The organism is Stenotrophomonas testudinis, from assembly GCF_024499815.1.
Lineage (GTDB): Bacteria > Pseudomonadota > Gammaproteobacteria > Xanthomonadales > Xanthomonadaceae > Stenotrophomonas.
The window spans coordinates 1-115343 of the sequence record NZ_JAMOKY010000002.1; the positions used below are offsets into that span (position 1 = coordinate 1).

General features: G+C 66.3%; 102 protein-coding genes and 1 pseudogene (1 of these 103 running past the window's edge). 45 read left to right on the plus strand and 58 right to left on the minus strand.

What is annotated here, in order from left to right:
- Positions 1–111: 111 nt before the first annotated feature.
- Positions 112–531: a hypothetical protein gene (locus NQ204_RS01380; protein WP_116865249.1), complete on the minus strand. Its 420-nt coding sequence runs from the start codon at positions 529–531 to the stop codon at positions 112–114.
- Between the two features lie 122 nt (positions 532–653).
- Here NQ204_RS01380 and sufT point away from each other — a divergent pair, with 122 nt between their 5' ends.
- From sufT to NQ204_RS01395, 3 genes are all read left to right on the plus strand, one after another.
- Positions 654–1205, plus strand: a complete 552-nt coding sequence (gene sufT, locus NQ204_RS01385) for a putative Fe-S cluster assembly protein SufT (protein ID WP_108767828.1) — start codon at positions 654–656, stop codon at positions 1203–1205.
- Between the two features lie 59 nt (positions 1206–1264).
- Positions 1265–2359 carry a branched-chain amino acid aminotransferase gene (locus NQ204_RS01390; protein ID WP_079220724.1) on the plus strand — a complete coding sequence of 365 codons (1095 nt, stop codon included), beginning with the start codon at positions 1265–1267 and terminating at the stop codon, positions 2357–2359.
- 450 nt (positions 2360–2809) lie between these two features.
- Positions 2810–4561, plus strand: a complete 1752-nt coding sequence (locus NQ204_RS01395) for a S8 family peptidase (protein WP_116865251.1) — start codon at positions 2810–2812, stop codon at positions 4559–4561.
- A 115-nt stretch (positions 4562–4676) separates the two neighbouring features.
- Here NQ204_RS01395 and NQ204_RS01400 read toward each other — a convergent pair whose 3' ends face one another.
- The 3 genes from NQ204_RS01400 to wrbA all read right to left on the minus strand — a co-directional run bounded on the left by NQ204_RS01400 (position 4677) and on the right by wrbA (position 6167).
- Positions 4677–5162 (minus strand): asparaginase domain-containing protein, encoded by a 486-nt coding sequence (locus tag NQ204_RS01400; RefSeq protein WP_116865252.1) that lies wholly within the window; start codon positions 5160–5162, stop codon positions 4677–4679.
- A 79-nt stretch (positions 5163–5241) separates the two neighbouring features.
- Complete coding sequence (locus NQ204_RS01405) at positions 5242–5577, minus strand: DUF2069 domain-containing protein (RefSeq protein WP_256642859.1); 336 nt, start codon at positions 5575–5577, stop codon at positions 5242–5244.
- On the minus strand, positions 5574–6167 hold the full coding sequence (gene wrbA / locus NQ204_RS01410) for an NAD(P)H:quinone oxidoreductase (protein WP_116865254.1): 594 nt from the start codon (positions 6165–6167) through the stop codon (positions 5574–5576). Before wrbA ends, NQ204_RS01405 begins: the two co-directional genes overlap by 4 nt.
- A 77-nt stretch (positions 6168–6244) precedes the next feature.
- Here wrbA and NQ204_RS01415 point away from each other — a divergent pair, with 77 nt between their 5' ends.
- Together NQ204_RS01415 and NQ204_RS01420 are read left to right on the plus strand one after the other, a co-directional pair.
- Positions 6245–7519, plus strand: coding sequence for a YihY family inner membrane protein (locus tag NQ204_RS01415; protein ID WP_256642860.1), 1275 nt, complete (start codon positions 6245–6247; stop codon positions 7517–7519).
- A complete protein-coding gene (locus NQ204_RS01420) occupies positions 7516–8097 on the plus strand; it encodes a TlpA family protein disulfide reductase (RefSeq protein WP_256642861.1) in 582 nt (193 codons plus the stop codon). The genes NQ204_RS01415 and NQ204_RS01420 overlap by 4 nt, the downstream gene beginning before the upstream one ends.
- A gap of 328 nt (positions 8098–8425) precedes the next feature.
- On the opposite strand, the gene NQ204_RS01425 is transcribed toward NQ204_RS01420, so the two are convergent.
- From NQ204_RS01425 to NQ204_RS01540, 23 genes are all read right to left on the minus strand, one after another.
- Positions 8426–8578 carry a hypothetical protein gene (locus NQ204_RS01425; protein WP_243402772.1) on the minus strand — a complete coding sequence of 51 codons (153 nt, stop codon included), beginning with the start codon at positions 8576–8578 and terminating at the stop codon, positions 8426–8428.
- A gap of 348 nt (positions 8579–8926) precedes the next feature.
- A complete protein-coding gene (locus NQ204_RS01430) occupies positions 8927–10414 on the minus strand; it encodes a sigma-54 dependent transcriptional regulator (RefSeq protein ID WP_256642862.1) in 1488 nt (495 codons plus the stop codon).
- A complete protein-coding gene (locus NQ204_RS01435) occupies positions 10411–10788 on the minus strand; it encodes a response regulator (protein ID WP_049460600.1) in 378 nt (125 codons plus the stop codon). Before NQ204_RS01435 ends, NQ204_RS01430 begins: the two co-directional genes overlap by 4 nt.
- A gap of 14 nt (positions 10789–10802) precedes the next feature.
- A complete protein-coding gene (gene rpoN, locus NQ204_RS01440) occupies positions 10803–12212 on the minus strand; it encodes an RNA polymerase factor sigma-54 (protein ID WP_256642863.1) in 1410 nt (469 codons plus the stop codon).
- Between the two features lie 294 nt (positions 12213–12506).
- On the minus strand, positions 12507–13139 hold the full coding sequence (locus NQ204_RS01445; protein WP_256642996.1) for a response regulator: 633 nt from the start codon (positions 13137–13139) through the stop codon (positions 12507–12509).
- Positions 13140–13231: 92 nt separating this feature from the next.
- Positions 13232–13810, minus strand: a complete 579-nt coding sequence (locus NQ204_RS01450; protein WP_256642864.1) for a PilZ domain-containing protein — start codon at positions 13808–13810, stop codon at positions 13232–13234.
- Positions 13807–14097, minus strand: coding sequence for a hypothetical protein (locus NQ204_RS01455; RefSeq protein WP_108768808.1), 291 nt, complete (start codon positions 14095–14097; stop codon positions 13807–13809). Before NQ204_RS01455 ends, NQ204_RS01450 begins: the two co-directional genes overlap by 4 nt.
- Complete coding sequence (fliS, locus tag NQ204_RS01460; protein WP_256642865.1) at positions 14094–14510, minus strand: flagellar export chaperone FliS; 417 nt, start codon at positions 14508–14510, stop codon at positions 14094–14096. The genes NQ204_RS01455 and fliS overlap by 4 nt, the downstream gene beginning before the upstream one ends.
- Before the next feature lie 128 nt (positions 14511–14638).
- Positions 14639–15976, minus strand: a complete 1338-nt coding sequence (gene fliD / locus NQ204_RS01465; RefSeq protein WP_256642866.1) for a flagellar filament capping protein FliD — start codon at positions 15974–15976, stop codon at positions 14639–14641.
- A gap of 183 nt (positions 15977–16159) precedes the next feature.
- Positions 16160–17707, minus strand: a complete 1548-nt coding sequence (locus NQ204_RS01470) for a flagellin N-terminal helical domain-containing protein (protein WP_256642867.1) — start codon at positions 17705–17707, stop codon at positions 16160–16162.
- A 223-nt stretch (positions 17708–17930) separates the two neighbouring features.
- Positions 17931–19472 (minus strand): flagellin N-terminal helical domain-containing protein, encoded by a 1542-nt coding sequence (locus NQ204_RS19595; RefSeq protein ID WP_305888239.1) that lies wholly within the window; start codon positions 19470–19472, stop codon positions 17931–17933.
- Positions 19473–19558: 86 nt separating this feature from the next.
- Positions 19559–20767 (minus strand): flagellar hook-associated protein FlgL, encoded by a 1209-nt coding sequence (gene flgL / locus NQ204_RS01485; protein ID WP_256642868.1) that lies wholly within the window; start codon positions 20765–20767, stop codon positions 19559–19561.
- Positions 20764–22644 carry a flagellar hook-associated protein FlgK gene (flgK, locus tag NQ204_RS01490; RefSeq protein WP_256642869.1) on the minus strand — a complete coding sequence of 627 codons (1881 nt, stop codon included), beginning with the start codon at positions 22642–22644 and terminating at the stop codon, positions 20764–20766. Before flgK ends, flgL begins: the two co-directional genes overlap by 4 nt.
- Positions 22645–22652: 8 nt before the next feature.
- Positions 22653–23864, minus strand: coding sequence for a flagellar assembly peptidoglycan hydrolase FlgJ (flgJ, locus tag NQ204_RS01495; protein ID WP_256642870.1), 1212 nt, complete (start codon positions 23862–23864; stop codon positions 22653–22655).
- A 1-nt stretch (position 23865) separates the two neighbouring features.
- The gene (locus NQ204_RS01500) at positions 23866–25002 is read right to left on the minus strand and encodes a flagellar basal body P-ring protein FlgI (RefSeq protein WP_488192329.1); all 1137 of its coding nucleotides are present in this window, start codon (positions 25000–25002) and stop codon (positions 23866–23868) included.
- 8 nt (positions 25003–25010) lie between these two features.
- The gene (flgH, locus tag NQ204_RS01505) at positions 25011–25703 is read right to left on the minus strand and encodes a flagellar basal body L-ring protein FlgH (RefSeq protein ID WP_116864574.1); all 693 of its coding nucleotides are present in this window, start codon (positions 25701–25703) and stop codon (positions 25011–25013) included.
- A 22-nt stretch (positions 25704–25725) separates the two neighbouring features.
- Entirely contained in the window at positions 25726–26511 is a 786-nt protein-coding gene (flgG, locus tag NQ204_RS01510) for a flagellar basal-body rod protein FlgG (RefSeq protein WP_116864570.1), read from the minus strand.
- 103 nt (positions 26512–26614) lie between these two features.
- Positions 26615–27364: a flagellar basal body rod protein FlgF gene (locus NQ204_RS01515; RefSeq protein ID WP_108768817.1), complete on the minus strand. Its 750-nt coding sequence runs from the start codon at positions 27362–27364 to the stop codon at positions 26615–26617.
- 32 nt (positions 27365–27396) lie between these two features.
- Complete coding sequence (gene flgE, locus NQ204_RS01520; RefSeq protein ID WP_116864571.1) at positions 27397–28620, minus strand: flagellar hook protein FlgE; 1224 nt, start codon at positions 28618–28620, stop codon at positions 27397–27399.
- A 32-nt stretch (positions 28621–28652) separates the two neighbouring features.
- On the minus strand, positions 28653–29333 hold the full coding sequence (locus tag NQ204_RS01525) for a flagellar hook assembly protein FlgD (protein ID WP_256642872.1): 681 nt from the start codon (positions 29331–29333) through the stop codon (positions 28653–28655).
- Positions 29334–29356: 23 nt separating this feature from the next.
- The gene (gene flgC, locus NQ204_RS01530) at positions 29357–29764 is read right to left on the minus strand and encodes a flagellar basal body rod protein FlgC (protein ID WP_079221843.1); all 408 of its coding nucleotides are present in this window, start codon (positions 29762–29764) and stop codon (positions 29357–29359) included.
- A gap of 3 nt (positions 29765–29767) precedes the next feature.
- Positions 29768–30163, minus strand: a complete 396-nt coding sequence (gene flgB, locus NQ204_RS01535; protein ID WP_116864573.1) for a flagellar basal body rod protein FlgB — start codon at positions 30161–30163, stop codon at positions 29768–29770.
- Between the two features lie 147 nt (positions 30164–30310).
- Positions 30311–31255 (minus strand): chemotaxis protein, encoded by a 945-nt coding sequence (locus NQ204_RS01540; protein WP_079221845.1) that lies wholly within the window; start codon positions 31253–31255, stop codon positions 30311–30313.
- Positions 31256–31463: 208 nt separating this feature from the next.
- Between NQ204_RS01540 and flgA the strand changes: the two genes are divergently transcribed.
- From flgA to NQ204_RS01560, 4 genes are all read left to right on the plus strand, one after another.
- Positions 31464–32120 (plus strand): flagellar basal body P-ring formation chaperone FlgA, encoded by a 657-nt coding sequence (gene flgA, locus NQ204_RS01545; RefSeq protein ID WP_256642873.1) that lies wholly within the window; start codon positions 31464–31466, stop codon positions 32118–32120.
- A gap of 75 nt (positions 32121–32195) precedes the next feature.
- Positions 32196–32501 carry a flagellar biosynthesis anti-sigma factor FlgM gene (gene flgM / locus NQ204_RS01550; RefSeq protein WP_256642874.1) on the plus strand — a complete coding sequence of 102 codons (306 nt, stop codon included), beginning with the start codon at positions 32196–32198 and terminating at the stop codon, positions 32499–32501.
- Positions 32498–32836, plus strand: coding sequence for a flagellar protein FlgN (locus NQ204_RS01555; protein WP_108768821.1), 339 nt, complete (start codon positions 32498–32500; stop codon positions 32834–32836). Before flgM ends, NQ204_RS01555 begins: the two co-directional genes overlap by 4 nt.
- A gap of 93 nt (positions 32837–32929) precedes the next feature.
- Positions 32930–34147 (plus strand): ATP-binding protein, encoded by a 1218-nt coding sequence (locus NQ204_RS01560; protein ID WP_116863768.1) that lies wholly within the window; start codon positions 32930–32932, stop codon positions 34145–34147.
- A 75-nt stretch (positions 34148–34222) separates the two neighbouring features.
- Here NQ204_RS01560 and NQ204_RS01565 read toward each other — a convergent pair whose 3' ends face one another.
- Positions 34223–35998, minus strand: coding sequence for an EAL domain-containing protein (locus tag NQ204_RS01565; protein ID WP_108768823.1), 1776 nt, complete (start codon positions 35996–35998; stop codon positions 34223–34225).
- Positions 35999–36001: 3 nt separating this feature from the next.
- Entirely contained in the window at positions 36002–38104 is a 2103-nt protein-coding gene (locus tag NQ204_RS01570; protein WP_256642875.1) for a sensor histidine kinase, read from the minus strand.
- A 131-nt stretch (positions 38105–38235) separates the two neighbouring features.
- On the opposite strand from NQ204_RS01570, the gene NQ204_RS01575 reads away from it, so the two are divergent.
- The gene (locus NQ204_RS01575) at positions 38236–40974 is read left to right on the plus strand and encodes an EAL domain-containing protein (protein WP_256642876.1); all 2739 of its coding nucleotides are present in this window, start codon (positions 38236–38238) and stop codon (positions 40972–40974) included.
- A 93-nt stretch (positions 40975–41067) separates the two neighbouring features.
- Here NQ204_RS01575 and NQ204_RS01580 read toward each other — a convergent pair whose 3' ends face one another.
- The 7 genes from NQ204_RS01580 to NQ204_RS01610 all read right to left on the minus strand — a co-directional run bounded on the left by NQ204_RS01580 (position 41068) and on the right by NQ204_RS01610 (position 45992).
- A complete protein-coding gene (locus NQ204_RS01580) occupies positions 41068–41568 on the minus strand; it encodes a hypothetical protein (RefSeq protein WP_256642877.1) in 501 nt (166 codons plus the stop codon).
- Between the two features lie 67 nt (positions 41569–41635).
- Positions 41636–41848 carry a hypothetical protein gene (locus NQ204_RS01585; RefSeq protein ID WP_116863793.1) on the minus strand — a complete coding sequence of 71 codons (213 nt, stop codon included), beginning with the start codon at positions 41846–41848 and terminating at the stop codon, positions 41636–41638.
- Between the two features lie 98 nt (positions 41849–41946).
- Positions 41947–43137 (minus strand): methyl-accepting chemotaxis protein, encoded by a 1191-nt coding sequence (locus tag NQ204_RS01590; RefSeq protein ID WP_116863772.1) that lies wholly within the window; start codon positions 43135–43137, stop codon positions 41947–41949.
- A gap of 153 nt (positions 43138–43290) precedes the next feature.
- Entirely contained in the window at positions 43291–43905 is a 615-nt protein-coding gene (hflD, locus tag NQ204_RS01595) for a high frequency lysogenization protein HflD (RefSeq protein ID WP_116863773.1), read from the minus strand.
- Positions 43902–45044: a tRNA 2-thiouridine(34) synthase MnmA gene (gene mnmA, locus NQ204_RS01600; protein WP_116863774.1), complete on the minus strand. Its 1143-nt coding sequence runs from the start codon at positions 45042–45044 to the stop codon at positions 43902–43904. The genes hflD and mnmA overlap by 4 nt, the downstream gene beginning before the upstream one ends.
- On the minus strand, positions 45041–45502 hold the full coding sequence (locus NQ204_RS01605) for an NUDIX hydrolase (protein ID WP_256642878.1): 462 nt from the start codon (positions 45500–45502) through the stop codon (positions 45041–45043). The genes mnmA and NQ204_RS01605 overlap by 4 nt, the downstream gene beginning before the upstream one ends.
- Before the next feature lies 1 nt (position 45503).
- A complete protein-coding gene (locus NQ204_RS01610; protein ID WP_116863776.1) occupies positions 45504–45992 on the minus strand; it encodes a hypothetical protein in 489 nt (162 codons plus the stop codon).
- A 110-nt stretch (positions 45993–46102) separates the two neighbouring features.
- On the opposite strand from NQ204_RS01610, the gene clpS reads away from it, so the two are divergent.
- Positions 46103–46429 carry an ATP-dependent Clp protease adapter ClpS gene (clpS, locus tag NQ204_RS01615; RefSeq protein WP_079221861.1) on the plus strand — a complete coding sequence of 109 codons (327 nt, stop codon included), beginning with the start codon at positions 46103–46105 and terminating at the stop codon, positions 46427–46429.
- Positions 46430–46734: 305 nt separating this feature from the next.
- Positions 46735–49017 (plus strand): ATP-dependent Clp protease ATP-binding subunit ClpA, encoded by a 2283-nt coding sequence (gene clpA / locus NQ204_RS01620; RefSeq protein ID WP_116863777.1) that lies wholly within the window; start codon positions 46735–46737, stop codon positions 49015–49017.
- A gap of 63 nt (positions 49018–49080) precedes the next feature.
- Here the strand turns inward: clpA and NQ204_RS01625 are convergent, their stop codons facing one another.
- From NQ204_RS01625 to NQ204_RS01640, 4 genes are all read right to left on the minus strand, one after another.
- Positions 49081–49473 carry a hypothetical protein gene (locus NQ204_RS01625; protein ID WP_116863794.1) on the minus strand — a complete coding sequence of 131 codons (393 nt, stop codon included), beginning with the start codon at positions 49471–49473 and terminating at the stop codon, positions 49081–49083.
- Positions 49474–49675: 202 nt separating this feature from the next.
- On the minus strand, positions 49676–49894 hold the full coding sequence (gene infA / locus NQ204_RS01630) for a translation initiation factor IF-1 (protein ID WP_005409596.1): 219 nt from the start codon (positions 49892–49894) through the stop codon (positions 49676–49678).
- Positions 49895–49980: 86 nt separating this feature from the next.
- Complete coding sequence (gene aat / locus NQ204_RS01635; RefSeq protein ID WP_256642879.1) at positions 49981–50721, minus strand: leucyl/phenylalanyl-tRNA--protein transferase; 741 nt, start codon at positions 50719–50721, stop codon at positions 49981–49983.
- 49 nt (positions 50722–50770) lie between these two features.
- Positions 50771–51895 carry a GNAT family N-acetyltransferase gene (locus NQ204_RS01640; protein WP_256642880.1) on the minus strand — a complete coding sequence of 375 codons (1125 nt, stop codon included), beginning with the start codon at positions 51893–51895 and terminating at the stop codon, positions 50771–50773.
- 187 nt (positions 51896–52082) lie between these two features.
- Between NQ204_RS01640 and NQ204_RS01645 the strand changes: the two genes are divergently transcribed.
- Both NQ204_RS01645 and NQ204_RS01650 read left to right on the plus strand, forming a co-directional pair.
- On the plus strand, positions 52083–52565 hold the full coding sequence (locus tag NQ204_RS01645; protein WP_256642881.1) for a hypothetical protein: 483 nt from the start codon (positions 52083–52085) through the stop codon (positions 52563–52565).
- 69 nt (positions 52566–52634) lie between these two features.
- Positions 52635–53561, plus strand: coding sequence for an N-acetylmuramoyl-L-alanine amidase family protein (locus tag NQ204_RS01650; RefSeq protein ID WP_256642882.1), 927 nt, complete (start codon positions 52635–52637; stop codon positions 53559–53561).
- Between the two features lie 68 nt (positions 53562–53629).
- Here the strand turns inward: NQ204_RS01650 and trxB are convergent, their stop codons facing one another.
- Positions 53630–54601 (minus strand): thioredoxin-disulfide reductase, encoded by a 972-nt coding sequence (gene trxB, locus NQ204_RS01655; RefSeq protein WP_116863780.1) that lies wholly within the window; start codon positions 54599–54601, stop codon positions 53630–53632.
- Positions 54602–54833: 232 nt separating this feature from the next.
- On the opposite strand from trxB, the gene NQ204_RS01660 reads away from it, so the two are divergent.
- From NQ204_RS01660 to NQ204_RS01675, 4 genes are all read left to right on the plus strand, one after another.
- Positions 54834–57194, plus strand: a complete 2361-nt coding sequence (locus tag NQ204_RS01660) for a DNA translocase FtsK (protein ID WP_116863781.1) — start codon at positions 54834–54836, stop codon at positions 57192–57194.
- Positions 57195–57230: 36 nt separating this feature from the next.
- Positions 57231–59168, plus strand: a complete 1938-nt coding sequence (locus tag NQ204_RS01665) for a DUF3857 domain-containing protein (RefSeq protein WP_256642883.1) — start codon at positions 57231–57233, stop codon at positions 59166–59168.
- A gap of 111 nt (positions 59169–59279) precedes the next feature.
- Positions 59280–59918, plus strand: a complete 639-nt coding sequence (lolA, locus tag NQ204_RS01670) for an outer membrane lipoprotein periplasmic chaperone LolA (RefSeq protein ID WP_256642884.1) — start codon at positions 59280–59282, stop codon at positions 59916–59918.
- A 226-nt stretch (positions 59919–60144) separates the two neighbouring features.
- Positions 60145–61422: a replication-associated recombination protein A gene (locus tag NQ204_RS01675; RefSeq protein WP_256642885.1), complete on the plus strand. Its 1278-nt coding sequence runs from the start codon at positions 60145–60147 to the stop codon at positions 61420–61422.
- Between the two features lie 2 nt (positions 61423–61424).
- Here the strand turns inward: NQ204_RS01675 and NQ204_RS01680 are convergent, their stop codons facing one another.
- Positions 61425–61796, minus strand: a complete 372-nt coding sequence (locus tag NQ204_RS01680) for a hypothetical protein (RefSeq protein ID WP_116863785.1) — start codon at positions 61794–61796, stop codon at positions 61425–61427.
- Positions 61797–62096: 300 nt separating this feature from the next.
- On the opposite strand from NQ204_RS01680, the gene NQ204_RS01685 reads away from it, so the two are divergent.
- From NQ204_RS01685 to NQ204_RS01730, 10 genes are all read left to right on the plus strand, one after another.
- Positions 62097–62471, plus strand: a complete 375-nt coding sequence (locus NQ204_RS01685) for a DUF805 domain-containing protein (RefSeq protein WP_256642886.1) — start codon at positions 62097–62099, stop codon at positions 62469–62471.
- 172 nt (positions 62472–62643) lie between these two features.
- Positions 62644–63669 carry an alpha/beta hydrolase gene (locus tag NQ204_RS01690; protein ID WP_256642887.1) on the plus strand — a complete coding sequence of 342 codons (1026 nt, stop codon included), beginning with the start codon at positions 62644–62646 and terminating at the stop codon, positions 63667–63669.
- Between the two features lie 121 nt (positions 63670–63790).
- Positions 63791–65170, plus strand: coding sequence for a YncE family protein (locus tag NQ204_RS01695; protein WP_256642888.1), 1380 nt, complete (start codon positions 63791–63793; stop codon positions 65168–65170).
- Positions 65171–65223: 53 nt separating this feature from the next.
- Positions 65224–66270: a heme/hemin ABC transporter substrate-binding protein gene (locus NQ204_RS01700; RefSeq protein WP_256642889.1), complete on the plus strand. Its 1047-nt coding sequence runs from the start codon at positions 65224–65226 to the stop codon at positions 66268–66270.
- Positions 66267–67310 (plus strand): FecCD family ABC transporter permease, encoded by a 1044-nt coding sequence (locus tag NQ204_RS01705; RefSeq protein ID WP_256642890.1) that lies wholly within the window; start codon positions 66267–66269, stop codon positions 67308–67310. The genes NQ204_RS01700 and NQ204_RS01705 overlap by 4 nt, the downstream gene beginning before the upstream one ends.
- Complete coding sequence (locus NQ204_RS01710) at positions 67307–68068, plus strand: heme ABC transporter ATP-binding protein (RefSeq protein WP_116863791.1); 762 nt, start codon at positions 67307–67309, stop codon at positions 68066–68068. Before NQ204_RS01705 ends, NQ204_RS01710 begins: the two co-directional genes overlap by 4 nt.
- A 69-nt stretch (positions 68069–68137) precedes the next feature.
- Positions 68138–68887: a hypothetical protein gene (locus NQ204_RS01715; RefSeq protein WP_256642891.1), complete on the plus strand. Its 750-nt coding sequence runs from the start codon at positions 68138–68140 to the stop codon at positions 68885–68887.
- 403 nt (positions 68888–69290) lie between these two features.
- Complete coding sequence (gene fusA, locus NQ204_RS01720; protein WP_256642892.1) at positions 69291–71327, plus strand: elongation factor G; 2037 nt, start codon at positions 69291–69293, stop codon at positions 71325–71327.
- Between the two features lie 223 nt (positions 71328–71550).
- Positions 71551–71823, plus strand: a complete 273-nt coding sequence (locus tag NQ204_RS01725) for a hypothetical protein (RefSeq protein ID WP_079221882.1) — start codon at positions 71551–71553, stop codon at positions 71821–71823.
- A gap of 111 nt (positions 71824–71934) precedes the next feature.
- Positions 71935–72690: a SapC family protein gene (locus NQ204_RS01730; RefSeq protein ID WP_256642893.1), complete on the plus strand. Its 756-nt coding sequence runs from the start codon at positions 71935–71937 to the stop codon at positions 72688–72690.
- A gap of 1 nt (position 72691) precedes the next feature.
- Here the strand turns inward: NQ204_RS01730 and NQ204_RS01735 are convergent, their stop codons facing one another.
- The 4 genes from NQ204_RS01735 to NQ204_RS01750 all read right to left on the minus strand — a co-directional run bounded on the left by NQ204_RS01735 (position 72692) and on the right by NQ204_RS01750 (position 75106).
- Entirely contained in the window at positions 72692–73348 is a 657-nt protein-coding gene (locus tag NQ204_RS01735; RefSeq protein ID WP_256642894.1) for a response regulator, read from the minus strand.
- Positions 73349–73359: 11 nt separating this feature from the next.
- Entirely contained in the window at positions 73360–73863 is a 504-nt protein-coding gene (locus tag NQ204_RS01740; protein ID WP_256642895.1) for a sensor histidine kinase, read from the minus strand.
- Positions 73864–73946: 83 nt separating this feature from the next.
- Positions 73947–74432, minus strand: a complete 486-nt coding sequence (locus NQ204_RS01745) for a type 2 periplasmic-binding domain-containing protein (protein WP_256642896.1) — start codon at positions 74430–74432, stop codon at positions 73947–73949.
- A gap of 125 nt (positions 74433–74557) precedes the next feature.
- Positions 74558–75106, minus strand: coding sequence for a response regulator transcription factor (locus tag NQ204_RS01750; RefSeq protein WP_243402589.1), 549 nt, complete (start codon positions 75104–75106; stop codon positions 74558–74560).
- Positions 75107–75460: 354 nt separating this feature from the next.
- On the opposite strand from NQ204_RS01750, the gene NQ204_RS01755 reads away from it, so the two are divergent.
- Both NQ204_RS01755 and NQ204_RS01760 read left to right on the plus strand, forming a co-directional pair.
- Positions 75461–75805 (plus strand): hypothetical protein, encoded by a 345-nt coding sequence (locus NQ204_RS01755; protein WP_256642897.1) that lies wholly within the window; start codon positions 75461–75463, stop codon positions 75803–75805.
- A gap of 180 nt (positions 75806–75985) precedes the next feature.
- Complete coding sequence (locus NQ204_RS01760) at positions 75986–76345, plus strand: DUF3653 domain-containing protein (RefSeq protein WP_116862286.1); 360 nt, start codon at positions 75986–75988, stop codon at positions 76343–76345.
- Between the two features lie 358 nt (positions 76346–76703).
- On the opposite strand, the gene NQ204_RS01765 is transcribed toward NQ204_RS01760, so the two are convergent.
- A complete protein-coding gene (locus NQ204_RS01765) occupies positions 76704–77270 on the minus strand; it encodes a TetR/AcrR family transcriptional regulator (RefSeq protein ID WP_116862288.1) in 567 nt (188 codons plus the stop codon).
- A 177-nt stretch (positions 77271–77447) separates the two neighbouring features.
- On the opposite strand from NQ204_RS01765, the gene NQ204_RS01770 reads away from it, so the two are divergent.
- From NQ204_RS01770 to NQ204_RS01790, 5 genes are all read left to right on the plus strand, one after another.
- A complete protein-coding gene (locus NQ204_RS01770; RefSeq protein WP_256642898.1) occupies positions 77448–78545 on the plus strand; it encodes an alkene reductase in 1098 nt (365 codons plus the stop codon).
- 56 nt (positions 78546–78601) lie between these two features.
- The gene (locus tag NQ204_RS01775) at positions 78602–79390 is read left to right on the plus strand and encodes an SDR family NAD(P)-dependent oxidoreductase (RefSeq protein WP_256642998.1); all 789 of its coding nucleotides are present in this window, start codon (positions 78602–78604) and stop codon (positions 79388–79390) included.
- 73 nt (positions 79391–79463) lie between these two features.
- On the plus strand, positions 79464–80468 hold the full coding sequence (locus tag NQ204_RS01780; RefSeq protein WP_256642899.1) for an NADP-dependent oxidoreductase: 1005 nt from the start codon (positions 79464–79466) through the stop codon (positions 80466–80468).
- A 378-nt stretch (positions 80469–80846) separates the two neighbouring features.
- The gene (locus tag NQ204_RS01785) at positions 80847–89558 is read left to right on the plus strand and encodes a glycoside hydrolase family 94 protein (RefSeq protein WP_256642900.1); all 8712 of its coding nucleotides are present in this window, start codon (positions 80847–80849) and stop codon (positions 89556–89558) included.
- Entirely contained in the window at positions 89555–89815 is a 261-nt protein-coding gene (locus NQ204_RS01790; RefSeq protein WP_116862292.1) for a hypothetical protein, read from the plus strand. Before NQ204_RS01785 ends, NQ204_RS01790 begins: the two co-directional genes overlap by 4 nt.
- 248 nt (positions 89816–90063) lie before the next feature.
- Here NQ204_RS01790 and NQ204_RS01795 read toward each other — a convergent pair whose 3' ends face one another.
- Both NQ204_RS01795 and NQ204_RS01800 read right to left on the minus strand, forming a co-directional pair.
- Positions 90064–90687: a hypothetical protein gene (locus tag NQ204_RS01795; RefSeq protein WP_243402594.1), complete on the minus strand. Its 624-nt coding sequence runs from the start codon at positions 90685–90687 to the stop codon at positions 90064–90066.
- 569 nt (positions 90688–91256) lie between these two features.
- Positions 91257–92186, minus strand: a complete 930-nt coding sequence (locus NQ204_RS01800; protein ID WP_256642901.1) for a LysR family transcriptional regulator — start codon at positions 92184–92186, stop codon at positions 91257–91259.
- Positions 92187–92340: 154 nt separating this feature from the next.
- Here NQ204_RS01800 and NQ204_RS01805 point away from each other — a divergent pair, with 154 nt between their 5' ends.
- From NQ204_RS01805 to NQ204_RS01815, 3 genes are read left to right on the plus strand one after another with little or no spacing between them, the layout of a single operon-like run.
- Complete coding sequence (locus tag NQ204_RS01805) at positions 92341–93069, plus strand: gluconate 2-dehydrogenase subunit 3 family protein (protein WP_116862296.1); 729 nt, start codon at positions 92341–92343, stop codon at positions 93067–93069.
- A gap of 5 nt (positions 93070–93074) precedes the next feature.
- Positions 93075–94850, plus strand: coding sequence for a GMC family oxidoreductase (locus tag NQ204_RS01810; RefSeq protein ID WP_116862297.1), 1776 nt, complete (start codon positions 93075–93077; stop codon positions 94848–94850).
- 10 nt (positions 94851–94860) lie between these two features.
- A complete protein-coding gene (locus tag NQ204_RS01815) occupies positions 94861–96249 on the plus strand; it encodes a cytochrome c (protein WP_116862298.1) in 1389 nt (462 codons plus the stop codon).
- Positions 96250–96295: 46 nt separating this feature from the next.
- Here the strand turns inward: NQ204_RS01815 and NQ204_RS01820 are convergent, their stop codons facing one another.
- Positions 96296–97282 (minus strand): hypothetical protein, encoded by a 987-nt coding sequence (locus NQ204_RS01820; RefSeq protein WP_256642902.1) that lies wholly within the window; start codon positions 97280–97282, stop codon positions 96296–96298.
- 183 nt (positions 97283–97465) lie between these two features.
- Entirely contained in the window at positions 97466–97675 is a 210-nt protein-coding gene (locus tag NQ204_RS01825) for a DUF2256 domain-containing protein (protein ID WP_488192330.1), read from the minus strand.
- Positions 97676–97687: 12 nt separating this feature from the next.
- On the opposite strand from NQ204_RS01825, the gene NQ204_RS01830 reads away from it, so the two are divergent.
- A complete protein-coding gene (locus NQ204_RS01830; RefSeq protein ID WP_488192331.1) occupies positions 97688–99328 on the plus strand; it encodes a cryptochrome/photolyase family protein in 1641 nt (546 codons plus the stop codon).
- Between the two features lie 95 nt (positions 99329–99423).
- On the opposite strand, the gene NQ204_RS01835 is transcribed toward NQ204_RS01830, so the two are convergent.
- Positions 99424–101337 (minus strand): M61 family metallopeptidase, encoded by a 1914-nt coding sequence (locus NQ204_RS01835; protein ID WP_256642905.1) that lies wholly within the window; start codon positions 101335–101337, stop codon positions 99424–99426.
- Positions 101338–101505: 168 nt separating this feature from the next.
- Here NQ204_RS01835 and NQ204_RS01840 point away from each other — a divergent pair, with 168 nt between their 5' ends.
- Together NQ204_RS01840 and NQ204_RS01845 are read left to right on the plus strand one after the other, a co-directional pair.
- A complete protein-coding gene (locus tag NQ204_RS01840; protein WP_256642906.1) occupies positions 101506–102270 on the plus strand; it encodes an EAL domain-containing protein in 765 nt (254 codons plus the stop codon).
- A gap of 76 nt (positions 102271–102346) precedes the next feature.
- On the plus strand, positions 102347–103687 hold the full coding sequence (locus NQ204_RS01845) for a DUF2254 domain-containing protein (RefSeq protein WP_256642907.1): 1341 nt from the start codon (positions 102347–102349) through the stop codon (positions 103685–103687).
- Between the two features lie 48 nt (positions 103688–103735).
- On the opposite strand, the gene NQ204_RS01850 is transcribed toward NQ204_RS01845, so the two are convergent.
- Both NQ204_RS01850 and NQ204_RS01855 read right to left on the minus strand, forming a co-directional pair.
- Positions 103736–105157, minus strand: coding sequence for an MFS transporter (locus NQ204_RS01850; RefSeq protein WP_256642908.1), 1422 nt, complete (start codon positions 105155–105157; stop codon positions 103736–103738).
- A 34-nt stretch (positions 105158–105191) separates the two neighbouring features.
- The gene (locus NQ204_RS01855) at positions 105192–105938 is read right to left on the minus strand and encodes an SDR family NAD(P)-dependent oxidoreductase (protein ID WP_256642909.1); all 747 of its coding nucleotides are present in this window, start codon (positions 105936–105938) and stop codon (positions 105192–105194) included.
- 96 nt (positions 105939–106034) lie between these two features.
- On the opposite strand from NQ204_RS01855, the gene NQ204_RS01860 reads away from it, so the two are divergent.
- The 3 genes from NQ204_RS01860 (at position 106035) to NQ204_RS01870 (ending at position 109523) form a co-directional block, all read left to right on the plus strand.
- Positions 106035–106952 carry a LysR family transcriptional regulator gene (locus NQ204_RS01860; RefSeq protein ID WP_256642910.1) on the plus strand — a complete coding sequence of 306 codons (918 nt, stop codon included), beginning with the start codon at positions 106035–106037 and terminating at the stop codon, positions 106950–106952.
- 73 nt (positions 106953–107025) lie between these two features.
- The gene (locus tag NQ204_RS01865) at positions 107026–108261 is read left to right on the plus strand and encodes an MFS transporter (protein ID WP_256642911.1); all 1236 of its coding nucleotides are present in this window, start codon (positions 107026–107028) and stop codon (positions 108259–108261) included.
- Between the two features lie 14 nt (positions 108262–108275).
- Positions 108276–109523, plus strand: coding sequence for an arsenic transporter (locus NQ204_RS01870; RefSeq protein WP_256642912.1), 1248 nt, complete (start codon positions 108276–108278; stop codon positions 109521–109523).
- A gap of 11 nt (positions 109524–109534) precedes the next feature.
- On the opposite strand, the gene NQ204_RS01875 is transcribed toward NQ204_RS01870, so the two are convergent.
- The 4 genes and pseudogenes from NQ204_RS01875 to NQ204_RS01890 all read right to left on the minus strand — a co-directional run bounded on the left by NQ204_RS01875 (position 109535) and on the right by NQ204_RS01890 (position 113740).
- Complete coding sequence (locus NQ204_RS01875; protein ID WP_256642913.1) at positions 109535–109957, minus strand: hypothetical protein; 423 nt, start codon at positions 109955–109957, stop codon at positions 109535–109537.
- A 59-nt stretch (positions 109958–110016) separates the two neighbouring features.
- Positions 110017–110820, minus strand: a complete 804-nt coding sequence (locus NQ204_RS01880; RefSeq protein WP_116862308.1) for an SDR family NAD(P)-dependent oxidoreductase — start codon at positions 110818–110820, stop codon at positions 110017–110019.
- 50 nt (positions 110821–110870) lie between these two features.
- Positions 110871–112403 (minus strand): annotated as a pseudogene (locus tag NQ204_RS01885) (GMC family oxidoreductase); the annotation flags it as partial.
- Entirely contained in the window at positions 112397–113740 is a 1344-nt protein-coding gene (locus NQ204_RS01890; protein WP_343238424.1) for an alpha/beta fold hydrolase, read from the minus strand. The gene NQ204_RS01890 and the pseudogene NQ204_RS01885, both read right to left, overlap by 7 nt.
- 221 nt (positions 113741–113961) lie before the next feature.
- Here NQ204_RS01890 and NQ204_RS01895 point away from each other — a divergent pair, with 221 nt between their 5' ends.
- On the plus strand, positions 113962–115343 hold the 5' portion of the coding sequence (locus NQ204_RS01895) for a glycoside hydrolase family 15 protein (RefSeq protein WP_256642915.1). 460 nt of this gene lie beyond the right edge of the window; 1382 of the gene's 1842 nt are visible here — the first part of the coding sequence; its start codon is at positions 113962–113964; its stop codon lies off the right edge, out of view.

A 115343-nucleotide genomic window follows, 5' to 3' on the forward strand; every position in this document is an offset into this window, starting at 1 on the left:
GTGTGTTTTTTTTTTGGGTGGGGGGGGGCGGGGGGGGGGGGGGGGGGGGGGGGGGCGCGCGCGCGCGGCCCCCCCCCCCCCCCCCCCCCCCCGCTACCGGCACCCGTGCGATCAGCGCGCCAGCAAGGCGCCGATTACCACGGCCACGGCCAGCCAGATCCATTCAACCGCGCCGTTGGCCAGGCTGGTCAGGGTCCAGGCCAGGTGCGGGCCCATCCGCAGCGCGGCATCCATCGGGTTCAGGCCGATCGAACCACCCATCCAGGCGCTGGCGATGCACCAGTAGGCCACCGCGCTCACCAGCACCGTGCCCAGCACCACCAGCGCGATGCGCAGGCGGCCCGGGCCCAGCGTGCCCAGGCGCAGCATGAACGTGAGTTCCAGGGCGGTCAGCACCGCCATCCAGCCGACCTGGCGGCCGGTCATCAGGGCCAGCAGCACCCAGACCATCGGGGCGACAACCAGACCCAGCAGCAGCATGAAGGGCCAAAGCCAGGTGACGGTCCTGGCACGCGCGGCATTGGAGGACATCGAAGCTTCCTGAAGGACACCCACAGGATACTGTGGTTTGCCGCAGTGCACCGGCGGGGGCAGGGCGGCTGGGCTAGAATGCCGTCTTGCGTGGCTTCGGCCGCGGCCCCATATCGGTCCCCATGTATTCCCGTAGCAGCGAACCTGTCCACTTCGAACGCGATTGCGAGGCCGTGATGGTCCCGCAGGGCGACACCGTGACCCTGCCTGCCGGCAGCTATGGCTATATCACCCAGGCATTGGGCGGCAGCTATTCGGTGTTCGTCGAAGGCAACCTGTTCCGCATCGCCGGCAAGGACGGCGACGCCATCGGCAAGGAGGCGCCTGCGCCGCTGGAACTGCCCGCCGATGCCACCGACGAACAGGTGGAGCAGCTGGTGTGGCAGCAGCTGCGCACCTGCTTCGACCCGGAAATTCCGGTGAACATCGTCGAATTGGGCCTGGTCTACGAAGTCGAGATCAAACATCTGGACGAGGGGCAGCGCGAGATCGACGTGAAGATGACCCTGACCGCGCCCGGCTGCGGCATGGGTGACATCCTCGTCGACGATGTGCGCAGCAAGCTCGAGATGGTCCCGACCGTGGCCCAGGCCGATGTCGAACTGGTGTTCGACCCGCCGTGGAACCAGCACATGATGTCCGAGGCCGCCCGGCTCGAAACCGGCATGCTTTGACCTACGGCCCGCCGCACGGTGGGCCCGGCACTACCCGCAACCAGAACAGGAATCCTCCGGTGTCCCAGTCCATTCCCAGCTTCGCCGTCACCCGATCGGACCACCCGCGCAGCGCTGAAGAGCGTGCCCAGATCCTGGAGAAGCCGGGCTTTGGCCTGCACTTCACCGATCACATGGTGGAAGTGCGCTGGGACAAGGACACCGGCTGGCACAACGCCAACGTGCGTGCCTATGGCCCGCTGCAGCTGGACCCGGCTGCGGCCGTCCTGCATTACGGCCAGGAAATCTTCGAAGGCATCAAGGCCTACCGCCACGCCGATGGTTCGATCTGGACCTTCCGCCCGGATGCCAACGGCCGCCGCCTGCAGCGTTCGGCGCAGCGTCTGGCGCTGCCGGAACTGCCGGTGGAGATCTTCGTCGAATCGCTGAAGCAGCTGATCGCGCTGGACAGCGCCTGGGTGCCGTCGGCCGATGAGTCCAGCCTGTACTTCCGTCCGTTCATGATCGGCGACGAAGCCTTCCTCGGGGTACGCGGCGCGCACAAGGCCGGCTACTACGTCATCGCCAGCCCGGCTGGCCCGTACTTCGCCAAGGGCGTCGCCCCGGTGTCGATCTGGCTGTCCACCGAATATGCGCGTGCAGCCAAGGGCGGCACCGGCGCGGCCAAGTGCGGTGGCAACTACGCCGCCTCGCTGCTGCCGCAGCAGAAGGCGCAGGCACAGGGCTGCTCGCAGGTGCTGTTCCTGGACCCGGTCGAAGGCAAGTACCTGGAAGAACTGGGCGGCATGAACGTCTTCCTAGTCTACAAGGACGGCACCCTGGTCACCCCGGAACTGTCCGGCAGCATCCTCGAGGGCATCACCCGCGAGAGCATCCTGCAGCTGGCCCGCGACCGCGGCATGAAGGTCGAAGAGCGCAAGGTCACCATCGACGAGTGGAAGAACGGCGTGGCCTCAGGTGACATCGCAGAAGTGTTCGCCTGCGGTACCGCGGCGGTGGTCACCCCGATCGGCCAGCTCAAGGGCGAAGGCTTCTCGGTGGGCGACATCAACGCCCCGGCCGGCGAAGTGACCATGTCGCTGCGCAAGGAGCTGACCGACATCCAGTACGGCCGCCAGCCGGACCGCCACAACTGGCTGGTCAAGCTGGGCTGATCGCCCGGATTGAACTGTACAGCCGAGCCCACGCTCGGCTGCGCTCCCTGTAGAGTCGAGCCATGCTCGACTGCCGTACCCGGAAAGCCCGTCCCCGCGACGGGCTTTCTGCGTTTCAGCAACCATCTCCGGCAGGCTGCCTGCCGATGTCGGCAAAGACATGGGTGGACACTCAAAGTCCCGTTCATGTCTGTCGAAGTGACGTGAAAGTTCCTTCACCTTCACAAACCCTACACCCAAAACGTCTCAGATCCGAAATTTCACGTTACTGAAAAGACGCTGAAAATCTTGTGGAGTCCGTTTCAGGTCATTAGCGTCAACAGTACGGCGGGTCGCAGGGGAATCCGCTGACGGACCGGACTTCGAGCCATGCGTGCACACCTCCATCGCGCGTTCGGGCCGGTGCTTCTGCCGATTCCGGCATTCACACCACTAGAAAGGGAAATTCCGATGTCCCAGGTTTCGCAACCGCGCCTGCGCAAGTCGTGGGTGGTTCTCAGTGCTTCCGTCGTCACCTCCCTGCTGCTGGCCGCCCCGGCCTTCGCTGGCGATGTCCAGCTCAGCGGGTTGAAGTCCGCGCCGGTGCACCAGCAGTTCATCGTCAAGTTCAAGGACGGCAACCAGCTGGTGGCCAATACCACCGCACTGGCCTCGTCGCTGAAGACTGCCGCCGCCGGCCTGCCCAGCGCGCAGGGTCGCGCCCTCGGCCTGCAGCAGGTCCGCCGCCTGGCCACCGGTCCGAGCGTGGTGCGCTCCGACCGTGCGCTGGACCAGGCCGAATCCGAGCTGCTGATGCGCAAGCTCGCCGCCGACCCGAACGTCGAGTACGTGGAAGTCGACCAGATCATGCGTGCCACGCTGACCCCCAATGACGCCCGCCTCAGCGAGCAGTGGGGCTTCGGCACCTCCAATGCCTCGATCAACGTGCGCCCGGCCTGGGACAAGGCCACCGGCACCGGCGTGGTCGTGGCCGTCATCGACACCGGCATCACCAGCCACCCGGACCTCAACGCCAACATCCTGCCCGGCTACGACTTCATCAGCGATGCCGCGATGGCGCGCGATGGCGGTGGCCGCGACAACAACCCGAACGACGAAGGTGACTGGTACGCCGCCAACGAGTGCGGCGCCGGCTACCCCGCGTCCAACTCCAGCTGGCATGGCACCCACGTGGCCGGAACCATCGCCGCGGTGACCAACAACAGCACCGGCGTGGCCGGTACCGCCTTCAACGCCAAGGTCGTGCCGGTGCGCGTGCTCGGCAAGTGCGGCGGCTATACCTCCGACATCGTCGATGCCATCACCTGGGCCTCGGGTGGCACGGTCAGCGGCGTGCCGGCCAATGCCAACCCGGCCGAGGTCATCAACATGTCGCTGGGTGGCGGCGGCACCTGCTCGACCACCTACCAGAACGCCATCAACGGCGCGGTCGGCCGTGGCACCACCGTGGTGGTGGCCGCCGGCAATGAGTCGTCCAATGTCTCCACCTCGGTACCGGCCAACTGCGCCAACGTCGTGGCGGTCGCTGCGGTGACCTCGGCCGGCGCCAAGGCCAGCTTCTCCAACTACGGCACCGGCATCGACATCTCCGCGCCGGGCGCGAACATCCTCTCGACCCTCAACACCGGCACCACGGTGCCGGCCAGCGCGACCTACGCGTCCTACAACGGCACTTCGATGGCGGCGCCGCACGTGGCCGGCGTCGTGGCGTTGATGCAGTCGGTGGCGCCCTCGCCGCTGAGCCCGGCGCAGGTGGAAAGCATCATCAAGAGCACTGCGCGTGCACTGCCGGGCGCCTGCTCGGGCGGCTGCGGCGCGGGCATCATCGATGCCGATGCGGCGGTCACCGCGGCCATCAACGGCACCGGCGGTGGCACCAACCCGAATCCGGGTGGCACGGTGCTGCAGAACAACGTCCCGGTGACCGGCCTGGGCGCAGCCAGCGGTGCCTCGCTCAGCTACACGGTGCAGGTGCCGGCCGGCCGTTCACAGCTGCGCGTGGCGATCAGTGGCGGCAGCGGTGATGCCGACCTGTACGTGCGCCAGGGCAGCGCCCCGACCGACACGACCTACACCTGCCGCCCGTACCTGAGCGGCAACAACGAAACCTGCACCATCAACAACCCCGCCGCCGGCACCTGGCACGTCCGGGTGAAGGGGTACAGCACCTTCTCGGGCGTCAGCCTCAACGCCCAGTACTGAGCCCACGTCCCTCTCCAAGGGCACGCCCCGGCTTTGGCCGGGGTGTTTTTTTGGAGCCGAGCCTACGCTCGGCTGTCAGGGAGCTGCCGAGCATGGGCTCGGCACTACGGGTTCGTCAGACCGACTCGAAGCGGTTCGCCGCCACGTTCTTGCGCACGCGCTGCGGGTCGAAGATGCGGCCGTTCATGGCGATGTACACGCCGGTCGGCAGCGACTGCACTGCACCGATCGCACAGCCGATGTTGAACTCCGCATCCGAACCACGGAAGCGCGCCGGGCTCAGCGCACCGGTCATCACGATCGTCTTGTCCGGAATCGTCGCCAGCACCTGGCCGGTCTTCACCATCGAATCGGTGCCATGGGTGACCAGCACATGACGGGTCGCCTGCGCGGCGATGGTCGCGCGGATCAGCTCGCGGTCGTCATCGTTGATGTGCAGCGAATCCTTGCGCAGGATCGGAATGACGTTGAAGCGGAAGGTCACCCCCAGCTCCCGCAGGATCATGCCGATCTGCGGATCACCGATCTGGTAGTCCGACTTGTCGTCGAAGTAGATCTTGTCGATCGTGCCACCGGTGGTGACGACCAGGAGCTCTTCCATCATGTGCATGCGCGAAACCAGGACAGGTACAGCGGCGCGGGGCCGGGAACACAGATGATAAGGCCCGGAGGCCGCAGCGTCAGCGTCGCTTGCTGAAGCGGGCGCGCAGCCCCGGCAGGCTGGCGGCGAAGATCACCAGCAGGGCCAGGGTGATCTCGATCAGCGCCAGCCAGCGGGTCTCCGGGTGGCTCCAGGCGCTCATCACCCCGTGGCTGAACCAGCCCAGGGCCAGTACCGAGGCCCAGAACCGGGCCTTGCGCCAACCCAGGCGCAGGGCGATGGCCAGCGCCAGCGGCGGTGCGGTGAACACCAGCTGGGTGGCCAGCCAGTGCTTGTCATTGATGAACCAGCCTGCGTACAGCGCCGCCAGGCCCAGCAGGGCCAGCAGCAGGACCGCGCGCGGCGCGGTGTTCATCGGGCCAGCCGCTGTGCGATGTCGGCCACCCGGCGGCCCAGCGCGCGGGCCAGCACGGCCTCGTCGTCGGTCGGCTGCGGGTCGTCGGCGGCACCGGCCACGTGGCTGGCGCCATACGGCGTACCGCCACTGGTGGTGTGGCTCAGCGCCGGCTCGGTGAAGGGGATGCCGACGATCAGGCAGCCGTGGTGCAGCAGCGGCACCTGCATCGACAGCAGGGTCGATTCCTGGCCGCCGTGCATCGAGGCGGTGGAAGTGAACACGCCGGCCGGCTTGCCGGCGAGGGTGCCATTGGCCCACTCGGCGCCCAGCCCATCAAGGAAATGCTTGACCGGCGCGGCCATGTTGCCGAAGCGGGTAGGGCTGCCCAGCAGCACGCCCTGGCACTCGGCCAGGTCCTGCACGTTCACGTAGGGCGCGCCGTCATCGGGTACCGGCGGCTGCGCGGTCTGGGTCACCGCGGCCACCGGCGGCATCGTGCGCAGGCGCGCGGTCATGCCCGGCACCTCGCCGATGCCCCGCGCGATCTGGCGCGCCAGCCGTGCCACCGAACCGCCCCGGCTGTAGTACAGCACCAGAATCTCGCCCATCGCGTGCAGGTCTCCTCATCGTGTGGATGCCAGTATGGCTATCCTGCATCGATTCCGCATCGGGTACCCTTGCGCCGATGGAACCTCTGGATACGCTCAACCTGTGGATGGAGCGCGCGCGGGATCGCGCACGCGCCGCCAGCTTCGGCCGCTTCCTCTGGCGCCGCTTCCTCGACGACCGCCTGTTCCAGGCAGCGGCGGCGCTGGCCTACACCACCGTGTTCGCGCTGGTGCCGCTGGCGATCGTGGTGTTCGGTGTGCTGTCGGCGTTCCCGGTGTTCGACCGCTGGAGTGACCAGCTCAGCGACTACGTGTTCTCCAACTTCGTGCCCAGCGCCGCGCGCGCGGCCGAAGGCTACCTGCGGCAGTTCTCGGCCAGCGCCGGCCAGCTCACCGCGGCCGGCTTCATCGCCCTGGTCGTCTCGCTGCTGATCACTCTCAACAGCGTCGAGGAAACCTTCAACCAGATCTGGCGCGTGGGCAGCACGCGGCCCAAGCTGACCCGCTTCCTGGTCTACTGGACCGTGCTGACCCTCGGCGCGATGCTTGCGGCCGCTTCGCTGGCGGTGTCGGCGCGGGTGCTGGCATTGCCGCTGTTCGGCACCCAGGAAGGGCGGTGGCTGGCAGATCTGTCGCTGCGGCTGGCGCCGGTGCTGATCGAATTTGTCTGCATCATGCTGGTCTACCGGGTAGTGCCACATCACACGGTGAAGTGGCGGCATGCGATTCCCGGCGCAGTGCTGGCGGCGGTATTGCTGGAACTGATCAAGTGGGGCATCGGTGCCTACTTGGGCAGCTTCCAGTCCTACCAGAAGCTCTATGGCACGGTCGCCTTCGTGCCGATCCTGCTGCTGTGGATCTACCTGTGCTGGGTGGCAGTGCTGCTGGGGGCGTCGCTGGCCTCGTCGATGGCCGCCTTCCGCTACCAGCCGGTGGAACTGCGCCTGCCGCAGGGCTTCGAGTTCTACGGCCTGCTGCGCCTGCTCGGGCGCTTCCAGCAGGCGCGCGCGCTCGGCAAAAGCCTTGACGACGACGAGATCCTGCGCCTGGAACCGTTGCTGACTGATGCGCTGCTGCATGATCTGGTCTGCGAACTGCAGGCCCATGGCCTGCTGCGCCGCGACGAGAATGGCGACTGGCTTCTCGCGCGGGATCTGGACCAGATCAGTCTGTCCGACCTTTACGAATGGACACAGCTGCGCATTCCGGTAGCCGAGCAGTTCCTGCCCTACCGCGACGACAGCCTTGGCCGGGCCGCACTGGCGGCGCTGGACGAACTTCGCCTGCCGCTGCGCGAACGCCTCAAGCGCCGTGTCAGCGACATCTACCCCGATTCTGGAGACACACCATGACCCGCACGCCCTTGTTGAAGGCCCTGCCGCTGGCGCTGTTGCTGGCCCTGACCGCCTGCAAGCCCGCACAGGAACCGGCCCCGGCCAGCAGTGCACCGCCGGCCCAGGCGCCGAGGGCCGCGGCCCCGGCGGCGGTGGAGGGCGCGGATGAGAATCCGGCCGAGCGCACCACGGCCGAGTTCCCGACCCTGAAGATGAAGGCCATCGACGGCAGCGACTACGACCTGGCCGCGCACCGTGGCAAGTGGGTGGTGGTGAACTTCTGGGCGACCTGGTGTGCACCGTGCCGCAAGGAGATGCCGGAGCTGTCGGCGCTGCATGCGATGCGCAGCAACATCGAAGTGGTGGGCCTGGCCTACGAGGACATCGAGACGCCGGAGATGCAGGCGTTCCTGGCCAAGCATCCGGTGACCTATCCGATCGTGGTGGTCGATCCGTTCGACCCGCCGGCCGACTTCGCGATCCCGCGCGGCCTGCCGCTGACGCACCTGATTGATCCGAACGGCAAGGTCGCGCACACGTTCCTGGGGCCGGTCACCGCCACCGACATCGAACAGCAGATCGCCGCTGCAAAGTAGGTTTTCTGCCTGCAGGGCTTGCAGCCCTGCACCTGCAGAAGCGGAAGCCAGAGCAACAGCAGAAGCTGGTTTCCTGAGGGGAGGCGGGGTGGGCCCGGTTGCGGGGGACGCCGTAAACCCGTCCATGGGGGCTTGGTCGCGGCATCCATGCCGCTCACACCCCCTCAACCGGACCCACCCCGCCTTCGACAGTTGGCCGCGATCTGTCGGGACGGCGTTCTGCTCTGGTGGGTGCCGACAGTTGGTCGGCACGGGGTCGGATCCCGTTGCGAGGCAACGGGCTCTGACCCCAGTGGAGGCGTCATTTCACCGGCGTCGGTTTTTTGGCCTATGGCTGCAGGGTCCAGCGGCCGGAATTCTGGCGCTGCCGGGGTGCCAGCGGGCCGTCGTGCTGGGTATGGATGAAGCGGCCCTGGTGGTCGGTCAGGCAGGTCAGCAGCAGGGTGCAGCGGGCGGGACCGGTCGGGTGGTTTTCGGCCATCTGGATGCCTGGCCAGGCGCTGGTAGCGGTAGCTGCCGCCGATGCGCAGGCCTGTGCCACGGATGTCCAGCACGTACTGGTTGCCGGCAAAGCTGACCTGCACCGGGTCGCTGAGGTTGGTGAACTGCCGTTGTTCAAGCGTCGTGGGTAGGCTGTAGTCGGCAGCGCTGGCCAGGGCGGAACAGAGCAGGGCGGCAATCAGGGGCAGGCGGTGCATGGCGGAACCTCCTTGGGATGGTCCGGTCATGCTCGGCAGTGGCGCGTGCTGTTGCCTGTAGGACTACGTGCAAATGCAAAGGGGTCGGAGCCCTTTCCGGCGGAAAGGGCTCCGACCCCGCCTTCATCGGATCAGCTGGCCAGTTCGGCCTGCTCGCGCTCGATGCCGTACTTGCGCAGCTTCTCCACCAGCGTGGTGCGGCGCAGGCCGAGCAGCTGGGCGGCATGGGCGACCACGCCCTGGGTGCGTTCCAGTGCTTCGTTGATCAGGCCCAGTTCGATCGTGGCCATGTGGTTGCGCAGGTCCAGGCCGTCATTGGGCAGGGCCGGCTGGGCGCCAGCGTTCTCCGGAGCGGCCTGTCCGCCACTGCCCGGGGTGTGGAAGGAGAAGCTGCGCAGGTCCAGGCGTTCTTCGCTGGCGGCCACCGGTGCCGGGGCGGGCGCTGCCACCACGGCCATCGCGGCGTCGCCACGGTAGCGGGCCGGGAGGTCCTGCACGCGCACCGAACCACCCGGGTGCAGCACGGCCAGGCGCTCGACCAGGTTGGTCAGCTCGCGCACGTTGCCGGGCCACTCGTAGCTGGCCAGGGCCTGCAGGGCTTCCGGGGTGAAGCGCACTTCGCCACGGCCGGTGCGGCCGAGCTGCATGGCGATGGTTTCCACCAGGGCGGGCAGGTCCTCACGACGTTCGCGCAGGGCCGGCACTTCAATCGGGAAGACGTTGAGGCGGTAGAACAGATCCTCGCGGAACTTGCCTTCGGCGATGCGGGTTTCCAGGTCGCGGTGGGTCGCTGCGACCACGCGCACGTTGCAGCGGATGGTCTGGTTGCCACCGACGCGCTCGAAGCTGCGCTCCTGCAGCACGCGCAGCAGCTTCACCTGCATCGGCAGGCTCATGTCGCCGATTTCATCCAGCAGCAGGGTGCCGCCCTCGGCCATTTCGAAACGGCCCTTGCGCGCGGTCAGTGCACCGGTGAAGGCCCCTTTTTCGTGGCCGAACAGCTCGCTTTCCAGCAGGTCGGCGGGAATGGCGCCGCAGTTGATCGCAACGAACGGCCCATCACGGCGCGGCGAACGCTGGTGGATCGAACGCGAGACCACTTCCTTGCCGGTGCCCGATTCGCCCAGCACCAGTACGGTGGTGTCGAAGGCGGCCACCTGCTCGATCATGGTGCGCAGCCCGGTCACCGCCGGGCCGTTGCCGGTCGGGCCCTGGTCCTGTGCGGCGCCGGCCTGGTGCTCGGCGTCCAGGCGTTTGAGGCTGGCGCGGCGCAGCAGCGCCTCCATCTGGGTGTGGCGCAGCGGGGCTTCCAGCGGCCAGATGTTGGCCTCGTGCAGGCCGTGCTGCTGGGCAAACGCTGCAGCTTCACCGTCGGCCAGCAGCACCGGCGGCGGCAGGCTGCTGCCGCCCAGCCAGGCGTACAGCGCGGTGCTGGCGGCGCTGTCGTCGAGGCTGCCGACGATCACGGCCATCCAGTCGTTCTGGCGCTGGCGGCCCAGGTCGAAATCGGCCGCGTCGGAGACCCAGCGCGGGTTGAAGTCCATGAATTCCAGCAGGGCAACGGTGCGCTCGGCACGCACGGCGTCGTTGTCCAGTACAAGGATGCGCGATTCACTCACGATCGATCCTCCCTGAGGCCTTCCAGGATCGGCATGACTTCCTGGATGTACGACAACTTGCTGACGAAATTGTCGGCGCCGGCGCGCAGCGCATGCTCGCGGTGCTCGACGTCGTCGAAGTGGCTGGCGATCACGATGTACGGGGCATCATCCTGCGACTTGATCAGGCGGGTGGCCTGCAGGCCGCCCATTTCCGGCATCGCCAGGTCCATCAGCACCACCTGCGGGCGCAGCGACTCAGAGCGCTCGATGGCTTCCAGGCCGTTGCCGGCGCTGCCGACGATCTGCAGCCAGTCGATCTTTCGGAAGTGGCGCATCGCCGCGTTGATGAAACCCTCATGGTCGTCGACCAGCAGGACTGTGAGCTTGTTCATGTCCAACATCCTTTTCAGCCCACTCGGGCCAGCTGTGGTTGCCTGGCGCTGAGCCGGCGCCGTTCACGGGCCGGGGCGATATCCAGTTGTTCGCGGTATTTTGCGACGGTTCGGCGGGCAATGTTCACCCCTTGGCGTGACAGCAGTCCCGCAATGGCCTCGTCAGCCAGCGGGCGACCGGCCGGTTCGGCGTCGATCAGGCGGCGGACCATGGCCTTCACGGCCTGGCCGGACACGCTGGCACCTTCCAGGCGCACTGCGAAGAAATGCTTCAGTTCGAAGGTGCCGCGCGGGGTCTGCAGGAACTTGCCGGTCGTGATGCGCGACACCGTGGATTCGTGCATGCCGATCTCTTCGGCCACTTCCTTCAGGGTCAGCGGCGCCATGGCTTCCTCGCCACGCACCAGGAACGCGGCCTGGCGCTCGACGATCACCCGCGCGGTGCGCAGCAGGGTGTCGTAGCGCATGGACAGGCCGCGGCTGAACCAGCGCGCCTCCTGCAGCATCTCGCGCAGGGCCGGGGCGGCGTCGCTGGTTTCGGCCAATGCCTGTTCGTACTGGCTGTTGATCGAGACGCGGCGGCTGGTGGCCGGATTCAGCGCGACCTTCCACTGCTCGTCGGCGTGCCACGCGACCACGTCCGGTACCACCACCGCGTTGCGCTCGGGCAGCAGGCTGTCGCCCGGGCGCGGCTGCAGCGACAGGATCAGGCGCACGGCCTCGCGCACGTCATCCACTTCGGCATCGTGCTGGCGGGCCAGCGCGGGGTAGTCATGTGCGGCCAGGGCCTCCAGCGCGCCTTCCAGGATGCGGGCGGCCAGGTGCCGGGCCGGCACCACGCCGTGCAGGCTGTAGAGCTGGGCCAGCAGGCCTTCGCGCAGGTCCTGCGCGGCCATGCCGGCCGGTTCGCCGTGCAGCAGCTGCTGTCGAATGGCTTCCACGCTGGTGCCGTCGATGTCGAACTGGGCGCTGGCCAGCAGCTGCAGCTGTTCAAGCGGCGCCTGCAGGTAGCCGGCCTCGTCGCAGTGTTCCAGCCAGAAGGCCGCCACGGCCAGCTCGCGCTCGTCCAGATCCAGTGCCAGGCGCTGCAGCACGCGCAGCTGAGGGTCGGTGGATTCGCCTGCAGCGATGCGCGCCACGCGATCGTCGTAGCCGTCCTGCCAGCTGCTGCCGGCCACGTCCCACATCGAGGACTCGGGCAGCTCATCGAAGGCGGCCGTTTCCAGGGTGGTGGCGCTGGCGTCGGTGGCGTCGGCCGCCGGTGCCTCGGCGTCCTCGATTTCCAGCAGCGGGTTGGAGTCCAGCAGGCGCCGGATTTCCTGTTCCAGGTGCAGGCCGTCCAGCTGCAGCAGTCGGATGGACTGCAGCAGCTGCGGCGTGAGGTGAAGCGTCTGGCCCAGCTGGGTCGAAAGTGCAGCCTTCATTTCAGTTCCCCGGCGTCGCTCCCCGACGCCTTGTGGAACACATCTTGCTTTTGATCCCGGGCAGGCGGAATCGGGGGGTTCCTGAATGCACTGGTGATTTTCCCGACAGGATGTAGGGATATTCCCTACGCCGGCGCGGGAAGTTGACGATACCCTGTGGCAAGTCGTTGATTTTCCGTGGCTGCCAGGCGGTCATCCGCGGTGCCGGTGCACGGAAACCCGACAGTTCGTGTCAGGGTGACGGAAAGCCGTCGTCAGTTCGGGCGCGGATGTGCGCCGTCCGACCAGATCCGGTCATTCCAGCTCGTGCTGGTGGCGGGCCGCCAGCAGCAGTAGATCATTGGCGCGGCGGCAGCCCAGCGATTCCATCATGCGGGCGCGGTGGGTCTCCACCGTCTTCACGCTGATGCCGAGAACGGCGGCGATCTCCTTGTTGCTCTCGCCCTTGCCGATGCGGCGCAGGATTTCGCGCTGGCGCGGCGACAGCGCGGCGATGCCGGTGGGCTTCTCGCGGCCCAGCATCGGCGCCAGCATCTTGGCCGAGATCTGCGGGCTGAGGAACACCTGGCCGGCGTGCGCGGCGCGCAGTGCCAGTTCCAGCTCCTGCGGGGCAGCATCCTTCACCACGAAACCCACGGCGCCACGGTCCAGTGCATCACGCACATGGGCGGCGTCGTCGTGCATGGTCATCATCACGATGCGGGTGCCCGGCGAGCGCAGGCGGATGTCGCTGACGGCTTCCAGCCCGGTTCGGCCGGGCAGGGAGAGGTCCATCAGCACCACGTCAGGGGCATGCAGCAGGGCCATCTGCAGTGCCTGTTCGGCGTTGCTTGCCTCGGCAACCAGTTGCACGTCGGCAAACCCCTGCAGCAGTCGCGCCAGGCCGGCGCGAACCAGGGTGTGATCGTCGACGATGAGAACTCGCACAGGCACGTTGCAGGTCTGTAAGGGGGAGACCACCTTAACTTAGCTGAACGGGTGCGCCAAGAGCACCCCGTCCCGCTTCCGGGTGGCAGGTTTCAGCGCGCTCGCCGCGCCTCGGCAACCTGACGTCGGTGCAAACGGAACAAGTGCCGTTCCATGGCCATCTCCAGGCCATCGCCAAGGCGATTGAAGCGCAGCCACAGGAAATGGCCGCCGCTGCCATCGGCCGCTTCGGCGATGACGTCGACCGGCAGGTCGATGTTGTCGGGCAGCCAGTCGCTGGGCTGCAGGCGTACCACGCCGGACTGGCCGGGCAGGGCGCCACTGCGCGGGCCCAGCTGCAGGCGGATGCCGCGGCGCGACCAGCGTACCGGGCGCAGGGGCAGGTCCTGGCCCTGCTGGCGCACCAGGCGGCCCAGCAGCACCAGGGTCAGGTCCAGCTTGGCTTCCAGGCGCTGGATCTGCAGGCTGGCTTCGCTGCGTTCGTCGTGCTCGTCCCCGCGGCTGTCTTCGACCAGCGCCAGGCTGCGCAGCAGGCCTTCGGCACTGCTGGTGCGACCGGCCGCGCTCCCCGCCTGGAACTCGGCCGGCAGGGCCAGCTCGCAGCTGAGCGTTTCATCGAACAGCTCGCTCTCGGCGGGGTGGTGCAGCGACGTGGTCGGCAGCAGGGTCATGCCAGCGATTCTGCCTTCAGGTACGCATGGGCGGCGCGAAGGGACCGCCCCGTGTGCTTGAGGTGTGCGGCGGCTTCGTCGCGCAGGCCGATCATGCGGGCCAGCACGCGCTGCTGGTGGTCGCGCAGTGCAAGGATCGCCTCGTTGCTGGGGCGCTCGACCACCATCGACAGCGCAGCCACGGCCTGCAGGTGCTCGGCCATCAGGCGCTCGCTGGTGTCGTAGTCGTCGTTCGGCAGGCTGGCGTCGAGCGTGTCCAGCGAATCATGCAGCGACTGCAGGTTCACGGTGCCACCGCCTTGACGTGGCGCTGGTCGGCCGGAATGGCGTTCCAGGCCGAATCGATTTCGACCATCAGGCCCAGCGCTTCCTGCAGCGCGGTGGAATCGTTGTGCAGGTTGCCTTCGGTCAGGCGCATGATGACGAAGTCATACAGTGCCGACAGGTTGCCGGCGATCTCGCCGCCGGCTTCGTGGTCAAGCGAGCCATGCAGGTGGCCGACGATCGCACAGGCTTCGCCGATGGCCTTGCCCTTGCGCGCCTGGTCATTCTGCTGCAGCGAGGCTTCAGCGGTGCGGATGCGCTCGCATGCACCGGCCAGCAGCAGCGCCACCAGCTTGTGCGGATCTGCGTCCACGACCGAGGTGGTCACACCGACCTTGCGGTACTGCTCGGCGAACTGCCGACTGGAACCGTACATATATTAAATCTCCTGGGATGCCTGCCCATTCGCGCGGGTTGGGGCATGGGTTCGGCACGGGGTCTAACGTGTTATCGGCGCAGGTGGCGTGCTACTTGAGTGCCACCTGCACGGGAAAAGCGCGTGGATCAGCCGAGCTGGTCGATCAGTGAGCCGCTGGCGGACTGCATCTGCGAGACCATTTTCTCCATCGCGGTGAACTGCTTGGTGTAGCGGTCGGAGACCTTTTCCATGCTCTTGTCGAGATCGTCCAGCTGCTTTTCCAGCGCCTTGATCTGCTTGTTCAAGGTGGCCTGGCGCTGGGTGATCGTGCCACTGGTGGTATCCAGGCTGCTCTTCATCAGCTCGGTCATCGGCTTGGCCAGCGAGCCTTCGGCACCGAACAGCTTGTTGGCGGCTTCCGGGTTCTTAGACAGTGCGGTGTCCAGCTTGGCCGCATCCAGGCTGAGGGTGCCATCGGCGGCGATGGTCAGGCCCAGGTCCTTCAGATCGTTGACGTTGCTGCTCAGCTGGGTGCGCAGCTGCTGCTGCAGGCCGCGCACCATGGCATCGCCTGTCATCGTCGAGGCGGTCTTGGTTTCCGCGTTGTAGGCGCTGGAACTCTTCAGCGTCGACTGGATCGAGTTGTACGCGGTGATGAACGCGTTGAGGTTGGTCTTCAGCGTGCTGTTGTCGGGGGCGATGGTCAGCGTCTGCGGCTCGCCTTCCTTGGCCTTGGTCAAGGTCAGGCTGACACCGGGCACCAGGTCGGTGATGGTGTTGGAGCTGCTGGTGCGGGTGAAGCCATCGACGACCACTACGGCATCCTTGGCCGGCACCATCTCGCTCATCTTCGAGGCATCGGTGCCGTCGTAGACCAGGTTGGACAGCCCGCCATTGCCGCCGCTGGCGCTGACCTTCAGCGCGCCCTTGGTGCCGGAATCGACGGCGGTGAGTACCAGGTGCATGCCATCGTCGGCGGTGACCACAGCAGCGGTGACGCCCTTGCTCTGCGCCGCCGAGTTGATTTCCGCAGCGATCTTCTCCAGCGTCGCGCCGGCCTCGATCTCCACGTTGATGGTCTTGTCGCCGTAAGCAATCGACAGCGTCCCGTCACCCACGACGGCATCCTTGGTGTAGGCCTGTGAGCTCAGCTTCTGGTTCTGCGCCAGCGATTTGACTTCCACCTGGTGGGTACCCGCTGCCGCCTTCCCTGCGGTGGCGCTGGTGTCCAGTGCGGCGGTGAAGTTCGACTCGGTGGGCGTGGTCAGCTTCATGCCGGGCTTGGTCATGCCGGTCACCAGCGTCTTCAGTGCCGTCTGCAGGGTGGTCATGCCGCTCTTGATGGTGCCCAGCGCCGACAGTTTGGCGCTGGCCGCAACACCGGCCGAGTTGATCTGGTTCTCGCGGGGCTCGCGTTCCTTGGCGGTCAGCTGGCTAACCAGCGAGGGAATGTCGAGACCAGTACCAATCGTGCCAATGGCCATGCGGGGAATCCTTGTTCTTGGACGGGCCGTCCAGGTGTCCTGCACCTGCTATCGGCCGGGAATGGGCGAGCTTGAGCGTTGAAACGCTTCCCCACCCGGTGCAAGGCGCGTGCCAGTCGAACGCCGGATACGAAGAAGGGGGCTTTCGCCCCCTTCCCGTCATTGCAAGGTACTACCGCTGGATCAGCGCAGCAGGCTCAGCACGTTCTGGCTGGACTGGTTGGCCTGGGCCAGCATGGCGGTACCGGCCTGCTGCAGGATCTGGTTGCGGGTCAGCTCGGCGGTTTCCGAAGCGTAGTCCACGTCGCGGATGCGGCTGCGGGCTGCGGACATGTTCTCCGACGAGGTGTTCAGGTTCGCAACCACCGAGGTGAAGCGGTTCTGGATGGCGCCCAAGTCAGCTCGCGAGGAGTTGATCGAGTTCAGGGCAGCGTCCATGGCCAGGATGGCGTTGTCGGCACCGTTGACCGAGGAGATGTCCAGGTCGGCGAAGCCTTCAGCGGCTTTGCCAGCGGTGTACTTGGCGGTGGTAACGGCGAGACCGGTCGAGTCCTTCAGCTGGGCTGCGGTCAGGCTGCTCTTCACTTCGAAGTCAGCCTTTTCCGAGGTCAGCTGGAGCTTGCCTTCCACCAGCGACGCGGTGACGCCCGTTTCGTGGGTCTTTGCATTGATTGCGTTGACCAGTGCGGTGCTGCGGTCGCCAGCGGTCTTGGCGCCGTCGACCGTGATATCGACATAACCACCATCCTTCTTGCTGATCTGCAGCTCGCCAGCCTTGACGCCGGTCGAGAAATCAGCGGCCTTGGCAACCTGGGTGGCTTCAGCGACGGTCACGCCAGCAGCAACGAAAGGTGCGCCCGTGATCTTGAACTCTTCACCAGAGTTGGAGACCGTGATGGCACCGGCGTTAAGCGAGGTGGACACACCCGCCGCAGCCAGTTCGGTGGACTTCGCTGCGATGGCAGTGTTGATGTTGGTGACCATCGCCGTTCTTGCGGCAGCGACATCCGCGCCGCCAGTCACTGCAGCCACGTCGATCTGAACGCCAGCCATGTTGAACGAGAACGCAGCGTAGGCCCGTGCGCCGTCAGCGCCCGTTGCATCTGCCAGGCTGGCGCCGTTGATCGTGCCGGCGGTCGCATTTGCGATCGCGCTCCGCGCACCACCGACCGGCACTTCGCCAGTTGCCGTGGCCGCCTTGGACGCGGTGGTCCAGCTGCCGAGCTTGCTGATGTTGGCGTTGGCGACCTGCGAGATGTTGATCGTCTGGCCCTGGTTGGCGCCGATCTGGAAGGCCTGGTTGGTGAAGGTGCCGTCCAGCAGGTTGGTGCCGTTGAAGTTGGTCTGCTCGGCGACGCGCTGGATTTCCTGCTTCAGCAGCTGGACTTCGGCGTTCAGCGCCTGGCGGTCCGAATCCGAGTTGGTGGCGCTGCGCGACTGCACGGCCAGTTCACGGACGCGCTGCAGGTTGTTGCCGATTTCACCCAGGGCGCCTTCAGCGGTCTGGGCCAGCGAGATACCGTCGTTGGCGTTACGGGCAGCCTGGTTGGCGCCGCGGATCTGGGTGCTGAAGCGCTCGGAGATGGCCAGGCCGGCGGCATCGTCCTTGGCGCTGTTGATGCGCAGGCCCGAGGACAGACGCTGAATGGTGGTGGCCAGGTTGGTGCCGCTGGTGCTCAGGTTGCGCTGGGCGTTCAGCGACATGGTGTTGGTGTTGATGACTTGTGCCATGGTGCGGTTTCCTTGTTGGCAGTGTGTCCGGCAGAGCAGCCTGACCGGTTTCGGGGGGCAGTGGCTGGCTTCCCCCCAAGGGGTGTGCTACCGCTGCTGAAATCAATAACGGCACTACCCCTCCGGCCTTTAGGAAAGTTTCGGTGCTTTTTTCCCGGGGCAAATGAAAAGGCCCCGCCATCTGCACGGCGGGGCCCTCCTGAAGCTCAGGTTGCGGCGGCTGTTACGACTGCAGCAGGCGCAGCACGTTCTGCGGCACCTGGTTGGCCTGGGCCAGCATGGCCGTGCCGGCCTGCTGCAGGATCTGGCCACGGGTCAGCTCGGCGGTTTCCTGCGCGTAATCCACATCGCGGATGCGGCTGCGGGCGGCGGACAGGTTTTCGGAGTTGGTGTTCAGGTTGGCGATGGTCGAGGTGAAGCGGTTCTGGATCGCACCCAGGTCGGCACGCGCCGAGTTGATCGACTGCAGCGCGGCATCCATGGCCAGGATGGCGTTGTCCGCGTTGGCCTGGTTGGAGATGTCCAGCTCGGCAAAGCCGGTCTGAGCGACACCGGCCGCGTAGTTGGTGGTGGCGCCAGCGGTCAGGCCGGTCTGCTGTGCCAATGCAGTCGCAGCAGCGTTCTGGTCAGTGCCGATCGCGCCGACGGTGAAGTTCTGGTCCTTCGACGTCAACTGCAGCGCTCCATCCACCAGCGATGCGGTCACGCCGGTTTCGTGGGTCTTGGCATTGATGGCATTGACCATCTGGGTCGCACGTTCGGCAGCGGTCTTGGCGCTGTCCACATCAATCGTCACTGCCTGGCCCGGGGCGCCGTCCACGGTACCGGTGATGGTGAAGCTGGTCTTGCCGAAGACTGCCGGCTCTGCTTCGATACCATTGGTGACCGCAGCTGCAAACGCGGCGTTGGCAAAGCCGCCGCCGGTCTGGGTGATGGTGAAGTTGCTGCCGTCTGCACGGGTGAACTGGATGTTACTGTCTGCGACGGTACCGGTGACGGTGATGCCAGCGGCCTTCAACTCTGCCGTCTTGCCGTCGATTGCCGTCTGCATTTCCGCCGCGCTCACGGCGACGCCTGCGGCACGATCGAGAATCTCAACTGTGCCAACTGTGAGGTTGTATGCAGTGCCGCCACCAGCAGCCACCGGCTGGAACGTGCCAGAAGCTGCGGAAGTGGAGGGCTGACCCTTGACGGCACCACCATCCGGCGTCACGCCCAGCGCCGATGCATTCGTGGAGGCACTCGTCCAGCTGCCCAGCTTGTGCACATTCGCATTGGCGATCTGCGAAATGTTGATGGTCTGGCCCTGGTCGGCGCCGATCTGGAAGGCCTGGTTGGTGAAGCTGCCATCCAGCAGGCTGGTGCCGTTGAAGTTGGTCTGCTCGGCGACGCGCTGGATTTCCTGCTTCAGCAGCTGCACTTCGGCGTTCAGCGCCTGGCGGTCGGACGCGGAGTTGGTGGCGCTGCGGGCCTGCACGGCCAGCTCGCGGATACGCTGCAGGTTGTTGCCCACTTCACCCAGCGCGCCTTCGGCGGTCTGGGCCAGCGAGATGCCGTCGTTGGCATTGCGCGCGGCCTGGTTGATGCCACGGATCTGCGTGGTGAAGCGCTCGGAAATGGCCAGGCCGGCGGCATCGTCCTTGGCGCTGTTGATGCGCAGGCCCGAAGACAGGCGCTGGATCGAGGTGGCCAGCGAGCTGCTGCTGGTGGTCAGGTTGCGCTGAGCATTCAGCGACATGGTGTTGGTGTTGATGATCTGTGCCATGGTGCTTCTCCGTGGTTGCTCGGTTCGTTTCGGTGTGGAAAGGCGCGGGACGCGCCGTGCTGGAAGTCAGGTGGAACGGGAATGGGTCAGCCGATCTTGTTGAACAGGGACATCGCCTGCATCTGGCTGAAGATGGTCTGGGCGGCTTGAAGGGCAGCGTTCTCCAGCTTGTATTGGCCGATCGCATCGGCGTAATCGAGATCGCGCATCGTCGAGAGCGTGCTCTTGACGGTGACGGCAGTGGCTTCGCGGGCGCTGGCCGCGGTATCGATGGCGGCCAGCTGCGCACCGCCCTTGGCGCGGGCGTCGATCATCGTTTCCGAGGCCCGGTTGAGGTCGCGGATGCTCGACTGCAGGGTGTTCTGCAGTGCCGTGCGCTGGCTTTCAGTGGACGGGTCGGTTTCCAATGCCGCGACCAGGCTGTCCAGGGTGGAGAAGATGTCGCGGGTACCCGCGTCGCTGATGTTGAATTCGTCCCCGGCCGCCGGCGCACCTTCGATGCGCATGCTGACGCCGGCCACGACGATGTCTTCGCCGGGCTTGTGCGTGCCGCTGCCGACGACTGCACCGCTGCCGTCCACGACCTCGTAGGCGCCCTCGGCAGTGCCGGTGAAGCGCACGTTGAGCGTTCCGCCGGCCCAGCTGTCGCTGCCATCGCGGCTGATGGAGGTGAGCAGGCCGCTGCCATTGTTGCCGGCGGCGGCACTGGCATCGACGCGGCCATCGCCGGTCGGGATGCGCATGAAGATCTCGCTGCCGGGCAGGGCGTCGGACACCAGCTGACCGGGTGCAACCTCGACCTGGCGCTGGTTCTGGTCGCCGTTGTAGGTGACCGTGCCGCCCGACAGCTTGAACGGCGCATCGGCGTCGTTGCTGCCACCAAACAGGTATCGGCCGCTGCCATCGCGGGAATTGGCCAGCGAAAGCAGGCTGTCCTGGATGGTCTTCAGTTCGCTGACGATGGCCTTGAGGTCACTGGACTTGGGCACCGGGCTGTTGGCCTGGATGCTCAGTTCCACGGCGCGCGACATCAGTTCATTGACCTGGGCCAGCGCGTTTTCCTGAAGGCCAAGGCGGTTCTGCACGCTGTTGGCGTTCTTGCCCAGCTGCTCGAGACCGGCCACGACGCGGTCCAGTCCGACGGCGGTGCCGGCACCGACCGGATCGTCCTTGGCCGAGCTGATCTTGCTGCCCGTGGCGATCTGCTGCTCCAGATGGCTGATCTTCGACTGCTTGGCCAGCATCAGCGATACCGACTGGTTGAACATCATCCCGGTGGAAATGCGGGTGCTCATCGGCGGATTGCTCCCAGGATGGTCTGGAACATGTTGTCGGCGGTGGAGATCAGCTGCGAGGCGGCCTGGTAGGCCTGTTGCAGGCGCAACACGTCGGCGGCTTCTTCGTCCAGGTTCACGCCGGAGATCTCATCGCGCGAGGCCTGCGCCTTGTCCGAGATGACCTGCTGCGCATCGAGTGAATACTCGGCCGAGCGTGCGGCGGCACCGACCTGGGTGGTCAGGCCGCCGAGCGCGCCGTTGAGGGTGACCGTGCCGGCATTGAAGGCCTTGGCATCCTCGACCTTGGCCAGCAGCGCGGCATTGCTGTTGTCCGACGAGCCTGCCGGGGTGGGGGTGATGTTGAACGTGTCGCCGGTCTTGGGTGCACCATCCAGCACGAAGCTCCAGCCGTTGGCGCTGATGGTCTGGCCAGGCGTATAGGTCTGTGGCGCGCCGCCATTGATGGTGTAGGTGGTGGCGGAGGTGAACACGATCGCGGCAGGGTCGCGCAGGTTGGCGTTGCCGACGTCGGTGACGGCGACCCCGGTCAGCTTGCCGGTGCCAGTGTTGGCCAGTGCAGCCGCGCCCTTCACCGCAGCGGCGGCGGCGATGCGCGAGGGATCGGTGATGGCGGTTTCCAGGCTGCCGGCGACGCCCGCGGTCGGCTGCAGCAGGAACCGGTCATTCTTCGATGGCGTGCCGCCCACGACCAGCTCGACGCCGTTGATCACCAGCGGGTCAGCGGCGCTGCCCGTGCCGGTCAGGGCAATGCTGGCGCCGGTGTCGGCGCGGCTGGCCTGCCACTGGGTGCCGTCGAACTTGAGCACGATGTTCTGTGCGTCCAGCTTGGACAGGTCGCCATAGCTGGCCGTGATGCTGCCGGTGCCCGTGTTGCTGGAGTTGGGCGTGACGCGCGGGTTGCCGATGTTGAAGAAGTCACCACCCATCTGGCCATACAGGTCCACGCCCTGGCGATGCGCCTGGTTGAAGCTCTCGGCCAGGCCGACCGCCAGCTTGCCCAGTTCAGCCTGGGCCGGCGTCAGCACGGTATCGCGGAATTCAAGCATGCCGCCGATCTTCCCGCCCACCGCCTTGGGGTCCAGGGTGATGGTGCTGCCCTGGGTCTGCAGAGCGAGCTGCAGGCGCTCGGGCTGGTAGGGGTCGGTCACCGTGGTGACCTTGGACGCCGTCGTGCCGACCACCAGCGCGTTGCCGCCAGCGGTGTAGACGTTCATCACGCCGCCATCCTGCACAACCGCCGTGCCGCCGGTGTAGCCGACCAGCTGGGAAATCAGCTGGTCGCGGCGATCCAGCAGATCCGGCGCGGCGTCGGTCACGTTGCTGCCGATCGCGCCGTTGATCTGTGCGATTTCCTGGGCCAGCCGATTGATCTCGGTGGCACCGGCGATGAGCCCGTTGTTGACCTCGCTGTTCAGGTTGTTCATCTGCGTGTTGAGCTGCCCGAAGCGGCTGGCAAGCGCCTTGCCACCATCCAGCAGGCTCTGGCGGTCAGCCGTACCTGCGGCATTGGACGACAGGCCGCTGACCGCATCGAAGAAGTTCGACCATGAGCCGGCAACGTTCGTGGCCGAGTCGGAGAACAGGGCGTTGACCCGGTCGGCCATGGTCGACAGCTGCTTCAGGCGCGCGAGTTCGCCACTGCTGTCGAGCAGGCGCGAGATCGCCAGCTGGTCTGCAGCCCGGCGTATGTCGGTGATCCGGGTGCCGCTGCCCACCTCGCCAAATCCATAGTTCTGCGGATCGGCGGTGGCGAAGTCGACCTTCTGCCGGCTGTAGCCGGGCGTATTGATGTTGGCGACGTTATGGCTGGTGGTCGCCAACGCACGCTGGAAGGCGAGCAGGGCACTGGTACCGGTGGAAAGGACGCTGGACATGGGGTTCCTCAACGACGGGTGATACCCAGCGCCGCAGTTGCGGTGCTGGCGAAGGTCTGGCCAAGGCGCGTGCCGGCGTCGGCTACGGCGGCCACGGCGCGCTCGATCGTCGGGCCGCCGGCGATCGCGGCGATCTTGGCCGCGTAGCGCGGATCGGTGGCGTAGCCGGCGCGCTGCAGGCCGCGGGCGAAGCCCTGCACGTCGGTGCCCGCCTGGAGGGCCTGCTGGTAGCGCGGGCTGCTCTTCAGCAGGCGCACGTAGTCGGCAAAGCTCTCGGCCGGGGTGCTGTAGGCGCGGAAGCTGGCGGTTTCGTTACGGCGCACGCCATCGACATACTCGTGGGTACCGGCAACGGCGCTCTGGCCCTTCCAGCCGGTGGCCTTGATGCCGAACAGGTTGTGCGAGGTGCTGCCGTCGGCGTGCTTGATCTGCCGCTTGCCCCAGCCGGTTTCCAGCGCGGCCTGGGCGACCAGGGCGCGGGCGTCCACGCCCAGTTCCTTGGCCGCGCTCTGCGCGTGTTCCCAGATGCTGGCCACGAAGCCCTCGGGGGTGTTCGCGCCCAGCTGGGCCACCGCGGTGCGCGTGGCCAGCGCATCGGCCTGAGTGCCGACGCTGCCGCGGTTGCTGGCGGTGGCCGCCCACTGGTCGTTGCTGGCGGCCCAGTCGTCGCCGTCGATACTGCTGGCGTACGGATCGTGGGTTCCCAGCGAACGGTGCATGCTGCTGCTGTCGCGGCCGGCGATCAGGTCCAGCGCCTGCTCCATCGGGGCCAGTGCCGGGTTGACCTCAGCCTGTGCGCCGTCCTGGTTGCCGGCGGCCATCTGCTGCAGCATGCGCACGGCCTGGCTGGCGTCGTCCAGCGACATCGACGGGGCCGTCGCGGCCGGTGCATTCAACTGGTACGCGCGGCTGGCCTTGGCCGGATCCACGCGGGTGTCCAGCGCCGGGCCATCGGCCTGCTGGCCGGACAGCTGACGGCTGATGATCGACGACAGGCCCAGGCCCTTGCCGCGGGTCATCGCCTCGGCGATCTTCTGGTCGTACATCTCCCGGAACATCTTGTTTTCACCGGGGAACAGCGAATCACCAAAGCTGGCATCACGCATGCTCTTGACCAGCATCTGTGCGAACTGGCCTTCCAGCTGGCGAGCGACCTTGTCGATCTTGGCCGGGTCGTTCTGCTGTACAGGATTGAGGTCAAAGGCGGGATTGATGCGCATGTCAGATCACCTCGAGTTCGGCACTCAGGGCGCCGGCCTGCTTCAGTGCTTCCAGGATCGCGATCAGGTCGCCAGGGGCGGCGCCCACGGCGTTCACGGCATGCACGATTTCATCCAGCGTGGTGCCGCCGTTGAACTTGAACATGCGGCTGCCATCGTTGGTGGCGGTGATGGTCGACTGCGGGGTGACCACGGTCTGCCCGCCGCCGAAGGCGTTGGGCTGGCTGACGTTGGCGTTTTCCTGAATGGTGACCGTCAGCGAGCCGTGCGAGATCGCGGCCGGGCCGACACGCACCTGCTGGCCGATGACCACGGTGCCGGTACGCGAGTTCACCACCACCTTGGCCGGTGCGCTGCCGGGAGTCAGTTCCAGGTTCTCGATGCGGGCCAGCAGGCCGATGCGTGCGCCGGGATCGGTCGGTGCGGCCACGGCCACGGTCACGCCATCGACGGCACGCGCAGCGCCTTCGCCGAAGGCATTGTTGAGTGCTGCGACCATGCGCGAGACGGTGGTGAAATCGCCGTTGTGCAGGTTCAGGGTGATGTCGCCGCCGTTGGCCAGCGGATCGGGCAGGGCACGTTCAACGGTCGCGCCATTGGGGATGCGGCCGACGCTGGGCACGTTCACCGAGACGCGCGAACCATCCTTGCCCTGTGCGCCGAAGCCACCGACGATCAGGTTGCCCTGGGCGATCGCGTAGATCTGCCCGTCGGCACCGCGCAGCGGGGCCATCAGCAGCGAGCCGCCGCGCAGCGACACCGCGTTGCCGATGGAGGACACGGTGATGTCGATCGGCTGGCCCGGCTTGGCGAAGGCTGGCAGCTCGGCGTGGATCGCCACGGCGGCCACGTTCTTCAGCTGCGGGTTGACGTTGGCCGGCACGTTCACGCCCAGCTCGCCCAGCAGGTTCTTCAGGCTCTGCACGGTGAAGGGCGCTTGGCTGGTGCGGTCACCGCTGCCATCCAGGCCGACCACCAGGCCGTAGCCGACCAGGGCATTGCCACGCACGCCGCCGACCTGGGCCAGGTCCTTGATGCGTTCGGCGCTGGCCGGGGCCGCCACGGCCACTGCCAGGACAAACACGCCGACGCATGCGGCGATGCGACGCTGCCAGGCGGAAGGGAAGAAAGAGTTCATGGCCATGCTCAGAACGGCGCCAGCGCGGAGTTGAAGAAGCGGCTTAGCCAGCCCATCGCGTTGGATTGCGCGACCGGGCCGCGGCCGCCGTAGACGATGCGGGCTTCGGCCACGCGGCTGGAGGGAATGCTGTTGTCCTGCGCGATGTCAGCCGGGCGCACGATGCCCTGCACCTGCACCAGCTCATCGCCCTGGTTCAGACGCAGGTTCTTCTGCCCCTGTACCACCAGGTTGCCGTTGGGCAGGCGTTGCACCACGGTTACCGTCACGCTGCCCTGCAGGCGGTTGCTCTGCGCGCTGTTGCCCTTGCCGGTGAAGTCACGCTTGCCATTGGCGGTCGCACTGAGTATGTCCTTGCCGCCCAGGGTGACCGGTGCGCCGAAGATCGACGGCGTGCCGATGCTCAGGTCCGATTCCTTGGCGGTGGCGGTGTTCGCACTGGTCGTGGCGGTGGTGTTTTCCAGCAGGGTGATGGTCAGCAGATCGCCGACATCGCGGGCGCGACGGTCCGAGTACAGCTGCAGCGTGGGGCCAGCGGCGTAGATCGCACCGGCGGTCGGCGCGGCCTGCGGCGGCATGATCGGCTGGATCGGCGCCATGGCCGGATACGGGCGCACGTCGCCGGCGATCACGCAGCCGCCAAGCAGGGCGGCCACGGCGCAGGGCAGGGCGATGCGGGCAAGTTTGGAAAGGAGCGACATGGCGATCATCCGTTGGCGACGGTCAGACGTTCTGGTTCAGGTAACCGAGCATCGCGTCGGTCGTCGAAATAGCCTTGGCGTTCATCTCGTAGGCGCGCTGGGTTTCGATCATCGAGACCAGCTCTTCAACCACGTTGACGTTGCTGCCTTCCAGTGCGCCCTGGACCACATTGCCCAGTCCGTTGAGGCCGGGGTTGCCGTTCTGGGCCGGGCCCGAGGCCGTGGTTTCCAGGTACAGGTTTTCGCCGCGGGCCTGCAGGCCTGCCGGATTGACGAAGTCGGTGAGGGTGAGCGCGCCGATTTCCACCGTCGCGGCGGCGTCAGCCATCTTCACGCTGATGGTGCCGTCGCTGCCGATGGTCAGCGACTGCGCGCCTTCGGGCACCTGGATGCCAGGCTGCACCGGGTAGCCGCTGTTGGTGACCAGCTCGCCGTCCTGGTTGATCTTGAACGAGCCATCCCGGGTGTAGGCCGAGCTGCCGTCGGGCATCTGCACTTCGAAGAAACCGCGGCCGTTGACCATCACGTCCAGTGCGCGGCCGGTCTGCTGCTGGCTGCCCTGTTCGAAGTTCTTGGCGGTGGCCACCACGCGCACGCCGGTACCGATCTGCAGGCCGGTCGGCAGCTGGGTCTGCGCCGAGGACGAACCGCCGGGCTGGCGCACCTGCTGGTACAACAGGTCCTCGAAACTGGCGCGGTCCTGCTTGAAGCCGGTGGTGTTGGTGTTGGCGAGGTTGTTGGAAACCACCGACATGCGCATCTGCTGCGCATCCAGTCCGGTTTTCGCGATCCACAGTGCCTGGTTCATCTTCGAAGTCCTGTCTGGGTGAAGCCGGCCGCGCGGTGCGGCCCTTGTGTAAAGCAGTGCAAGCGGTGTGCCAGCAATGGCGCGTGCCGGTGCCGGAATTCCGTCAGCCGCCCAGTCGCAGCAGACTGTTGGCGCTGCGCGCGTTCTCGTCGCCGTGCTTGATCACCTGCACCTGCATTTCGTACTGGCGCTGCAGCTGGATCATCTGCACCAGCGCACCGGCGGCATCGACGTTGCTGCCTTCAAGCTGGCCGCTGTGCACCGTCGGGCCCTGTGCCTGGGCGAACGGCTGCTGCGGATCGGTGTTGGCGAACAGGCCATCGAGCCGCCGCTCGAGGCGATCGTCGGCGGCCTGCACGATCTTGATGCGGCCGATCATCGCCATCGTCTGCGGGCCTTCGCCCTGCGGGATGATCGAGATCGTGCCGTCGTTGCCCACTTCCATTGCCTGGTACGGCGGGATGGCAATCGGGTTGTTGTTGTCGTCCAGCACCGGACGGCCACTGGAGGTCACCAGCTGGCCGTTCGGCGTGACCGACAGCGCGGCGCCACGGGTGTACGCCTCGCTGCCGTCAGTAGCCTGCACGGCCAGCCAGGTACCGGTCTGCAGCGACAGGTCCAGCGGCTTGCCGGTGATGTGCTGCGCGCCGGCGGTGCGGTTGAAACCGGCGTCGACGTGCAGCGCATCCACCCGCGAGGCAAAGCCCTGGCCACGGATCGGGAAGGCTTCGGTGTTGGCCAGCGCTTCCTTGAAGCCGGGGGTGTCCGAGTTGGCGAGATTGTGGCTGAGCGTTCCCTGCGCCTGCAGGGAGGCGCGCGCGCCGGTCATCGCAACGTAAAGGGCTTTATCCATGGGGGGCGTTCCGTGACAGGTTCAGCAGGTCATCAACGGATGTTGATGACGGTCTGGGTGATCTGGTCCTGCGTGGTGATCATCTGCGCGTTGGCCTGGAAGTTGCGCTGCGCGGTGATCATGTTCACCAGCTGCTCGGTCAGGTCCACGGTCGATGCTTCCAGCGCGCCAGCCTGGATCTTGCCGAGGTTGGAGCTGTCCGGCGCCGCGGTGCGCGGAGTGCCCGATTCGAAGGTCTCCACCCACAGGTTGTTGCCCTTCTGTGCCAGGCCCTGGGTGTTGTTGAAGCTGGTCAGGGCGACCTGGCCCAGCGGCTTGTCATCACCGTTGGAATAGCGTGCATACACCACGCCACTGTCGGAGACGGTGATCTCGTTGAGCTTGCCGGCCGCATAGCCGTCCTGCTGCGTGTTGCGCAGGGCGAACTTCTCGCCGTACTGGGTCGAACCGCTGATGTCCAGGGTCATGTTCAGTTCGCCCGCGCCCGTGGTCGGCGTGAACGTTCCAAGGCTGACCTTGCCATTGGTCGGGTTGGTGAGCTTGCCGCTGTTGTCGAACGTGATCGCGGTCGGCGTGCCGGCCGGCTCGCCATCGACGTAGTTGTGCACGGTCCAGGCGTTGGTCGCGGCTTCCTTGACGAAGTACGACACCTGGATGTGGCTGACGCCCAGCGAGTCATAGACGGTGATGCCGCCGCTGGACTGGTTGTAGCTGTTGGAATCGGTCGGGTCGAAATCGGCGACCGTCGGCTCCTTGGCGTTGGCGGGCAGGGTGAAGCCCACCTTCACTTCGCTGGTCTGCTTAGGCGGGCTGTCGGTGGTCAGCAGCTGCAGGTCGACCAGGCGGCCGGCGTCGAAGCCGGTGCCATCGGCGTTGGGCGCGAACACCTGCAGGCGTGCACCCTGCGGATTGACCACGTAGCCGGCAGAATCGGTCTGGAAGTTGCCGGCGCGCGAATAGACGCGTGCGCCGTTCATGTTCATGGTGAAGAAGCCCTCACCGGAAATGGCCATATCCAGGCTGCGGCCCGTCTGGTCGTTGTTGCCCTGGATGAACTGCTGGGCCACGTTGGTGACACGCGCGCCGGAGCCGGTCTGGTTATTGGACAGGCCGTAGCTGGTGGCGGCAAACAGATCGGCGAACTCCGCACGCGACTGCTTGAAGCCGACCGTGTTGACGTTGGCGACGTTGTTGGCCGTGACACTCAGGTCGGTATTGGCGGCGTTGATGCCGGACAGCGAGACATTGAAGCCCATGGGATTGCTCCTGGTAGATGCGGGGGTGCGGCTCAGCTCACGCGGAGCACGTAATCGATCGGGGCCGTGCCCAGGCCCTTGAGGTTCAGGTACAGGCCATCAGAACCAACGGTGACGCTTTCCACCGGTGCCTGCACGTACGTGGAGAGCTTGGTGCTGGTGCCCGCGGTGTCGACGTGGTTGGCGACGATGGAGTACTTGCCCGGTTCCATGCGCTTGCCATTGGCGTCCTTGCCATCCCACTTGAACGCGACCTCACCGGCGGCGCTGGCCTCGACACTGATCGAGGTGACCTTGCTGCCGTTGGCATCGGTGACATCGACGGTGACGATGCCGGCGGCCGGTGCAGCGACGGTGCCACTGACATCGCCTTCCGCTTCGAGTACCAGCTTCTCGGACGGCACCAGCACTTCATGGCCGACCAGCGCCGCGCCACGCAGTACCTGGTCGCTGGCCATGGATTCCTGGAAGCCCTGCACCGAGGTGTTGAGGTCGGTGATGCCCTGCACGGTGGACATCTGCGCCATCTGCGCGACCATCTGCGTGTTGTCCATCGGCTTCAGCGGATCCTGATGCTGCAGCTGCTCGGTCATCAGGCGCAGGAAGTCCGCCTGGTCGAGCGTGTTCTTCTTCTTGGTGCTGTTGCTGTTGGGGGCGTTCAGGCCGAGTGCGGCGTAGACGTCCTGGTTGGTCTGGGTGGTGACGGTGGTCATGCGGTGGTCCTCGCGAGCGCGCCTCAGCGGCCCATGGTCAGGGTGGCCAGAGCCAGTTCCTTGGCGGTCGTCAACATCTCCACGCCCGCCTGGTAATTGCGCGAGGTCGAGATCAGGTTGACCATCTGCGCCACCGGATCGACGTCGGGCTGGTAGATGTAGCCATCGGCATCGGCCAGCGGATGGCCGGGCTCGTAGCGCTTGATCGGCGCCGCATCGCTCTGGGTGATTTCCTTGACCTTCACCGAGGTGATGTTCGGATCGGTCTTGCTGGTCACGGCCTGGAAGATCGGCTCCAGCGGCTTGTAGACCGCGTCGGCCGAGCCGGCGATGCTGTCGGCGTTGGAAAGGTTGGAGGCGATGGTGCTCATGCGCACCGACTGCGCCTGCAGTGCGGAGCCGGCGATATCGAAGATCGGCAGGTTGCTCATGGCTTACTGCCCCGTGATCGCGGTGAGCATGGAACGGACCTTGCTCTCGACGAAGCTGAGCGAGGCACGGTATTCCAGCGCGGCGCGGCCATAGGCGGCGCGCTCGGCATCGGGGTCGACGGTGTTGCCGTCCAGGCTGGGTTGCACGCCCTCGCGGGCCACCTGGAACGGGTTCAGGCCACTACTGATCTCGTAGTGCTGCTCGTTCGTGGTGGTCATCAGGCCGTTGGCGTCCAGCCCCTGGGCAGTGCGCAGGGCGGCGTCGAAGTCCAGGTCCTGGGCCTTGTAGCCGGGAGTGTCGGCATTGCCGAGGTTGCTGGCGATCAGCTTCATCCGCTGTTCGCGCAACGGCATGGCCTGGGCGTGCACGCCCAGGTAATCGGTAATCAGGTTGCGCACGGTGCACTCCCACGGGAACGATGCCCGGGAAGCTGCAAGGGGTGTGCCAAAGCGTGGGCGCCGCCGGGCATGGCCCGGCGCTACCCAAGGTGCGCGGGAGGTCCCGGTAGCGCCGGGCCATACCCGGCGGAGGCGGGTGGGGCGGCCTTACGCCGCCATCGCCACCTTGCGCAGGCGGTCCAGCACGAAGTCGGCCAGCTCGTGCGGCGAGTACTTGGCCACGAAGGCGTTGGCGCCCACGCGCTCCACCATCGCATTGTTGAATACGCCGGACAGGGAGGTGTGCAGCAGCACATACAGCCCGGACAGGCCGGCGTGGCGCCGGATTTCCGTCGTCAGCGTATAGCCGTCCATGGCCGGCATCTCGATGTCCGAGATAACCATGGCGTAGCGGTCGGCCGGGTTTTCGCCCGAGGCGTGGATCTGCAGCAGGTGGTCCAGCGCCTGCTTGCCATCTGACAGCAGGGTGGCGCCCACCCCCAGCTGGTCCAGCACGCTGCGGATCTGCTGGCGGGCCACGCGCGAGTCGTCCACCACCAGCACCTGCAGCTGCGGAGCGTCGGCCGGCATGGCCATGGTCGGGTCCAGCACTGCCTCGCCACGGATCTGGGCGATATCGGCCAGCACGCTTTCCACGTCGATCACCTGGATCAGCTCGCCCTGGAAGCGGGTCACAGCGGTCAGGTAGCTCGATTCTGCGCCCAGCTCCGGCGGCGGGTGGATGTCCTCCACCGCGATGTTGACGATGCGCTCGACCCCGCTCACCAGGAAGCCCTGGATCGAGCGGTTGAACTCGGTCACCACCAGGTAGCCGGGGGCGGTGTCCGCGTCCGGCTCACGCTCGGGGTGGCCGATGGCCAGGCCCAGATCCAGCACCGGCACCGAGCGGCCACGCACGTCGGCCACGCCGGCGAACTGGCCTGGCAGGCCGGGTACCTGGAAGAGCTCCGGGCGGCGCAGGACTTCCTGTACCTTGAAGACGTTGACGCCAAAAAGCTGACGTCCGCCGAGACGGAACAGCAGCAGCGCCAGGCGATTGTGGCCGGCCAGTCGGGTCCGCTGGTCGATCCGGTTGAGCAGGTCATGGGACATGGCTGCTGTATCGGCGTAAGGGCGGCCGAACTTGAGGGCGCCGTGTCGCCCGCGATGCTTTTTGTAGGGTCGACCGCTCTATTTGTGGAGTCGGGCCATGCTCGACTGGCATTTTTGTCCAAAGCAGTCGAGCACGGCTTGACTCTACAAGAGCCTCTGGCACGCCACTTGCACGCACCCGGCCAGGTCTTACCGAACAGGAGGCGCCATGCGCCGGATCACATCTCTATTGGCCATCGCCCTGGCGTTTGCCTCGCCATGGGCGGCCGCCACCGACTGGCAGCCGGTCGCCAGCATCCGCACGGCCGCGCTGTCGACCTTGCCAGCCGGCGCTGAGGGCGAGGCCGTGGTGGCCGATGCAATGCGCCTGCCGCGCTGCGGGTCGGCGCTGCAGGTGCAGCCCACCGCCAACACCACGGTGGAGGTCAGCTGCCCCGATGCCGGCGGCTGGCGCCTGTTCGTACCGGTGAAGGTGCGCCGCAACCAGGCCGTGCTGGTGCTCACCCGCGGCATTGCCACTGGAGAAACCCTGGCCGCGGCCGATATCAGCACTGCCCAGCGTGATGCCGCACGGATTGCCGGGGCTGTGCTGTCCGATCCCGCTGCGGCGGTCGGTCGCATTGCCCGTCGGCCCCTGCAGGCCGGAAGCCTGCTCTCGGCCAACGACCTGGTCACCGAGCGTCTCATCAGACGAGGAGACAATGTGGCCCTGGTGTCGCGGCGCGGTTCGGTCGAGGTGCGCATTGCCGGCCGGGCGATGGGCGATGCGGGCGAGAACGACCGTGTTTCGGTAGAGAACCTGTCCTCCCGCCGCATCGTGCAGGGGACCGTGGACGCCCATGGTGACGTAATCGTGGCGCGTTGAAAAAGTAAGAGATTTCCCTAAAGATCACGGCCCAGCGGCCGTTATCCCTTGTGAACGGCAACTCCAGGACACCCCATGAGCCAGAAAATCGACGGCAACCTGCAGGTCCCCCAGGCACTGCGCAGCGTGACGACCCCGGCCACCAAGCCCGGCGTCAGCGGCGATGCGCCGGCGCGCCCGGTGGAGGCTGCGGACAGCCTGCGCCTGACCGGCGAGGCCACCAACCTGCAGGCGCTCGAGCGTGAGCTGAGCACCGCCCCGGCCATCGACGCCCAGCGTGTCGCCGCGGTGCGCGAGTCGCTGCAAAACGGCAGCTACAAGATCAATCCGGACGCGATCGCATCGCGCATGCTCGAACTGGACCAGCAGCTGCAGGGATGACCGCGGCGATGAGTGAACATCTTCAGCGACTTGCCCAGGCTCTGGATGTCGAACATCAGGCCCTGGTCGAGCACGACGTGCACGCGCTGATCCGCGCGACCGGCGCCAAGCTGGAAGCACTGCGCGCCCTGGACTCCACCCCGCCGGTGGGCGAGGGCGAGCAGCTGCAGGCGCTGGCCGAGCGCAACCGCGCCAATGGCGTGCTGCTGTCGCGCCGCCGCCGCGAGGTGGACTGGGCGCTGCGCCAACTCGGCCGCACCGAGGCATCCTCCTCGTACGACGCCAAGGGCCAGGCCCACACGGTCAACGCACGCCGGCCACTGGCCGTCGCCTGATCGACCCACCGGCGGCCGGCAGCAGCCGGTGGGCTGCTGCGCTGGCGCGGCAGCGCGTATATTGGGCGCCTGTTCGCAAGCCCTCGAGTCGCCGTGTCCGCCGCCAACGTTCTGGTTACCGCCCCCCTTCCGCCGCAGCCGGTGCTGCAGGCCCTGCTGGAGCGCGTGCGCGAAGGCATGCTGCTGTTCACCGAAGACGGGCAGGTCGCCCTGGCCAATCCGGCCGCACAGAACCTGCTGGGCAGCAACGAGACCACCGGCCCCGCGCCGTTGCGCCTGCGTGAGCTGCTGCCGCCGGATGCGCTGGAGCAGGCGCGCCTGCACGGTCAGTGGAATGGCAGCCTGCCGGTCGGCGAGGGCGTGGTCATCGCCCACCTCTACCATCACGGCCAGCCTGGCAGCGGCCACTACCTGGCACTGTTCCGTCCCATCGAGGGCCAGGAGGACTACGAGCGCGAGCTGCAGCAGCGCCATGCCGAACTCCGCCAGGCCTACCTGCGCCTCAACGGCACCCAGGAAAAGCTGCTGCAGTCGGAAAAGATGGCCTCCATCGGCCAGCTCGCCGCCGGCGTTGCCCACGAGATCAACAACCCGATCGGCTACGTGCACTCCAACCTGGGCAGCCTGCAGGAATATCTGCGCAGCCTGTTTACCGTCATCGAAGCATACGAGCGGGCCCTGCGCGCGCCGGATCCGAAGGCGCTGATCCCGGAAATCGACGATATCCGTGACCGCCTGGACATCGATTTCATCAGCCGCGACCTGCCGCAGTTGATGGCGGAGTCGCGCGAGGGCATCGAGCGGGTGACCCGCATCGTGCGCGACCTGAAGGACTTCTCGTATTCCGGCCGCGACGAGTCGTGGAAGCTGGTGGACCTGCATTCCGGCCTGGAATCGACCATCAACATCATCTGGAACGAGCTCAAGTACAAGGTCACCCTGCACCGCGAGTTCGGCCAGCTGCCGCTGGTGGAGTGCCTGCCTTCGGAACTGAACCAGGTCTACATGAACCTGCTGCTCAACGCCGGCCATGCCATCGCCGAGCGCGGCACCATCACCGTGCGCACCGGTGTGGACGGCGACACGGTCTGGGTGGAGTTCGAGGACACCGGTGGCGGCATCTCGCCGGAACTGCGCCAGCGCATCTTCGATCCGTTCTTCACCACCAAGCCGGTGGGCAGCGGCACCGGCCTGGGCTTGTCGATCTCCTACAGCATCATCAACAAGCACCACGGCCGCATCGACCTGGACAGCACACCCGGCGTCGGCTCGCGCTTCCGCGTGGTGCTGCCGATCAAGCAGCCGCGCTGACCTCGTTTCTGTAGAGTCGAGCCATGCTCGACTGTTTTTTGCCGTAGTCGAGCATGGCTCGACTCTACAGGCGGGTTAACGCAGCGGCGAGCGATCCTCGCCGGCATCCGCCGCTTCCACCGCCGTCGGCCCGGCATTGCTGCGCCGCTGTTCCTCGTACGTACGGAACGCCTGGTGGATGTGCTTGCGCAGCTCGTCGTCGTTCCAGGGCTTGGTCAGGAAGCGGTAGATCGCGCCGCGGTTGATCGCATCGGTCACCGTGTTCAGATCGGTGTAGCCGGACAGCACCAGGCGGATCGTGTCCGGGTACAGCATCTTCACCCGGCCCAGGAACTCGGTGCCGCTCATGTCGCTCATGCGCTGGTCGGACAGGATCACCTGCACGTCGTTGATCGCCAGCAGGTCGAACGCATCGCGCACGTTGCCGGCGGCCAGGATGCGGTAGCCGTCGCGACGGAACAGGCGCACCAGCGAGCGCAGCACGTTCTCCTCGTCGTCCAGCAGCAGCAGGGTGCGGTCCGGGCGGGTTTCGGCGAAAGCTTCCGGCCGCAGGTAACGGCGGCGCAGGGTCATGCCGGCCGCATCGGCCGACATCGGCTCGCCGAACAGGTAACCCTGGAACACGTCGCAGTCGTTGCGACGCAGGAAGCCCAGCTGTGCCTGCGACTCGACGCCGTTGGCAATCACCGTCATGCCCAGCTGGTGGCCCATGGCGATGATCGCGCGGGCGATGGCGGCCTCGCGGTTGCCTGCCGGCGCGCTCTTGATGAAGCTGCGGTCGATCTTCAGCTTGTCCACCGGGTAGCGCACCAGCGCACTGAGGCTGGAATCGCCGGTGCCGAAGTTGTCAAGGCTCAGACTGATGCCTTCGTTGCGCAGGTTGGCCAGGGTCTCGTGGACGAAGTTGACGTTGTTGGTCAGCGCGCTTTCGTTGATCTCCAGTGTCAGCATCTGCGCCGGCACGCCCGCGGCCTGGATCAGCCCCATCACCTCGGCGAAGAAGTTCGGACGCAGCAGCTGCAGGGTCGACACGTTCACCGCGATGGTGAAGTCATCGAAGCCCTGGTCGCGCCACAGACGCGCCTGCTTCAGTGCGCCTTCCAGCACCCAGGTGCCGATCTGCACGATGATGCCGAGGCGCTCGGCGGTGCGCATGAAGCGCTCCGGCACCAGCATGCCCAGGGTCGGTGACTGCCAGCGCAGCAGCGCCTCCATGCCCACAACGTGGCCATCGCGGGCGCTGACCAGCGGCTGGTAGCGCAGCTTCAGTTCGCCGTTGGGGATCGCATCGACGATCTGGCGGGCGATGATGCTCTCGCTGTGCGCGCTCGGCGGGGTGTCCACCGCGTGGATGCGCACCGCATTGCCGCCTTCGCGGGCGGCTTGGTACAGTGCATCCTCGGCGTGGTCGAGCAGGCGCGAGGCGTTGCTGGCGTGCTCCGGGCACAGGCTCACGCCCAGCTTGCCGGTCATGAACAGCGTGTACGGCAGCACCGACAGCGGCAGCTCCATCTGCTGGCGGATCTCTTCGGCGAAGTCTTCCGGCAGCGGCAGGTCGGCGGTGCGTGGCACGGCCAGCAGGAATTCATCGCTGCCGTGGCGCCACAGTTTGCCGCGGCCGCGCAGGTAGGACTGCAGGCGCTGGGCGACCAGCACCAGCGCCTGGTCGCCGACCTCGGCACTCATGTTTTCGTTGACCGATGCGAAGTGGTCGATATCCACGTGCATCAGCATCAACGGGGTGCCGCCGGAGGCGGCTTCGGTGACCATGGCCTGCAGCTCGGGGTTGCCGGCACCCAACCGATCGGGGGCGTCGTCAATGCTGACAGGGGGCATGTTGGGGTTCCACATGGCTCAGTGTTCCGGGGAATCAGCGGCGGTCGCAGTGACCGCCTGGTAAGGAAGATGGACGTCGACGAGCGTACCGGCGCCGTGCGCCGACTCGATGCGGACATTGCCGCCGACGCTCTGCGCACGCTCGCGCATCACGATCAGGCCCAGGCCGCGCGGGCCGTTCGGGTCGAAACCCTCGCCGTCATCGCGGATCAGCAGGTGCAGGCCGCGCTGGTCGACATTGCGCAGCTGCAGCTGCACCTGGCTGGCACGGGCGTGGCGCAGCACGTTGGTCAGGCTTTCCTGGGCGATGCGGAAACAGGCCTGTTCGATGCTGTTGTCCGGGCGCGAGGGCAGGGTGTCGATCTCGGCCAGCAGCTCCACCGGCGAGGAACGGAACAGCACCCGTGCCTGCCAGCTCAGTGCCGCCTCCAGGCCCAGGGCGTCCAGCTGCGGCGGGCGCAGCAGGGTGGAGATGTCGCGCAGCTTGGCCACGGTGGTGTCGGCCAGGCTCACGATCTGCGCCAGGTCTTCGCTGCGGCGTCGTGCGTCTGCTTCATCCTGAGCGGCGTAGGCGGAGAGCTTGATGGCGGTGATGGCCTGGCCGATGTCATCGTGCAGGTCGCGCGAGATGGCGCGGCGCTCGTCCTCCTGCAGCGAGAACAGACGGCCGGCCATGGCCTGCAGTTCGCGGTTGCTGGTTTCCAGCGCGGTGCGCGTGCGCTCGGATTCGCTCAGGTCACGCACGATCAGCAGCTTGCAGTCGCGGCCGCCGTAGCGCACTTCGCCCACCGCCAAGCCGGCGTGGAAGCGGCGGCCATCGGCGCGCTGCATCACCAACACGCTGTTGTGCCCGGGGCTGTGCTGCGGTTGGCCGGCGCGCAGCTGCAGGCGCACCCGGTCCAGCTCCGCCGGGTCCACCAGCGCATCCAACGGCTCGCCCAGCAAGGTCTGGCTGCCATAGCCGAACAGGGCCGCGGCCCAGGCGTTGGCGTACAGCACGTGCTCGTCGGACAGGATCACCACGCCGTCGGGGAGCACCCGCACCAGCTCGCGGAACTGCTCCTCGCGTTCACGCAGCAGGCGCCGCGACTGTTCGCGCTCGGTCACGTCCTGCAGAGTGCCCAGCACCCGCTCGCGGCCGGCCTCGTCCGTGCCACAGGCTGCGCGCAGGTGCACCATCAGGGTACGGCCATCCATCGACAGCACGGGCAGCAGCACATCCACCTGCAGCCTGGGGTCGGTGCACAGCTCGGCCAGCAGCTGCTCGGTCTGCGCGGCCGTGGTCGGATCGGCCGGCACCAGCAGCTCATCGAAACGATGCCAGCGCCGTGCCTCGGGCGGGCGGCGGCCCAGCAGGCGGTACACCTGGCTGGAGTAGCGGCCGAGGCCGCTGGAAGGGTCCAGCTCCCAGGCGCCGATGCGGGCCAGCTCGTGTGCCTCTTCCACGCGGGCCAGGGCCTGGTCGCGGCGCAGCTGGGCCAGGTCCTCGGCGGTGCGGTCGATGGCGATCAGCAGTCGGGCGTTGTGGCCGTCGTAGTCGATCGCGTTCGAGCGCAGTTCCATCTGCCGGCGGCTGCCATCGCGCAGCTGCAGCGGGGTGCGCAGCACGCAGATCTGCTCGGGCGCCTCGCGGATCGCCTCCAGCTTGTTCTGCAAAATCAGCCTGTCGCCGGGCGGCCACAGCACGTCGATGGTCTGCTCCAGCAGCGCGTCGCGCTCCCAGCCGAAGGCCAGGCAGGCGGCCGGGTTGGCGTCGAGGATGACCAGGCTGTCCAGGTCGTAGACCAGGATCGGCCCGGGGTTGCCCTCGAACATCTGCCGCAGGCGCAGCTCCGAGCCCTGCAGGCGCGCATGGGTGCGCAGCACGTGTTCGGCCAAGGGGCGCAGCAGAAGGTACAGCAGGCCGGCGCTGGCAAAGGCGAAGAAGGCGTCCTTCACGGTCTGCCAGAACGCCAGTTGCCGCGGGTCCGACATCAGTGCCGCCATGGCGCCATCGGTGGCGACCATCCAGGCCAGTGCCAGCATCAGATAGGTCAGCACCACCCGACGACGGTCACGACCCAGCGCCTTCGCCATCTGCGGGTCGGGAGCGGGGGCGGTGCCGGTCGGTTCTGCGGGCATGGACAGGGCAGGGGGAGGGGGCGCCAGCCATATTAACGCGCGACCGCGTGCAGGCACTCAATTATCCGCCGGAGGCGCCGTTAACCACTGCGTGCCCCGCTGTCGGGCGCGCCATTCCGGAGCAAGATCGCGTGGACCAAGGGATCATCGCCAGCCTGCTGCAGCATCCGCTTGCCTCGGCGCTGGTCATCGTCGACCGTGGCGGCCGTCCGCTTGCAGCCAACCCGGCCGCGCGCGAACACGGCCTGCCGGCGACGGTGGCCGCCTACGCGCCGATGCTGGAGGACCTGCGCCTGCTGGCGGCCGACGGTGGCATCGTCGCCTGCACCCTGCCGGGTGGTCCGCGCGGCCACTACGACGGCTACCTGCGCGCCGTGCACGATGGCAGCGGCAACCTGCTGGCCTTCACCCTCAGCGTGCCGGAGCCGGTGCCGGTCGATGCCGGTGGCCGTTGGGAGCTGGCGCTGGAAAGCGCCGGCCACAGCCTGTGGGACTGGGACATTCCCAGCGACCGGGTGGTACGGACACCTTCGCTTGTGGAAGAGACCGCCAACAACATCATTTCCCGCGTCCACGGCGATGACCTGGCCGACATGCGTGCGGCGCTGGACGAGCACCTGCGCGGCCACAGCGAGCAGTACAGCGCCCAGTTCCGCTTCCGCCAGGAGGATGGCCAGTGGCGCTGGGTGCTCGACCGCGGTCGCGTGGTTGCACGTACCGCCGATGGGCAGCCGCTACGCATGGTCGGCACCCATACCGACATCGAGCAGCAGAAGCAGCTGGAAGCGCTGCTGCAGGAACAGCAGCTGCACCTGAGCGAGGCCCAGCGCATCGCCAGCATGGGCAGCTGGTCGTTCGATCCCACCAACCACCGGTTCTGGTGGTCGCCCGAGCTGCGCTCGCTGCTGGCCCTGGCACCCGGCGAAGTGCCCGGCCAGCGGCGCTGGCTGAAGCAGCTGCACCCGCGCTCACGCGGCGCGCTGCGTGCGGCGTGGCGCCGGCTGTGGCGCGACGGCCGTGCCGCCAACCTTGAACTGGAACTGACCCGCGGCAGCGAGCCGTCCCAGCACCTGCGCCTGTGGATGCAGCCGCTGCTGGACATGGATGGCCATCCCAAGCGCCTGCTGGGCCAGGTGCAGAACATCACCGAACAGCACCAGACCGATGCACTCATCCGCTGGCGCACCGAACTGCTGAACCGTGTCTCCGCGCTGGGCCGCATCGGCGGCTGCGAGATCGAGGTCAGCACCCGGCACATGCAGTGGACGGAGGAGTGCTACCGCATCCACGGGCTGCGCAAGGAGCCGATCACCCTGGACCAGGCGCTGGCGCTGTACACCGAAGATTCGCGCGCGCACTTCGAAGCCGCGCTGCTGCGTATCGCTGGTGGCGGCCTGCCCGAACAGCTGGACCTGTGCTTTTACCGCCAGTCCGGCCTGCGCGTGTGGGTGCAGGTGTTGATTGAACTGGACCGCCGCGACGGCCTGCCGCCGCGCTTCGTGGTCCTGTTCCGTGACATCACCCGCGAGCGCGAAGCCAATGAGCGCATCGAGCTGCTGGCCCACTACGACCTGCTGACCGGCCTGCCCAACCGCGTGTTGCTGGGCGAGCAGACCGCCGAGGCCATCGAGGAGGCCCGCGACCGCGGCACCTCGCTGGCGATGCTGTTCATCGATCTCGATGGCTTCAAGAACATCAACGACAGCTTCGGCCACGCCACCGGCGATGCGCTGCTGAAGGCCGCAGCCACCCGCCTGCACCAGAACCTGCGCAACAACGATCTGTTCGGCCGCTTCAGCGGCGACGAATTCATCGTGGTGCTGCGCGACCTGGCCGAGCCGGAGGATGCCGGCCACGTGGCGCGCAAGCTGATCGGCTCGCTGGCCGAGCCGCTGCGTCGCGGTGACACCGTGCTAAAGGTCGGCGCCAGCGTGGGCATCGCCATGCTGGGCGACAGCCAGACCGATTTCGACTCCCTGCTGCGTGCCGCCGACGCGGCGATGTACGCGGCCAAGGAAGCCGGGCGCAACACGTATCAGTACTACAGCCAGGACGCCCTGGCGCGCATCCAGCGCCGGCTGGAGATCGAGCACGGCCTGCACGGTGCCATCGAACGTGAGGAGTTCAGCCTGGCCTACCAGCCGCTGCTGCACGCCCACCATGGTGAGCCGCCGGCCATCGAAGCGCTGCTGCGCTGGCATCGCCCCGGCGTGGGCTACTGCAGCCCGGCCGAGTTCATTCCCATTGCCGAGAAGTGCGGCGAGATCGTCCGCATCGGCGACTGGGTGCTGTCCGAAGCCTGCCGCCAGGCGGCAGCGTGGGATCGTGCCGGCCTGCGTTTTGAGCGCATTGCGGTGAACGTTTCGGCCGTGCAGTTGCGTGACCGCGGGTTTGCCGAGCGCGTGATCGAGATCTGTCACGCCCATGGCTGGCCGCCGCAGCGGCTCGAGCTGGAACTGACCGAATCGGCGTTGATCCGTGACACCGACATCCTGCGCCACTGTTTCGACGTACTGGAACGCCATGGCGTGCCGCTGGCGGTGGATGACTTCGGCACCGGCTTCTCCAACCTGCATTACCTCAACCGCTTCCCGGTGGGGCGCCTGAAGATCGACCGCAGTTTCGTGCAGGGCATGCTGCACGACACGGGCACGGCCGAAGTCACCCAGGCCATCGTCCACCTGGGCCACGCACTGGGCATGAAGGTGGTGGCCGAGGGCGTGGAAACGCACCAGGAAGAAGACATGCTGCGCCGGCAGGGCTGCGACGAGATCCAGGGCTACCTGTACTCGCGCCCGCTCAGCCCGCGCGACCTGGCGCTGTGGCTGCGCCAGCAGCACGCCACCCCGGAAGTCGCCCTGGCCCGATAGCCCCGGTAGGTGCTGACCGTTGGTCGGCATCGATGCTCGCACTCGCGACCATCCACGCATGGCGTGGATCTACTGAGGGTCGATGAACCGTTGTCAGAACTCCGGCCGCAGCCGTGCCTGCACCGCCTCGACCACGTTGGCATAGCGCCGCCGCTGGATGCGATAGCCCACGTAGAAAATCAGCGGGCATACCAGCATCGGCCATGCCATCGGCCGCACCAGCATGATCGGTACCACCAGCAGGGTCAGGACCAGTGCGAACCAGCTGCAGCGGCCGATCACCCGTACCTCACGGCGCCGGCTGTCGATCACCAATTGACCGCGCATCAGCGGGAAGTAGCGCCCACCGAAGCCCGGCGCAAAGCTCTCGCGGAATGCCACGCTGCCATCGGGCAATGCTTGGAATGACAGACGCGCCCATTTCTCGATCGGCAGGTCGTGTTCCAGGCCGCCCAGCGAAAGGTGCTTGAGGTTGTCAGGTGACGCGGCAATGCGCTGGTTGAACAGTACGATGCCCGTGCGAAAGAAGAGCGGCACCCACGCAGAGAGCAACAGCAATTCGATCAGCATCAATGCGATCAGGGCGATGGCCATCGGTCTTCCATGAACGGGACCGGCGCATCATGCCATGGGCAACGGCCCATCCATGCACGGCGTGGAACTATAGCGAATCCCCGTCCAGCCCAAGATCCCAGGCCATCCCCAACAGTTCACCCGCAATCGCCGACGGGGCAGGGCGGGCATCGGCCAGCTGCCTGAGTTCCTCGATCTCCTCGCGTGCGACCGCCTCCAGCTGCTGCAGCTGTTCGCGCACGCTGGGGTTGCGCGGGCGTTCGTTGGGGTCGATCGGGGGCAGGGCGCGGATCAGGGTCATGGTGCGCGGGTCGGGGGCATCCAACGGCAGGTTACAGGCAAAGGCCCCGGAATGACCGGGGCCTTGCAGGCTGCCGGAGCAGGCAGCGGACATCAGGATCAGAACAGCTCGACCGTGCCGGCGCCCATGTTCTGCTGGGCTACCGGCTTGTGCGGCGGGCGCTCCCACTCGCTGCGCAGTTCGCGCAGTCGGCTGCCGGTGCGCTGCAGGGCGGTGGCGATCTCTTCGTCGAACACGCCACCGTTACGGTGCAGCAGTTCCTGCAGGGCCACGGCTTCGCGGTTGATCGCGGTCAGGCGGTCCAGGTGGGTGTGCACGCCGCCCAGGGCCTGGGTGGCGATGTCTTCGAACTGCAGGGCACGTACGGCCTCGGCCACGCTGCCGTCGATCGAACGGGCGCACTCGGACACTTCGCGCATGCCATCGCCCAGCGAGGCATTGATCTGGGCCACGTTGTCCAGCATCGCCGCCGCTTCCTGGCGCGCTTCGCGGGAACGGTCCATGTCACGCGAGGCCATGTGCGAGACCGTCTCGCGCACTTTGGCGATGGCGTCCTTGGAGCTGTGGGCCAGCTTGCGGATCTGTTCGTTGAAGGTGGTCGAGCGCTCGGACAGGTTGCGCACTTCGTCGGCCACCACCGCGAAGCCACGACCGGCTTCACCGGCACGGGCCGCTTCGATGGCCGCGTTCAGCGCCAGCAGGTTGGTCTGGTCGGCAATCGACTTGACGTCTTCCAGCAGGGCGAAGATGCCGTCCAGGTGCTGGGCCATCTGGTCGATGTGCTGCACGGTGGTGCTGCTCTGGCCGCTCACCTGTTCCAGCGCTTCCACCAGCTGTTCCATGCGGTGGTTGGCGTGCTGGGCGAAGCGGGCGACGTCGAGGCCGGCGTTGCCTTCGTCACCGGCGCGGTCGACGATGCGCGACAGGGCCTGGCTCTGCTGGCGCGACTTGCGGTTCATCGCATCGAAGCTGCCACCGAGGCTGGAGACGGCCTGGCGGATCAGGTCGCGGGCGCGTTCGACTTCGCCGCGCGAGCCGTCGATTTCGTTGCCGACGAAGTTGCGCAGTTCGGTCAGCAGCTGGTCCTGCTCGCGCAGGACACGGGCATGTTCCGGGGAACGCTGCACCTGGGCGCGGGTAGTCCACCACGCAAAGCCCAGCCAGCTCAGCGTCATCGTGGTCAGGATCGCCCAACGCAGGGCGGCCGGCCATTCGAAACCGATGGCGAAGGGGAGCAGCAGGGTCAAGGCCAGGGGGGCGGCCAGACGGATGAAAATGCGTGAGTACATGGACGTTCTCGGGAGGTGCACGGAGGATGTATCGGCCGTGCCCCCTTTCTCTTTAACGTCGATGTGGCTTCTGGATGCGCCGGATTTCCGACGCCTTGCTGCGTCAGGGGTCAGAGCCCTTTCCTTGCCGGAAAGGAATCCGACCCCGGCCCCTCAGGCCAGCTGCCGGTCCACGGCTTCGGTCATCGCCTTGCGGCTGAGCAGGAAGTCCCAGTAGCTGCCGCCCAGCTGCCGCCAGAGCACGGCCGCACGCACGGCGGCCAGCAGCAGCGCGCGGATCTCGGCCACCACCCCGGCCTGGCCCAGGTAGTGCGGGTTGCCCTGCACCATGACGCGCGGCTTGAGGTGGCTGATGGTGTCGGCATAAAGGCCGCCCAGGCTGGCCAGCACGTCCGGGTGGCCGCTGTCGCCCAGCTCGGCGGCCTGGCGCTGGGCACGCTCGATGCCCGAGGCGACCTTGTTCACGGTGGCACCGTCCTGCACGAACCGCCGCTCCAGCTGCAGCACCGACAGGGCCAGCTTGGGCAGGATCGGGTCCTGGCCCTGGTTGCGGAAGTAGTTGTGCAGCAGGCGCAGGCCGGATTTCAGCGCGTGGCGGTCTCCAAAGACCTCCTGCGGGGAGGCGGCATCGATGCGGAACACGCTGTCCACCGCGGTACGTACCGCCGCGGCGTCGGAATGGCCGGTATCGGCGATACGGCGTACCTGCTGCAGGGCCTGGGCAATGCCGGCCAGGGCCAGGACGCGGTCGTCGACAGTGAAACTCATGCAGCGATTACCTCAAAAGGAGAAGGGGTGGTGCGCAGGCGCTGTTCCAGCGGCGCATCGGTGGCGGCGATCACCGCGCCGCCCAGGCAGACATCGCCGTCATACAGCACCAGCGACTGGCCAGGGGTCACGGCGCGCTGCGGGCGGGCGAAGGTCACCTGCACGCTGCCGTCGTCCAGCACCTCGACCGTACACGGCTCGTCCGGCTGCCGGTAGCGGGTCTGGGCGGTGCACTCGAAGCGGCGGGCCGGTGGGGCCCCGGCAATCCAGTGCGCGGTTTCCGAGCGCAGGCGGTCGGACAGCATCCACTTGCTGTCCCGGTCCTGGTCCACGTACAGCACGTTGCTGGCCACATCCTTGCCGACCACGTACCACGGCGCCGCCGGGCGGCCGCGCACGCCGCCGATGTTCAGGCCCTCGCGCTGGCCCAGGGTGAAATAGAACACGCCCGGGTGCTCGGCGATGACGCTGCCGTCGGCCGGGTCGAGGATCTGGCCGGTCCTGGCCGGCAGGTAGCGGCCGAGGAACTCGCGGAAGTCCCGCTCGCCGATGAAGCAGATGCCGGTCGAATCCTTCTTGGCATGGGTCGGCAGGCTGACGTCGCGGGCGATCCGGCGCAGGTCGCTCTTTTCCAGGTCGCCAATCGGGAACAGGGTGGCGGCCAGTTGTTCCTGCCCCAGCTGGTGCAGGAAGTAGCTCTGGTCCTTGGAGCGGTCTGCGCCGCGCAGCAGCAGCCACTGCTGGCCGCGCTGGGCGACCCGCGCGTAGTGGCCGGTAGCGATGCGCTCGGCCCCCAGCTCGCGGGCAGCGTCCAGGAAATGCTTGAACTTCACTTCGCGGTTGCACAGCACGTCCGGGTTGGGCGTGCGGCCGGCGGCGTACTCGGCCAGGAAGTGCTCGAACACGCCCTGCCAGTACTCGCTGGAAAAATCGCGGAAGTGGAACGGGATGCCGAGCAGGCCGCAGACGGCCACCGCGTCGCGGCGGTCATCCTCGGCACGGCAGTCGCCGCTGCCATCGTCGGCCCAGTTCTGCATGAACAGGCCGGCCACGGCCTCGCCCTGCTGCACCAGGCGCCAGGCGGCCACGGACGAATCCACGCCGCCGGACACGCCGACCATCACCCGTGGGCTGCTCATGCGACCTCCTGGACCAGGGAAAGCGGATGGCGCTGGCCGGCCAGGTAGTCGGCCACCACCTGCCAGACCAGCGGGCTGCGCAGGCGCGGCCCGGCGGCCTGCAGCTCGGCCGGGTCCAGCCACAGGGCGCGGTCGATGCCGGTATCCAGCGGCTGCTCCGGGTCGTGCGAGAGCGGGCGGGCGGCGTAGCAGAAGCGCAGGAACGCCGTGCCGTCAGGCGCGGTCCACTGGTAGCAGCCAATGAAGGCAGTCAGTTCCACCGTCCAGCCGGTTTCCTCGCGCGTCTCGCGCAGGGCGGCGGCGGCCAGGCTTTCGCCCGGCTCCAGGTGGCCGGCGGGCTGGTTCAGCACCTGCCGCCCCTCGATGTTTTCTTCCACCAGCAGCACGCGGCCGCCGTCGACCACCACGGTGGCCACGGTGGCATGCGGTGCCCAGCGCGGGTCCTGCACGGCGTTCAACTCAGAGGTCGTCCTTCTTGGTCAGCTCCAGCTCCATCGCGTCGGCGGTACGGATGGCCGCATCGATGGCGTCGCTGAGCTGGTCGGTGGTGGCATCGGCATCGATCTTCACCACGAACATGGCGGTCTTGTCCTGCTTTACCCAGCCGCCCATCTTGGCGTCCTGGGAGTCTTCCAGCATGCGGTTGGCCACGGCTTCGGGGAACTGCGCGGTCTTGGACACATAGCCCGGCGACCAGATCTCACGGATGTTGTGGCTGCCGAAGTCCTCCACGGCCGAACGCACGTAGACGATCTGGGTGCGATCGCCTTCCACGTCGAACACCATCTGGTAATCGCCGTCCTCGTCTACCTCGTAGGTGTAGCCGAGCTTCTCCAGGTGGCGGGCGATGGCGGCGTCGGCCTTGCTGCTCTCTGCGGCGGTCGCGGCGCCGGCACTGCCGACGGCGGCCAGGGCGAACAGCAGGGCAGGCAGAAGGGTCCTTTTCATGAAAATCCTGTGAAACGTGGGGGACAGGCGTTGATTGTGACGGCGGCCGTGCGTGCCGTCCATTCTGCGGCGTGCCGACGCAGGACCGTCGCACCCTCTATAATGTCCAGATGCCTCGCGAGTCTTCCCCCGAATCCCATCACGATCACGGTATTGCCGTGGAGCCCGCGCGCCCGGAAGTGGCGCCGCCGCCGTTCTACCAGGTCATGATCCTCAACGACGACTACACCCCGATGGATTTCGTGGTGGACGTCCTGCAGCAGTTCTTCAGCATGGACCTGGACAAGGCCACGCAGGTGATGCTGCACGTCCATACCCGCGGCCGCGGCGTCTGCGGGGTCTTCACCCGCGAAGTGGCCGAGACCAAGGTCGCCCAGGTCAACGAGTACTCGCGCATGAACCAGCATCCGCTGCTGTGCACGATGGAAAAGGCCTGACCCCGGCGCAGCGCCGGTAATCCGCACTGTTCCAGCCATGGCCGTTCTCTGGCCCCGTCTGCGTGCTCACGTTCAATCCGCCTGCCTTGCCCGCAAAGATCCCGGGCGTGGCGCGTTGCGGGTCATCACGTGGCAATCGCTGGTGGCTCGGGTAGGGTTCGCCGAAGCTCCCGCGGGCTCCCCGGGCGTGAACGATGATCAAGCAATCCGCACTGCTAACGCCATCTGAACGCAGCAATCCGCTAGGGTGATGGAAATCGCGTAGTCAGGCCGCATATTGTCCCCATCTGCCGCCGGAGTAATCCATGTTCAGCAAAGACCTCGAACACACCATCGGCCAGTGCTACAAGCGTGCCCGTGAGGCCCGGCATGAATTCATGACGGTCGAACACCTGCTGCTGGCACTGCTCGACAATCCGTCCGCCCAGGCCGTTCTCAAGGCCTGCGGCGCCGACGCCGAACGCCTGCGCCAGGAGCTGGAGCAGGCCATCGAGGCCTCCGTGTCCCGCCTGGCCGAAGACGACGGCCGCGACACCCAGCCGACCCTGGGCTTCCAGCGCGTGCTGCAGCGGGCCGTGTACCACGTGCAGTCCTCGGGCAAGAAGGAGGTCACCGGCGCCAACGTGCTGGTCGCCATCTTCGGCGAAAAGGACTCCCACGCCGTCTATTACCTCAACCAGCAGGATGTCACCCGGCTGGACGTGGTCAATTACCTGTCCCATGGTATCGCCAAGCTGGGTGAGGAGGGCGAGCAGCCCTCTTCCCCTGAGGGCGAGGCTCGAATGGAGGGTGGGGACGGTGAGCCCAAGGGTGATGCCCTGACCGAATTCGCCAGCAACCTCAACGAACAGGCCCGGGCCGGTCGCATCGACCCGCTGGTTGGGCGCGCCGACGAGATCGAGCGCACCATCCAGGTCCTGTGCCGCCGTCGCAAGAACAATCCGCTGTACGTAGGCGAGGCCGGCGTGGGCAAGACCGCCATCGCCGAGGGCCTGGCCCGCCGCATCGTCGAAGGCTCCGTACCGGACGTGCTGGCCGATGCTGTGATCTATTCGCTCGACCTGGGCGCGCTGGTGGCCGGTACCAAGTACCGCGGCGATTTCGAGAAGCGCCTGAAGGGCGTGCTGACCGCGCTGAAGAAGGTGCCCAACGCGGTGCTGTTCATCGACGAGATCCACACCATCATCGGTGCCGGTTCGGCGTCGGGCGGCACCATGGACGCCTCCAACCTGATCAAGCCGGCCCTGGCCTCGGGCGAGCTGCGCTGCATCGGCTCGACCACCTTCCAGGAATACCGGGGCATCTTCGAGAAGGACCGTGCCCTGGCGCGGCGCTTCCAGAAGATCGACATCGTCGAGCCGACCGTGGGTGAAACCTACGAGATCCTGCAGGGCCTGAAGAGCAAGTACGAGGCCCACCACGGCGTGACCTATTCGGACGAGGCGCTGCAGGCTGCGGTGGACCTGTCGGTGAAGCACATCGCCGACCGCCTGCTGCCCGACAAGGCCATTGACGTCATCGATGAGGCCGGCGCCCGCCAGCGCCTGCTGCCTGAAGGTGAGCGCAAGGAGCTGATCGACATCGAGGAAGTCGAAGCGATCATCGCCAAGATGGCCCGCATCCCGGCCAAGCAGGTCACTGCCAGCGACAAGGATGTGCTGCAGCACCTGGAGCGCAACCTGAAGATGGTGATCTTCGGGCAGGATCCAGCCATTGGCACCCTGGCTTCGGCCATCAAGCTGGCCCGCTCGGGCCTGGGCAATCCGGACAAGCCGATCGGCAACTTCCTGTTTGCCGGCCCCACCGGCGTGGGCAAGACCGAGGTGACCAAGCAGCTGGCGCTGCAGCTGGGCATCGAGCTGGTCCGATTCGACATGTCCGAATACATGGAAGCGCATTCGATCAGCCGTCTGATCGGTGCGCCCCCGGGCTATGTCGGCTTCGACCAGGGCGGCCTGCTGACCGAGAAGATCGTCAAGACGCCGCACTGCGTGCTGCTGCTGGATGAGATCGAGAAGGCGCACCCGGACATCTTCAACATCCTGTTGCAGGTGATGGACCGTGGCGTGCTGACCGATACCAACGGCCGCGAAGCCAACTTCAAGAACGTGGTGCTGGTGATGACCACCAATGCCGGCGCGGCCCAGGCCTCGCGGCGTTCGATCGGCTTCACCAAGCAGGACCATGCCACCGACGCGATGGAGACCATCCGCCGCAGCTTCACGCCGGAATTCCGCAACCGCCTCGACGCGGTTGTGCAGTTCCAGCCGCTGGGCTTCGAGCACATCCTGCGGGTGGTCGACAAGTTCCTGATCGAGCTGGAAATGCTGCTGCAGGAAAAGCACGTCAGCCTGTCGGCGACCCCGACCGCACGCGACTGGCTGGCCCACCACGGCTTCGACCCGCTGATGGGTGCCCGCCCGATGGCGCGCATGATCCAGGACAAGATCAAGCGTCCGCTGGCCGACGAACTGCTGTTCGGCAAGCTGGTCGATGGTGGTCGTGTCAGCATCGACGTGCGCGACGACGAGCTGGTGGTCGAGACCCACGCCGAACCGGAGCGCCTGCTGCCGGCAACGGTGGAGTAAGGGCGCGATTTGATGGGTGTTGCGGGGCAGGGGCGGCTTCGGCCGCCCTTGCTGTATCCGCCGTCAGCGGGTGCGTTGGCGCGCCTTCTGCTTGAAGGCCGCCGCATCGATCGGCTCGACACTGGCAATGGCGCAGTTGCCGCCATCGGTGCGCAGTTCGGTACGCCCGGCGCCGCAGACCTGGCCCTGCTCGCCATCGGTCACGAACGTCAGCTTGCGCGAGTAGCCGGCCTTGCTGCAGTCATCCTTGAAGTGCACGACGTAATGGTCCTGGCCATTGCGCAGCAGGATGTTGCGTGATGCACCGGCGCGCACCAGCTGCAGGTCAGTGTCCAGCTGGATGCAGGCATCGGTGGCGGCCGGCAATGCATCCGCGGCATGGGCGGGCGTCGCCAGGAGGGTGCCGGCAGACAGCGCCAGCGCGGCGAACAGGACGGGCAGGGAGTGCATGTTCATGGTGGGGCAGGGGATGGCGATCCGGACTGGATCGGGCACCACCTTGCCGCCACCGATGCGAATGCGAATCTGCCTCAAGGCGGCCTGACCGATGCCATGGTGCATTCGGTCAGGGTGACCTCCGGCAGGGCCTGATTCCAGGCATGACAAAAGGCCAGCAAGCGAGGCTGGCCTTGTCAGGATGGCGCAGAGCGCCGACCGCTTACTTCATGCGGTAGGTGATACGACCCTTGGTCAGGTCGTACGGGGTCATTTCAACCTTGACCCGGTCACCGGTGAGGATGCGGATGTAGTTCTTGCGCATGCGGCCGGAGATGTGGGCAATGATTTCGTGCCCATTTTCCAGACGAACGCGGAAAGTGGTGTTCGGCAGCGTCTCGCTGACGGTGCCCTCGAACTCGATGGAATCGTCTTTCGACATGTAGTCCTGTGCGGTTCAGAAAACGGCCACGCTGGGCCTAAGGCGCAGTATTTTACGCGCCCTTCGTCCAGCTTGCAAAGATCTGGTTAATTCCCCGCCAGATCCCGGGCCGGCAGGCGTCCGATCGCCTGGGTCCAGGGGCCTTCACGGCCTTCTTCGCGAGCCGCCTGGCGGACATGCTGCAAGAAATCCGCGCGCGGCAGGTGAACCGCCCCCATCCGCAGCAGGTGCGGGTTTTCCACCTGGGCATCGATCAGGCGCCAGTCCCAGCGATGCAGGGTAGCGGCCAGCGCTGCCAGCGCGATCTTGGAGCCGCCGCTGGCGCCGCTGAACATGCTTTCGCCGAAGAACATCGTGCCGATGGCCACTCCGTAGATGCCGCCCACCAGGGTCTGGCGGTCCCAGACCTCGAACGAGTGGGCGAAGCCGAGATCGTGCAGGTGGCTGTAGGCGTCCACCATCTCCGGACTGATCCAGGTGCCGTCCTGGCCCGGGCGGGGTGCGGCAGCGCAGGCCCGCATCACCCGGTTGAAGGCGGTATCGGCGGTGACCTCCCAGGTGCTGGCGCGCAACTGGCGGCGGAATCGGCTGGATAGGTGCACTCCGTCGGTGTGGAAGACCATGCGCGGATCGGGCGACCACCACAGGATCGGCTCGCCCTCGCTGAACCACGGGAAGATGCCGCCCGCGTAAGCGTTGAGCAGGCGCAAAGGATGCAGGTCACCCCCTACCGCCAGCAGCCCGTCGGGTTTGCGCAGCGCGGTTTCGGCTGGCGGAAAGGGCGAATCCGGCGCATCGGCCAGGCGCCAGGGCAGCGGGCGGGTCATGCGGGCATTGTATTCGTCGCGGCCCCGCGCGAGTGCCTCGGTTGGCGCGTCATCCGTCCGCTCGGAACGGGCTGTGCCCCATCAACTCCTGGCGGTACCGACGCACGTCGCGCCGTTCCTGCCGGCACCACTCCTGCAGCGCTTCGGCAAAATCCGCATCGGCCACCCAATGCCGGCTGCGTACCAGTGTCGGCAGGAACCCGCGCGCCAGTTTGTGTTCTCCCTGTGCGCCGGGTTCGAAACGCGCCAGCCCCTCGCGCAGGCAGTACTCGATGCCCTGGTAGTAACAGGCCTCGAAGTGCAGGCCGGGCAGGGAGGCGCCGCCCCAGTAGCGGCCGTACAGGGTGTCGCCGCCACGCAGGCACAGCGCACCGGCAATCGGCTCGCCCTCGTGCTCGGCCAGGAACAGCACGAGCCCGCGGCCCAGCGAAATCGCCAGGTGGCGCAGGAACGCCTCGGTCAGCGCCGGCGCGTTGCCGTATTCGAGGAAGGTCTGCAGGTAAAAGCTGTACATCGCCTTCAGGTCGGCGCGGCTGGCGTCATCGCCATGCACCACCCGGAAACTGATGCCCTGGCGGGCGACCTTTGCCCGCTCCTGGCGGATGTTCTTGCGACGCTTGTGGTCCATCGCGGCGAGGAACTGCTCGAACGTCGTCCAGTCGCCCGGGTTCTGCCATTGGAACTGGACGTCCTCGCGCAGCAGCCAGTCGTTGCCGAAGGCCTCGTCGTCGCTGGGCGTATGGAAATTGATGTGCGCCGAGGACACATCGAGCCCGGACAGCTGCTCGCGAAGCGCTGAAAGCAGGGCGGGTCGATCTGAATCGTGACGGGTCAGCAGGCGCGGCCCGGTCACGGGCGAATACGGCACCGCCCCCAGCCACTTCGGGTAGTAGTCGCGACCATGCCTCGCATAGGCATTGGCCCATGCATGGTCGAACACGAACTCGCCGTGGGAGTTGGTCTTCAGGTAGCCGGGGATGGCGCCGATCAGGCTGTCGCCCTCCCACAGCGTGAAGTGCTGCGGCTGCCAGCCCCAGTCGTCGCGCAGGCAGCCGTGGGCTTCCAGTCCGGACAGGAAGGCGTGGCTGACGAAAGGGTTGCGGCCGTCGTGCAGGGCGTCCCAGTCGGTGGCTGGAATGGCCTGTAGGGAGTCGAGGAAGCGGGCGGAAGGCATGAGGGAAAGGATAGGGCAGGTCGGGTGCGAACGGGGTTGGCGGAATCGGGTTGGTTTGTCTTGGTGAAGGATGAGGAAAGTTTGAATTCTCTGGTTGTGCGCGAGTGGTCGGAGCGCTGCCGCACCGTCATGGGCAGTGTGGGTGGGCGCCGCGCGAGCGGCGCATCCCACCAAATGGAAAATGGCAATGAAAGGATTGAGTCTCACCGCGATGGCGCTTGCATGTGGCTGTGTGGTCGCGCCTCATGCGTACGCTTCCGCATCAGAAAATCGGCCCTCTGTTGAAGATGCGGGCATCTATGCCGAGCTGGTGGCAATGCTCCAGCAGGAAGTGGGGGTGCGGTTGACGCGTCATCTGCAGCAACGAGGCAAGCTGCGTCAGGTGACTGTTGAGATAGTCGTTGAGCCGCAAAAGCGCAGGATGGTGGTCAACTTCGGGCCAGGGTACCTCCCGGGCAAAGAAGACAGCTACGGCGAGTTGTTTCTGATGCCGCTGGCCGCAGATCTGCGGCGCTTCTCGGAGCGATCTGGAATGGAGGTTCTGGATGTGGAGTTCTTTTTCCAGGGAAAACCAATGGAGCAGCACTTCCCCGATGATCATCCCCAGCGGCAACCACATGCATCTCGCTCGGCGCACAGCAAGGACTTGGTCTCCTCGAGTCATGGATAAATCGCCCTGCATCCTGGCGGGGAGTGGGAATTCCAGCTGCCGTCTCCTCTCGGCCTGCAGGAAGATACCTTGAGCCCGGCCTATGGTGACGCGCTCCAGGAGCTGCTGGAGCAACGAAGTGGTCTGGTCGTGTATCGCGCTCGAAGTCGCGCAACTGACCCTCATCCAGAGTCCATGCATCCGTGGGAGCAAATGTCCGCTCGCTACCACTTGAAATCGCTCTTCCCTGAGCGGGCTGATATGTGGAATGAGTTCCCCAACAGCACTGACAGCGATCGCGAGGTGAAGGAGGATATTCGTGCTCGTCCCAACTACGCCAATCATCTCGGAGTTGACGTGATGCTCAGCCTTCACACCAACGGTAGTGACGACCCTGCCGTTCGAGGGGCGGAAGTCTACTACCACCGCCTCAAGCCGCAGGACAAGGCGCTGGGGGAGAGTATTCTCTGTGGAATGCGTGAAATCATCCGTGCTCAACCAGGGTACGAACAGTTTCCTGTTCGCGAGACGGCGATTGCGGGAAACCACGGCGAGAATCGCATCGGCAAGATGCCTTCCGTCATCGTAGAGACGGCGTATCACTCCAATCCCGAGGATGTTGCGGCTCTACAGGACCCTGTTTTCCGATCCGCGTCAATGAAAGGCGTCGAGAAGGGCTATCGACTCTGGGCCGCAGGAAAAACCTGCCAGCCGTTCGTCCTGCAGCCACTTCCTGATATCCAGGTCCCGCTGCAGACAGCGCGGGATGTGAACGTGACATTCGCGGGCAATCCGCAATTTCCTCTCGCGCTTGAAGTTGCGGTGGCAGATTGCGACCGGCCTGGGTTCTGCACGCCATTGAAGCTCACGCTTGAAGATCCGAGCGCGCCCGTGACGTTTGGCGGCAGCTGCTTCTCTACACGGCCAGGCACGGTCCGCTGGAAAGTCCTGCTGCGTGATGCGGAAGGCGTCGCTGCAGCACCGGTGGAATTCACCCAGCCCTGTGTCCGGGCCTGAACGCACAAGAAACGGGCGCTTTCGCGCCCGTTTTTCCAAGTCGAGCGTGGCTCGACTCTGCAGATGTTTCAGCTGGCCTTGCCTTGTGCATCCAGGTAACGCTCGGCGTCCAGTGCGGCCATGCAGCCGAAACCGGCCGAGGTGATCGCCTGGCGGTAGTGCTGGTCGGCCACGTCGCCGGCGGCGAACACGCCTTCCACCGAGGTCTGGGTGGCGTTGCCGCCCAGGCCCGAGCGGATTTCCAGGTAGCCGTTGTTCATGGCCAGCTGGCCGTCGAACAGCTGGGTGTTCGGGTGGTGGCCGATGGCCACGAAGAAGCCGTGAGCCTCGATGTCGCGGGTGCTGCCGTCCTGGGTCGACTTCACGCGGACACCGGTCACGCCGGCGTCGTTGCCCAGCACTTCTTCCACCTGGTGGTGCCAGACGGTCTCGATCTTGCCGGCAGCGACCTTGGCGAACAGCTTGTCCTGCATGATCTTTTCCGCCTTCAGGGTGTCGCGGCGGTGGACCAGGTAGACCTTGCGGGCGATGTTGGACAGGTACAGGGCTTCTTCGACAGCGGTGTTGCCGCCGCCGACCACGACCACGTCCTGGTCGCGGTAGAAGAAGCCGTCGCAGGTGGCGCAGGCGGAGACGCCGCGGCCCTTGAAGGTCTCTTCGGTCGGGATGCCCAGGTACTTGGCGGTGGCGCCGGTGGAGATGATCAGGGCGTCGCAGGTGTACTCGTGGCTGTCGCCGATCAGCTTGAACGGACGCTGGGACAGGTCGGCCGTATGGATGTGGTCGAAGATGACCTCGGTCTCGAAGCGCTCGGCGTGGGCCTGCATGCGCGCCATCAGGTCCGGGCCCATCAGGCCGTGGGCGTCACCTGGCCAGTTGTCCACCTCGGTGGTGGTCATCAGCTGGCCGCCCTGCTGCAGGCCGGTGATGACGACCGGCTTCAGGTTGGCGCGGGCTGCGTAGACGGCGGCGGTCCAACCGGCCGGGCCGGAACCGAGGATGACGAGGCGCTGGTGGCGGGAGGGCAGGCTGGTGCTCATGTAAACTCGCGAAAAGGTAGATGGGACAAGGCGCTGGCGATGTTTGCGCAGCATCCTCGGCAGGTCATAGAGTGGCGGCTGGGGCGGGGTGATTCAAGCCGATGAACAGAACGCCGTTACCCACGGGTGGTTTTGGCGCCTGTCGGCGCCTGGATGCCACCCGTGACTGAAAACTGACGCCGTGTCGTTTATTATCAAACACTAACAGCGCATTCCAAAGGTATGGTCTAAGGTGGCGAAGCAGGTGCCCGAACGCTCCAAGTCCGACGACAAAAAGACGTCGCGTCGCTCGGCGGCAGCGGCCACAACCGACAATCCCCGTCGTCAGCGCCTGTGGCGCGACCTGGGCCTGATCGCCATCGCGCCGGCGCTGCTGTATCTGGCCGCCAGCCTGTTCACCTATTCAGCCAGTGATCCGGGCTGGTCGCACACCGGCAGCGTGGTCGCGCCCGTGCACAACATGGGTGGCCGCGCCGGTGCGTGGATCGCCGACGTACTGCTGCAGCTGTTCGGCTACATCGCCTTCCTGCTGCCGGTCGTGCTCGGCGCGCTGGCGTGGATCGCCATGTTCGGCCTGAAGCGCGAGAGCAAGGGCGAGAACGATCTCGATCCGGCCCTGCGCCTGGTCGGACTGGTCGGCTTCCTCATTGCCGGCACCGGCTTCCTGCACGTGCGCCTGTTCAGTGGTGACGTGTCCAGCGCGGGCGGCATCCTCGGCAAACTGGTCGGCAACTCACTCACCGTCGGCTTCGGCGCGCTGGGCGCGAACCTGTTCGTGCTGGTCCTGCTGCTGGCCTCGATCACCCTGGCCACCGGCCTGTCGTGGTTTGCGGTGATGGAAAAGATCGGCCGTGGCGTGATGTCACTGGCGCCGCTGCTGGAGCGCAAGAAGGAACAGGCCACCGAATGGCAGCAGACCCGCGCCATGCGCGAGGAGCGCCAGGAAGTGCGCAAGGCCGATGCCGAAGTGCGCGCCAAGCGCGAGCCGGTGAAGATCGAGCCGCGGCCGGAACCGGTGATCGAGAAGAGCGATCGGGCCAAGCGCGACACGCAGATCCCGATGTTCCGTGGCGTCAACGGCGACGGCTCGGACCTGCCGCCGCTGGCCCTGCTGGATGATCCCAAGCCGCAGCCGGTGGGTTACGACAAGGACACCCTGGACGCGCTGTCGCGGCAGATCGAGTTCAAGCTCAAGGACTTCCGCATCGACGCGCAGGTGGTCGGTGCCAACCCCGGCCCGGTCATCACCCGTTTCGAGATCGAGCCGGCGCCGGGCATCAAGGTCAGCCAGATCAGCTCGCTGGACAAGGACATCGCCCGCGGCCTGTCGGTGAAGTCGGTGCGTGTGGTCGACGTCATTCCTGGCAAGTCGGTGATCGGCCTGGAAATCCCCAACGTCACCCGCGAGATGATCTACCTCTCCGAACTGCTGCGTTCGAAGGAGTACGACAAGTCGGCCAGCGTGCTGACCTTGGCGCTGGGCAAGGACATCGCTGGCCGCTCCACCGTGGCCGACCTGGCCCGCATGCCACACCTGCTGGTGGCCGGTACCACCGGTTCGGGCAAGTCGGTGGCGGTCAACGCCATGGTGCTCAGCCTGCTGTTCAAGGCCTCGCCGAAAGATCTGCGCATGCTGATGATCGACCCGAAGATGCTCGAACTGAGCGTCTATCAGGGCATCCCGCACCTGCTGGCGCCGGTGGTCACCGACATGAAGGAGGCCGCCAACGGCCTGCGCTGGTGCGTGGCCGAGATGGAGCGCCGCTACAAGCTGATGAGCGCAGTGGGCGTGCGCAACCTCGCCGGCTTCAACAAGAAGGTGAAGGACGCCCAGGACGCAGGCCAGCCGCTGATGGATCCGCTGTTCAAGCCGAACCCGGAGCTGGGCGAAGCCCCGCGCCCGCTGGAGACGCTGCCGTTCATCGTCATCTTCATCGACGAATTCGCCGACATGATGATGATCGTCGGCAAGAAGGTGGAAGAGCTGATCGCGCGCCTGGCACAGAAGGCGCGTGCGGCCGGCATCCACCTGATCCTGGCGACCCAGCGCCCGTCGGTGGACGTCATCACCGGCCTGATCAAGGCTAACATCCCGACCCGCATCGCGTTTCAGGTCAGCTCGAAGATCGATTCGCGCACCATCCTCGACCAGTCCGGCGCGGAAACCCTGCTGGGCCACGGCGACATGCTGTACCTGCCGCCCGGCACCGCCATGCCCGAGCGCGTGCACGGCGCCTTCGTCTCCGACGATGAAGTGCATCGCGTGGTCGAACACCTGAAGGCGATGGGCCCGGCCGACTATGTCGACGGCGTGCTGGACGAAGTGCAGACGATGGGCGATGGCGTGGTGGTCGGTGCGACCGGCCTGCCGGAAACCAGTGCGGCCGGCGACGAGTCCGACCCGCTGTACGACGAGGCGCTGCGAGTGGTCACCGAGACCCGTCGCGCGTCCATTTCCGGCGTGCAGCGCCGCCTGAAGATCGGCTACAACCGTGCGGCACGACTGATCGAGGCCATGGAAGCGGCCGGCGTGGTCAGTGCTCCCGAACACAATGGCGACCGTACGGTGCTGGCACCGCCACCGCCGAAGTAAGTCCCGCCGCGCCTACGACGTCCAAGGATCCGACGCATGTTCCGACCCGCTCCCTGCGCGCTGGCGCTGGCTTGCCTGCTTGTTGCCAGCCCGGCCCTGGCCGGGGTGGCTGCTTCGGCACCGACCCCGGCACCGCCGTCGGTGGGCAGCGATGCCGAGGCCAGCAACAACTTCAGCTTCGTCCGTTACCGCGCCGATTACGTGGTGCGGCCGGATGCCGGCAACGTGCAGACCGAAACGTACGAGATCCTGCTGAAGACCAAGGCGGCAGTGGAGCAGTTCAGCCAAGTGCGGCTGAGCTACAGCGAGAAGATGGAAACCCTGGATGTCGTCAGCGCTTACACGCTGACCGCCGATGGCCAGCGCCGTGATGTGCCGGCCGATCGCATCTACACCCAGGAAAGCTATTCCAGCGCGGCGGCGGCGATGTACGCCGACCGCAAGGTGCGGGTGATCGTGTTCCCGAACCTGGCCCCGGGCACGCGCTTGGTCTACCAGGTGCGCCGCACCCAGCAGACCCCGTATTTCCCTGGCTATTTCGGCCTGTGGGAGACCTTCAATGTGTTCACCCAGTACGACGATGCCGAGGTGACCCTGAGTGCGCCTGCAAGCTTGCCCATGTATGTGGACAGCCGTGGCGTGCAGGGCAGTGACACGCCGACGGTGACGAGCGGCCAGGCGCAGTGGCGCTGGCGCTACCAGCGCCGCGACCCGATGCAGGCGCAGAACTGGTCGGCGGCGGTGTGGGAGTTCGGCCCGAACATCATGGCCAGCACGTTCCGTGACTGGGCCCAGGTCGGGCATGCATACCAGGTCAAGGCCGGCGAAGCTGCCCAGGTGACGCCGCAGATCCAGGCGCTGGCCGATGAAGTGACTGCCGACATCAGCGACCGCAAGGCGCAGGCCGATGCGCTGTACCGCTGGGTGGCGCAGAACATCCGCTACGTGGCCGTGTACCTGGGCAATGGTGGGCTGGAGCCGAACAGCGCGCAGAGCATCCTCGACAACCACTATGGCGACTGCAAGGACCATGTGGTGATCCTGGAAGCGCTGCTGGCGGCGAAGGGCATTGCCAGCTCCCCGGTGCTGATCGGTGCGGGCGGTGGCCCGACGCTGCCGAAGATTCCGGTGCTGGGGCGCTTCAACCACGCCATCACCTACGTGCCCGAGTTCGATCTCTACCTGGATTCGACCAGCGCTTGGGCGCGCTTCGGCCAGCTGCCCGACGGCGACCTCAGTGCGCCGGTGCTGCGCACCCGTGACGCGACGTTGGCGCGTACCCCGGCCAACGATCCGCAGCGCAACGCGACGGCGATGGACGTGCGCTTCACCTTCGATGCGCAGGGCAACCTGCGTGGCGAGACCGTGCCGCAGCTGAGCGACAACGCCGAGATCGGCATGCGTGCGCAGTTCGCCCAGCTAAATGCGCAGAACCGCGCGCGTGCCGAGGAGTCGATCATGGCCGCCTCCGGCTTCGATGGGCGCGGCCAGTTGCAGCTGCAGGGCGTGCCGGTCGACCTGATCCATCCGTTCGGCTACCGGATGGCCTTCCAGGCCGAGGACTACGTGGACTTCAGCGTGGCCGGCGGCATGGCCGTGCCGGACCCGCCGGGCGGCGAATCGGTGCGTGGCCTGTACGCCACGGCGTCGGCGCCTGCCAATGAAACCCCGTTCTACTGCAATGCCAGCCTGCGTGAAGAGACCTACCGCCTGCAGTTCCCGGGCAGCGTGCCGATCATCGCCATCCCGCAGAGCCAGCATTTCAGCAATGCCGCCGGTGACTACCGGGTGGACTGGGCGCGGGAAGGGCAGGAGGTGATCGTCCACCACCGCCTGCAGCAGAACGCCGTGCGCGGCGCCGATGCCCTGTGCCAGCCGCAGGATTACCCGGCGTTCCGGGCGCTGTACCGCGAAGTGCGGCGCGGCTTCCGCGGGCAGGTGCTGTACGGCAGATTGCCGGGCGCGTCTGGCTGAATCGCCGATGCACGTGCGGGGCGGCATAATGTCGCCCTGATCGCCCATTCATCTTTGCCCGGGCACACTGGCTCCTAACTTTCCTGGCGCATGCGCCCACAGGATTCCTGCATGAACATCCGCTTCCGTCCTTTCCTCGCCACCACCACCCTGGCCGTGGCCTGCGCCGCTGCCGGCAGCGCCTGGGCTGGCGCCCGCGATGACCTGAAGACCTTCACCAGTGGCCTGAAGGGCCTTGATGGTCAGTTCAGCCAGCAGGTGTTCGACAGCCGCGGCAAGGTCAAGGAATCTACCAGCGGCCGCGTGGCCCTGTCGGCGCCGCGCCTGTTCCGCTGGGAATACGTGCGCCCGCACGAACAGCTGATCGTGGCCGACGGCAAGAAGGTCTGGATGTACGAGCCGGACCTGGAACAGGCCACCGTGCGCGAGCAGGGCAAGGAAGAGCAGAACAGCCCGCTCACCGCGCTGATCAACCCGGCGCTGCTGGAACAGCAGTACGACCTGAGCGAGGAAGCCGGCAAGCGTGACGGCCTGCAGTGGCTGTCGCTGTCGCCGAAGCGCGATACCGAAGCCAGCTTCCAGTACGCCGCCCTGGGCTTCAACGCGCAGGGCCTGGCGAAGATGGAAATCACCGATGCCGTCGGCCAGCGCACCGTCATCACCTTCAGTGGCTGGAAGCGCAACCCGGGCTTCGCCGCCGGCACCTTCAGCTTCACCCCGCCGAAGGGTACCGACGTCATCGGCAATTGATTCAGTCCGTGCCTTGGTGGGTGCCAACCGTTGGTGGGCACGCTCTTGATCTGCTTCGGTAGGTGTCAACCTTGGTTGACACGCCGTTGATCCGCCGGGCATGGCCCGGCGCTACCAATCTTCGGCGCGGTACAATGATCGGGTGCCAAGACATCGTTCCACTTCATTCCCAGGCCCCGATCTGCTGAGCGTCGATCGGGATCATCTGCGCCCGCTGGCCGAGCGCATGCGCCCGCGCACCCTCGACGAAATGGTCGGGCAGAAGCGCCTGCTGGCACCGGAAAGCGCGCTGCGCCGCGCGGTCGAATCCGGCCGCGTGCATTCGATGATCCTGTGGGGTCCGCCGGGCTGCGGCAAGACCACGTTGGCCCTACTGCTGGCCGAATACTCCGACGCCGAATTCCGTGCCATCTCCGCCGTGCTGTCCGGCCTGCCGGAAGTGCGCCAGGTGCTGGCCGAGGCGGCGCAGCGGTTCGCCGAAGGCCGACGCACCGTGCTGTTCGTGGACGAAGTGCATCGCTTCAACAAGGCGCAGCAGGATGCGTTCCTGCCGCACATCGAGCGCGGCACCATCCTGTTTGTCGGCGCCACCACCGAGAACCCGTCCTTCGAGCTGAACTCGGCCTTGTTGTCGCGCTGCCGCGTGCACGTGCTGGAAGGCGTTTCGCCCATTGACATCGTCGAGGCGCTGGAGCGCGCACTGGGTGATCGCGAGCGCGGCCTGGGCGAAGAGCACATCGAGGTGGCGCCTGAGCTGCTGCTGGAAATCGCCACGGCTGCCGACGGCGATGTGCGTCGCGCGCTCACCCTGCTGGAAATCGCCGCCGAGCTGGCGGGCGGTGAGGGCGGTTGTATCACGCCGCAGACCCTGACCCAGGTACTGGCCGATCGCACGCGCCGCTTCGACAAAGGCGGCGAGCAGTTCTACGACCAGATCTCGGCCCTGCACAAATCCGTGCGCAGCTCCAACCCGGATGCCGCGCTGTACTGGCTGACGCGCATGCTCGATGGCGGCTGCGATCCGTCCTATCTGGCGCGCCGGCTGACCCGCATGGCCATCGAGGACATCGGCCTGGCCGATCCGCGCGCGCAGAGCATGGCGCTGGAAGCCTGGGACATCTACGAACGGCTGGGCAGCCCCGAGGGTGAGCTCGCCTTCGCGCAGCTGGTGCTGTATCTGGCCAGCACCGCCAAGTCGAACGCCGGGTACGCGGCCTTCAACCAGGCCAAGGCCGACGTGCGCGAAAGCGGTACCGAAGAGGTGCCGCTGCACCTGCGCAATGCCCCGACCAAGCTGATGAAGGAGCTCGGCTACGGTGCCGAGTACCAGTACGACCACGATGCCGAAGGTGGCATCGCCTTGGACCAGACGGGCTTCCCGGACGCGATGGGCGAGCGGGTGTACTACAACCCGGTGCCGCGCGGGCTGGAAATCAAGTTGAAGGAAAAGCTGGACCGTCTGCGCGCAGAGCGTGAGGCGGCGAGGGCGGCAAAAGGCCGCTGACTCTACAATCGGAACGTGCCCCGTTTTCGCTTGACCACGATCGGCACGCCCAGCGCTTTCTCCGCTTCACGCGCTGCGGCCCGGTAGCGCGTGAACTTGGCATCGCCCGCTGCACCCACCTCCAGTTGGCCGTTCACCGCGTCGACAGACATGCCATCCGGATCCGGCAACCATCGATCCAACGTCCGGGCGCCAAGGATGGTTCTGAGATCCTTGCTCGAATACAGGCTGCCTGAAACGAAGCTGACGGTAATGCCGCCGCGCGGCCACTGCATCGTGCGCGTCCTGTAGCGGGTGTCGCCTTTCAGCAGCACGACAACCTGCAGCGGATCGCAGGAAACGCGGCGGCCTGCATAGGTTTCTGGAAACGCCACCCTCAGTCGCGCGGTGACCCCGGCCAGCTGGCGCTCCAGTGCCTGTTGTCGGGGCAGGGGGTGATCTGCACACCATCGAAGCCGGTGCGGTCGCCGCGATCAGCAGTGCAGGCTGTCGCGCACAGTGTCATTGCGCACACAAGTGCAGCTGCGGCGTAGCGCCGTGGTGGGGCGGGGCGAGGCGGCGTATGCATGGATGCAGTATGCCTGCATCAGCGGCGCTGGGTGATGGAGTGGAATTGTTGTATGTCTGCCCATTTGGCACACTGCGCGCCTTCTTTTCCCAGGGACTTTCCTGCCATGGACCAGCTCATCCTGCCGTTGAAGCGTTACGCCCAGTTCGATGGTCGTGCCAATCGTCGCGAATACTGGATGTTCCAGCTGTTCATGCTGATCGTCTCGATGGTGCTGATGGTGCCGATGATCACCGCGCTGGTGATGCAGTCCGATGGCCTGGGCATCGCGTCGATCATCCTGTTTGTCCTGTTCTGGCTGGCCACCCTGCTGCCGGTCATCGCCGTCACCGTGCGCCGCCTGCACGACTGCAACCAGTCGGGCTGGCTGTACCTGCTGGCCTTCATCCCGTTTGGCGGCCTGGTGATCTTCGTGTTCACGCTGCTGCCGGGCACGCCGGCTGCAAACCAGTACGGCCCGGTGCCGCCGGAATTCGGCTGAGTCCCTGCGTGGCGTGGTCGCCGGGCGCGGCCCGGCGCTACAACTGGCGCACGGCCCCTGGGTCGCGCGCGATACACAGCGTGACGTGTGATCGATGTGATAATCATTCGCGTTTAAGGTAGACTGCGGTCCCTTGATGAAGAGGCGGCGGCGCCCGCCGCATCCGTCACCCATGATGTTTTCCGCACGCTCCTTCGGCTGCCTGGCCGCCCTGATGATGGGGGTCCTGATGATGGGGGTCCTGATGGCCACGCCCTACGCTCATGCGCAGCAGCGCAATCCGCAGCAGCTGATGGGCCGCACCGTGCTCGACGAACCGGCATCCAGCTACCGCTTCGAACGTTTCGTGATCGCCAGCCCTGACCAGCAGCGCCGCTGGCGGGTGAACGTGGCGATCCCGGCAAAGGCCTCCAGGACCCCGTCGCCGGTGCTGTACGCACTGGATGGCAACGCCGTCGCCATGGTGCTGGACCAGCCGATGCTGGCCGAACTGGCCGCCACCAAGGCGCCGCCAGTGCTGGTGCTGATCGGCTACGACAACGAACTGCGTATCGACTCGCCGGCCCGTACCCTGGACTACACCGCATGGATCGACCGCGCCGATGACGAGGGCGGCACCACCCAGGCCGTCGGCGGTGGTGCCGACGTCTTCCTCGACCTGATCGAGCGCCGCATCAAGCCCGAAGTGGAGCGCCGCGCGCGCATCGACACCCGCCAGCAATCGCTGTGGGGTCACTCGCTGGGCGGCCTCTTCGTGCTCAATGCGCTGTACACCCGACCCGCCGCGTTCCAGGCCTATCTGTCGGCCAGCCCGTCGCTGTGGTGGAGCCAGGGCGCCGCCCTGGGCGACCCGGAGCAGCAGTTCGTGCAGAACGTGCATGGCCAGCCCGCAAAAGTCTGGTTGATGCTGGGCGGCGCCGAGCGCGTCGGCGACCGCGGCAAGCGTGACATGAGCAACCCGCGCGTGGTCGCACATCTGCGCCGCATTGGGGGCGCCACCCCGGATGCGGCCATGCAGCTGTCCACGCGCCTGGCCAAGGTGCCCGGCCTGAGCGTGCAGTATCGTGAATTCCCCGGCCTCGGCCACGGCCCGATGCTGCCCGCGTCGTTCCACGCGGCCCTGCATGAGCTGTACGGCGTGACCGACCGCAGCGTGGAGGACGGCAAGGCGCCGCCGTCCGCAAACGCCGCCCAATGAATCCCCGCACGGCGTGGCCGTGCGACCCCACTACCCAGGCGTGACTGCCGACGTGCAGCGGCCCAGGCAACCGATGAATCCCGCGCCACGAGGCGCGGCCTACGTGTGCAAGGAGCCTTCCATGTCGTTTCGTCCGTCCCTCCGTCTGACCTCCCTGGCCGCCGGCCTGCTGCTGGCGGTCACCGCCACCGCGCAGCCGGTGTTCGACCAGCCCGCCAGCGCCACGTTCAAGGGCACCGTGATCTCGCGCGGCGAGAACGTCGTTCCCGGCAGCACGGCCGAGGTCATCGGCCGCGGCTTCGTGCCGGGCCAGCTGGTCATCCTGGTGCGCGGTGACAGCGTGCTCAACGCGCAGCCGCTGGTGGTCGACGCCGACGGCAACTTCAAGACCCAGCTGGCGATTCCCGCCGATGCCGTGCCGGGCACGCACCCGGTGGTCGTCCGCGCCAGCCAGCCGTCGGCGGCCACCGTGCTGAAGCTGCGCGTCTCGCCGCAGCTGCCGCTGTCGGGCCAGCAGCAGTTCGCCACCCAGTCCAACAAGCTGGTACCGGGCCTGTACCAGTCGGCCTACAGCGCCGCCAGCAACGCGGTGTTCGTCACCTCCTCGGTCGGCCGTCCACCCGTCACCCAGTCGCAGCTGCTGAAGCTGGACCCGAAGACCCTGAAGGTGACCAAGGCGATCACCCCGGCGCAGGTCGCCGGCACCACCAATGGCGCGGTGTACGCGGTCTATGGCGTGGGCGTGGATGACACCAACGGCAACGTCTGGGTGACCAACACCCGCCAGAACTCGATCGCGGTCTATCGCCAGAAGGATCTGTCGCTGGTCCACCAGTTCCCGGTCGACACCGTGCCGCATGCGCGCGACGTCGTGGTGGATGGCACGCACGGCAAGGTGTTTGCCTCGGCCACCGGCGAAGACCACCTGTCGGTGTTCGATGCCACGACGCTGAAGGAACTGCCGTCGATCACCCTGGAGTCGGGCGTCGACGAGGGCAAGTTCACCCCGATGAGCCTGGTGCTGGACGAAAAGGCCGGGAAGCTGTTCACCGTCAGCATCGGCACGCCCGAAGCCGCGGTGATCGACGTCGCCACCGGCGAAGTTGACAAGGTCATCGACCTGGGCAACTCGATCAGCGCCTCGGGCGTCGCCTTCGATGCGCAGCAGAACCGCCTGTACGTGGCCTCGCAGGGCACCGACAACCTGCTGATCGTTGACGTCGCCAGCGGCAAGGTCGTGCACGACGTGCCGGTCGGTGCCGGTGCGCTGAACGTCGCCTTCGATGACAATAGCGGCCTGGCCTATGTCACCAACCGCGGCGCCGGTACCGTCACCGTCGTTGATCGCGATGGCAAGGTGGTCGGCAACCTCGATGGCGGCACCTTCCCCAACCATGTGCGCGCCGATGGCAAGGGCAGCGTGTTCGCGGTGAACAAGTCGCGCGGCGCCGACGATGCCAAGGGCGACCGCATCACCCGCATCACCCTGCGCCAGCCGTAACCCACGCGCCGGGCGAGGGCAGCGCCTTCGCCCGGCCAGCAAGGAGATTCTGCATGAACATCGCTTCCCGCCTGCGCCTGTGCGCGCTTCCGCTGGCCGTCTCGCTGGCACTGGCCGCCTGTGGCGGCACGTCTGCGCCGCCTGCGGCCAACGACGCCGCTGCGCCCGCCGCAGAAGTCGCCACGGCGGCCACCGAACTGCCTGCCGGCTGGCAGCGCGTGGCGGGCACCGATCTGCCGGCCCTGACCGGCCAGGTGCCGGTGCTGCCGGCCAACGTGCGCTCTGACGATGGCGCCGACGCCGAAGTGACCGACACCAGCCGCATCATCGCCGGCGGTGACGATGTGATTGCCGTGCTCGAGGCGCTCGGCCTGGGCAAGCAGGTGTTTGCCGCGCCGACCAACACCACCACGCAGGCCGGCCAGGCCGCGCCGCACCAGTTCCTGTTCAACCGCACCACCGGCGTCGAGGGCGTGGTGAGCCTGCATGGCTCGCTGTTCCTCGGCAACAGTCTGCGCCGCCACACCGTGCTGGCTGGCAAGCTGCGCGAGGTGGGCGAGTCGGCGGTGGTGATCGACGACCTGCAGCCGGCGCCGGACAAGGTGCGCAAGGTCGCGGCCGCCGTGGGCCTGCCCGATGCCGGGCAGACTTTGGCGACCCAGGTGCAGCGTCAGCTGGATGAGGCGGCGGCACTGGGCAAGGGCCTGGCGCATGCGCCGCGCGTGATCCACGTGTCGGCCACCGGTGGCGGCGGCAGTCCGACCGTGGCCGGCGCAGACAGCGCTTCGGCCGAGATGATCGCCCTGGCGGGCGGCGTCAACATCGGCAGCGAGGCCGGGGTGAAGAACTACTCGCAGCTGAGCAATGAAGGCGTGATCGCCGCAGCACCGGAGGTGATCCTGGTGACCGAGCACGACCTGCAGCAGTTTGGTGGCGCCGAAGGCCTGTGGAAAGCCTACCCGACCCTGAAGCAGACGCCGGCCGGCGCGGCCAATCGGGTCTGGGTGATGCCCGATGTGCAGCTGAAGTACACCAGCGTCGGCACCGGCGCGGGCGCACTGGCCCTGGCCAAGGCTCTGGCGGCGCTGCCGCCGGCATGAGTCCGGCTGATCGGCGCCGCCGTCGCGGGCGGGTGATGCTGTTGGTGGCACTGCTGGCCCTGGTGGGCGCGGTGCTGGCGTCATTCGCGATGGGGCCGCTGCGCCTGCCGCCATTGGATGTTCTGCAGGCCCTGGGGGTGAAACTGGGCCTGGTCGATCCGCAGGCGGTCAGCCGCCGCGACCTCGCCGTGGTGTGGCAGCTGCGCATTCCGCGGGCCCTGCTGGGGGCCATGGTGGGGGCGGCGTTGGCGATGGCCGGTGCGAGCCTGCAGGGATTGTTCGGCAATCCGCTGGCCGACCCCGGCATCGTCGGCGTCAGCCAGGGCGCGGCGCTGGGCGCCGTTGCGGCGATCGTCCTGGGGGCGGCAGGCGCAGCGGACTGGCTGGTGCCGGTGGCTGCATTTGGCGGTGGCGCACTGGCCATCGGCCTGACCTACGCATTGGCGCGCCCGGGGAAGGGCAGTGGCAATGCGACGCTGCTGCTGGTGGGCATTGCGATGGCGGCGTTCTGCTCGGCGCTGATCGGCTTCCTCACCTACATCGCCAGCGAGAGCCTGCTGCAGTCGCTGGTGTTCTGGCAGATGGGCTCGCTGGCGCAGGCCAACTGGGCGGACGTGGCCGCCGTGGTGCCGCTGTTCGCCATCGGCGTGTTCGCGCTGCTGCGGTTGGCCATGCCGCTGGACATGCTGGCGCTGGGTGAGCGCCAGGCGCAGCACCTGGGTCTGGATGTCGCGCGTACGCGACGGATGCTGGTGGCCTTCAGCGCGTTGCTGGTGGGTGCGGCGGTGGCATTTGCCGGCTCGATCAGTTTCGTCGGCCTGGTGGTGCCGCACATGGCGCGGCTGCTGGTTGGCCCGGGCCATCGCTGGTTGCTGCCGGTGTCGGGCGTGCTGGGCGCGCTGCTGATCGTCATTGCCGATACCGCCGCGCGCACGCTGGATCCGCCGGCGGAAATTCCGCTGGGCCTATTCTCGGCCGCGCTGGGCGCGCCGTTCTTCCTGTGGCTGGTGCTGCAGCAGCGCCGCAAGGACACGCCATGAGCGATTTCCTGCAGTTGCGCGATGTGGTGGTGCGCCGCCAGCAGCGCGAGATCCTGCATGGCATCTGCCTGGCCTTCGCGCCGGGCACGGTGAGCGCGCTGGTCGGACCGAACGGTGCTGGCAAGTCAACCCTGCTGGCGGTGGCCGCTGGCGATCTGCGGCCCGATGTTGGCGAAGTGCAGCTGCATGGCGCGCCATTGCGCAGCTACAAGGCCGGCCCATTGGCGCGCGAACGCGCGGTGATGCCGCAGGAACATGGCGTGCGCTTCGCCTTCAGCGTTGAAGAAGTGGTGGCGATGGGGCGGCTGCCACATCCGCCGGATCCCGCGGTGGACGATATGCGCGTAGAAGCCGCCATCGACGCCGCCGAGCTGCAGGCGCTGCGTCTGCGCGAAGTGCAGCAGTTGTCCGGCGGTGAATCGGCACGAACCACGTTTGCGCGCGTGCTGGCGCAGGACACGCCGCTGCTGTTGCTGGATGAGCCGACCGCCGCGCTGGATCTGCGGCACCAGGAACGCACGCTGCGCAGCGTGCGCGCGTGCGCCGAAGCAGGCGCCTGCGTGATCGTGGTGCTGCATGATCTGAATCTTGCAGCCGGCTACGCCGATCGCATCGTGCTGCTGGAGCGGGGCAGGGTGGCGGCCGACGGCACGCCTGCGCAGGTGCTGACCGAAGCGAACCTGCAGCGCGTATACCAGCAGGATGTGGTGGTGCTGCAGCATCCGCGCCGGGGTGTGCCGCTGGTGGTGGTGACCTGATGCGGTAAAGCGTCGTGTCGCATCGCGACGTATTATTGGCGGCTCGTTTTTCTCAACGGACTGACCCCCATGAAGCACCATTTCCCCCGCGCTGCACTGCTGGTTTGGCTGGCTGCAACGGCGTGCACCGCGCATGCCGCCTCCACCCGCACGGTGTCGATCGAGAAGGCGGCCGACCAGGCCACGTCGATCGAAACGCGGCATGCAAGCCGCGCAGGCGCCACGCCCGATGTGTTCACCACGCACTACTTCACCGGTGGCGCGATGATGATGGCCTGGGGCGATCAGCGCGTGCTGCTGCTCTGCAAGAAGTCGGCCTATCTCAAACTGCCGGGCATGAAGCCTGCGGCCAGCGAGTTGCCGCTGGAGAAGCGCCAGATGGTCGGCTACGAGGCCATGATGGCCGGCTACGGCGGTATCGCAGCCATTGTCGGGCTGGCAGATGGTTCGGTTGAAGTGGCTGACGATGGCAGTGAAGTGCGTCGCCATGCCGAGCGCCCGTGGGCCTACGGCACTGAACGCTACGATGTGATCAGCCAGCGCATGCCGGGTGGCGCGCTGCGCGTACGCGCGTTAAAGACGGCAACGGTGAATACTGCGAAGCCGTCGAAGCCGGGCGCCACCTTCAGCAGTGATGAGGATCAGGCTGCACGTTTGGCCGAGCTGGGTGCGGTGGGCAGCTGGACCGAGATAACCATGTACGACTCGCCCAAGCGTGGCGAGGTCGATCCTCAGTACCCGTTGAAGGACTGGGTGTCGGTGACAGGTGACCATGCTGCGACTGTGGCTGAGGCGCGCCGGATCAACGGCTGCGAGTGAGGCTCGCTGCAGGGGTCAGAGCCCTTGGCTTTGCCAAGGGCTCTGACCCCGTCAAGCCTCATCGTTCCATCCATGCGTGCAATAGCCACTTGCGCGCAGGAACCACAGGTCTAGAATGCGCCCCATGAACCGGATGCCGCTCCTGAAGTTTTACACCCTGACCCGCGCAAGCGCGGAACGGGCGTGTCTGCCTGGAGTGCCACGGGGCCGTTGATCCGGCCATCGATGGACCATCCACAGAGCGCCCTTCGGGGCGCTCTTTTTGTTTCCGCCATTTCATTCCACCCGCAACACCGAGGAGAACGTGCCATGCACCAGATCGCCGATACCGAACGCTAGCCGCGCGCCCTGTCGCCAACCGAGGTGCGCGGCCCCTGAAGTTGGCTTTGCAGGAACCTATCTCATGAATACCCACGTCCTTTCCCGCCGTCGCAACCTCGGCATCATTGCCCACATCGACGCCGGTAAAACCACGCTGACCGAACGCCTGCTGTGGAAAAGCGGCGAGATCCATCGCGTCGGCGAAGTGCACGACGGCAATGCGACCACCGATTTCTCGGCGATCGAGCGAGAACGCGGCATCACCATCGGCGCGGCCGCCGTGCAGGCGCAGTGGGCGCCGCGCGATCTGCCGCCGCATCGGCTGACCCTGATCGACACCCCCGGTCACATCGACTTCGCCATTGAAGTCGAGCGTTCGCTGCGCGTGCTCGACGGTGCCGTGGCCGTGTTCTCGGCCGTCGACGGCGTGCAGCCGCAGTCGGAAACCGTGTGGCGCCAGGCGCGCCGGCATCGCGTGCCGCTCATTGCCTTCGTCAACAAGATGGACCGCGTCGGCGCATCGTTTGAGCGTGTGCTGGAGCAGCTGCAGGACAAGCTGCAGGCGCGGCCGTGGGCGCTGGGTGTGCCGTTGGGCAGCGAGAGCGACTTCCATGGCTGGGTCGACCTGGTCGACGAGCGCGTGCTGCGCTGGCATGACGGCGCTGCGGCGTCCATCACCCCCTGGGTCGAAGGCGAGCGCGTGCAGTGGCAGGCGAAGCGTCAGGCGCTGATCGAGGCCGTGGCCGACCATGACGACGTGCTGGCCACGGCGTGGCTGGAGGGTGCGGCGATCGATGCGGCGATGCTGCGCGCGGCGATCCGCCGGGCCACGCTGGCCGGTGCCGGCGTGCCGGTGCTGGCGGGCGCGGCTTTCAAGGACAAAGGCATCGAAACGCTGCTGGACGCGGTGGTCGATTACCTGCCGTCGCCGCTGGATCGCCCGGCTGTCACTGCCGAAGCGGAACACGCTGAGGTGTCGCTGCCGCCGGACCCGGACGGTCCGCTGGCGGGCCTGCTGTTCAAGATCACCCACCAGCAGCACGGCGCATTGAGCTTCGTACGGCTGTACTCGGGCACCTTGAAGGTGGGCGATGCCATTGCCAGTTCGCATCACCCGCAGGGGCGCCGCGTCAGCCGGCTGGTGCGCGTGCAGGCCGACCAGACCCACGACATCGAGCAGGCCGTGGCCGGCGATATCGTCGCGGTACTGGGCTGGAAGGATGCCGTCAGTGGTGAAACGCTGAGCGGGCGAGGGCAGCCGTTGCGTTTGGAGAGCATCCAGTCGCAGGCGCCGGTACTGGCCTGGCGGCTGGAGCCGGCACGCGCGGCCGACCTCATCCGCATGGCGCAGGGCCTGGCCAGCCTGGCCCAGGAGGACCCGTCGTTCAAGGTGGAGACCGAGCGCGACAGTGGTGAAACCCTGGTCTGGGGCATGGGCGAGCTGCACCTGGAGGTGATGGTCGAGCGGCTGCGCAGCGAATGGAAGGTCGGTGTCGGCGTGGGCGCGCCGCGCGTGGCCTACCAGGAAACGCCGTTGCGCGCGTTGTCCGGCGTGGTTGGCCGGGTCTCCAAGCAGAACGGTGGCCAGGGCCAGTTCGCCCATGTGGTGCTGGACGTGGTGCCGCGCGACGACGACCAGGTCGTGTTCAACGACCGCATCGTCGGTGGCGTGGTGCCGCGCGGCTTCATCGCTGCGGTGGAAAAGGGTGTGCGTGCGGCGCTGACGTCCGGGCCGCAGGGGCATCCGGTGGTGGGCATCGAGATCAGCCTGGTCGATGGGGAAACCCATGCCAAGGACTCCTCGGAGATGGCCTTCCACCGTGCCGGCGGCGAGGCGATCAAGGCCGCCCTGGTCGCGGGCGGTACGCAGCTGCTGGAGCCGGTGATGGCAGTGACGGTGCATTCGCCGTCGGCCTCGGTGGGTGATGTGGTGGGCGACCTCAACCGTCGCCACGGCCGCATCGCTCGCATCGACGACCAGGAAGGTCGTGCCGAGGTCAGTGGTTTTGCACCGCTGGCCAACCTGGTGGGGTACACCACATCGCTGCGCTCGCTCAGCCAGGGGCGCGCCAGCAGTGAAGCGCATCTGCACGGGTACGAGCCGGTGCGCGCTGCGTGATGCAAGGCAGAGGGAGTCCGTTCGCGGGCTTCCTCTTTTGTTTGAGCGTGTTTTGCGCGTGTCATGCGCAAAACACGCATGGCGTGGATCTACAATGTGCGAGTGGGATGATGCGCGCCGGCCCGCGCTGCAATGCAGCAAAACTGCAGAAAAAGCTGGATTAAAGTGATGCCTCACGATAAATTGCGCACCCCCTGTTGATTTGCTGCCGATCGCACCCGCCATGCGTGATGACAACGACCCCGGAACCCTGGAGCTGACCCTGCCGCGCAAGCGCGGTCGGCCACCCAAGTTCGGGTACGCAATGAGCGATGCGCAGCGGGCTGCGCGCTACCGTGCGCGCAGGGCAGGGCAGGCCAACCACGCCGATGTGCGCTCGTGCAGCGACATGGTGTTGCTGGACAAGATCCGCGCGGCCGTCAGTGCCCGCGACACCGAGCTTGCCGGCTTCCTGGTCCACGTGCTGTGGCAACGCTACCCGCTGCAGCTGAAATAAATTCGCGTCGGGGTGGCTCTTGCCATCCGGCTTGTTGATAATGCGGGGTTCAGGTTGTTCCCGCTGGCGCGCCCGGGATGGCAGGCGTGCATGTTCGACATGGCTTTGACGATGACCACCACCAGCGACACCACCACCGAAGCTGCACAGAGCGGCGCGCCCCTGTTCTACACCCGTCCGGTGCCGCTGCAGGCCGACGTGCATGCCGATGTGCGCATCCTGCCGGGCAAGCTGGAGTTCGCTGCAGGCAGCAACTCGATCCCGCTGGTGCTCGGCGAATTCTCCCTGGCGCTGCACCACTTCCCGATTCTGTTCGCCGGCCCGACCGCCGTGCCGATGGCCGCCGTCGGCATCACCACCGAAAACCTGTTCATCACCGATGGCCTGTGGGCGGATGAGACCTACATCCCGGCCTACCTGCGTCGCCACCCCTTCATCTTCATCGATACCGGCAAGGACAATGACTTCCTGCTGGGCATCGACGAAGATAGCCCGCGCATCGTGCGTGGCGGCGAAGAAGGCCAGCCGCTGTTCGTTGATGGCAAGGCTACCGACATGGTGCAGCAGGCGCTGGAATTCTGCGGCCAGTTCACCCGCGAGCACGAACAGACCCAGGCCTTCTCCAAGGCGCTGCTGGAAAACAATCTGCTGGTCGAACGCAACGCCACCATCCGCCTGCCCGATGGTCGTGAGTTCAACCTCAATGGCTTCTTCGTGGTGGACGTGGAGAAGTTCGTCGCGCTGCCGGACGTCACGGTCGTCGAATGGCACCGCAGCGGCTGGCTGGCTCTGATTCACCAGCACCTGATGTCGCTTGGTCGCTTCAACGACCTGACCCGTCGCCAGGCCGAGCGCAACGCAGCCTGAGTCAGGACTCTGGCGCGGCGGGAAGATCGCCGCGCCAGAGACGCAACACCCGCAGCAGCCGCTGCGCTTCGGGCCAGTGCGGGGCGGCGGCGTTGCCCACACTCCACAGTTCACCCGCCACGTCCCGCATGGCGGCGACGCCGCGCATCTGCAGGACGCCCTTCAGGCGGTGGGCATGATGACGCAGCGCCGGTGCATCCCGCGCGCCCATGGCCTGCTGCAACAACGCCATTTCCGCGCGGATGTCCTGATCGTAGTCCGCAAGCAGCTGCGTCGTCACGTCGGTTGCGGACAGCGAATCTGTGCCGCCCAGGTCGAGTGCCTTCAGCAGTGGCTCGATCTGCAGCGGCTTGACCAGTACATCATCGAATCCCGCACGCTGACAGCGCTGCAGGTACTCATCGCCGCTGTGCCCTGACAGTGCGAGCAGGCATGCCCGATTCGCCAGGTCGAGCTCCTGCGCGCGCAACTGCGTGGCGAGCGTATAGCCATCCATCGCGTCCAGTTCTATATCAAGCAGGACGACCGACGCGGGTGAGGCGGCCTGCTGGGCAAGCGCCGCGGCGGGGCCATCCGCCTCGCGCACGTCCGCGCCGAGCTGCTGAAGCTGTGCGGCAGTGACCCGACGATTGAGTACATGATCGTCGACCAGCAGCACCTGCAATCCAATCAGTGGTGGTGGCGCATCCCGCGCTTCCTGCGCAAGCGTACCCTCATCCAGCACCCGCACCGGCACGCGCAGGATGAAACGACTGCCGCGACCATTGACGCTGTGTGCATCTCCACGCCGCCCACGTCGGTGAACTTGAGTGCGTTGCCCAGCAGGTTGTCCAGGATCTGGCGCAGGCAGTCGGGATCGCCCAGCACCGGTGGCAGGGTTTCGTCCGCATGCAGTTGCAGGTGCAGGCCTCGCTGCTGGGCCTGCGGCATGGCTGTCTGCACGGCCTGCATGCACAGTGCCGCTGGCGTGCATGTCCGTGGCCGCGCCCGGAAGCTGCCGTCCGGCAGTCGGGAGAAATCCAGGGCGCGGTTGAGCAGCCTGTGTAGGGTCTGGCCAGCATTGACGGCGATGGAAGCCAGTTCGTGCGCGCCGGCCGGCAAGGCGCTCTGCTTGAGCAGATTGACCGCCGTCACCATGGCCTGCGCCGCATTGCGTACTTCGTGATCGACCATGCCGGAGGCGTAATTCCGCTCACGCTGCCGCGCCAGGACGCGTGAGCGCCCGCGCCTGGATACGGCAAAAGAAACGGACAAAGCTAAGAGGGCCATGGCGCTGGCTGCAGGCTGGCCTCCAGGCCAATGGCTGCATCTGCCGTACCGGCATCGACCAGCGCCAGCGCCGCATGCATGTTAGGCGTCGCAAGAGCCTGCGCCTGCGAATGGCGCGCGGCCAGCCAGTCAGGGTAGGGGTCGCCTTTTACCGCGGCCAGCTTCAGGCCGTTCAATCCGCTGGCATCGTGGGGCAGGGGAGTGCCCAGCGGGCCTGCAAATACGGTATCGCCACCGCGAAACGGGCGGGACTGGATGAGACTGGCACAGGGCAAATGCAGGTCGGTTGCCGCACCTTGCACCAGTACCAGGTCAGCCTGCCGCGTGCAGACGGCCGCGATAGCGGCGAGGGTGCTGTCATACGGCTGTTCGACGAACGATAGGCCGGATTGCTGCGCCACCAATTTCGCATAACCATGCGCAATGGTGGGCGGCACGTCCGCCTGTGCCTGCTCGGGAAATGGTCGCAGCATCGGTCCAGTTGCGACACGCACTGGCCGCTGCGGATGCCCGGATGATTGCGGGCCATGCATTGTGGCGCTGGTCAGCAGGCAGGCTGCGAGTGACGCAATCGCCAAGCGCAGCCCCATTACCGCGATCACAGCGCCTGCAACTGGGTGCGCAGCGCGTAGATTTCGGCGTCATTACGCAGGCCCAGCTTGCGTAGCGCGGCTTTCTTCTGGGTGCTGATGGTCTTGATGCTGCGGTGGCGCTGCACTGCGATTTCGGACACTGTCATGCCGTCCAGCAGTAGATGCAGGACCTCGCGTTCGTTGCGACTGAGAGGTTCACGCGTAGGCGGCAGCTTGCATCCGGGCGGAAGCCGGAACAGACCCTGGGACACCCGGATCACTGCGTCTGACAGCTCGGACAGCGGCTCGCATTTGCTCACGTAGCCGCTGATTCCAGCATCCAACAGCACATGGATGCCGGCGTTCGACGAGTGCCCGGCAAACGCCAGCAGCGGCACCCGCGGTGCGCATTCGCGTAGCTTCAGTACCAGCTCTGGGCCGGTCAGGTCGTCCAAGCCCAGGGTGATGTCGATGATGGCCACGTCCACCGGGTGATTCATCAGGTACTGCAGCAGTGGCGTGCTGTGGCCATGGCTGGCGACGATCCTGAAGCGCGTATCGGTGCCGAGGTGCATGCCGACCCCTCGTCGGACGACATCATGATCGTCGAGCAGTGCCAGTCGAAGGCGACGCGGTGCAGGATATCCATTCATGCGCAGGGAGGTGATCGTCGCCCAGAGGCGTGGCGCTCATTCTGGCGCTGTCATCCTGGCGGTCATCGAATTCGTACGATTTTTGCGACTATTCCTAAATGGAGGTCTGCCTGCTGGGTTTTTGGTTTTGAAATCTGGAGGTCAGGGCCTTGGATGGGCGCTCAGAATCCAAGGGATTTTTGGCAATTAATGTGACGCGTCACGGCAATTTGGTTGGACGGTCCATGAGGAGGCGACATGCGGAGCGTAATCCGGTGGCGTGTTGCGGTCCTGGCGATGGCGTTGACGTTTTCCGAGGCTGGATCGGCGCAGAAGGCTCATTGCGCTCTGGATGAAAAGCGCATCGAAGTTGTCGGCGTCATGGCGATCGTTCCGGGCGGTCGGACACTCGGATCCATAAGTCTGGATGATGGCCGGTGTTTTGACCTGGCGTTGCCAGATAGCGTGTTGAAGCAACGGCGGAGTTGGCAGAACACGCGCGTGATGGTAAGTGGGCCATTGATGTACTGGCCTCAGGGGTTGGTTGCCGGGCTCATGTGGATCGACATCAAGGACCGGAAGGTTGAGGGCTTAGGGTGTTCGGGGAGCATCATCTATGTGGAGGGGATCAGGAGGCTGTAGGTGCTGTCTCGGCCCATGCTGCTGAGAACATAATATACATTATGCGAAATTGTGGATGGCCCGTGTATTGTGGATGGCCCGTGTTGCGGCCTTCGTCTCCTCCGCATGGCAACGGCTGGGCCTCTGGCTCGGCTCTTGCCTCCGGGATCGTTCCCCCGACAAGGACGAACTGGCAGCGTGATGGAATTTGACCCGTACAACCGCACTGAACTAACCGGCCCTTGGACCGGTTTTACTTTCCTGGGCAAACGGCTGATTACGCCCGAAGGCCGCGAGCTGCTGCCCGAGGATCTGGCCCGGCTTTCGCTCACCGTCTGCCAAGCGCAGGAATGGCGGCGGATGATGGAGCAGCTCCGCGGCAAGCCTGCTGGATCACCGGAACGAAACCAGTGCAGCGCAAGCGATTTGAAGGCAGTCGATGTGGCCACACTGATGGCCCGACCCCAGCTAAGGTTGTCCAGAGTGATGGCTGGTCCTGACGCCGAGCCACCCATGGCAGTAGGAACAAAGCCGGGGCCGAAGCCCCGTGCGCGCGGGTAAGGCGTTGACCGTAGGGGCCCTGCCCCTGCACCCGGATCGCTGATATCGGCAGCGCAGCCATTCGCCTTTGGCGTTACGCAGCTGTTCCCAGCCGTTGCTTAGACGTCGCATCGCCGTGCCACCCATGCAAGCAGCGCCAAGGCGCTTTGGCTCTGCGCTGCCGTAAGCGGGCAATCGCACCAGCTCGGCAGACGGCGTTGGAAGACCCTGACGGTGGGAACGCTACCGCATGTCGGAACGGGCAGCGAAGCGCATGTCCGAACGCGGTGTCCCGGAACAGCGGCTGGTCGCCGTCAGGCTAATCCACCGTCGGGACACCCACGCACGGTGGCAGCGAGGTCAAGGCCGCCTCGCATGGTCACTCCAGATTTGACAGGATTTCTTCCCGACACACGCTGAGGATCTCGTCCGCAAGTGAGGACTCATCCGGGCATGATCGCGACAGCACCACTGCCCCCACTGCCTGTGCGATGAGCGCAATGCGCTGGGCTCGCCGACGCGACACGGTCGTGGCATCCGCTTGATCCTTTGAGTCCACGTCCATTGCTAGTCGGGCTTCAATACCTGCGGCAAACACTTCCTTGAGAGATTCTGGCTGGCGAGCGGCATCGCTGCATAGGGCTGCCATCGTACAGCCTCGACCCGGCGCATCCCGATGCTCGCGCGATAGATAGCTGGCCACGAAGGTCCGGTAATCCATTTCGGCAACAGTTTCGGCCGATTTGGAAAAGCTGTGACTCGCGGCCTCGATCATCAAGTCGGCCTTTGAGGCGAAATTCTTATAGAAGCCGCCGTGCGTGAACCCGGCAGCCGCCATCAGGTCCGCCACGCCCACGCCGTCGTAGCCGCGCTCCCTGAAGAGCGTGGATGCGGTGTCGACGATGTGTGCCCGGTTAGCCTGGGCCTGCGCCTTGGTGACCTTCATGACGGGTTGTCTCTTGATGCTCTGCCTTGCTGTAAGCAGAGTTTATCACGGATAGATGATTGTCATCATCAAACCATTGACATCTAAGATTACGGTCATCATCATTGTACCGCCATGCAGGCGGCGACACTGCCGGCCCGTCCTTGTCACCCCACAACGATCGACCCTGCATCCACCATGATGACTTCGCCCCTCTTCCAGCCTTATCCCCTTGGCCCGCTTACCTTGGCCAACCGTATCGTGATGGCGCCACTAACGCGCAACCGTGCCGCTGCCGGCCTGGTGCCCAGTCCGCTGGCCGCCACCTACTACGCACAGCGCGCCTCGGCCGGCCTGATCATCACCGAGGCCACCCAGATTTCGGCGCAGGCCCAAGGCTACCAGGACACCCCAGGCCTTTATACGCAGGATCAGATCGATGGCTGGCGCACGGTCACTGAAGCCGTGCATGCACGCGGCGGACGCATCTTCGTGCAGCTGTGGCACGTGGGCCGCATCTCGCATGTGGACCTGCAGCCGGGCAACGCCGCGCCCGTGTCCGCATCGGCGATCCGCGCGCAGACAAAGACCTTCGTTCACAACGGCTTTGTTGATGTGTCCGAACCGCGCGCCTTGGAGATTGAGGAGCTACCCGAAATCGTCAACGATTTCCGCCAGGCTGCCGCCAATGCGATTGCCGCCGGGTTCGACGGTGTCGAAATCCACGCTGCAAACGGCTACCTGCTCGAACAGTTCATCAAGGACGGCGCCAACTTGCGCACCGACGCCTACGGCGGTTCGATCGAAAACCGTGCGCGCCTGCTGCTGGAGGTGGCTGCATCGGTGGCTGCTGAGATCGGTGCCGATCGTACCGGTGTGCGCATCTCGCCGGTCTCTCCGGCCAACGCCATCGCAACCATCAGCGACCCGCAGCCGCAGTATGACTACATTGTCGATCAGCTCAGCGCGCTGGGCATCGTCTACCTGCATGTGGTCGAAGGCGCGACCGGCGGCCCGCGCGACGTCGCCCCGTTCGATTTCGACGGCTTGCGCCGCCGTTTCAGCGGCACCTACTTGGCCAACAACGGCTATGACCTGGAACTGGCCGACGCGCATCTCGCCGCTGGCAAGGCCGACCTGTTCGCGTTCGGCCGTGCCTTCATCAGCAATCCGGATCTGGTCGAACGATTGAAGACCGGCGCGCCTTTGAACGCCTTGAACCCGGCCACGCTGTATGGCGGTGGCGCGGAAGGCTACACCGACTACCCCGCCCTGACTGGAACTCTCCCGCAGTAACCGTGCGGCCAGCGCCGGGCCGCGTCCCCGTTCGCCCATCACATTTCAAGAGACACATCATGAGCCTGCCTACCGTCCTCATCACCGGCGCTTCCAGCGGCATCGGTACCGTTTATGCCGAACGTTTTGCTCGCCGCGGCCACGATCTGGTACTGGTCGCGCGCGACAAGGGGCGTCTGGACGCGCTGGCCGAGCGCCTGCGCCACGACACCGGCGTTGCCGTCGACGTACTTCCGGCCGACCTGACCCAGCGCAGCGACCTGGCTACCGTTGAAGCCAGACTGCGCGACGATGCCCGCGTCGGCATCCTGGTCAACAACGCTGGCATCGCCCAATCCGGCAGCTTCACCGAGCAATCGGCCGACAGCATCGAACAGTTGGTCACGCTGAACACCCTCGCCCTGACCCGCCTGGCTGCCGCTATTGCACCGCGCCTGGCAAACGCTGGCGAAGGCGCGATCATCAACATTGGATCGGTGGTTGGGCTGGCGCCGGAGCTCGGCATGTCCGTGTACGGTGCGTCCAAAGCCTTCGTACTGTTCCTCTCGCAGGGGCTGAGCCTGGAGCTGACGCCAAAGGGCGTCTACGTGCAGGCCGTGTTGCCTGCCGCCACGCGCACCGAGATCTGGGAGCGTGCCGGTATCGATATCAACACGTTGCCGGAAGTGATGGATGTCGGCGAGCTGGTCGATGCCGCCCTGGTCGGTTTCGATCGCCGCGAGTCCGTCACCATTCCACCACTGCATGTGGCCTCACGCTGGGACACGCTGGACGCCTCGCGCCAAGGCCTGCTCTCGGACATCCGGCAGGCGCAGGCGGCGGAACGCTATCGCCCCGCCCAGTGAGTCTTGGGCTCACAGGTCCCCGCAATCCCTGCCCTGCAGCCCGACGGCATCCCTCATCAGAGACACACCGCGCATGAAAGCCTTCCTCATCGACCGCTACGGCAAAAAGGAAACCGGCCGCATCGGCGAGGCCCCAGAGCCTTCGCTGCGGGATGACGATGTTCTCATCCGCGTATCTGCGGCCAGCGTCAATGCGCTGGACACCAAGATCCGCACCGGCGAGTTCAAACTGATCCTGCCCTATCGCCTGCCGCAGATCCTTGGCAATGACATGGCCGGCACGGTGGTTAGTGTGGGTGCAGGGGTGCACCACTTCAAACCGGGCGATGAGGTGTATGCGCGTCCCGATGATGAACGCGTCGGGACGTTCGCCGAGTTCATCGCGGTCAAAGCCGCCTCAGTTGCCCTCAAGCCCAGCAACCTCAACATGGTGGAGGCGGCCTCACTGCCACTGGTAGCGCTCACCGCATGGCAGGCGTTGGTCGAAACGGCCCAGCTCAAACCGGGTCAGAAGGCTTTCATCCAAGCCGGCTCCGGCGGCGTCGGTACCGTAGCGATCCAGCTGGCCAAACATCTGGGTGCCTTCGTTGCCACCACCACCAGTACGGCCAATGTCGAGTGGGTAAAAGCATTGGGCGCTGATGTCGTCATCGATTACAGACAGCAGGATTTCGCGACTGAACTGCGTGACTACGATGTAGTGCTCAACAGCCTGGGCAAGCATGAGCTGACCCGATCGCTGCAGATCCTCAAGCCGGGCGGACATCTGATCTCCATCTCCGGACCACCCACACCCGCGTTTGCCGTGGCGCGCGGGCTTGCTTGGCCGCTGAAGCAGGTGCTGCGCCTGCTCAGCCGTGGCATCCGCAGCAGGGCCAAACGGCAGCGCGTAACGTACACGTTCCTGTTCATGCGTGCCAACGGGAGTCAGCTCAGCGAGATCACCTCGCTGGTGGAGTCCGGTGCCATCCGCCCGGTCATCGACCGGATTTTCACTTTCCAGGATACCCGGGGTGCGCTGGCCCATGTGGAGAGCGGGCGGACCAAGGGCAAAGTGGTGGTGGAGATGCCGCAGTAGCCAATGTCTTGACGGGGTACTGCCGACCATTTTTGAAGCGACTTGGATAAGTATTCCTCATCGCCGTCTCCGCCCGATGTCCGCTTGCGGCCAGAAGCGGACACTTGGGTCTAGCCGCCCAAGCGAATCGTCACTGTGTCGAGGTCTGGTGGCTCCCACCTCAAGTAGGCCGGCTGCCCCCATCCGTCCTTCCTGGGATATCAACTGATTTAGAGAAGTTAATCAGCTTCCTGGCCCGTCTGATATCTGCGCGCATTTAAAGGAGAGCAGGCTCGTAACCGTAAACAGCACAGGTAATTCCAGCAGGCGACTGGCCTTCACAGCCAGCGATGCACATCCGATGCAACTATGCAGGACGCGCCCCTCCCCTGGTAGCCCATGCCCCACCTTCGTCGTCTATTTGGCAGCTGGCTGCGCCTGCGTCGTCGCTTGCGTTGGCGATGGCGTGAGCACCAGGCCTCGGCGCCGGCCGTCGAGCCCGCCGAGGGCCCACTGCGCGCCGCGCTGTACAGCGTTGAACAGATGGAAGTGTACGGCCGGGCGCTTGCACGCCAGCATCGCGTACGGATGCACCCCGGCCCGGAGCGCTTGCTCGGTCGCCTGCAAGCCAATGAGCGCGTGCTGGTAGACGCCAACACGCTACTCAGCAGCGTGGTGCGCGAACAGCGGCCGGTGACCCCGGCGGGGGAATGGCTGCTCGACAACTACTACCTGATCGAGGAACAGATCCAGACCGCGCGCCGGCATCTGCCGCGCGGCTACAGCCGGCAGCTGCCTTCACTTGCCTCCGGCCCCTCGGCTGGATTGCCGCGGGTATATGAACTGTCGATGCAGGCCATTGCGCATGGTGATGGGCGCATTGACGCAGACACGCTGGGCCGGTTCATTGCCTCATACCAGTCTCTCGCGCCACTGAGCTTGGGCGAACTGTGGGCAGTTCCCATCATGCTGCGCCTGGCTCTGCTGGAAAATCTGCGGCGCATGGCAGCGCGGGTGATGCGCGACGGAACCGACCGCCGCCTGGCTTCGACATGGGCTGACAACCTGAATCAAGCTGCCTCCGAGACCCCCACCGAAGTGGTCCTCGTGGTTGCCGACCTGGCACGGTCCGCGCCGCCGTTGACCGGCGCATTCATCGCCGAGCTGACGCGCTCGCTGCAGGGGCGCGGCGGTGCGTGGGCCATGCCTGTCGCATGGTTGGAACAGTGGGCTGCAGCGGCCGGGCAGCGCGTGGACGAGCTGGTCGCCGCCGAGGGGCAGCAGCAGGCGGCCGATCAGGTATCCATCGGCAACAGCATCGGCAGCCTGCGCTTTCTGTCCACCATGGATTGGCGCACGTTTGTTGAAGAGATGAGTGTGGTGGAGCAGCGCCTGCGGGAAGACCCGATGGCCGTGTACGCGCAGATGGATTTCGCCACCCGCGACAGCTATCGCCACGTGGTGGAGAAGATCGCCCGCGGTAGCAGAATGGCAGAGGAGCGCGTTGCCCGCATCGCACTGGACCTGGCACGGGCGGCTACGCCGCCTGATGGGCCGCGGACGCACGTGGGCTACTGGCTGGTTGGCGAAGGCCGCAGCGCCACCGTTGAAGCGGTAGCGGAGGCAGCACCGCGCCACCGCAGGGCGCGGCAACTGGCACACCGCGTGCCGCTTGCGCTGTACCTGCTGCCGATCGCCGTGCTGGCAGTTCTGGCCACCGCTGCCCTGCTGGCAACCGGCGGTGGTTCTGTGCACATCTGGCTGGCCGCGCTGCTCGCGCTGCTGGTGTTCAGTGAACTGGGCATCGTGCTGGTGAACTGGGCCGCGACGGTGCTGGTTGCACCCAGGCCGCTGCCCAAGCTGGATTTCAGCGAGGGCATTCCTGCCGCCTGCGCCACCGTGGTCGCGGTCCCCTCGATGCTGTCCAGCATGGACGGAATCGACGTGCTGGTCGAAGCGCTGGAGGTCCGCTTCCTGGCCAACCGAGATCCGCAGCTGCGCTTCGTGCTGCTGACGGACTTTCTCGACGCAGCGGCAGCCACGGTGGCGATGGACGACGCCCTGCTTGCGCACGCCGTGGCGCGGATCGAAGCGCTGAACAGCCGCTACGCGCCTGAGCGCGGTGATCGCTTCTACCTGCTGCACCGCCCCAGGCAATGGAATCCTGGTGAAGGTGTGTGGATGGGATACGAGCGCAAGCGCGGCAAGCTGGCAGCGCTCAATGCCCTGCTCCGGCAGGGCGATGCCGCCGCGTTCATGCGCATCGTCGGCGATGCGGCTGCGTTGATCGGTGTCCGTTACGTCATCACGCTGGATTCGGACACGCAACTTCCGCGCGATGCGGCACGCGCGTTTGTCGCCACCTTGGCGCACCCACTCAACCGCCCGCGCTTCGACCCGACGCTGCAACGCGTGGTGGAAGGGTACGGCATCCTGCAGCCCAGCGTCGGCACCAGCCTGGGCCGGCGCCGAACCTCGCGTTTTGCCCGGATGTTCGGCAGCGAGCCTGGCATCGATCCATACACGCGCATGGTCTCCGACGTCTACCAGGACCTGTTCGACGAAGGCTCGTTCGTGGGCAAGGGCATCTATGACGTCGACGCCTTCGAACAAGCGCTCGAGGGCCGCCTGCCCGAGAACCGCATCCTCAGCCACGACTTGCTTGAAGGCTGCTATGCGCGCGCAGGTCTGGTGAGTGACGTGCGCCTGTACGAGGACTACCCCGAACGTTACGCTGCCGACGCCAAGCGCCGGGCGCGCTGGATCCGCGGTGACTGGCAGCTGTTGCCCTGGTTGATGCCGTGGACACCGCGCCCGGGCCCGGGCCGGGAGCGCAACCGGCTCAGCCTGCTGTCCCGCGGCAAGTTGCTGGACAACCTGCGCCGCAGCCTGGTGCCGATCGCTGCCCTGGCCTTGCTGGTGCTGGGCTGGTTGTATGCCGGAAACCCTGCTGCCTGGACGGCGTGGGTGCTGGCCCTGTGGTTCGCCCCGCCGGTGGTAGGAATGCTGCGCGATGCACTGAGCGTTCCGGACGACACACCACTGGAGGCGCATTACATCAAGGTCGGGCGCGGTACGCTGCAGTCGTTGCTGCGCGCGTCGACCCAGGTCGCATGTCTGCCCTTCGAAGCGTTGCTGGCCAGTGATGCGGTGCTGCGCACGCTCTGGCGCATGGCCGTCACGCGCCGTCACCTGCTGCAGTGGAACCCCTCCAGCGAAGTCGAGCGCCATCTCGGTAGTGACCGCGGTGCGGAATGGAGGGTGATGGCGCCGGCTTCACTGCTGTCACTGGCTCTGTTGGCCGCAGTGGCCAGCGTACGCCCGCAGGCATTGCCGCCCGCCCTGCCCTTGCTGTTGGCATGGACCTTTGCGCCGGCGTTGATGGCTTGGTTGGGCCGTCCCCCTGCGGCCATCGTGGCGGAGCTGTCCGTTACGCAGCGGGCGTTTCTGGGCCGGCTGGCGCGGCGCACCTGGTCTTTCTTCCAGGCCTGGGTGCGTGAGCAGGATCATTGGTTGCCACCGGACAACATCCAGGAGCACCCGTCGCTGGTGGTGGCGCGCCGCACCTCGCCAACCAACATCGGCCTGTCCCTTCTGGCCAATCTGTCGGCGTGGGATTTCGGCTACCTGCAGATGGGCGCGGTTGCTGAACGTACGGCCCTCACCTTCGATACGCTGGACAAGCTGCCGCGCCATCGCGGTCACTTCCTCAACTGGTACGACACCGGAACCCTTGCGCCGCTGCCGCCGCGCTATGTCTCCACCGTGGACAGCGGCAACCTGGCCGGCCATCTGCTGACGCTGCGCCAGGGCCTGCTCGCACTGGTGGATGCGCCGGTACTGGCGCCGCACACGTTCGACGGCCTGGCCGATACCCTCGGTGTACTGGAAGAGGAACGGCAGCGTTATCGCCCCAACGATGCACCACTGGTCGAGGGGCTCAATCACCTTCGCCAGCGTCTGGCGTCTGCGTGTATCGATCGCCCTGCCGGAACGGCGGAGACTCGTGCCCGCTTGCAGGAGTTGGCGGGCCTGGCCGACCTATTGCTGGCGCAGTGGCCCGCACCGCCGTCGCCCCGGGAAGGCGAACTGCATTGGCCGGGCCTGTTCGCTGCCGAATGCCACGCCGCCCAGGCGGCACTCGCTGAACTCCCTGCCGATGCCACGATGGACGATGAGTCCCCGGTGCCAAGCCTCCGCCAGCTGGCCGCCCTGCCCGGTACAGCGGGTGCGGACGCGCGCGCGCGCATTGAGGAGCTGCAGGGCCTGGCGCACCGCGCCGGGCAGTTCTCGCTGATGGAATACGGGTTCCTGTTCTACCGCACCCGCAACCTGCTCTCGATCGGCTACAACGTCGACGACCATCGCCTCGACAACAGCTTCTACGACCTGCTGGCCTCCGAAGCGCGGCTGTGCGCCTTCGTCGCCATCGCCCAGGGCCAGCTGGCGCAGGAAAGCTGGTTCGCGCTTGGGCGGATGCTCACCGAGGTCAACGGTACGCCGACGCTGTTGTCATGGAGTGGCTCGATGTTCGAGTACCTCATGCCCCAGCTGGTGATGCCCAGCTATCCGGACACGCTGCTGGACCAGACCACGCGGCAGGCGGTCGAGGCGCAGATCGTCTACGGTCGTACCCTGAACCTGCCATGGGGGGTGTCCGAGTCCGGCTACAACGCCGTCGATGCCCGCCTGAACTACCAGTACCGGGCGTTTGGTGTGCCGGGACTGGGGCTCAAGCGTGGCCTCGGCCAGGATCGGGTCATCGCACCCTATGCGAGCATGATGGCACTGATGGTGGCGCCGGAAGCAGCCTGCCAGAACCTGCAGGAGCTGGAGGCATTGGGCTTTACCGGACGCTTTGGCATGTACGAGGCCATCGACTACACGCCCGCGCGAGTGCCGCCCGGGCAGGATCACGTACTGTTGCGTTCGTTCATGGCCCACCACCAGGGCATGGGTCTGCTGTCGCTGGACTACCTGCTGCGCGATCAGCCAATGCAGCGCCGGTTCCTTGCCGACGTCGAGTTCCAGGCCACCCTGCTGTTGCTGCAGGAGCGCATCCCGCGCATCGGCGTATTCCACCCGCACGAGGTGGAGGCGCTGGGCGAGCACTCGGCCATGGCCGAGGACGAGACGTCGCTGCGTGTGCTGCAGGATCCGGGCGGCCCCCGCCCGGAAGTACAGCTGCTGTCCAACGGCCGCTATCACGGCATGCTGACCCACGCCGGCGGTGGCTACAGCCGCCATGGCGACCTGTCGCTCACCCGCTGGCGTGAGGATGGCACCACCGACGCCTGGGGGTCGTTCTGCTATCTGCGTGATGTGGACAGCGGCGAGTTCTGGTCCGCCGCGTACCAACCCACCTGCGTGGCGGTAGACCATTACGAGGCGATCTTCTCGGACGCCAAGGCGGAATTCCGTGGTACGCGCCGCGGCTGCGAGAGCCACCTGCAGGTTGCCATCTCCGCCGAGGACGACATCGAGCTCAGGCGCCTGCGCCTGACAAATCGCAGCCGTCGCCCGCGCACCGTGGAGGTCACCACCTATGCCGAAGTGGTACTGGCACCCGCTGCGGCCGACGATGCGCATCCGGCCTTCAGCAATCTCTTCGTGCAGAGCGAGATCCTGGCGGCCAAGCAGGCCGTGTTATGCACCCGCCGTCCTCGTTCGCACGACGAGGTGCCGCCATGGATGTTCCATCTGGTAGCGGTGCATGACGCAGCAGTCGTCTCGATTTCCTACGAAACCGACCGTGCGCGCTTCCTGGGCCGTGGCAATACGCCACGGGCACCGCAGGCGTTGACCACCGACACCGATCTGTCCGGCACCGACGGCTCAGTGCTCGATCCAATCGTGGCCATCCGCGTCCGCGTGGTGCTTGAGCCAGAGCAGACGGTGCAGCTCGACATGGTGTATGGCGTTGGCGCCGACCGCCCCGGTTGCGAGGTGCTGGTAGACAAATACCGTGACCGCCGCCTGGCCGACCGCGTCTTTGACCTGGCATGGACACACAGCCAAGTGGTGCGCCGGCAGATCAACGCCAGCCAGGCCGAGGCGGCGCTGTACGAGCGCTTGGCCGCCCACGTGCTGTACGCCGGGCCACTGCTGCGCGCGGGTGCCGGGGTTCTGCTGCAGAACCAGCGCGGACAATCCGGGCTATGGAGCCATGCCATCTCGGGTGACCTGCCCATCGTGCTGCTCAAGGTCACCGATGCGGACAACGTGGAACTGGTCAGGCAGCTGGTGCAGGCGCACGCCTATTGGCGCCAGAAGGGGCTCAATACCGATCTGGTCATCTGGAACGACAGCAAGGCCGGCTATCGGCAGGAACTGCAGGACCAGATTCTGGGGATGGTGGCCGCCAGTTCGGAAACGGGCCTGCTGGACCGCCCCGGCGGCATCTTCGTACGGCCGGTGCAGAACATGACTCACGAGGACCGAGTCCTGTTGCAGGCGGTGGCACGGGCGGTGATCAGCGACGAAGACGGCACCCTCGCTGCGCAGGTCGGCCGCCAATCGCTGCCTCAGCGACGGATCCCGCCCCTGGTGCCGCAGGCGGTACAGCAGGAGCTGGCCGTGTTGCCGGACGCGGCGCCGGGGCTCCCCATCGTCACTGACGCGGGCCCCGACGCCGGCTTGCCCCCGGGCGCCGAGCACGACGAGGAGATGGATGATCCGTGGCCGTTCCTTCCCTGCCGTGGCGCCGGCCAGTTCGACAACGGCACCGGCAGTTTCAGCGAGGACGGCCGCGAGTACGTCGTGGTGGTGCGCGAAGGCGCGCCGACGCCGGCGCCATGGGCCAACGTGATCGCCAACGCCCGCCTGGGCACGGTCGTCAGCGAAAGTGCGCCGGGCTACACGTGGTTCGAGAATGCGCACGAATTCCGCTTGACGCCCTGTCTCAATGACCCGGTCTCGGACACGGGCGGCGAGGCGTTTTACCTGCGCGATGAGGAAACCGGTCATGTCTGGTCGCCAATGCCGCTGCCGCGCAGGGGCACCGGGGCATACCGTACGCGCCATGGATTCGGCTACACGGTCTACGAGCATGTCGAGGACGGCATCGCCAGTGAGCTGTGGGTGTTTGTCGACGTCGCCGCGCCATTGAAGTTCTCGGTCATGCGCTTGCAAAACCTGTCGGGCAGGACACGGCGGCTGTCCGCCATCGGCTACGTCGAGTGGGTGATGGGTGACCTGCGCGCGAAGTCGCGCATGCACGTGGTCACCGAGCGCGATCCACAGACCGGGGCGCTGCTGGCGCGAAATGCCTATAGCACCGACTTCGGCGGCCGGATGGCTTTCTTCGACACCGATGCCGACGGCTGCGGCTGGACCTGTGATCGCCTGGAGTTCATCGGCCGCAACGGTAGCCTGCATGCACCGGCGGCGCTGGGGCGAGAACGGCTGGATGGGCGGACGGGTGCAGGCCTGGATCCCTGCGCGGCGATCCAGGTGCCACTGGAGCTGCCGCCAGGCGACCGCAGTGAAACCACGTTCCGCCTTGGTGCCGGCCGCGACCGCGAGGAAGCGCTGGCGCTGGCACGAAGCCGCCAGGGCGCCCAGGAGGCCATCGACGCGCTGGACGCGGTGCGCATCCACTGGCGCAATGTGCTGGCCACGGTGCAGGTGCGTACGCCGGACCCGGCGTTGGACGCACTGGCCAATGGCTGGCTGATCTACCAGACACTGGGGTGCCGCTACCTGGCGCGCAGTGGCTACTATCAGTCAGGCGGAGCGTTCGGCTTCCGCGACCAACTGCAGGACGCGCTCGCCCTCGTGCACACTCGCCCGGAGCTGACCCGCGAACACCTGCTGCTGTGCGCTGCACACCAGTTCACCGAAGGCGACGTGATGCACTGGTGGCATCCGCCGCAAGGTCGGGGCGTGCGCACCCGCTGCTCCGACGATTATCTGTGGCTACCCCATGGCGCGTGCCGTTACCTGGAGATCACCGGCGACGCGAGTGTGCTGGAGGACGTGGTCGGCTTCATCGAGGGGCGTGCAGTGACCGCGGAAGAGGAAGGCTACTACGACACGCCTACACCTTCGACGCAGCGCGACACCCTGTACGCGCACTGCGTGCTGGCGCTTGAACGCGGTTGCCGGCTGCTTGGCGAGCGCGGTCTGCCGTTGATGGGGAGCGGTGACTGGAACGATGGCATGAACCGCGTCGGCGACCAGCAGCGTGGTGAAAGTGTGTGGCTCGGGTTCTTCCTGCATGACACGCTCCACCGCTTCATCGGGGTGGCCAACGCGCGTGGCGATGCCTCCCGGGCGCAGTGGTGCCAACAGCAGGCCGAAAGCCTGCGCCAGAATCTCGAACAGCATGCCTGGGATGGGCAATGGTATCGCCGCGCCTGGTTCGACAACGGCGCCCCGTTGGGCTCGTCCCAGAACCAGGAGTGCCGCATCGACTCGATTTCACAGAGCTGGTCGGTGCTGTCAGGCGTTGCTGCACCTGAGCGTGCCACGCAAGCGCTGGAGTCGCTTTACACGCATCTGGTGCGAAAGGACGCCCAGTTGATCCAGCTGCTCGATCCGCCCTTCGACCAGACCACGGAAGACCCCGGCTACATTCGTGGATACGTACCCGGCGTGCGCGAGAATGGCGGCCAGTACACCCACGCGGCCGTGTGGGCGGCCATGGCATTCGCACAGCAGGGAGACACGGTGCGTGCCTGGGAGCTGGCCGGCATGATCAACCCGCTCAATCACGCGCTGGATCCGGAGGCGGTGCAGATCTACCGCGTCGAGCCCTATGTGTTGGCGGCGGACGTATACGCCGTATCTCCACACCTCGGGCGCGGCGGCTGGACGTGGTACACCGGTTCGGCCGGCTGGATGTATCGCCTGTTGGTCGAATCCCTGCTCGGCATACGTCGCGAGGGCAATCGCCTATCGCTCGCGCCCTGCCTCCCCGATCACTGGCCATCATTCGAACTGAGCTACCGCTTCGGCCGCAGCTTCTACGAATTCGTGGTGACCCGCACTGCGCACGGCCAGCCTACGCTGCATGTAGATGGAATGCTGCAGCCGGACCTTACCGTCGTGCTTCGGGATGACGGCCATCACTACCGTGTTGCGCTTGATCTAGGGGCGGCCACGGGATGAACGTCCGCCCCGAAATCCAGGTGCAGCTTGATGCGCTGGGCGAGATGCTGGTGCACTGGTTGGTACAGGTGCGGCATCCGGCGCAGTTCTGGCCGCAGTTTGAATTGCTGGCTGGGGAGATTCTGGACCAATGCGAGCACGCTGAGAGAGGTCATGCGCACGCGGCCGTCCAGGCCATGCTCAAACGCCACGCTTTGCAGCTGCCTGAATGGCACCAGCGTGACAGCAGGTTGCCACCGAGGACGTCAGGAGAGTAGTCACTGTTACTACCCTGGATGATCAGCAGGATGGCTTTGTGGCCTTCTCATTCTTACACTGAAAATCCGTCAGAGACGTTTTGCATCCATCACTGATAGCGAGCCCTGACCTCCTTAACCCCGATGTCCCCTATCGGCCAGGAGCGGACATCTACCCTACCCCTGATAACGCGCCCTCTGCCGCATACGAAAATTGCTTGCGGCGGCCACACCAAGCTTCCCGAACCGGGCAGGCGCAGTCAAAACGGCTACTTCGTGCCCGGGACCACGCTTGTAGCCTTACGCGCAATTTCGAGCGATGTAATGTCGCTGGCCGGGAGAAGCGTTGTCGTCTTTTTCGCGTGGTCCCACAAACCATACGTATCACCAAGGCGCCCTGACAAGACCAGGTCGCCACGCGTGCCGGCTTCAGTGCGGAGGATGGAGGTGTAGGGTTGGTCCCCTGTAGTGCTGTCCGCCGCCCGCTTCTCGCCGAGCCAGCTTGAAACAACCGACACGTAGACCAGCAATAACAGCGAGTGGATCATCCACGGCGAGTCCTTGATGGCACGGGGTACCACAGGCGAAAACTGGACCGCCAGTGCGCAGCAAAGGGTCAAGATCATCCCAATAAGCGCGACCCATGCCTCTGCCCACCAGATGAGGCCAGCAAGCGTGCCGAAGAAGACTATCGGAACTACCCATGCGCGGGCCCCGCCCTTTGCGGTCTGGCCCGTCAGCCGTGCTTCGATCCAGCTGGCGAGCAGCATCCCAACCGCCAAGAGAAACAGCACAAAAGCCATAGCGGCCAACCCAGCCAGGGCCAGTTCCCCTACCGCGACAAACTGGAACGGGTCCAGGCCGAAGTACCCCCAAAAGGCCTTCAGGTACAAGGCGCCTTGAACCAGTCCAAATGTGGCCAGAGCCGATCCCCAGCCCGCGAGTCCGGCTGGCAATCCGTCGGCCGGCTATGCCGGGCGGTGCGTGGAGGCCTTGCGTCTGCCGGTCGGATTGCACACCGGATTTCGAGCCACGCATCGTCCGCCACCTTGTGTTGTAGAGGTGACAGCCCGTGGGGCGCACAACAAGCCCCATATCGTCATAGGAATCTTCAAGGTCATCATCGACAAGAATGTGGCAGTTGGGCGGCAATGTGGGCTCCTTCTTTGCAAAGCAGACCCGCAGTCCTGAGTGGTGCCTGGCGCGGTCGATGACCAGCGCTGCTTCGTCCTTCAATCCATCGCCGCTCATGTCGAGGCTTGCTTTGGCGAAGCGGCTGCTGCGCTCAGGAGGATAAAACGGCTCATGGCTATCCGTGGCCTTCTTGAGGGATCTGGCTCCTGCCAGCGGATACATCACGGGCCAAGCCAATACCAGCATTCGGGTGCGGCGCCCCACGCGGGGGCTGCGAGAGAAAAGCAGCCGAGCAGGCTCGACTCTACGGTTCGCGGGCGGTTCCGGATTAATCGGGTGGTATGTTCGGATCGGTTGCATAGCGCCAGGCGATGGTGCTCTGCAGGTGGCACTGCAGGTGGTCGAGGAACACGCGCACCCGAGGCGCCAACTGCTTGCCGGGCCCATGCACGGCACTCAGCGGTGAGGTCGCCAATGCGTGGTCGGGCAGCACCTCCACCAGCCGGCCAGCCTGCAGATCTTCTGCCACATCCCAGATGGATTTTCGCGCAATGCCGGCGCCCTGCACGGCCATCAACTGCGCCACTTCGCCGTCATCGCACAGGGTCATGGCGTTGACCGGTGCGGCAATGGTCCGGCTGCCTTCCAGGAAGCGCCAATGGCTGACCGGCGGGCTGCCGCTGGCAATGCAGTCGTGGCCCTGCAGATCGGCGATGCGGCGCGGCATGCCCCGCCGCTGCAGATACTCGGGGGATGCGCACAGCACCCGCCGGTTGGGAGCCAGTTGCCGCGCCACCAGGCGCGAATCGTCCAGCGCGCCGTAGCGCAGGGCCAGTTCGATGCCCTCGCCCACCAGGTCCACCACTTCATCGCGCAGTGAAAGGTGTACCCGCACCCCCGGATGGGCCTTCTGGAAGCTGCGCACCGCCGGCACCACGTGGCGGCGGCCAAACCCGTTGGGCGCGGTCAGCCGCAGCACGCCGGCCACCACATCCTGGCGCTGCTCCAAGGCAGCTTCTGCGGCGTCCACGGCATCCAGCACGTTCTGGCAATGCACCCGGAAGAGTTGCCCCTCATCGGTCAACGAGGCGCGCCGCGTACTGCGGTGGAGCAGCCGCACTTTCAGCCTGCGCTCCAGCGAGGTCAGCCGCTTGCTCACCACCGCGAGGGATACCCCCAGGTCGCGCGCAGCGGCAGAAAGGCTGCCGCCGTGAACGATGCGCTCGAAGGTACGCAGCTCGTGGAGGTCATCGATCACGGCACTTCTTTCCGTTGGGGCAACAGTTCATTTCCCATATTGCCATTACGGAAAGTCTGCTGCATCCACACAATGGGTTGATCGTGAATGCGCACGCGCTCGCGACAGCTCGCGCGCGATGCTTCACAACAGCCACCCTGCAGGTAGCCAGACCATGAACGACAACTCCGACAAGCCCCTGCCGGCGCTCACCCGCCGTCGCTTTTTCCAGGGCCTGACCCTTATCCCCGTTGCCGCAGCGCTGCCGGGCTGCGCCCCGGGTGCTGCCCCCGGCGAGGCCGCGCCCCGCGCCGATGCAAGCACGCCGTATGCCCCGCAGTTCTTCACGGCGGCCGAGTGGTCCTTCGTGGTGGCGGCCTGCGACCGGCTGATTCCCTCGGACGAGGTGGGGCCCGGCGCGGTGGAATCGGGCGTGCCCGAGTTCCTCGACCGCCACATGCAGACGCCCTACGCCGCCGGGGATATCTGGTACATGCAGGGCCCCTTCCTGGAAGCGCCCAGCGAATTTGGCTACCAGGGCAAGCTGGTGCTGCGTGACATTCTGCGCGTGGGCATTGCTGCATTTGATGCGCAGTGCCGCCAGCAGCATCAGGGCAGGACCTTTGCCCAGCTGGACCACGCCGAGCAGGAAACCCTGCTAAAGGCGGCCGAGGGCGGCAAGCTCGAACTGGAAGGCATTTCCAGCAAGCTGTTCTTCTCAAATCTGCTGGGTGAGGTGAAGAACGGCTACTTCGCCGACCCCAAGTACGGCGCGAACAAGGACATGGGGGCCTGGAAGATGATCGGCTACCCCGGCATGCGCGCCGATTACCTGGATTGGATTGGTATACGGGACAAGGCCTACCCCTTGCCGCCCGTGGATCTGGCTGGACGGAGAGGCTGAAGCACATGGCACTTGTGAAACCGAAGGTCGACGCGGTCATCGTCGGCATGGGCTGGACAGGCGCGATCCTGGCCAAGGAACTGACCGATGCGGGCCTGCACGTGGTGGCGCTGGAACGCGGCGGCGACCGCGATACCCAGCCTGATTTTGCCTACCCCAACGTGGTGGACGAACTGGAGGGTTCGGTACACCGGCGTTATCTGCAGAGCCTGTCGCAGGAAACGGTGACCATCCGCCACAAGACTTCCGATACGGCCGTGCCCTACCGGCAGATGGGCTCCTTCAAGCCGGGTACCGGCGTGGGCGGTGCGGGCAGCCACTGGTCAGGCGCGCATTTCCGGCCTCTTCCGGAAGACATGAAGCTGCGCAGCAACGTGGAAGAGCGTTATGGCAAGGCCTTCATACCGGCCGACATGACCATCCAGGATTTCCCGGTGACCTATGCCGAGCTGGAGCCGCACCTGCACATGTTCGAGCTGGTGTGCGGCACCTCCGGCAAGGCCGGTGTCATCGACGGCGTGGTGCAGCAGGGTGGCAACCCGTTCGAGGGCTCGCGCTCGGCCGAATACCCGCTGGGCCCCAACCCCAACTACCTGGGCGGCGAGCTGTTCTACAAGGCGGCCAAGGAAATGGGCTGGCACCCCTACCCCATCCCGGCCTCGAACGCGTCCGGCCCGTATGTGAACCCGTATGGCTGCCAGCTGGGGCCGTGCAACGCCTGCGGTTTCTGCAGTGACTACGGCTGCCTGAATTACTCCAAGGCCAGCCCGAATGCCTGCATCCTGCCCGTGCTGCGCCAGCGACCCAAGTTCGAGCTGCGCACCCATTCGCAGGTGCTGAAGGTGAACCTGGATGGCAGCCGCAGCAAGGCCACGGGCGTGACATACCTGGATGCGCAGGGCCGCGAGGTGGAACAGCCGGCCGACATGGTGCTGCTGTGCGCGTTCCAGCTTTACAACGTGCACCTGATGCTGCTGTCCGGTATAGGCCAGCCGTACGACCCGGAAAGCAATACCGGCACGGTGGGTCGCAACTATTCCTACCAGAACCTCAACCGGGTGGTGCTGTTCTTCGACGAGACGGTGCAGGCCAATGGCTTCATCGGCATTGGCGGCGCCGGCACCACCATGGACGATCTCAACGGCAACCAGCTGGACAACGCGAAGGCAGGCTTCGTGGGCGGCGGTCTGGTGTGGGCGCGGCAGCCCGGCGCGGGCCCAGTGCGCGGCATCAACGTACCCAGCGGTACGCCGGCCTGGGGCGCCAAGTGGAAGAAGGCGGCGGCGGACAACTTCCGCCACAACTTCTACTACGAGGTGCAGGGGGCATGCATGTCCTACCGGCAGCACTACCTGAGCCTGGACCCAACTTACAAGGATGCCTTCGGCCGACCGCTGCTGCGCATGACCTTTGACTGGCACCCGAACGAGATCAAGGCCTCGCAGTTCTTCGTGGACAAGGCCATGCAGATGAGCAAGGTGCTGGACCCGCTTTCGATGAGCGGCGATGCCAAGAAGGTCGGCGAACGCTACAACATCACCAAGTACCAGAGCACGCATACCTGTGGCGGCGCGATCATGGGTGCAGACCCGAAGACCTCCGCGCTCAACCGCTACCTGCAGAGCTGGGATGTCTCCAACGTTTTCGTGATCGGCGCCAACGCCTTCCCGCAGAACAACGGCTACAACCCCACCGGCCTGGTGGGTGGCCTGGCCTACTGGGCGGCCACGGCCATCCGCGAAAAGTACCTGCCCGACCCGGGCCCGCTGGTGCAGGCTTGAGGACGCGACCATGAAGAAGCTGTTCCTCTGGATCGCGGTGGTTGGCCTGGTCATGTTGCTGGCGGCCCTCGTCTGCGCGTTCGTGCCAACCAAGACCCGTGTACTGACGCAGGGCCCTGCGCCGGATGCTGCACTGATTGAACGCGGCCGCTACCTGGCGGCGGCGGGCGACTGCACCGCCTGCCACACCCGGCCGGGCGGAAAGCCGTTTGCCGGCGGGCTGCCGGTGGCCTCGCCGCTGGGCAACATCTACAGCACCAACATCACCCCGGACAAGGACACCGGCATTGGTGGCTATTCGCTGGATGACTTTGACCGCGCGGTGCGGCATGGCATCGCACCCGATGGCCGCACGCTATACCCGGCCATGCCCTACCCCTCGTATGCGCGCATCACCGACGAGGATGTGCGGGCGCTGCACGCGTACTTTTTGCATGGCGATATCGAGCCGGTCAAGGAAGCCAACAAGCCGGTTGAGATTACCTGGCCGCTGTCGATGCGCTGGCCGCTGGCCATCTGGCGCAAGACTTTCGCGCCGGAGGCGGATGCGGTGGCCTTCGATGCCGGCCGCTACGGCGACGCACAGCTGGCACGGGGCGCCTACCTGGTGCAGGGCTTGGGCCATTGCGGCAGCTGCCATACGCCGCGCGGGTTTGCGCTGCAGGAAAAGGCACTGGACGAATCCGGCGCTGAGTACCTGAGCGGCGGCCAGATCATCGACGGCTGGAATGCGGTGAACCTGCGTGGCAACCCCGCCGATGGCCTGGGCCGCTGGAGCGAGCAGGACATCGTGGACACATTGCAGACCGGCCGCAATGCCCACAGCACCGTGGTTGGCACGCCGATGTCCGACGTGGTGGTGCACAGCACGCAGAAGCTGACCGAGGAAGATCTGCGGGCGATGGCCGTGTACCTGAAACAGTTGCCGGGCAGCGGTCATGACCCCTCTTCGTTTGCTGCCAGCGATGCCACCGCGCGCAAGCTGCAGGCCGGCATCAACGACAGCCGCGGCGCCGAGCTGTTCGTGGACAACTGCGCAGCCTGCCACCGGACCGACGCCCTGGGTTACAGGAACGTGTTCCCGGCCATTGCGGGCAACCCGACCGTGCTGGCGGACGACCCTACATCGGTTGTGCGCCTGCTGATGCACGGCAGTGCGTTGCCCTCCACGGACAAACGCCCCTCCAACCTGGGCATGCCGGGCTTTGCCGAGCGCCTGAGCGATGAGGAAATCGCCCAGCTGGCGACCTTCATCCGCCAGGAGTTTGGCAACACGGCGTCTGCAGTGGATGCGGGCCTGGCCAGGAAGGTGCGGGCGCAGCTGCAGAAGGAGCAGAAACACGCTGCGGCCGCGCACGATCCAACCGATGCTTCTGACGATGAGGCGCCTGCCAGGTAAGCAGAGCGCCAGAGGTGTGGCGCGCCGGGATCAGCCCCGGCGCGCCTCAGAAGTAGAAGCCGATGTTGACGTTCAACCGGGAGCGCCACCGCGAGGGTCCGCCATCATCGATGCCGATGCCTTCGCCACCGGCAAACCACATGTCGCGGCCTGCAATCCAGTCGACGTAGGTGGTCATGATGCCCTTCTGCAGGCTGCAGCCGGTGACGTTCTGCCATGAGTCGCGGATGCCGGCGCCATGCCCCACCGGCCGCGCCATGCTGAGGTTGTTGTAGCAGGTCAGGTCATCGAGCCTGCCCTTTCGCGCAAACGAGTAGGCGACATTCGCGCTCGGCACATCGGCCTGCGCCGCAATCTCGAACGGCGCCTGGAAAGCGGACATGGCGATGCGCTCACCGGGGACGTCGTAGCGATAGCGCGCCCACTGCAGCTGCGTCGTCCAGCCATCGCGCTTCCACTGTGCGTGCAGTGCTGCGCCCTGGTGGCCATGATGGCGGCGCGTCTGCGTGTTCTGCACCTTTCCCGCAAAGGCCGATGCGCCCAGCAGCAGCTCGCCGCCTGCCCAGGCATGCGCCTGCTCTACCCGTGCATGCAATCGCTGCCGCTCGCGGTACGGCAGCGCATCGGTCTGCGCCACATCGAACGAGTAGCGGTCATAGCGGGCACCGGAGCCGTATTCGTCGCCGGAGAACCAGCCGAAGTGCCAAGTGGTATCACCACTGTTCTGGACCAGCACCAGGCCGGGGTCGTAGTCATCCTCGATGCCCAGGTAATAGCCAGAACCAAACCAGAAACTCTGCGAGACCGTAGGCAGCAGCCCGAACGGCACCTGCTGGATCCCGGCCTTCAACTGGGTCTGCTCGGAGAACTGCCAGCCGGCATAGACGTGGTGCACGGCGTGGAAGCCGTCGTACCAGCGGTACTGGGCGGAGAATGAAAAGGGGCCTGCCCCGGCGTCGAGGTCTGCACGCAGCAGTTCCAGCTGCAGGCGGCTGGTGGGCGCGTAATCGAGCCAGCCATAGTTGAATCGCACAGCACCACCGGGCTCGAAATAGGGCGCTGCATCCGGGCCGCGCCCTGATGCACTGGTCTGAAATGCGATACCTGCCAGCACGCTGGCGGCAATAAAAGAAAGGGCTTTCACTATGGCGCTACCGCCTCCCTACTCTGCGGGGAAAGCACACCATTCTGCTGCTTTAGCGATGAAGGTCGCGTCTTACGCCAGGGTCGGGCCAGGGCCCGGCCGCCCACGCTGGTCACGGCAGCGGTCCGAGCAGTAGCGCACGCTCTCCCAATCCCGCGCCCATTTGCGGCGCCAGGAAAATGGCCGGCCACCGGTCGCGCAGATCTTCTGCGGCAGGTCTGCTCGCTTCTTCATTTTTGCCATAGTCCCTCGCCTACGCGGCGAGGACGGAATCGGATGCATCCAGAGCGATCTTTGCCGCGTAGACGTTCACGTAGTCAACGCCCCTTCCACCATGAATCCGATGTCCCTGCCCTCGCCTTCCCAACCGATGCCACCTCGTCCGCTCGGGAGCGCCCCGTGACCCGCCTGCGCCTGGTGCTGGGTGACCAGCTCAATGCCGCCCACGCGTGGTTTGCCGAGCGATCGGATGAGGTGGTGTATGTGCTGATGGAGATCCGCCAGGAGACGGATTATGTGATGCATCACGCACAGAAGATCCTGGCCATCTTCGCTGCGATGCGCCGCTTCGCCGAGCAGTTGCGTGAGGCGGGGCACCGGGTCTGGTACCTGGCCATCGATGACCCCGCCAACCAGCAATCATTGCCCGCCAACCTGACCTGGTTGCTGCACCAGCACGGGGCCAGTCAGTTGGAATACCAGGCGCCGGACGAATGGCGACTGGATCAGCAACTGCGCGATTACGCAGCGCAGCAGGCCATCGCAGTGCGTTGCGTGGACAGCGAGCACTTCCTGACCACGCGCGACGAAGTGGCGCAGTTTTTCGGCAACCGAGGTGGCGAGCGCTGGACGATGGAGGTGTTCTATCGCCACATGCGGCAGCGCCATGGCGTGCTGATCGAGCCCGATGGCGGGCCCGGGGGCGGCCGCTGGAACTTCGATGCCGAGAACCGCAGGCCCTGGCCGGGCGACCCAGCCGAGCCGCCGGACCTGCGGCCCTGCCATGACCAATCCGCACTGTGGCAGACGATCCGCGATGCCGGCGTGGCCAGCTTTGGCGATCCCAATGCAGATGCCCTGCGTTGGCCGCTGGACCGCACCGAAGCTCTGCAGCAGCTCGACGCCTTCATCGAACATGGCCTGCCGCATTTTGGCGACTACCAGGATGCAATCAGTGCGCAGGCGTCGCGCCTGTTCCATTCGCTGCTGTCGTTTGCCTTGAACGTAAAGATGCTTTCGCCTTGGGAAGTGATAGTCCGGGTGGAGCTGGCGGGGCGCGAAGGCCGTGCGCCCATCGCGTCGGTAGAGGGTTACATCCGCCAGATCCTGGGGTGGCGCGAGTATGTCCGGGGCGTGTACTGGGCGCAGATGCCAGGCTACGAGCGCAGCAATGCCTTCGGCCATGACCGTCCGTTGCCGGAGTGGTTCTGGACCGGCAACACGCGCATGGCCTGCGTCCGCGCTGCCATCGGTCGCTCCCTTGCCAATGCGCATGCCCATCACATCGAGCGACTGATGGTGATCGGCAACTTCGCCCTGCTCGCCGGCCTGGACCCACATGCCCTGCACCATTGGTACCTGGGCATCTACATCGACGCGTTTGAGTGGGTGGAGCTGCCCAATACGGTGGGCATGAGCCAGTTCGCCGATGGTGGCCTGCTGGCGACCAAGCCCTACATCTCCGCCGCGGCCTACCTGCATCGCATGGGAGACCATTGCGGGCGATGCCCGTATCGCCAGAACCAGCCCACTGGCCCCAGGGCCTGCCCATTCAATGCGCTCTATTGGGATTTCCTGTCCCGCAACTCGGCGGCACTGAGCGGCAACCCTCGCCTGGAGATGCCCTACCGGCAGCTGGCGCGGATGCCGGCCAGCCGCCGCGACGCACTGGCCCAGCAGGCTGACGCACTGCGGCGCAACCTTGACGCGCTGTAGCCGTTCTGCGCGACGCAGCCAGTGCAGTCCAGCGCCCACACTCCAAGGCGCGTGGGCGTCGGACCGAGTATCCCCCTCCGTCCCACCCTGCCCCCTCAGCGGGGCGCCAGCAGCCTGGACAGGCGATCGGGCTGATCAGCCTGGCGCACAAGCCTCGGATAGCGCAGCGGACCGCGGTAATCCAGCACAACATTGGATGACTGCTGGTCCTGCTCGATCTCCAGCGCTACCGGGTGCTGCGCCGAGCGCCGGGCTGCCGCCAGCAGGCCGGCAGCGGTATAAGGCTCCCCGTTGACCTTGACGATGCGCGTACCGGCGCGCAGGCGGGCACGGAATGCGGGGCCGTTCCACACCACGCTGCGGATCACGCCGTTGTCGCGCGCGGCGATGCCGATGGAGTAGCTCAGATCGGACACGCCGGCCTCGTCTTCGCTCGCGGTGAAGGCTGCCGTCGGCGTCTCCGTGTACACCAGCTTCCAGCCCATTCGGTTCAGGCCTTGCTGCGTGTCCAGTTCATCGTGCGCGTCCAGCCAGCTGCGCAGTATCCCTGGCCAGTCGGCAGGCGCCACCGCATTCAAGGCGATGCACACATCTTCGAAAGTGTAGGTGCGCGTCGGACCGTCCGGCGTGGCGCCAGCGAAAAACCGTGCGGCGAAATCATCGATGCTGCGGCGGTCATGGGTCAGCTCGCGCAGCCGGGCATCCACCGCCAGCCAGAGCATGACCCCTTCGGAATAATAATCCCGCCGCCGCTGCCAGTCCCGCCACGGCACCGCCTGCCGCAGCATGAAAGCCGGATAGTTGACGTCGTCGGACAGCGGGCGCCATGCGCGACCAGGCCGATTGGCAATCTCCGCTGCCTCGATGGCAAGGCGGTCGCGCAGCTCGGCGGGACTGAACTGCCCCGCACGGGTAGCCAGCACCCGCCCCCAGAATTCGGTCTGCCCTTCGTACATCCACAGCAGGCTGCCGGACACCGGGACGTTCGGGGTGGGCGCCCAGAGATCGGCCGGCGTTCGGTGGAAGCCGTTCCAGGCATGGATGACCTCATGCGCGATCAGATCGCGGAACAGGATCTGATCGTCCCACGCTTGGAAGTGGGACGACGACAGCTCGTTTTCGCTCGAAGCACGGTGTTCGGTGCCACCGGTCGATCCCTCGTCACTGAGCCGGGCCAGGATCTCGTAGCGGTGAAACGGCGCGGGGCCGAAAACATACCGCATCTGCGCGACCAGCCTGCGCAGTTCGGCCACGCGCGCAGACGGCACCTCCAGATCGCCGGGACGCAGCGCGACGATGTCGAGCGATACGGGCGGCATGCCGTCGCCGTCCAACGGCACCCGTGCAGCATGCCGCCCCGCCAGCACGGGCGAGTCGAGCAGCGCCTCCAGCGATGTCGTCCGGAAGGCCAGGGTCGTCGCCTGGCTGCGCTCCGGCACCAACGAGGTGAAGGCACGCATCCCGGCGGGCAGTGTGAGGGTCGCCGCCATGGGGATGTTGCGCGCGTACCATCCGGCGGGATACACCACCAGGCGCTGCCACGGCACGCTGACGATGTCCGGCGTCAGCAGGTTGCCCGCGTTGACCATCTGGAACGTGACGTCGATCGCCAGCGTCCCTGCGGGAACCTGCACATGGAAAGCGTGTGGTTCGTACCCGTCCCGCTGCCATGCCAGCCGCTTGCCCGCCGCCGTTATCTGCAGCCCGGCCAGATCGGTGACCGTCAGGCTCGGCCCATGGCTGGCCGCCTCCCAGCGCGGATACAGCAGCGTCATCTGGCCCGCCCCGGCAACCGGGATGCGCTGGCGCACCGTGAACAGCCTGCGCTGCACATCCGTGGCGTCGACCTCGATCTCGATGACGCCGGAAAATGCCTGATCGACCGGCTGCGGCACCCGTACGGGCGAAGCCACGTACCGCGGCCCCGCATCGGAACGTGCAAAGGCAGGGCTGCAGACGCCTGCAAGCGCGAGGGCAACAAGCACAGCGGGTGACAACGACGGTTTCATGTGATTCCTGGGGCGACTGGCGACTCTTTGCCGCAGACAATGGCGGTGCGCCGCCAGGATCGCGCCTGCCCAAAGTAATCCGGCCCATGACGTGGCCACGGCGTACCTGCACCTGGCCTTGTCGGCGCAGTGGCTACACTGCCCTCCCTGCCGTCCAGAGAGCATTCCATGCCCACCCTCGACAAGCGAGCCGGGTGCGCCCTGTGCCGGGACGCCCCTGCGCTTGGATTCGATTTCAGCTATGCGTTCCAGCCGATCGTGGATATCCGTTCGCGCGCGATCTTCGCGCACGAGGCACTGGTGCGCGGCCCCGACGGCGGGTCGGCCCATTCGGTGCTGTCGCAGGTGGGTACGGAACACCAGTACGCGTTCGACCAGGCGTGCCGGGAGAAGGCAATCCGGACCGCGGCCTTGTTGCAGATGCAGTCCCTTCTCTCGATCAACTTCCTGCCCAACGCGATCTACCGGCCCGAGGTGTGCATCCGCTCCACGCTGGAAGCGGCGCGGCGCCACGGCTTCCCGATCGAGCGCATCATCTTCGAGACGGTGGAAGGCGAGGAAATCAACGACGGCAAGTGGCTGGCGGAAATTCTGACGGAGTACAAACGCATCGGCTTCAAAACGGCGATTGATGATTTCGGCGCCGGTTTTGCCGGGCTCAACCTGCTGGCCGACTTCCAGCCGGATATCGTCAAGCTGGACATGGCGCTGGTGCGCGGCATCCACCAGAGTCCGTCGCGTCGGGCCATCGTGGCCGGCGTGGTCGGGATGTGTGGAGAGCTCGGCATCGAGGTCATTGCCGAGGGCATTGAGTTGGCTGACGAGGCACGCTGCCTGTCCGATCTGGGTATCCGGTTGATGCAGGGGTATTGGTTGGGGCGGCCCTTGTTTGAAGACATCACGTCGGAGGCCGGGGTTCCATGGCCCTGCTGAGTGCTCTCGGCGGGGCCCGGCTGCGTAACGGCATTTTCGCTGTGCGCGTTTCTGCTGTCGGTTGGCTCATCCACGCATGGCGTGGATCTACTGGGTACTCTTCACCGGAACATGGCCGATCTGCGGAGCCTGCACGATGCTGACCCTATGGAAACTCTATCTGGGCCGGATGACGCGGCGGATGTGGTTCCGCTCAACGCTCTATGGTGCCATGGGCGTGGTCACTGCCCTGGCGGGCGCGTTCCTGAAGTTCCTCATTCCGGCCGGACTGGCCACGCGCATCGGTGCTGATTCGGTCGGGAACATCCTTGGCATCCTGGCCGCGTCCATGCTGACAGTTACGACGTTCTCGCTGTCGACCATGGTTTCGGCGTACGGCTCGGCCTCCAATAGTGCGACGCCCCGGGCTGCGCGCCTGCTGATCGAGGACAGCCGGGCGCAGGGCGCGCTGGCGACCTTCATCGGTGCTTTCCTGTTCTCCATCGTTGGGCTGATCGCGCTGAGCACAGGCCTGTATGGGGACAGCGGTCGGCTCGTGCTGTTCGGTGCGACGGTAGGCGTCATTGTGATCATCACCATCACGCTGCTGCGTGCCATCGAACAGTTCTCGCGGTTCGGCCGACTGGGGGAGACCATCGATCTTGTGGAACGTGCAACGCTGGCCGCAATGAAGCGCCGCGCAGCCGACCCACTGCTGGGCGGTGCGCCACCCCAGCCCGCCAGTGCCACCGCGATGCGGCTCTCGGACCAGCGCATCGCCTATGTGGAGCATATCGACATGGCGCGGCTGGAGGCCCTGGCCATGGAGAAGACCCTGCGCATCCATCTGCTCTGCCAGGTCGGTACCTTTGCCTCGCCGGACCGTCCGCTGATGGAGGTCGAGGGTGAGGTCAGCGAGGAAACGCGCCTCTTGCTGCTGGCGACGTTGAGCTGCAGCGATGCGCGGGCCATCGACGATGATCCGCGCTATGGCCTGGTCATCCTCTCGGAAGTGGGGCAGCGCGCAATGTCCGCATCCATCAACGATCCCGGCACCTGCATCGATGTGATAGGCACGTGCGTGCGGCTGCTGCACCGCTGGGCCGAGCTGCGCCAGGACGCTACCCACGCTGAGGTGCGATACCCGCACGTACACGTCGCCCCCTTGCAGGCCAGCGACCTGTTCGATGATGTCTTCACCCCCATTGCCCGCGACGCCGCAGGCTCATTGGAGGTCAACATCCGGCTGCAGAAGGGCTTTGCCGCGCTGCAGCTGGCGCCCGATCCGGACATCGCCCGCGAGGCGCGCAGGCATGCCCAACGGGCAATGGCCCGTGCGCTGGAGCGGCTGACCTTCGAGCCCGACCGTGAGGCGCTGCTGGCGTCAGCGGTGGTTCCAACGCCTCAGCCAAACGCACCCACAGCGGCAGGTCGATGATTGTTGCAGGTGCGCACCGGCCGCGGGCGGAGGCCGGCGCTCCGGGCTCTAAGCCAGGCCGACAGAGGCCGGTCGTGGGCGCGCAAGGCTGAGATACGCGGCGGCAGCCATTGCGATGGCGATCATCACGCAGGCCACCGCAAAGGCAATGCTGATTTCGCCGGACCCTGCCCCATCCGGTGCCAATGCGAAAAAAACCCCGCCCACCAGTGCGACGGAAAGCGCGGCACCCATCTGCATGGCCGCGGTGATCGCACCGGCGGCCAGGCCTGCCCAGCGCGGTTCCACCCGGTCAACATTGAGGCGCACCAGCGCCGGCAAGGCAATGCCCTGCCCGATGCCCAGCAGAAGCAGCGGCCCGACGAGCCAGCCGGGCTTGCCGTAGACAGCGAGGCCGGCAACGGCCAGCAGGGCCAGCGCTTCCACGCCCATGCCGAAGGCCGCAACCCGCACACCCAACCAGCGCGACAGGCGAATTCCACAGCTCGGACCAAGCAGTTGTCCGATGCCCAGCGGCAGGATGGCCAGGCCTGCGGAAAGCGCGTCGCGATGCAGGCCGGCTTGCTGGTACACCGCGAACGTCAGAAAGAACGCGGCCAATGCATAGAAGCACACAGCGGCAAGCAGTCCGCGTGGTAGGCCCGAGGCGATGGTGAGGGCAGACGGTGGCACCAGCGGTGATGCGCCCATGCGCTCCAGGTGTTTCTGGTACCGCCAGAACGTCGCGACCAGTGCCGGGCTGGCTGCCAGCAGAACCAGGCTCCACCATGGCCAGCCTCGCTCGCGGCCTTCGATGAGGGGGACCACCAGCGCGAGTGCGGCCAGCGCCATCAGCACGGCGCCCCGGTAGTCCATTGTCCGCGCGTGCCCTGCCCGCGTTTCGCGAACCAGCAGCAGGGCTGCGGGAGCGGAAAACACAATGACCGGAAGATTGATGAGGAAAACGCTGCGCCAGCCGAGGGTCAGCACATCCACCGAGACCAGCCAGCCGCCAAGCAACTGCCCGCCAACCGAAGCGATACCGAAGGTGGCGCCATACAGCCCCAGCGCGCGCCCCTTCTCTGCCGGGGGAAACAACGCGTGGATGGAGGCGAGTGACTGCGGCGCCATGACTGCCGCGGAAATACCCTGCAACAACCTGCCGGCCACCAGCATGGCGGCGGAGTCAGCCAGCCCGCAGATGGCCGACGCGAGCCCGAACCCCAGCATGCCACCGACGAAGGTGCGCCGACGCCCATGGATGTCACCCAGGCGCCCACCCAGGATGAGCGTGACGGCGTACGCCATGGCATACACCGACACGACCAGTTGGGTGACATCTGCCGATGCATGCAGATCGGCTCGGATGGTAGGCAGCGCCACGTTGACGATGAAGAAGTCCAGCGGCGGCAACAGCGTGCCCGTCAGCAGCACCGCCAGGGCCGGCCAGCGGCGCGCGTCATGCACGCCTGGGGTCTGATCCACGTTCACCGATTTCTCCTTGGGTGATTCAGACCTGCGCGTATCAACGCATGCCACCCGAGCCGAGAATGTTTTCGCCCGTCACCCAGCCCGCGTCCGCCGACGCGAGGAAGGCAACGATCGAGGCAATGTCGACCGCTTGACCGATCCGGCCCAGCGGTGTCTGCTGCTCGTTCCAGGTCTGGAAGTCCGAGCCCATCACGCCATTGGCATGCGTACCCTCGGTCTCGATCAGCCCGGGATTGACCGAGTTGACGCGGATGCCGCGCGGGCCCAGTTCGCGGGACAACACGCCGGTGATGGCATCGATGGCGCCCTTGGTGCCGGTATAGATGGCGCTTTCTGCCGGCAGCACGCGGGTGACCACAGAGCCGATATTGATGATGCTGCTGCCCTCGCCAAGGAACGGTACGGTGGCCCCGGTCACCAGCAGCGTGCCCAGCACGTTGAGGTCGAACTGCTGACGATACAGTTCCTCGGTGGTGTGCTCGATCTTGGCAAACCGGTACATGCCGGCGTTGTTGACCACGATGTCCAGCCTGCCGAAGCGGTCAAGCGCCGCCGCAACCAGCGCATCCACGTCGTTCTTGTTGCGGACGTCGGCGCGAACCGCGGCTGCAGATCCGCCGCCGGCCTCGATGTCCGCAACAAGGGCCGTGGCCGCATCTTCCGCGGAGGCGTAGTTGACCACGACGCGTGCGCCATCGCTGGCCAGGCGACGAGCAATGCCTGCGCCGATGCCCTTTGTAGCGCCGGTGACCAGTGCGACTTTTCCGTTCAGTGTGCCCATTGCGTGGCATTCCGATTCCTGCTGCCCCGGTATGGGGCGGGGAGTGCATGGTGGGCCTTGCAGGATTGCTTGGGCAGTGACACTGCTGCATAGTTCATGTTCATTTTTGAACGGGTGGGCCTGGCCGTGGAATGGAGTGACATCCGCGTTTTTCTGGCAGTGGTCCGCAGCCGCTCCCTCGGGGAGGCCGCCCGCAGCCTTGGCGTCAGTCACCCCACGGTGGGCCGGCGGGTCAAGGTGCTGGAAGACGAGGCCGAGCAGCCTCTGTTCCGCAGGACGAAGGACGGCTTGGTCCTGACCGACTCTGGCGATGCAGTGCTTGCACTGGCGGAGTCGATGGAGGCGTCCGCACTTGCAATGGAGAGGCGCCTGGCGGGACGCCAGGAGCGGCTGGAGGGAACCCTGCGGATCTCTTCGGCCGACTGGTTTGCTGCCTATGTGCTGGCGCCCAGCCTGGCCGAGCTGGCGCAGCGCCACCCGGGCTTGGTGCCGGAAGTCATCGCCAGCTACCGGCTGCTCGATCTGTCCCGCCGCGAAGCGGATGTTGCGTTTCGCATCGTGCCGTTCAGTGAACCGGATATCGTCCAGCGCCGGCTGATGACCATGCCTTATGGGCTGTATGGATCAGAGGCGACGGTGCGCGTGGTGGCAGAGGATCCGCGTGCGGCACGGCTCATCCTGATGAACTCGGCGCAGGCCCACTTCCCCGACGTGACTTGGCTGATCGAGACCTTCCCGCAGTCGAAACCGGCGTTCACCAGTACCAGCCGCAGCGTCCAGGCGCAGATGTGCGCCCGCGGTCTTGGTGTTGCGGTTTTGCCACGGCCGCTGGGTGAGCAGATAGGCGGGTTGCACCGCATTGACGGCTTCGGGCAGCCACCCGGGCGTGACATCTGGGTGGGCTACCACCAGGATCTGCGCCAGATGGATCGGTTGCGGGCACTGCTGGAGATCGCCGAGAGGTTGCTGCCGAACGCGTGCGCGGTGGCGAGGCGGCCTTCAGGCGCTGACTGATGCGTCGCGACGCCACATCGCCATCACGGCGAGGCGCGCATAACACTGCCGGCCTTCCCCTTCCAGCAGCCCCGTGATCGACCCCACCCCCGATGCCCCTGCGCGCCGGCGCGCAGAACGCGGCCTGGATGGCCTGAATTTCTTCCTGGCAGACGTGCGCGATGGGCTGGGCCCCTACCTGGCCATCTATCTGCTGTCGGTACACGATTGGCAGCCGGCCAGCATCGGTGCTGTCATGACGGTGTCGGCCGTCATCGGGCTGATGACCCAGACGCCTGCCGGGGCCTTGATGGACCGGCTCCACGCCAAGCGGATGACATTGGCCATCGCTGCCGTCCTGGTGACCGCTACGTGTCTGCTGCTGCCGTGGACGAAGAGCTTCGCGGTGGTGGCGTCTACCCAGGCGTTGAGTGCCGTGGCGGCCTCGGTGATTGCACCGGCCATTGCGGCCATTTCGCTGGGCGTCAGCGGGCCGCGCGCGTTTGCGCGGCGCATGGGGCGCAACGAGACCTTCAACCATGCCGGGAACGTGGTGGCGGCCCTGCTGGCCGGTGGCCTGGCCTACCTGTGGGGGCCGACGGTGGTGTTCTACCTTATGGCAGTGATGACACTGGCAAGCGTGGCCGCCACGGCTGCGATTCCGGGAGCGGCCATCGACGATGCGCGGGCGCGCGGCCTGGCTGACGAGCCAAGGCAGGCACACGCTCCCTCCCCCGCGCGGCTGCTGTTGCGGGATCGTCGGTTGCTGCTGCTGGCCTCGTGCAGCTGCCTGTTCCATCTCGCCAACGCGGCGATGCTGCCGCTGGTCGGGCAGAAACTGGCGATGAGCAGCCCTGGACTGGCGACCACGCTGACCGCCGGCTGTATTGTTGCCGCACAGCTGGTGATGATTCCGGTGGCGTGGCTGGTGGGCGCGCGTGCTGATCGCTGGGGCCGACGACCGCTGCTGCTGGCGGGTTTTCTGATCCTGCCGATCCGTGCTGTGCTCTACCCTCTGTCCGATGCCCCGGCCTGGCTGCTGGGCGTGCAGCTGCTGGATGGCGTCGGCGCGGGCATCTTTGGTGCGCTCATCCCCGTCATGGTGAGCGACCTGAGCGAGGGGACCGGGCGTTTCAACGTCACCTTGGGCGCGGTCACCACGGCATTCGGGGTAGGCGGTGCGCTGAGCCCGGCTCTTGCGGGGCTCATCGTGCAGCGCGAAAGCTATGATGCCGCTTTCCTGGTGCTGGCGGTGATCGCCACGGCGGCATTGCTGCTGGCGCTGAAGGTACCGGAGACACGGAGTGCGCCGGGAATTGAACGCTTATGAGGTCTGGTTAGTACATGCACGCTGAAGCTTCGTCGATCATCATCTGGGCCGCCGTGGCAGTGACCATTGCCGGCCTGTTGTTCCGCCCGTTGCGCATTCCCGAATACGTCTGGGCTGTGGCCGCCGCGCTGTTGCTGCCGCTGACCGGGTCCCTGCCGGTCGCCACCTTCGTGGCTGCGGTGGCCGAGGGCCAGGATGTCTACCTGTTCCTGGTGGGCATGATGCTGCTGGCCGAGCTGGCACGGCGCGAAGGGGTGTTCGACTGGTTGGCGCTGTATGCGGTGCAGCATGCGGCCGGCTCGGGGCGGCGCCTGTTCGATCTGGTGTTCCTGGTCGGCACGGTCGTGACAATCCTTCTGTCCAACGATGCCACGGCGGTGGTGCTTACTCCTGCGGTGTACGCGGCATGCCGGGTGGCCGGGGTCACGCCCCTGCCCTATCTGTTCGTCTGTGCATTCATCGCCAATGCCGCCAGTTTTGTGCTGCCCATTTCCAACCCTGCCAATCTGGTGGTATTTGGCGCACATATGCCGCCCCTGCTGGAATGGTTGAAGCAGTTCGGGCCCCCTTCGCTGGCCGCCATCGCCGCCACGTATGCCGTGCTGAGGGTGCTGTACCGGCGCGAGATCGCCCAGCCGATTTCGGTTTCGCCAGCGCAGCAGCCGCTTTCGCGCGGGGGCCAGCTGGCAGCGGCGGGTGTGGTGTTTACCGGGACGGTGCTGGTGGTCACCTCCGCGCTGAATGGACGTCTGGGGCTGATGACATTCTGTGCCGGGCTGCTGAGCGTGGCCGTCGTAGCCCTGGCGCAACGGCGCAGCCCCCTGCCGCTGCTGCGCCATGTGTCGTGGAGCGTGCTGCCGCTGGTGGCGGGTCTTTTCGTGCTGGTGGAGGCGGTGGCGCAGACCGGGGTGATCCAGCAGGCGGCGGATGCACTGGAGACCCTGGCGCGCAGCTCGACCAGCCAAGCCGGCTGGGTTGCAGGCGTTGCCGCCGCGCTGCTCAGCAACGTGGCCAATAATTTGCCGGTAGGCCTGGCGGCCGGGTCCGTGGCGCAGGCGGTGGATCTGCCTGCGCAGGTGCGTGCCGCATTGCTGGTCGGCGTGGACCTGGGGCCCAACCTGTCCGTGACCGGCTCCCTTGCCACCCTGCTGTGGCTGGTTGCGCTGCGACGTGAGGGCGAGCACGTGGGCGCCCTGGATTTCCTGCGTGTGGGCATCCTGGTGATGCCCCCCGCCCTGATCGGTGCGTTGCTGCTGTTGTGACCGCGGGTGATTCAGCGCGACGTTGTCGGGGTAATGGTCAGCCAGCCATGGCGACCGGCCTGCCGCTGCTCGACGTAACGCTGTGAAGCCCCCATCCCACGCACCATGCGCTCGATCAGGGCGATATCCGCGGCATCGTCGGTACCCGCATACTGCTCAGGGTCGCGATTGATCTCGGCGCTGACGGCATGCAGTCCGTCGCCCTCGGACACGAAGTGAACCCGGGCAATGCAGACACCGGTCCAGCTCCGGTGCATGTAGAGCGTAGTTCCCTCGCAGTAGAGGAACCACTTGTCCTCCATTTCCAGGGGCAGGAGCCCATGGCGAACGCTGGCCGACTCCGCCGCATCGAGGTGGAAGTCGAGCATCATTACGATATGGCGGGCGGGGAGCGGCCTGTTTTTCCAGTCAACAGCTTTGGCGATGGTGGGCATCATGAATTTTCGGTGGGGTGCCGGCCAGCGGCCGGCACTACCTGGCCCGGAGACAGAGTTTACCCGGCCAGGGTGAAGACCGAGCCCGAGTCTACGCGGATGTTGGCGCCGTTGATGAAGCTGGCGCGTTCGGAGCACAGCAGCAGGACGGCGGCGGCGACCTCTTCGGGCCGGCCGCGGCGCTTGAGCACCATGCCGGGGCGCTCTTCGTCCAGGAAGGTGCGGATGGCCTCCTCGAACGACATGCCCTTTTCCTTGGCGCGCTTGTGCATCATCGCGTCGGTCATCGGCGTATGGATGAAGGCCGGAGACACGGTATTGATCATGACGTTGTCCTTGCCGTACTGCTTCGACAGGCCCTTGGCCAGGCTCAGTACGCCCGCCTTCGAGGCGCAGTAAGGCAGCTCGTCGGTATACGGCTGCACGGCATCTTCCGAGGCGAACAGCACGATGCGACCCCAGCCCTTGGCGCGCATTGCGGGGATGGCCTGGCGGCACATGCGCACTGCACCCATCAGGTTGATATCCAGCGTACGCAGCCAGCCGTTATCGTCGACATCCAGGAAATCGCCGGTGGCGCCGGTGACGCCGGCGGCGTTGACGTAGATGTCGGGGTCACCGAGTTCACTGCGCACCGAGGCCCAGATGCGCTCCACATCCTTGGCATCGGTGACATCACCGGCGACGGCGATGACTTCGCCCAGCGGCGCCAGCTCCTGCAGGGCCTCATCGAGCGTGCCGTCGGGTACGTCGGTGATGGCTACACGTGCCCCAGCCTGCAGCAGCTCGCGTGCGGTCTGTTTGCCCATGCCCGAATCGGCGCCACTGACCAGCGCGATGCGCCCTTCTATTCCGAGATCCATGATGTGTCCTTTGTTGGGGAGAAAGTGGTGCTGCGCGTTGGCAGCGTCTGCAGGAACCGCTCGGCGGTGCGCAGGCCCAGTGCCATCTGGGTCAGCGCCGGATTGGCGGCCAGCGCACTGGGGAAGACGGAGTTGTCGCAGATGAAGAGATTGGGGATGTCGAAGCTGCGCCCGTCGGCGTCCACCACAGCGGTGTCGGGCGAGTCGCCCATGCGGCAGGTGCCCAGGGTGTGGGCCGAGCGCGCGGCGGTGAAGATGCCTGTGGCACCTGCGGCTTCCCAGATGCGGGTCAGCGCGGCCTGGGCGTGTGCGTCCAGTGCGTTTTCGTTGGGGCCATAGCTGAAGTCCACCCGCGCGCGGCGCATGCCGAAGGCATCACGTTCATCGCTGAGGGTCAGCTGGTTCCCCTCCTGCGGCAGGCACTCGCCATTGATGCCGATGCCGGCCAGGTGCCGGTAGGAGGACAGTGCATGCACCAGTGGCTGGCCCCATAGGCCAGCACCCCGGGCGAGGGTGTTGGCCAGTGTGGCCGGCTGCACGCCCAGACTCTGCACCAGGTAGCCGCCGGCGAACGAAGCGTCGTGCGGGCGCACGAAATCCTCTGTGATCAGCGAAGACGGGTAGCCGCGGTTCATGCACATGTCGGCTTCGAAGAAGCCCCACACCTGGGTGGCCACGTGGGCCATGAAGTTGCGACCGACCTGGCCGCTGCTGTTGGCCAGCCCCAGGTTGAGCAGGAGGCGTGGCGTTTCCACGCCGCCCGCGCACAGAAACGCCGCAGAGCAGTTGACCCGGTGCAGGCGATGGTCGCGTTGGTAAATCACTGCGCTGATACGGCCTTGGGCGTCGCGCTCCAGGTCCACCACCCGGCTGCGGTCGCGGATGGCCGCGCCGTGCGCCGTTGCCCACGGCAGCCAAGAGGTATCCATGCTGGCCTTGGCACCATTGCTGCAGCCCTGGTGGCAGGCACCACAGTTATTGCAGGCGTGGCGCACGCCCCAGTGCGCCTGCTGGCGGGCCTGGCTGACCAGCGCGGCGGGCGCATCGGTTGCGATGATGCCCAGCGCGTCGCAACCGCGCTGCATGGCCTGGGCCGAAGCATTTCGCAGCACGGGCGGATAGCCGTACTGACGCGCCGGGTCCCACGGGTAGTGCGCAGGGCCTGATACGCCGATGAAGGTCTCGACGCGCTGCACATACGTCTGCAGTTCTGCCGCTGCGATGGGCCAGTCGGCTCCTTGCCCTGCCAGGGATCGCAGGCACAGATCCCGCGGGTCCGGCCGCGGGCAGAACGCGCCCCAGTGCAGGGTGGATCCACCTACGCCCTGCCCGGAATTGTTTGCCCCGAAAGCGGTAGGGGTCTGGCCTCCACTGAGACGCTCTTCCATCCAGTAGATGTCGGTGGCCAGTTCGTCGGCGAGGTGGTCGTCGGGTCTGAAGGTTCGACCCGCCTCAAGCACCAGCACTGATACGCCGGCCTCGGCCAGACGGGCCGCCAGCGGGGCGCCGCCAGCGCCGCTGCCGATGATGACGGCATCGAACGATTCAGCCTTCCCGTCGTTGCGGTGGGTTCGATTCAGCATGGCAGCTGCCACCCGTCGATGACCCCGGCCTGGGTGTGCTCATAGCCGGGGCTGTGCGCGCCCTTGCCGCCAACAGCAAAGCCGTCATAGCCGACGGCAGCCCACGTCGACGGAAGACTCATCCACGTCCTGGCAAACAATGCCCGCGCATCCTCAAACCAGTGTGCCCACTGCGCGGGGTCCAGCACGGCGCCAGGCGGCACAGCGGCGCTCTGCCGTTGCACCTGCTCAAGCAGTGTGTGCCGTGCCGCGGGCGCAAGCGTGCTGAATCCATTGGCAGCTATATCCAGCTGATCCAGCGCCCGCGCCCATGCGTCCGCATCCGTTGGCAGGTCGGCAAAACGCCAGCCGTCGCTCTCATGGTTCACCAGTGCGTGGCCGACGCGCAGTGCAAGTTCCTCGGCATCTGCGCCGGGTACCAGGCATGACGCCAAGGCAGAGAGCACGGCCAGGTGCCGTGCGGGCAGCGCGGACTCGGGAAGCGGCAGCGGCGCGGCATGTCGGGCCAGCAGGCGGGCCCGCATGCGCGGCGCAACCCGTTCTTCGTCCAGCAGCTGGACGAAGGCTGGCGGCAGTGCACGTGCCGCCAGCGGCAGCGCCCACGCGGCAATGCGCTGGGCCAGCCACTGCGGCTGTTCGATGGGAATCAGGTGCGCAGCATCCGGCACGATCTCGACGCTCGCGTGCACATAATGCGGCGCGTTCAGCGCACGCTGGGCGGCTTCACCCAGGTCACCATCCTCCGCGCCGGCCAGTATCAGCGCCGGCACGTGCAGGTGGGCTGCCTCTTCCTGGCGATGCTCGCAGCTGCCCTGCTTCAGCCAGGCACGCCAGGCGATGGGGTCGGTGCGCAGCACGTCGAGGATGGCGGCTTCGCGGGTGGCACCCTGCAGCGGTCGATGCACGTTGGCGTCGATGAATGCCTCAGCATCGGCCCGTAACGGGCCGCCTTCGGCGAACCAGCCGAGCATCTCCTCGCGGCGTGCCTCTTCCATGGGCTCGGGGCATGGGGGCGATGCCGCCACCAGCACCACGCCGGCCAGGCCTGCCAGGCCCTGTACACCGTCGCGGCTGCGGGCGGCGAGCAGCGTTGCGATCTTGCCGCCCATGCTGTGGCCAACGACAAACCAGCAGGTGGGCGCACGCGCGGTGACTTCCTGCTGGAACCAGTCCACGAGGGCATCAATGTCGGTCGCGTTGCCAGCGAGCGTGCCGCCAAAGCCAGGAATGTCCAGAGCAACGCAGTCGAATCGATCGCCGAGGGCGCGGCGCACGGCGCTCCATTCCTGATGGCTTGCGCCCAGGCTGTGCAGCAGAAAAAGGACAGGACGTTGCATGTAGACCTCAGCGTGTAGCGGCGCGAGCATGGTCGTCCGCGTGTCCATGGGGCGTGCATGCAGGTGTCAACGCCGCGCAATGATCACACGGCGTTGAACACTGCCTCACCCTGTCTGCGCGCGCGGCTCTCTAGGTTCGATGCACCCCACGTCTGGATGTTCATCATGTGCACCCCTACTGCTGTTCCGGCAGCTTTGAACGCTTGTCGGAGGGGGCGTTGATGTCGACGTTTCCGGAAGCGAGAGCCCTCCATAGAAGGAAGATCGGTGAGTCGCCCGTCGCGAGTGGGCGCAGGCGCGACGGTGCGCTGCCCATCGAACAGTACTCGGCGCTGGGCGAAGGTCGCTCTGTTGCCCTGACCGGCTGCGACGGGTCCATCGACTGGTGGTGCGCGCCCAACATGGACAGCCCGCCGCTGTTTGATCGCCTGTTGGACGGCGGCAACGGCGGCTACTTCACCATTGCTCCCACCGAGCCCTGCACGGTCGAGCGCCGCTATCGCGATGAAAGCAACGTGCTGGAAACCGTGTTTACGACGGCATCCGGCCGCGCGTCGTTGACGGAGTCATTGAACAGCGGCAACGCCGGTCGGCTGCCGTGGTGCGAGCTGGCGCGCCGCATCGAGGGCCTGGAGGGTGAAGTGCGCTTTGCGGTGCACATGTACCCCAGCACCCGTGCGCAGTCGGCCAGCCCCTATTGTTCCTCCATCGGCGAGCACACGGTGTTCCATGTGCAGCGGCTGCTGGGCGTAGTGATCCATCATCCGGCGCTGCAACTCCACTGGACCGACGAGGGCGCACGTGGCGAATGTGCGGTCAGTGCCGGCGAGCGGGTGACTGTCGCGCTGGTGGTCGGCGAGGACGAGCCGCTGGTGGCACCGTCGGTGGAGGAAGTGGACGGCCGCATCGATCTGACCGATCGAGAATGGAAGGCATGGGCACGAAACGTGTCCTACAACGGCTGGGACCGAGCCACCTTCGTGCGCAGCACGCTGGCCCTCAAGCTGCTGCTGTACTCGCCCTCTGGCGCCATTGCCGCTGCTGCCACGACCTCCCTGCCCGAGCGCATTGGCGGCGACAAGAATTTCGACTACCGCTACGCGTGGGTGCGCGACGCGGGTTACACGATCCAGGCGTTTCTGGCCGCGGGTCTGGAGGCGGAATCCAAAGCGGCATTCACCTGGCTGCTGCGTCAGCTGCGACGCCATGGGCCGAAGGTGGTATTCACTCTGGATGGCGAGATGGTGGAGCCGGTGCAGGAACTGCCCATGCGCGGTTACCGCGGTACGCAGCCGGTGGTGAAAGGCAATCTTGCCGGCGACCAGCACCAGCATGGCATCTACGGTGACATCTTCGAGACCGCGTTCTGTTTCGTGGCGGCCGGCAACATTCTGGATGGGGCCAGCGCAGAGCTGCTTTCCCGCATTGCCGACCTGTGCGCGGACCACTGGCGCGCGAAGGATTCCGGTATATGGGAACTGCCTGAGCTGGAGCATTACACGATGTCCAAGATCAGCTGCTGGCAGGCGCTGGCGCGGGCGGTCGAGCTGGCCGACCAGGGCCAGCTGCCGACCACGTGCCGTGACCGCTGGCAGCGCGAGCG

Excerpts from the sequence above, each read along its gene's own strand:
- NQ204_RS01845 (WP_256642907.1), top strand. The coding sequence starts at position 102,347 with ATGGCGTGGATCTACTGGGTACTCTTCACCGGAACATGGCCGATCTGC.
- fliS (WP_256642865.1), bottom strand. The coding sequence starts at position 14,510 with ATGTACGGTTCCAGTCGGCAGTTCGCCGAGCAGTACCGCAAGGTCGGT.
- NQ204_RS01825 (WP_488192330.1), bottom strand. The coding sequence starts at position 97,675 with ATGCATCCGATTCCGTCCTCGCCGCGTAGGCGAGGGACTATGGCAAAA.
- NQ204_RS01500 (WP_488192329.1), bottom strand. The coding sequence starts at position 25,002 with ATGAACTCTTTCTTCCCTTCCGCCTGGCAGCGTCGCATCGCCGCATGC.
- aat (WP_256642879.1), bottom strand. The coding sequence starts at position 50,721 with ATGACCCGCCCGCTGCCCTGGCGCCTGGCCGATGCGCCGGATTCGCCC.
- NQ204_RS01515 (WP_108768817.1), bottom strand. The coding sequence starts at position 27,364 with ATGGATAAAGCCCTTTACGTTGCGATGACCGGCGCGCGCGCCTCCCTG.
- NQ204_RS19595 (WP_305888239.1), bottom strand. The coding sequence starts at position 19,472 with ATGGCACAGATCATCAACACCAACACCATGTCGCTGAATGCTCAGCGC.
- flgG (WP_116864570.1), bottom strand. The coding sequence starts at position 26,511 with ATGAACCAGGCACTGTGGATCGCGAAAACCGGACTGGATGCGCAGCAG.
- NQ204_RS01665 (WP_256642883.1), top strand. The coding sequence starts at position 57,231 with ATGTTCCGACCCGCTCCCTGCGCGCTGGCGCTGGCTTGCCTGCTTGTT.
- sufT (WP_108767828.1), top strand. The coding sequence starts at position 654 with ATGTATTCCCGTAGCAGCGAACCTGTCCACTTCGAACGCGATTGCGAG.
- NQ204_RS01880 (WP_116862308.1), bottom strand. The coding sequence starts at position 110,820 with ATGGATCTCGGAATAGAAGGGCGCATCGCGCTGGTCAGTGGCGCCGAT.
- NQ204_RS01740 (WP_256642895.1), bottom strand. The coding sequence starts at position 73,863 with ATGGTCGATCACGAAGTACGCAATGCGGCGCAGGCCATGGTGACGGCG.
- NQ204_RS01815 (WP_116862298.1), top strand. The coding sequence starts at position 94,861 with ATGAAGAAGCTGTTCCTCTGGATCGCGGTGGTTGGCCTGGTCATGTTG.
- hflD (WP_116863773.1), bottom strand. The coding sequence starts at position 43,905 with ATGAGTTTCACTGTCGACGACCGCGTCCTGGCCCTGGCCGGCATTGCC.
- NQ204_RS01450 (WP_256642864.1), bottom strand. The coding sequence starts at position 13,810 with ATGACCCTGCTGCCGACCACGTCGCTGCACCACCCCGCCGAGAGCGAG.
- NQ204_RS01425 (WP_243402772.1), bottom strand. The coding sequence starts at position 8,578 with ATGGCCGAAAACCACCCGACCGGTCCCGCCCGCTGCACCCTGCTGCTG.
- flgM (WP_256642874.1), top strand. The coding sequence starts at position 32,196 with ATGAGCCAGAAAATCGACGGCAACCTGCAGGTCCCCCAGGCACTGCGC.
- NQ204_RS01405 (WP_256642859.1), bottom strand. The coding sequence starts at position 5,577 with ATGAACACCGCGCCGCGCGCGGTCCTGCTGCTGGCCCTGCTGGGCCTG.
- NQ204_RS01790 (WP_116862292.1), top strand. The coding sequence starts at position 89,555 with ATGAACGTCCGCCCCGAAATCCAGGTGCAGCTTGATGCGCTGGGCGAG.
- NQ204_RS01690 (WP_256642887.1), top strand. The coding sequence starts at position 62,644 with ATGATGTTTTCCGCACGCTCCTTCGGCTGCCTGGCCGCCCTGATGATG.
- NQ204_RS01890 (WP_343238424.1), bottom strand. The coding sequence starts at position 113,740 with ATGCAACGTCCTGTCCTTTTTCTGCTGCACAGCCTGGGCGCAAGCCAT.
- NQ204_RS01700 (WP_256642889.1), top strand. The coding sequence starts at position 65,224 with ATGAACATCGCTTCCCGCCTGCGCCTGTGCGCGCTTCCGCTGGCCGTC.
- clpS (WP_079221861.1), top strand. The coding sequence starts at position 46,103 with ATGCCTCGCGAGTCTTCCCCCGAATCCCATCACGATCACGGTATTGCC.
- NQ204_RS01780 (WP_256642899.1), top strand. The coding sequence starts at position 79,464 with ATGAAAGCCTTCCTCATCGACCGCTACGGCAAAAAGGAAACCGGCCGC.
- NQ204_RS01785 (WP_256642900.1), top strand. The coding sequence starts at position 80,847 with ATGCCCCACCTTCGTCGTCTATTTGGCAGCTGGCTGCGCCTGCGTCGT.
- flgL (WP_256642868.1), bottom strand. The coding sequence starts at position 20,767 with ATGAGCACCCGCATTTCCACCGGGATGATGTTCAACCAGTCGGTATCG.
- rpoN (WP_256642863.1), bottom strand. The coding sequence starts at position 12,212 with ATGAAGGCTGCACTTTCGACCCAGCTGGGCCAGACGCTTCACCTCACG.
- NQ204_RS01750 (WP_243402589.1), bottom strand. The coding sequence starts at position 75,106 with ATGCACCTCGGCACCGATACGCGCTTCAGGATCGTCGCCAGCCATGGC.
- NQ204_RS01585 (WP_116863793.1), bottom strand. The coding sequence starts at position 41,848 with ATGACCCTGATCCGCGCCCTGCCCCCGATCGACCCCAACGAACGCCCG.
- fusA (WP_256642892.1), top strand. The coding sequence starts at position 69,291 with ATGAATACCCACGTCCTTTCCCGCCGTCGCAACCTCGGCATCATTGCC.
- NQ204_RS01645 (WP_256642881.1), top strand. The coding sequence starts at position 52,083 with ATGAAAGGATTGAGTCTCACCGCGATGGCGCTTGCATGTGGCTGTGTG.
- NQ204_RS01835 (WP_256642905.1), bottom strand. The coding sequence starts at position 101,337 with ATGAAACCGTCGTTGTCACCCGCTGTGCTTGTTGCCCTCGCGCTTGCA.
- NQ204_RS01540 (WP_079221845.1), bottom strand. The coding sequence starts at position 31,255 with ATGTCCCATGACCTGCTCAACCGGATCGACCAGCGGACCCGACTGGCC.
- mnmA (WP_116863774.1), bottom strand. The coding sequence starts at position 45,044 with ATGAGCAGCCCACGGGTGATGGTCGGCGTGTCCGGCGGCGTGGATTCG.
- NQ204_RS01415 (WP_256642860.1), top strand. The coding sequence starts at position 6,245 with ATGGAACCTCTGGATACGCTCAACCTGTGGATGGAGCGCGCGCGGGAT.
- NQ204_RS01675 (WP_256642885.1), top strand. The coding sequence starts at position 60,145 with ATGCGCCCGCGCACCCTCGACGAAATGGTCGGGCAGAAGCGCCTGCTG.
- NQ204_RS01685 (WP_256642886.1), top strand. The coding sequence starts at position 62,097 with ATGGACCAGCTCATCCTGCCGTTGAAGCGTTACGCCCAGTTCGATGGT.
- NQ204_RS01805 (WP_116862296.1), top strand. The coding sequence starts at position 92,341 with ATGAACGACAACTCCGACAAGCCCCTGCCGGCGCTCACCCGCCGTCGC.
- NQ204_RS01705 (WP_256642890.1), top strand. The coding sequence starts at position 66,267 with ATGAGTCCGGCTGATCGGCGCCGCCGTCGCGGGCGGGTGATGCTGTTG.
- NQ204_RS01810 (WP_116862297.1), top strand. The coding sequence starts at position 93,075 with ATGGCACTTGTGAAACCGAAGGTCGACGCGGTCATCGTCGGCATGGGC.
- NQ204_RS01745 (WP_256642896.1), bottom strand. The coding sequence starts at position 74,432 with ATGCTGCGACCATTTCCCGAGCAGGCACAGGCGGACGTGCCGCCCACC.
- NQ204_RS01400 (WP_116865252.1), bottom strand. The coding sequence starts at position 5,162 with ATGGAAGAGCTCCTGGTCGTCACCACCGGTGGCACGATCGACAAGATC.
- NQ204_RS01870 (WP_256642912.1), top strand. The coding sequence starts at position 108,276 with ATGCACGCTGAAGCTTCGTCGATCATCATCTGGGCCGCCGTGGCAGTG.
- NQ204_RS01765 (WP_116862288.1), bottom strand. The coding sequence starts at position 77,270 with ATGAAGGTCACCAAGGCGCAGGCCCAGGCTAACCGGGCACACATCGTC.
- NQ204_RS01730 (WP_256642893.1), top strand. The coding sequence starts at position 71,935 with ATGACCACCACCAGCGACACCACCACCGAAGCTGCACAGAGCGGCGCG.
- NQ204_RS01875 (WP_256642913.1), bottom strand. The coding sequence starts at position 109,957 with ATGCCCACCATCGCCAAAGCTGTTGACTGGAAAAACAGGCCGCTCCCC.
- NQ204_RS01525 (WP_256642872.1), bottom strand. The coding sequence starts at position 29,333 with ATGACCACCGTCACCACCCAGACCAACCAGGACGTCTACGCCGCACTC.
- NQ204_RS01380 (WP_116865249.1), bottom strand. The coding sequence starts at position 531 with ATGTCCTCCAATGCCGCGCGTGCCAGGACCGTCACCTGGCTTTGGCCC.
- NQ204_RS01570 (WP_256642875.1), bottom strand. The coding sequence starts at position 38,104 with ATGCCCGCAGAACCGACCGGCACCGCCCCCGCTCCCGACCCGCAGATG.
- NQ204_RS01715 (WP_256642891.1), top strand. The coding sequence starts at position 68,138 with ATGAAGCACCATTTCCCCCGCGCTGCACTGCTGGTTTGGCTGGCTGCA.
- wrbA (WP_116865254.1), bottom strand. The coding sequence starts at position 6,167 with ATGGGCGAGATTCTGGTGCTGTACTACAGCCGGGGCGGTTCGGTGGCA.
- NQ204_RS01860 (WP_256642910.1), top strand. The coding sequence starts at position 106,035 with ATGTTCATTTTTGAACGGGTGGGCCTGGCCGTGGAATGGAGTGACATC.
- flgH (WP_116864574.1), bottom strand. The coding sequence starts at position 25,703 with ATGTCGCTCCTTTCCAAACTTGCCCGCATCGCCCTGCCCTGCGCCGTG.
- NQ204_RS01420 (WP_256642861.1), top strand. The coding sequence starts at position 7,516 with ATGACCCGCACGCCCTTGTTGAAGGCCCTGCCGCTGGCGCTGTTGCTG.
- NQ204_RS01855 (WP_256642909.1), bottom strand. The coding sequence starts at position 105,938 with ATGGGCACACTGAACGGAAAAGTCGCACTGGTCACCGGCGCTACAAAG.
- NQ204_RS01710 (WP_116863791.1), top strand. The coding sequence starts at position 67,307 with ATGAGCGATTTCCTGCAGTTGCGCGATGTGGTGGTGCGCCGCCAGCAG.
- NQ204_RS01555 (WP_108768821.1), top strand. The coding sequence starts at position 32,498 with ATGACCGCGGCGATGAGTGAACATCTTCAGCGACTTGCCCAGGCTCTG.
- NQ204_RS01760 (WP_116862286.1), top strand. The coding sequence starts at position 75,986 with ATGGAATTTGACCCGTACAACCGCACTGAACTAACCGGCCCTTGGACC.
- flgA (WP_256642873.1), top strand. The coding sequence starts at position 31,464 with ATGCGCCGGATCACATCTCTATTGGCCATCGCCCTGGCGTTTGCCTCG.
- infA (WP_005409596.1), bottom strand. The coding sequence starts at position 49,894 with ATGTCGAAAGACGATTCCATCGAGTTCGAGGGCACCGTCAGCGAGACG.
- NQ204_RS01770 (WP_256642898.1), top strand. The coding sequence starts at position 77,448 with ATGATGACTTCGCCCCTCTTCCAGCCTTATCCCCTTGGCCCGCTTACC.
- NQ204_RS01625 (WP_116863794.1), bottom strand. The coding sequence starts at position 49,473 with ATGAACATGCACTCCCTGCCCGTCCTGTTCGCCGCGCTGGCGCTGTCT.
- NQ204_RS01640 (WP_256642880.1), bottom strand. The coding sequence starts at position 51,895 with ATGCCTTCCGCCCGCTTCCTCGACTCCCTACAGGCCATTCCAGCCACC.
- flgK (WP_256642869.1), bottom strand. The coding sequence starts at position 22,644 with ATGTCCAGCGTCCTTTCCACCGGTACCAGTGCCCTGCTCGCCTTCCAG.
- NQ204_RS01590 (WP_116863772.1), bottom strand. The coding sequence starts at position 43,137 with ATGTACTCACGCATTTTCATCCGTCTGGCCGCCCCCCTGGCCTTGACC.
- NQ204_RS01755 (WP_256642897.1), top strand. The coding sequence starts at position 75,461 with ATGGCGTTGACGTTTTCCGAGGCTGGATCGGCGCAGAAGGCTCATTGC.
- flgE (WP_116864571.1), bottom strand. The coding sequence starts at position 28,620 with ATGGGCTTCAATGTCTCGCTGTCCGGCATCAACGCCGCCAATACCGAC.
- NQ204_RS01725 (WP_079221882.1), top strand. The coding sequence starts at position 71,551 with ATGCGTGATGACAACGACCCCGGAACCCTGGAGCTGACCCTGCCGCGC.
- flgC (WP_079221843.1), bottom strand. The coding sequence starts at position 29,764 with ATGAGCAACCTGCCGATCTTCGATATCGCCGGCTCCGCACTGCAGGCG.
- lolA (WP_256642884.1), top strand. The coding sequence starts at position 59,280 with ATGAACATCCGCTTCCGTCCTTTCCTCGCCACCACCACCCTGGCCGTG.
- trxB (WP_116863780.1), bottom strand. The coding sequence starts at position 54,601 with ATGAGCACCAGCCTGCCCTCCCGCCACCAGCGCCTCGTCATCCTCGGT.
- NQ204_RS01840 (WP_256642906.1), top strand. The coding sequence starts at position 101,506 with ATGCCCACCCTCGACAAGCGAGCCGGGTGCGCCCTGTGCCGGGACGCC.
- fliD (WP_256642866.1), bottom strand. The coding sequence starts at position 15,976 with ATGGCCATTGGCACGATTGGTACTGGTCTCGACATTCCCTCGCTGGTT.
- NQ204_RS01395 (WP_116865251.1), top strand. The coding sequence starts at position 2,810 with ATGTCCCAGGTTTCGCAACCGCGCCTGCGCAAGTCGTGGGTGGTTCTC.
- NQ204_RS01565 (WP_108768823.1), bottom strand. The coding sequence starts at position 35,998 with ATGTGGAACCCCAACATGCCCCCTGTCAGCATTGACGACGCCCCCGAT.
- NQ204_RS01695 (WP_256642888.1), top strand. The coding sequence starts at position 63,791 with ATGTCGTTTCGTCCGTCCCTCCGTCTGACCTCCCTGGCCGCCGGCCTG.
- flgJ (WP_256642870.1), bottom strand. The coding sequence starts at position 23,864 with ATGCGCATCAATCCCGCCTTTGACCTCAATCCTGTACAGCAGAACGAC.
- NQ204_RS01580 (WP_256642877.1), bottom strand. The coding sequence starts at position 41,568 with ATGGCCATCGCCCTGATCGCATTGATGCTGATCGAATTGCTGTTGCTC.
- clpA (WP_116863777.1), top strand. The coding sequence starts at position 46,735 with ATGTTCAGCAAAGACCTCGAACACACCATCGGCCAGTGCTACAAGCGT.
- NQ204_RS01470 (WP_256642867.1), bottom strand. The coding sequence starts at position 17,707 with ATGGCACAAGTCATCAACACCAACACCATGTCGCTGAACGCCCAGCGC.
- NQ204_RS01435 (WP_049460600.1), bottom strand. The coding sequence starts at position 10,788 with ATGAACAAGCTCACAGTCCTGCTGGTCGACGACCATGAGGGTTTCATC.
- NQ204_RS01610 (WP_116863776.1), bottom strand. The coding sequence starts at position 45,992 with ATGAAAAGGACCCTTCTGCCTGCCCTGCTGTTCGCCCTGGCCGCCGTC.